The organism is Halorubrum saccharovorum DSM 1137, assembly GCF_000337915.1.
In the GTDB taxonomy this organism is placed as follows: domain Archaea; phylum Halobacteriota; class Halobacteria; order Halobacteriales; family Haloferacaceae; genus Halorubrum; species Halorubrum saccharovorum.
In genome coordinates this window covers 1-87,572 of the sequence record NZ_AOJE01000066.1, presented here as the reverse complement: position 1 = coordinate 87,572, position 87,572 = coordinate 1, and the positions used below count along the sequence as shown (strand labels likewise).

Annotated in this window: 75 protein-coding genes, 1 tRNA gene, 1 other RNA gene and 1 pseudogene; 32 read left to right on the top strand and 46 right to left on the bottom strand. The window is 62.8% G+C overall.

Translation table 11 applies throughout. The features are described 5' to 3' along the window. Nucleotides 1-353 (top strand): annotated as a pseudogene (locus tag C471_RS13700) (ATP-binding cassette domain-containing protein); the annotation flags it as partial. A 49-nt stretch (nt 354-402) separates the two neighbouring features. Here the strand turns inward: C471_RS13700 and ffs are convergent. Next, nucleotides 403-714: signal recognition particle sRNA (gene ffs / locus C471_RS16650), an RNA gene on the bottom strand. 74 nt (nt 715-788) lie between these two features. Then, nucleotides 789-1,202: a DUF7548 family protein gene (locus C471_RS13695; RefSeq protein ID WP_004050024.1), complete on the bottom strand. Its 414-nt coding sequence runs from the start codon at nt 1,200-1,202 to the stop codon at nt 789-791. A gap of 92 nt (nt 1,203-1,294) precedes the next feature. Here C471_RS13695 and C471_RS13690 point away from each other — a divergent pair, with 92 nt between their 5' ends. Then, nucleotides 1,295-1,753 carry a hypothetical protein gene (locus tag C471_RS13690; protein WP_004050021.1) on the top strand — a complete coding sequence of 153 codons (459 nt, stop codon included), beginning with the start codon at nt 1,295-1,297 and terminating at the stop codon, nt 1,751-1,753. 24 nt (nt 1,754-1,777) lie between these two features. Here C471_RS13690 and C471_RS13685 read toward each other — a convergent pair whose 3' ends face one another. Further along, the gene (locus C471_RS13685; protein WP_004050019.1) at nt 1,778-2,803 is read right to left on the bottom strand and encodes an aldo/keto reductase; all 1,026 of its coding nucleotides are present in this window, start codon (nt 2,801-2,803) and stop codon (nt 1,778-1,780) included. Between the two features lie 105 nt (nt 2,804-2,908). Between C471_RS13685 and C471_RS13680 the strand changes: the two genes are divergently transcribed. From C471_RS13680 to C471_RS17500, 4 genes are all read left to right on the top strand, one after another. After that, nucleotides 2,909-3,376, top strand: a complete 468-nt coding sequence (locus tag C471_RS13680) for a pyridoxamine 5'-phosphate oxidase family protein (RefSeq protein WP_004050018.1) — start codon at nt 2,909-2,911, stop codon at nt 3,374-3,376. 79 nt (nt 3,377-3,455) lie between these two features. Further along, nucleotides 3,456-6,608 (top strand): isoleucine--tRNA ligase, encoded by a 3,153-nt coding sequence (ileS, locus tag C471_RS13675; protein WP_004050017.1) that lies wholly within the window; start codon nt 3,456-3,458, stop codon nt 6,606-6,608. Between the two features lie 170 nt (nt 6,609-6,778). Further along, complete coding sequence (locus C471_RS13670) at nt 6,779-7,315, top strand: GNAT family N-acetyltransferase (protein WP_004050016.1); 537 nt, start codon at nt 6,779-6,781, stop codon at nt 7,313-7,315. A 60-nt stretch (nt 7,316-7,375) separates the two neighbouring features. Beyond that, a complete protein-coding gene (locus C471_RS17500) occupies nt 7,376-7,870 on the top strand; it encodes a hypothetical protein (RefSeq protein ID WP_004050015.1) in 495 nt (164 codons plus the stop codon). A gap of 7 nt (nt 7,871-7,877) precedes the next feature. Here the strand turns inward: C471_RS17500 and lrpA1 are convergent, their stop codons facing one another. The 3 genes from lrpA1 to C471_RS13650 all read right to left on the bottom strand — a co-directional run bounded on the left by lrpA1 (nt 7,878) and on the right by C471_RS13650 (nt 11,270). Beyond that, nucleotides 7,878-8,306, bottom strand: a complete 429-nt coding sequence (lrpA1, locus tag C471_RS13660) for an HTH-type transcriptional regulator LrpA1 (RefSeq protein ID WP_004050014.1) — start codon at nt 8,304-8,306, stop codon at nt 7,878-7,880. Nucleotides 8,307-8,433: 127 nt separating this feature from the next. Continuing rightward, entirely contained in the window at nt 8,434-9,372 is a 939-nt protein-coding gene (locus tag C471_RS13655) for a thiamine pyrophosphate-dependent enzyme (protein WP_004050012.1), read from the bottom strand. Between the two features lie 2 nt (nt 9,373-9,374). Continuing rightward, nucleotides 9,375-11,270 carry a 2-oxoacid:acceptor oxidoreductase subunit alpha gene (locus C471_RS13650; RefSeq protein WP_004050010.1) on the bottom strand — a complete coding sequence of 632 codons (1,896 nt, stop codon included), beginning with the start codon at nt 11,268-11,270 and terminating at the stop codon, nt 9,375-9,377. A gap of 197 nt (nt 11,271-11,467) precedes the next feature. Between C471_RS13650 and dph5 the strand changes: the two genes are divergently transcribed. From dph5 to C471_RS13635, 3 genes are all read left to right on the top strand, one after another. After that, nucleotides 11,468-12,265, top strand: a complete 798-nt coding sequence (dph5, locus tag C471_RS13645) for a diphthine synthase (protein WP_004050007.1) — start codon at nt 11,468-11,470, stop codon at nt 12,263-12,265. Between the two features lie 78 nt (nt 12,266-12,343). After that, nucleotides 12,344-12,730 (top strand): CBS domain-containing protein, encoded by a 387-nt coding sequence (locus tag C471_RS13640; protein ID WP_004050006.1) that lies wholly within the window; start codon nt 12,344-12,346, stop codon nt 12,728-12,730. A gap of 83 nt (nt 12,731-12,813) precedes the next feature. Continuing rightward, on the top strand, nt 12,814-13,188 hold the full coding sequence (locus C471_RS13635; protein ID WP_004050004.1) for a CBS domain-containing protein: 375 nt from the start codon (nt 12,814-12,816) through the stop codon (nt 13,186-13,188). A 24-nt stretch (nt 13,189-13,212) separates the two neighbouring features. On the opposite strand, the gene C471_RS13630 is transcribed toward C471_RS13635, so the two are convergent. The 9 genes from C471_RS13630 to C471_RS13590 form a co-directional block, all read right to left on the bottom strand. Continuing rightward, complete coding sequence (locus tag C471_RS13630) at nt 13,213-14,460, bottom strand: MgtC/SapB family protein (protein ID WP_004050003.1); 1,248 nt, start codon at nt 14,458-14,460, stop codon at nt 13,213-13,215. Nucleotides 14,461-14,642: 182 nt separating this feature from the next. After that, on the bottom strand, nt 14,643-15,605 hold the full coding sequence (gene artA, locus C471_RS13625; RefSeq protein WP_004050002.1) for an archaeosortase A: 963 nt from the start codon (nt 15,603-15,605) through the stop codon (nt 14,643-14,645). A 124-nt stretch (nt 15,606-15,729) separates the two neighbouring features. Then, entirely contained in the window at nt 15,730-16,182 is a 453-nt protein-coding gene (locus tag C471_RS13620; protein WP_004050001.1) for a transcription elongation factor Spt5, read from the bottom strand. Continuing rightward, complete coding sequence (locus tag C471_RS13615; RefSeq protein WP_004050000.1) at nt 16,182-16,358, bottom strand: protein translocase SEC61 complex subunit gamma; 177 nt, start codon at nt 16,356-16,358, stop codon at nt 16,182-16,184. The genes C471_RS13620 and C471_RS13615 overlap by 1 nt, the downstream gene beginning before the upstream one ends. A gap of 127 nt (nt 16,359-16,485) precedes the next feature. After that, complete coding sequence (gene ftsZ, locus C471_RS13610) at nt 16,486-17,643, bottom strand: cell division protein FtsZ (RefSeq protein WP_004049999.1); 1,158 nt, start codon at nt 17,641-17,643, stop codon at nt 16,486-16,488. Between the two features lie 209 nt (nt 17,644-17,852). Continuing rightward, on the bottom strand, nt 17,853-19,274 hold the full coding sequence (locus C471_RS13605) for a D-aminoacyl-tRNA deacylase (protein ID WP_004049998.1): 1,422 nt from the start codon (nt 19,272-19,274) through the stop codon (nt 17,853-17,855). 135 nt (nt 19,275-19,409) lie between these two features. Continuing rightward, entirely contained in the window at nt 19,410-20,360 is a 951-nt protein-coding gene (locus C471_RS13600) for a calcium/sodium antiporter (RefSeq protein WP_004049997.1), read from the bottom strand. Between the two features lie 85 nt (nt 20,361-20,445). Further along, entirely contained in the window at nt 20,446-20,640 is a 195-nt protein-coding gene (locus C471_RS13595) for a DUF7333 family protein (RefSeq protein WP_004049995.1), read from the bottom strand. A 93-nt stretch (nt 20,641-20,733) separates the two neighbouring features. Continuing rightward, nucleotides 20,734-21,708 (bottom strand): PhzF family phenazine biosynthesis protein, encoded by a 975-nt coding sequence (locus tag C471_RS13590; protein ID WP_004049993.1) that lies wholly within the window; start codon nt 21,706-21,708, stop codon nt 20,734-20,736. A gap of 120 nt (nt 21,709-21,828) precedes the next feature. On the opposite strand from C471_RS13590, the gene C471_RS13585 reads away from it, so the two are divergent. Together C471_RS13585 and C471_RS13580 are read left to right on the top strand one after the other, a co-directional pair. Then, the gene (locus tag C471_RS13585; protein WP_004049991.1) at nt 21,829-23,175 is read left to right on the top strand and encodes an alkaline phosphatase family protein; all 1,347 of its coding nucleotides are present in this window, start codon (nt 21,829-21,831) and stop codon (nt 23,173-23,175) included. 12 nt (nt 23,176-23,187) lie between these two features. Further along, nucleotides 23,188-23,736, top strand: a complete 549-nt coding sequence (locus tag C471_RS13580) for a DUF7097 family protein (RefSeq protein WP_004049989.1) — start codon at nt 23,188-23,190, stop codon at nt 23,734-23,736. 42 nt (nt 23,737-23,778) lie between these two features. Here the strand turns inward: C471_RS13580 and C471_RS13575 are convergent, their stop codons facing one another. Then, entirely contained in the window at nt 23,779-24,519 is a 741-nt protein-coding gene (locus C471_RS13575) for a hypothetical protein (protein WP_004049987.1), read from the bottom strand. A 222-nt stretch (nt 24,520-24,741) separates the two neighbouring features. Here C471_RS13575 and C471_RS13570 point away from each other — a divergent pair, with 222 nt between their 5' ends. The 7 genes from C471_RS13570 to C471_RS13545 all read left to right on the top strand — a co-directional run bounded on the left by C471_RS13570 (nt 24,742) and on the right by C471_RS13545 (nt 37,218). Continuing rightward, nucleotides 24,742-25,416, top strand: a complete 675-nt coding sequence (locus tag C471_RS13570) for a DUF6517 family protein (protein WP_004049985.1) — start codon at nt 24,742-24,744, stop codon at nt 25,414-25,416. Between the two features lie 267 nt (nt 25,417-25,683). Continuing rightward, complete coding sequence (locus tag C471_RS18130) at nt 25,684-28,830, top strand: hypothetical protein (RefSeq protein ID WP_239638664.1); 3,147 nt, start codon at nt 25,684-25,686, stop codon at nt 28,828-28,830. 70 nt (nt 28,831-28,900) lie between these two features. Next, nucleotides 28,901-29,068, top strand: a complete 168-nt coding sequence (locus C471_RS17760) for an HEWD family protein (RefSeq protein WP_004049981.1) — start codon at nt 28,901-28,903, stop codon at nt 29,066-29,068. A gap of 339 nt (nt 29,069-29,407) precedes the next feature. Then, nucleotides 29,408-34,105 (top strand): glutamate synthase large subunit, encoded by a 4,698-nt coding sequence (gltB, locus tag C471_RS13560; protein WP_004049979.1) that lies wholly within the window; start codon nt 29,408-29,410, stop codon nt 34,103-34,105. A 95-nt stretch (nt 34,106-34,200) separates the two neighbouring features. Next, nucleotides 34,201-34,782 carry an SRPBCC family protein gene (locus C471_RS13555; protein WP_004049978.1) on the top strand — a complete coding sequence of 194 codons (582 nt, stop codon included), beginning with the start codon at nt 34,201-34,203 and terminating at the stop codon, nt 34,780-34,782. An 82-nt stretch (nt 34,783-34,864) separates the two neighbouring features. Further along, nucleotides 34,865-34,936 (top strand) — tRNA-Ala (locus tag C471_RS13550). 665 nt (nt 34,937-35,601) lie between these two features. After that, the gene (locus C471_RS13545) at nt 35,602-37,218 is read left to right on the top strand and encodes a DUF7845 domain-containing protein (protein WP_004049976.1); all 1,617 of its coding nucleotides are present in this window, start codon (nt 35,602-35,604) and stop codon (nt 37,216-37,218) included. A gap of 291 nt (nt 37,219-37,509) precedes the next feature. Here C471_RS13545 and C471_RS17225 read toward each other — a convergent pair whose 3' ends face one another. Further along, on the bottom strand, nt 37,510-38,490 hold the full coding sequence (locus tag C471_RS17225; RefSeq protein ID WP_152421913.1) for a hypothetical protein: 981 nt from the start codon (nt 38,488-38,490) through the stop codon (nt 37,510-37,512). Between the two features lie 324 nt (nt 38,491-38,814). Between C471_RS17225 and C471_RS17495 the strand changes: the two genes are divergently transcribed. Then, entirely contained in the window at nt 38,815-39,123 is a 309-nt protein-coding gene (locus C471_RS17495) for a DDE-type integrase/transposase/recombinase (protein WP_004049973.1), read from the top strand. A gap of 123 nt (nt 39,124-39,246) precedes the next feature. On the opposite strand, the gene C471_RS13530 is transcribed toward C471_RS17495, so the two are convergent. The 9 genes from C471_RS13530 to C471_RS13490 all read right to left on the bottom strand — a co-directional run bounded on the left by C471_RS13530 (nt 39,247) and on the right by C471_RS13490 (nt 53,622). Beyond that, nucleotides 39,247-40,473 (bottom strand): DNA cytosine methyltransferase, encoded by a 1,227-nt coding sequence (locus C471_RS13530; RefSeq protein ID WP_004049971.1) that lies wholly within the window; start codon nt 40,471-40,473, stop codon nt 39,247-39,249. Nucleotides 40,474-40,860: 387 nt separating this feature from the next. After that, on the bottom strand, nt 40,861-41,871 hold the full coding sequence (locus C471_RS13525) for a phospholipase D family protein (RefSeq protein ID WP_004049969.1): 1,011 nt from the start codon (nt 41,869-41,871) through the stop codon (nt 40,861-40,863). Between the two features lie 35 nt (nt 41,872-41,906). Continuing rightward, the gene (locus C471_RS17880) at nt 41,907-43,115 is read right to left on the bottom strand and encodes a DUF1998 domain-containing protein (RefSeq protein ID WP_193366128.1); all 1,209 of its coding nucleotides are present in this window, start codon (nt 43,113-43,115) and stop codon (nt 41,907-41,909) included. 834 nt (nt 43,116-43,949) lie between these two features. Beyond that, nucleotides 43,950-47,777 (bottom strand): helicase-related protein, encoded by a 3,828-nt coding sequence (locus C471_RS13515; RefSeq protein WP_004049964.1) that lies wholly within the window; start codon nt 47,775-47,777, stop codon nt 43,950-43,952. A 62-nt stretch (nt 47,778-47,839) separates the two neighbouring features. Further along, nucleotides 47,840-50,035, bottom strand: a complete 2,196-nt coding sequence (locus tag C471_RS16640; protein ID WP_239638663.1) for a DrmE family protein — start codon at nt 50,033-50,035, stop codon at nt 47,840-47,842. 450 nt (nt 50,036-50,485) lie between these two features. Then, nucleotides 50,486-50,851, bottom strand: a complete 366-nt coding sequence (locus C471_RS17490) for a hypothetical protein (protein WP_004049960.1) — start codon at nt 50,849-50,851, stop codon at nt 50,486-50,488. A 942-nt stretch (nt 50,852-51,793) separates the two neighbouring features. Then, entirely contained in the window at nt 51,794-52,282 is a 489-nt protein-coding gene (locus C471_RS13500; RefSeq protein WP_004049958.1) for a hypothetical protein, read from the bottom strand. Further along, a complete protein-coding gene (locus C471_RS13495) occupies nt 52,275-52,862 on the bottom strand; it encodes a nucleotidyltransferase domain-containing protein (protein WP_004049956.1) in 588 nt (195 codons plus the stop codon). Before C471_RS13495 ends, C471_RS13500 begins: the two co-directional genes overlap by 8 nt. 166 nt (nt 52,863-53,028) lie before the next feature. Beyond that, complete coding sequence (locus C471_RS13490) at nt 53,029-53,622, bottom strand: site-specific integrase (RefSeq protein WP_004049954.1); 594 nt, start codon at nt 53,620-53,622, stop codon at nt 53,029-53,031. A 462-nt stretch (nt 53,623-54,084) separates the two neighbouring features. On the opposite strand from C471_RS13490, the gene C471_RS17220 reads away from it, so the two are divergent. After that, nucleotides 54,085-54,615, top strand: coding sequence for a hypothetical protein (locus C471_RS17220; RefSeq protein WP_152421912.1), 531 nt, complete (start codon nt 54,085-54,087; stop codon nt 54,613-54,615). Nucleotides 54,616-54,625: 10 nt separating this feature from the next. On the opposite strand, the gene C471_RS17215 is transcribed toward C471_RS17220, so the two are convergent. Then, nucleotides 54,626-55,285: a hypothetical protein gene (locus tag C471_RS17215; protein ID WP_152421911.1), complete on the bottom strand. Its 660-nt coding sequence runs from the start codon at nt 55,283-55,285 to the stop codon at nt 54,626-54,628. Nucleotides 55,286-55,531: 246 nt separating this feature from the next. Here C471_RS17215 and C471_RS16630 point away from each other — a divergent pair, with 246 nt between their 5' ends. Next, on the top strand, nt 55,532-56,305 hold the full coding sequence (locus C471_RS16630; RefSeq protein ID WP_080505604.1) for an ArsR/SmtB family transcription factor: 774 nt from the start codon (nt 55,532-55,534) through the stop codon (nt 56,303-56,305). After that, nucleotides 56,305-56,661 (top strand): hypothetical protein, encoded by a 357-nt coding sequence (locus C471_RS17210; RefSeq protein ID WP_152421910.1) that lies wholly within the window; start codon nt 56,305-56,307, stop codon nt 56,659-56,661. The genes C471_RS16630 and C471_RS17210 overlap by 1 nt, the downstream gene beginning before the upstream one ends. Before the next feature lie 190 nt (nt 56,662-56,851). Here the strand turns inward: C471_RS17210 and C471_RS17205 are convergent, their stop codons facing one another. After that, nucleotides 56,852-57,991: a hypothetical protein gene (locus C471_RS17205; protein WP_152421909.1), complete on the bottom strand. Its 1,140-nt coding sequence runs from the start codon at nt 57,989-57,991 to the stop codon at nt 56,852-56,854. A gap of 451 nt (nt 57,992-58,442) precedes the next feature. On the opposite strand from C471_RS17205, the gene C471_RS13480 reads away from it, so the two are divergent. The 4 genes from C471_RS13480 (at nt 58,443) to C471_RS13465 (ending at nt 63,831) form a co-directional block, all read left to right on the top strand. Continuing rightward, nucleotides 58,443-58,817 (top strand): hypothetical protein, encoded by a 375-nt coding sequence (locus tag C471_RS13480; RefSeq protein WP_004049942.1) that lies wholly within the window; start codon nt 58,443-58,445, stop codon nt 58,815-58,817. 58 nt (nt 58,818-58,875) lie between these two features. After that, the gene (locus C471_RS13475; RefSeq protein ID WP_004049940.1) at nt 58,876-59,883 is read left to right on the top strand and encodes a tyrosine-type recombinase/integrase; all 1,008 of its coding nucleotides are present in this window, start codon (nt 58,876-58,878) and stop codon (nt 59,881-59,883) included. 660 nt (nt 59,884-60,543) lie between these two features. Then, on the top strand, nt 60,544-62,490 hold the full coding sequence (locus tag C471_RS13470) for a hypothetical protein (protein ID WP_004049938.1): 1,947 nt from the start codon (nt 60,544-60,546) through the stop codon (nt 62,488-62,490). Between the two features lie 12 nt (nt 62,491-62,502). Continuing rightward, on the top strand, nt 62,503-63,831 hold the full coding sequence (locus C471_RS13465) for a DUF7405 family protein (protein WP_004049930.1): 1,329 nt from the start codon (nt 62,503-62,505) through the stop codon (nt 63,829-63,831). A 103-nt stretch (nt 63,832-63,934) separates the two neighbouring features. Here C471_RS13465 and C471_RS13460 read toward each other — a convergent pair whose 3' ends face one another. From C471_RS13460 to purB, 5 genes are all read right to left on the bottom strand, one after another. Beyond that, nucleotides 63,935-64,609 (bottom strand): metal-dependent hydrolase, encoded by a 675-nt coding sequence (locus tag C471_RS13460; protein ID WP_004049929.1) that lies wholly within the window; start codon nt 64,607-64,609, stop codon nt 63,935-63,937. Further along, complete coding sequence (locus C471_RS13455; RefSeq protein ID WP_004049927.1) at nt 64,609-65,265, bottom strand: hypothetical protein; 657 nt, start codon at nt 65,263-65,265, stop codon at nt 64,609-64,611. Before C471_RS13455 ends, C471_RS13460 begins: the two co-directional genes overlap by 1 nt. Nucleotides 65,266-65,331: 66 nt before the next feature. Then, nucleotides 65,332-66,216 (bottom strand): sensor domain-containing protein, encoded by an 885-nt coding sequence (locus tag C471_RS13450; RefSeq protein WP_004049926.1) that lies wholly within the window; start codon nt 66,214-66,216, stop codon nt 65,332-65,334. Between the two features lie 100 nt (nt 66,217-66,316). Beyond that, nucleotides 66,317-66,670 carry a zinc ribbon domain-containing protein gene (locus tag C471_RS13445; RefSeq protein WP_049909410.1) on the bottom strand — a complete coding sequence of 118 codons (354 nt, stop codon included), beginning with the start codon at nt 66,668-66,670 and terminating at the stop codon, nt 66,317-66,319. Nucleotides 66,671-66,711: 41 nt separating this feature from the next. Then, a complete protein-coding gene (gene purB, locus C471_RS13440) occupies nt 66,712-68,193 on the bottom strand; it encodes an adenylosuccinate lyase (RefSeq protein ID WP_004049922.1) in 1,482 nt (493 codons plus the stop codon). Between the two features lie 168 nt (nt 68,194-68,361). Here purB and purN point away from each other — a divergent pair, with 168 nt between their 5' ends. Further along, entirely contained in the window at nt 68,362-69,966 is a 1,605-nt protein-coding gene (gene purN / locus C471_RS13435; RefSeq protein WP_004049919.1) for a phosphoribosylglycinamide formyltransferase, read from the top strand. A 30-nt stretch (nt 69,967-69,996) separates the two neighbouring features. Here the strand turns inward: purN and C471_RS13430 are convergent, their stop codons facing one another. The 5 genes from C471_RS13430 to C471_RS13410 all read right to left on the bottom strand — a co-directional run bounded on the left by C471_RS13430 (nt 69,997) and on the right by C471_RS13410 (nt 76,580). After that, the gene (locus C471_RS13430; protein ID WP_004049917.1) at nt 69,997-71,139 is read right to left on the bottom strand and encodes a GAF domain-containing sensor histidine kinase; all 1,143 of its coding nucleotides are present in this window, start codon (nt 71,137-71,139) and stop codon (nt 69,997-69,999) included. A 109-nt stretch (nt 71,140-71,248) separates the two neighbouring features. Beyond that, the gene (locus tag C471_RS13425) at nt 71,249-72,448 is read right to left on the bottom strand and encodes an acyl-CoA dehydrogenase family protein (protein ID WP_004049915.1); all 1,200 of its coding nucleotides are present in this window, start codon (nt 72,446-72,448) and stop codon (nt 71,249-71,251) included. A gap of 80 nt (nt 72,449-72,528) precedes the next feature. After that, nucleotides 72,529-73,761: a digeranylgeranylglycerophospholipid reductase gene (locus tag C471_RS13420; protein WP_004049913.1), complete on the bottom strand. Its 1,233-nt coding sequence runs from the start codon at nt 73,759-73,761 to the stop codon at nt 72,529-72,531. 194 nt (nt 73,762-73,955) lie between these two features. Further along, a complete protein-coding gene (locus C471_RS13415; RefSeq protein WP_004049911.1) occupies nt 73,956-74,819 on the bottom strand; it encodes a 2-oxoacid:ferredoxin oxidoreductase subunit beta in 864 nt (287 codons plus the stop codon). Nucleotides 74,820-74,822: 3 nt separating this feature from the next. Further along, nucleotides 74,823-76,580, bottom strand: coding sequence for a 2-oxoacid:acceptor oxidoreductase subunit alpha (locus tag C471_RS13410; RefSeq protein WP_004049908.1), 1,758 nt, complete (start codon nt 76,578-76,580; stop codon nt 74,823-74,825). Nucleotides 76,581-76,984: 404 nt separating this feature from the next. Between C471_RS13410 and C471_RS13405 the strand changes: the two genes are divergently transcribed. Beyond that, on the top strand, nt 76,985-77,629 hold the full coding sequence (locus C471_RS13405; RefSeq protein WP_004049906.1) for an FAD-dependent oxidoreductase: 645 nt from the start codon (nt 76,985-76,987) through the stop codon (nt 77,627-77,629). Nucleotides 77,630-77,692: 63 nt separating this feature from the next. On the opposite strand, the gene C471_RS13400 is transcribed toward C471_RS13405, so the two are convergent. Beyond that, nucleotides 77,693-78,796, bottom strand: coding sequence for a pyridoxal phosphate-dependent aminotransferase (locus C471_RS13400; RefSeq protein ID WP_004049904.1), 1,104 nt, complete (start codon nt 78,794-78,796; stop codon nt 77,693-77,695). A 162-nt stretch (nt 78,797-78,958) separates the two neighbouring features. On the opposite strand from C471_RS13400, the gene C471_RS13395 reads away from it, so the two are divergent. Next, a complete protein-coding gene (locus C471_RS13395) occupies nt 78,959-79,462 on the top strand; it encodes a metal-dependent hydrolase (protein ID WP_004049902.1) in 504 nt (167 codons plus the stop codon). 43 nt (nt 79,463-79,505) lie between these two features. Here the strand turns inward: C471_RS13395 and C471_RS13390 are convergent, their stop codons facing one another. Continuing rightward, nucleotides 79,506-80,324 (bottom strand): PHP domain-containing protein, encoded by an 819-nt coding sequence (locus C471_RS13390; RefSeq protein WP_004049900.1) that lies wholly within the window; start codon nt 80,322-80,324, stop codon nt 79,506-79,508. A gap of 120 nt (nt 80,325-80,444) precedes the next feature. Between C471_RS13390 and C471_RS13385 the strand changes: the two genes are divergently transcribed. Continuing rightward, nucleotides 80,445-80,741: a DUF7565 family protein gene (locus C471_RS13385; RefSeq protein ID WP_004049897.1), complete on the top strand. Its 297-nt coding sequence runs from the start codon at nt 80,445-80,447 to the stop codon at nt 80,739-80,741. A 34-nt stretch (nt 80,742-80,775) separates the two neighbouring features. On the opposite strand, the gene rocF is transcribed toward C471_RS13385, so the two are convergent. Beyond that, nucleotides 80,776-81,681, bottom strand: a complete 906-nt coding sequence (rocF, locus tag C471_RS13380) for an arginase (RefSeq protein WP_004049895.1) — start codon at nt 81,679-81,681, stop codon at nt 80,776-80,778. 98 nt (nt 81,682-81,779) lie between these two features. Between rocF and C471_RS13375 the strand changes: the two genes are divergently transcribed. Both C471_RS13375 and C471_RS13370 read left to right on the top strand, forming a co-directional pair. Beyond that, the gene (locus tag C471_RS13375) at nt 81,780-81,995 is read left to right on the top strand and encodes a hypothetical protein (protein ID WP_004049893.1); all 216 of its coding nucleotides are present in this window, start codon (nt 81,780-81,782) and stop codon (nt 81,993-81,995) included. Nucleotides 81,996-82,062: 67 nt separating this feature from the next. Continuing rightward, entirely contained in the window at nt 82,063-82,596 is a 534-nt protein-coding gene (locus C471_RS13370) for an Rrf2 family transcriptional regulator (protein WP_004049891.1), read from the top strand. A 269-nt stretch (nt 82,597-82,865) separates the two neighbouring features. On the opposite strand, the gene C471_RS13365 is transcribed toward C471_RS13370, so the two are convergent. The 5 genes from C471_RS13365 to C471_RS13345 form a co-directional block, all read right to left on the bottom strand. After that, on the bottom strand, nt 82,866-84,047 hold the full coding sequence (locus tag C471_RS13365) for an NAD(P)/FAD-dependent oxidoreductase (RefSeq protein WP_004049889.1): 1,182 nt from the start codon (nt 84,045-84,047) through the stop codon (nt 82,866-82,868). A gap of 100 nt (nt 84,048-84,147) precedes the next feature. After that, nucleotides 84,148-84,975, bottom strand: coding sequence for a nucleoside phosphorylase (locus C471_RS13360; RefSeq protein ID WP_004049886.1), 828 nt, complete (start codon nt 84,973-84,975; stop codon nt 84,148-84,150). A gap of 75 nt (nt 84,976-85,050) precedes the next feature. After that, a complete protein-coding gene (gene cdd, locus C471_RS13355) occupies nt 85,051-85,452 on the bottom strand; it encodes a cytidine deaminase (protein WP_004049884.1) in 402 nt (133 codons plus the stop codon). A 76-nt stretch (nt 85,453-85,528) separates the two neighbouring features. Continuing rightward, nucleotides 85,529-86,116: a GNAT family N-acetyltransferase gene (locus C471_RS13350; RefSeq protein ID WP_004049883.1), complete on the bottom strand. Its 588-nt coding sequence runs from the start codon at nt 86,114-86,116 to the stop codon at nt 85,529-85,531. A gap of 75 nt (nt 86,117-86,191) precedes the next feature. Further along, entirely contained in the window at nt 86,192-87,418 is a 1,227-nt protein-coding gene (locus C471_RS13345) for a pyridoxal-phosphate dependent enzyme (RefSeq protein WP_049909416.1), read from the bottom strand. Nucleotides 87,419-87,572: the final 154 nt, after the last annotated feature.

Here is an 87,572-nt window from a genome sequence, read left to right as displayed (position 1 = left end):
TGGGCCACGCCGTCTCCGTCGGCGTCGTCCCCGAGGGCGACACGGCCGCGGGCGTCGCCGCCGACGCGGACGCGCGGGCCGTGACCGCGCCCCCGTTCGCGGCGGTCCCGGCCGAGCGGCGGGCCGAGGCCGTCTCCCTCGCGCGGAAGGCCGACGTGACGGTCGTGGTCGGAGAGGCGGGAACGGCCGTGGAAGCGGACGCAGAGCCGGGCGACGGTACCGAAGCGAACGCGGCGATCCTGGCGGCCAGCGATCGGGTCGCGTACGTCGGAGACGACGGCGAGGGCGGCAACCAGTTCGGCGACGACGAGCTGCTCGACGCGGTACGCGGGAACGACGCATCGGACGAGTGACGCCCTCCAGAACGAGACCCGTCGCTAACGGCTGTGAAAACGGTATGAATGACGGACAGGCGGGGTAGCCCGGCGTTCCGGCGCGGGGTATCCCGGTTGCCTTCTCCACCCCGCGACCCGACGAGCGACGGGCGTCCGGCAGTGGGCTGCTCGCTTCCGCGCCTGACCCGGTGCCGCCGACCAACCGCGACGGACCGCTCCTGCGAGCGGGCGTCGCGGACCGCTGTCCCCGGCGGACGAGGCTTCCACGTTGGCTCTCGGGGCCCGCGCCGGTCTGACCGGACGCGCCCGCTGTTCGGTCCCCGCTAAAGACTACCTCACGGGTGACGAGCGGGGCCTAACCGCCCGACCTAGTCCACTTCGAGGTAGACGACAGCACCTTAAGGGCCTTTCGTTCGGCGGAGAGCGGTCCGGTTCGCGACGCCGCGCGGGACGCTACGCCAGTAGCTCGCGGGCGTACGCGGCGGCGGCCACCGGTATCGGGACGGAGAGCGCGACGACGGCGCGCGCGTGCCACACCAGCCAGAGGTTGTCGCGGAACATCGGGCTCGGCTCGATCGCCAGCGCCCACGTCGCCGCACTCAGGGTCGTCGCGACGCCCAGCACGACCGCGGCGCCGGCGAGCGTTCCGGGGTCGAGGTTCCCCTGTTCGACCGACGCGACCACGACCACGCTGAGCAGCGCGAACAGCGCGATCCCGGCGGCGCCGACGACGCCCGACGCGTAGTAGTCGGCGAGCTGCGACGCGTACGTCCCCCCCGACAGGACCGCGTACGGCGCGCCGAGCGCGAGCACCGTGACGACGCCGGCGGCGATCCCCACCCGACGCGAGATGTCGCGGATCTCCATGCCCGGGGCTCGGTGGGGGACGGCGGTAAAAGGACCGGATCGGGGCGGCGCGCTCCCGTAGCGTTTTGGGTCGCCGGCGTCGAGGGGGACACATGACCCTCGACGTCGACCCGCCGGAGCCGCCCGAACTCGCCGCCGTGGACCCCAACGAGTACGAGGACGCGGAGGTCGCCGGCGGCGAGTACCGCCGCGACGAGCTGGAGGCGTTCCTGCGCGAGGGCGCGTGGGAAGAGGCGTTCGAGGAGTGGGCCGCCGGCAGCGACATGGACGAGGCGGACTGGCGGATCGCGCTCGACCTCGAGTTGGTCTCCCGGTTCGACTTCTTCTGGGACGACTTCGCCGACCGGGTGGGCTACCACGCGCCGGGCCTCCCCGAGGACTGGAAGGAGCGCGACCTCCACCCGGACCTAGAGTCGTGGGGCACCGTCTCCGCGATCAACGCGGGGCTCACGGAGCTCGGACAGATCGTCTGCGAGACGCTGAAGGAGGAGTACATCGACTGGGAGGCGGAGTTCGAGGCGCCGGACGACCTCCCCGATTTCGAGTCGTAGCGCGGCGTTTCCGGTTTCGTCCGCTCAGTGGCCCCAGAGGTTCCCGTCCGGGTCGTACCGCGCGTCCATGATCCGGTCCCACTGCGCGTCGGAGAGTTCGAGGTCGGTCGCCGCGACGTTCTCGGCCAGCTGGTCGGTCGTGCGCGCGCCGACGATGGGGACGCAGGTGAACTCGTCCCACTCCGTGAGCCACGCGAGCGCGGTCTGCGCGGGCGTCGCGTCGAGCTCGTCGGCGACCTCGCGGACCGCGTCGAGCACCTCCCAGCCGCGCTCGGAGAGGTAGAACCGCTCGAACCGGTCGTCGAAGCTCGCCCGCGAGCCGTCCGGCGCGATCACCCGCTCGGGGTCGTCGGGGTCGGCGCGCTCGTACTTCCCGGTGAGGAACCCGCCCGCGAGCGGGGAGTACGGACAGACGGCCAAGTCCTGATCGGCGCACACGTCGAGGTACTCGCTCACGTCCTCGTAGTAGCCGGCGTGGTGAAGCGGCTGGACCACGTCGAAGCCGGCGTAGTCGTTGGCGTCGGCGGTCCACAGCGCCTTCGTCAGCTGCCACGCCGCCATCGTCGACGCGCCGAGGTAGTGCACCTTCCCCTCCGAGACCAGCTCGTCGAGGACGCGCATCGTCTCCTCGATGGGCGTCTCCTCGTCCCAGCGGTGGATGTAGTACACGTCGAGGTAGTCGGTGTCGAGCCGGTCGAGCGTCCCCTCGACCTGTGCGCGAATGTGCTTGCGCCCCAGTCCCGAGTCGTTGGGGCCCGGCTCGCCGCGCCCGTCGAACGGGAAGTACACCTTCGAGGCGATCACGTAGTCCTCGCGGTCGCGCTCCGCGAGCCACTCGCCGATGTACTCCTCGCTTTTCCCGTTCGGCGTCCCGTACACGTCGGCGGTGTCGATGAAGTTTATCCCGTGGTCAGCCGCGGCGTCGAGGAGCTCGTGCGCCTCCTCGCGGCCCGTCTCGACGACGCCGTTCGTCTCCCGCCCGAAGCGCCACGTCCCGAAGCAGAGCTCGGAGACGCTGAGTCCCGTGTTGCCGAGCCGTCGGTAGTCCATACTCGGCCCACCCGTTCTGCGAGAATAAAACACCGTGACTTTGTTTCGGCCGATCGGGCACACACCGCACCCGGTATTTAACCCGGTGTCGAAAGAATCGGTATCATGGAACAGATCGAGTACGCGTACACTCGCGGGATGGACGACGCCGAGACGGCTGAGCGGTTACGCACGGCTGCGTCCGGCGTCCTCTCGCTCGCCCGGGGGAACGACGCGTACGCGCTACCGCTGGCTCACTACTACGACGGCGAGAAGCTCTACTTCCGTCTCGGACTGAGAGACGGGAGTACGAAGCGGGATTTCTGGGACGCGACCGAAACGGCTTGCTACGTCGTCCACGCCACGGATCCGACCGACGAGCCGCAGGAGATTGACTCGTGGAGCGTCGTCGTTACCGGACGGCTCACCGAGCTGTCCGAGGCTGAACGCGAGCGTTTCGACACCGCCGAGATCAACCGCCAGTTCACCCCGATCCGGGTGTTCGACGAGGCCATCGAAGACATCAACGTCGTCGTCGCGGGGTTCGAAATCGACGCGGTGACGGGGCGAACGACGCCGGCTGCGGACCGCTAACGCCGGTCCTGTGACGCCGATGTCGCCGGACTGACGCCGAGTCCGCCGTATTCAAATACGCGCGCGAAGACCAACGGATATGGACGAGATCGACGACCAGTATACGCCCTCGGACGTCGAGTCCGGGGTCGACGAATACTGGGACGACACCGACGCCTACGAGGCGGCGAAGGAGGCGCACGCCGACGACCCGCCCTTCTTCTTCGTGGACGGGCCGCCGTACACCTCCGGCCAGATGCACCTCGGCACGGCGTGGAACAAGACGCTGAAGGACGCGATCATCCGCCACAAGCGGATGACCGGTCACCGCGTCACCGACCGCCCCGGCTACGACATGCACGGGCTCCCGATCGAGGTGAAAGTCGAGGAGGAGCTCGGCTTCGAGAACAAACGGGACATCGAGGAGTACGGGATGGAGTCGTTCATCGAGAAGTGCAAGGAGTTCGCGGTCACCAACCGCGCGGCGATGGACGAGGACTTCAAGTCGATCGGCGTGTGGATGGACTGGGACGACCCCTACGAGACGATCGACCCCGAGTACATGGAGGCCGCCTGGTGGGCGTTCTCCAACGTCGCCGACAACGGGCTCGTCGAGCAGGGGAAACGCTCCATCTCGCAGTGCCCGCGCTGTGAAACCGGGCTCGCCAACAACGAGGTCGAGTACGAGGACGTGGAGGACCCCTCCATCTACGTGAAGTTCCCCCTGTCCGACCGCGAGGGGAGCCTCGTCATCTGGACGACGACGCCGTGGACGATCCCCGCGAACACCTTCGTCGCCGTCGACGAGGAGCTCACCTACAACGCCGTCCGCGCCGAGCGGGACGGCGAGGAGGAGGTGCTCTACGTCGCCGCGGAGTGCGTCGAGGACGTGCTCGGAGAGGGCCGCTACGAGGAGTACGAGGTCGAGGCGGAGCTCACCGGCGACGAACTGGTCGGCTGGGCGTACGACCACCCGCTCGCCGACCGCGTCGCCGAGTACCCCGACTTCGAGGGGGCCGGTCAGGTGTACGCCGCCGACTACGTGGAGGCCGACCGCACCGGGCTCGTCCACTCCGCGCCCGGCCACGGGGAGGAGGACTTCCACCGCGGCAGCGATCTCGGGCTCGACATTTACTGTCCGGTCGGCCCCAACGGCGAGTTCACCGAGGCCGCGGGCGAGTACGCCGGGCAGTTCGTCCGCGACGCCAACGACGACATCGTCGACGACCTCGTCGCCGACGGCCACATGCTCGCGCACGGCACCGTCGAGCACAGCTACGGCCACTGCTGGCGGTGTGACACCGGGATCATCCAGCTGGTCACCGACCAGTGGTTCATCTCGATCACGGACGTGAAGGAGGACCTCCTCGACAACATGGAGGAGTCCGAGTGGCACCCGCAGTGGGCCCGCGACAACCGGTTCCGCGACTTCATCGAGGACGCGCCCGACTGGAACGTCTCCAGACAGCGCTACTGGGGCGTCCCGATCCCGATCTGGGTACCGGAAGACGCAGAGGCGGGGAACCTCGACGAGGACATGATCGTGATCGGCACCCGCGAGGAGCTCGCCGAGCGCGTCGAGGAGGAGGTCGACCCCGAGACGATCGACCTCCACCGGCCCGCCGTCGACGGCCTGACCATCGTCGAGGACGGGACCACCTACCGCCGCGTCGAGGACGTGTTCGACGTGTGGCTCGACTCCTCGGTCGCCTCGTGGGGCACGCTCGGCTACCCGAGCGACGAGACCGCCCACGACGAGCTGTGGCCCGCCGACCTCATCGTCGAGGCGCACGACCAGACCCGCGGCTGGTTCTGGTCGCAGCTCGGGATGGGCACCGCCTCCGTCGGCGAGATTCCCTACGAGGAGGTCCTCATGCACGGGTTCGCCAACGACGAGGACGGCCGCAAGATGTCCAAGTCCGTCGGCAACATCGTCACGCCCGAGGAGGCGATCGAGCGCGCCGGCCGCGACCCGCTGCGCACCTACCTCCTCTCGCACGACCAGCAGGGCGTCGACCTCGCGTTCGAGTGGGACGGGCTCGGCGAGATCCAGGGCAAGCTCAACATCCTCTGGAACGTGTTCCGGTTCCCGCTGGAGTACATGGACCTCGACGGCTACGACCCCGCCGCCGCCGACCTAGACGACGGCGAGCTCGAGCTCGCCGACGAGTGGGTGCTCTCCCGGCTCCAGTCCGTCGAGACGGAGGTCGAGGAGGCGTGGGCCGACTACCGCGTCAGCGACGCCGTCAACGCGGTGATCGAGTTCGTCACGCAGGACGTGTCGCGGTTCTACGTGAAGGCGGTCCGCGACCGCATGTGGGAGGAGTCCGACTCCGCCTCGAAGCGGGGCGCCTACGCGACGCTCGCGACCGTCCTCGACGAGACGACCCGGATGCTCGCGCCGATCGCGCCGTACATGACCGAGCGCATGTACCAGACGCTCGACGGCGAGGCCACGACCGTTCACCAGCTCGACTACCCCGCGCCCGACGGCGACCTTCGGAACCCCGAGCTCGAGCGCGACGTGGCCGTCCTCCGCGACGTGGAGGAGGCCGCCGCGAACGCGCGCCAGCAGGCCGGGCGTAAGCTCCGCTGGCCCGTGCCGCGCGTGGTCGTCGAGAGCGACGACGAGACGGTGACCGCCGCGGTCGAGCGCCTCTCGGAGCTGATCGCCGAGCGCGTCAACGCCCGCGAGGTGACCGTCACCGACGCCTTCGACGAGTTGGTCGAGACCGCCGAGCCGCAGATGGCCGCGATCGGTCCCGCATTCGGCGCCGACGCCCAAAAGGTGATGGAGGCGGTACAGGGCGCGACCCGCGCCGCGGTCGAGGGCGGCGAGGTGACCGTCGACGGCGAGCCCGTCGACCTCGACGACGAGATGGTCGAGTACGTCGCGGAGCCGCCGGAGCACGTCTCCGGCGCCGACTTCGACGGCGGCGCCGTCTACGTCGATACCTCCCTGACGCCCGATATCGAGTCCGAGGGATACGCTCGCGACGTGATCCGCCGGATACAGGAGATGCGCAAGGAGCTCGATCTGGACGTGGAGGCTCGGATCCGCGTCGGCGTCGCGGTCGACGACGACCGGGTGGCCGGCTTCGTCGACGAGCACGCCGACCTGATCGCCGGCGAGGTGCGCGCCGACGCGTGGCTCGACGACCCGAGCGACGCCGCGGACGCGACGGGCGGCCTCGTGGAGGAGTGGGAGGTCGAAGGCGTCGACATCACGATCGGGATCGAACCGGTCGCGTGACGATCGGATCGGTATCTCCGCCGGAGAACGCGTTCCGATCCGTGTGATGGCGGAGATGTCAGACACCGAACCGACCCATAACTGATCGTTTTTACTACTTCAGTTCTCAGTACCCCGTGAAACGTTGTCGTCCCGAAACCTATAGGTGACTTCTTCACCCACGGTCATACATGCATGTCCGGGCGGCGCGACCCGACGATGCGGAGGCGCTACGAACGGCCGTCTCGCGGGCCCGCGAGGCGACCGTCTTCGACGACATCGGAGCCCCTCTTCTCGACGTGTCCGCTGCCGGCGTCCGCGAGGCCGCCGCGGAGGCCGAGTGGTCGTTCCTCATGGAGGACGAGGAGGGGCCGGTGGGCGTCGCCATCGCCCATCCCGACGGGGAGGAGTCGACCGCCGAATCGACGAACGCGGAGAAATCGACCGACGAACACGGTGACGCGAGCGAGGGCGACCGCGAGGCGGAACTCCTCGCGCTGTGGGTCCATCCGAACCACGCCGGCGAGGGCGTCGCGAGCGAACTGCTCTCGCGCGTCGCGTCATCGGTGATCGACCGCGGCGTCGGCACGCTCCGGGCAAGCGTCCCCACCGACAGCCCCGGCGCCACGGAGTTCTTCAGCGCACACGGGTTCGTTCACCGCGGCACCCGTCGCGGCCCGGCCGGCGACGAGTCGATCGTCGTGGCCGACGTGGACGCGCTTCGGTGACCATCGAGCGCGCGACCCGCACGCGTCCGGAACGATGTGATTGACAGACGGATCGCCTCTATGACCCGCGTCGACATCGGAGCCGCCCTCCTCGTCGCGCTGGGCGGCGCGCTGCTTCTCATCGCCATCGCGAGCCTCCCGACCGGCAGCCGCCTCCGGCGCCTCTACGGAGTGGACGATCGAGACGACGCCGGCGCCCGCTCGAACGCCGTCGTGCTCGGCGGGACCGGCGCCTTCCTGCTCGCCGTCGCCGCCGCTATCGCGTTCGAGGTTCCGGACCGGACCATCGCCGTCGCCGTGCTCGGTGCGACCGCCGCGGGAGCCGTCGCCCTCGGGGGACTCGTCCGGTACCGCGACCGCCGCGAGATCCTGACGACGCCGAACGCGGACAGGGAGCGAGCGAGGCGGCTCGGCGGCGCGGTCATGTGGGTCGGTGCGCTGCTTTCGGTCCCGCTCGCCGCGGTCCTGCTGGAGGCGGGCGAACTCGCGATCGCCGCGGCGGCGCTGTCCGTCGCCGCGGTCTCGACGGTGCTCGTCGCGGCCGCCTACCGGTGAGCCGCCGTCACTTCAGGCGTTCCTGGAGGAACGAGGGGTGCGCCGCGGTGACGCCGTCCACGCCGAGGAGCTTCTCGGAGATGACGTCGCCGAGCTCGTCGCCGTCGCCGGCGCGGACCTCGGCCATGAGCATGTGGTCGCCGGAAGAGGTGTACAGCGCCTGTACTTCGTCGAGCTCCTTCAGCTTCCGGGTCGCGCCCACGTACTTCCCCGAGTCGACGTCCATCCCGACCATCGCGATCGATTGCGAGGAGAGCTTCTTCGGGTCGATCTCCGCGGAGTAGCCGACGATCACGCCCTTCTCTTCGAGGCGGTCGATGTACTTCCGCACCGTCGGCTTCGACACGTCGGCCCGGTCGGCGATCTCCGCGCAGGAGGCCTGCGCGTCCTCCTCTAACACCGACAGGATCCGTTCCTCCGTCGATACCGTACTCATGACTATCGCTTTGTCACCACAGAAAAAATACCTTGCGAAACGAAAAACGAGACGAACGGACGACGAACCGCGGCGGGACCGGCGGGCGGTCTGGCCTATGGCCGCGACAGGCGTGCCTGTCGATGCGTCAGGCGTGCTTGTCGAGGAACATGTCGTGGGAGCGCTCCCACTCGTAGTCGTCGTCCCAGTAGCGCTCGGCCAGCGGCTCCTCGGGCATCTCGCCGATCGCCTGCTTCTCGGCGCCGTACGAGGGACGGTCCTCGTCGACGTAGAAGCGGCCGGTGAGGACCTCGCCCTCGTAGAGCGACTCCTCGGTCTCGCGCATCATCTCCGCGGCCTCGACGCGGTCAGTCTTGTCGAAGTCGTAGTCGTCGGACTCGTTGACGTCGATGTACGGGACGTACTGGCGCGCGTCCTTGTTCCAGGTCGGACACTGGGTGAGGAAGTCGACGTGCGCGAAGCCGTCGTGTTCGATCGCCTCGATCAGGATCTCCTTGGCCTGGTTCGGGTTGACCGCGGCGGTCCGGGCGACGTAGGAGGCGCCGGCGTTCAGCGACATCGAGAGCGGCTTGATCGGCTCCTTGGCGCTGCCGGACGGCTGCGTCTTCGACTTGTGGCCCTTCGGGCTGGTCGGGGAGGTCTGCCCCTTCGTGAGCCCGAAGATCTCGTTGTTGAAGACGATGTACGTCATGTCGTGGTTCTCCCGGGCCGTGTGGATGAAGTGGTTCCCGCCGATCCCGTAGCCGTCGCCGTCGCCGCCGGCGGCGATCACTTCGAGGTCGGGGTTCGCGAGCTTCGCGGCGCGGGCCACGGGCAGCGAGCGCCCGTGAATCGTGTGGAACCCGTACGTGTCCAGGTAGCTGTTCAGCTTGCCGGAACAGCCGATCCCGGTACACAGCAGCGTCTCCTCGGGCGAGCGGCCGACCTCGGGGAGCGCCTGCTTGAGCGCCTTCAGGACGCTGAAGTCACCGCAGCCGGGACACCAGGTCGGCTGGGGCTCGACGCCGGGCGTGTACTCGTCGCGGTCGATCTCTCGTTCCTCTCCGATTGCTGAAAACGTGCTCATTGTTAGTCACCTGCGGCTGGGACGAAGGTGGTCTGATGGCCGGACGCGTCGCCGTCGCCCTCGATGATCGCGGCCTCGAACCCGTCGACGATCTCCGCCGGCTCGAACGGGTTCCCGTTGTACTTCAGCAGACTCGACAGCCTCTCGCCGTAGCGGCCGAGGTTCTTCTGAACGAGCCCGCGGAACTGTCCGGACGCCGTCATCTCGACGACGAGAACTTCGTCGACGCTCTCGACGAACGCCTCGACCTGCTCCGTCGGGAACGGGAGCATGTCGGAGACGCCGTACGACTTCACCGAGACGCCGGCGTCGTTGAGCCGACCGACCGCCTCCTCGACGGTGCCCTGCTGGCTCCCGAACGTGAGGATGCCGTACTGGGCGTCGTCGGGGCCGGCGTACGAGCCGGTGTCGACGGTGTCGAGGTCGGCGCGGATCGCCTCCAGCTTCTGGGTCCGCCGGTCGATCTGCGCGACGCGGTTGTCGGGCGACTCGGCGATGTGGCCGGTCGGGTCGTGCTCGTTGCCGGTCGCGAGGAAGCGACCGCCCTTCTGGCCGGGGATCGACCGCGGGGAGACGCCGTCCTCGACGTCGTGCTGGAACCGGTGGAACTTCCCGTCGGCCGAGTGCGGCTCGTCGGCGAGCGCGTCCTCAGAGAGCGTCTTCCCGAGCGTCGGGTTCGGCTCGCGGTCGAAGTGGCTCTTCGGGACGTTCGTCATCTCGCCGCCGAGCTTCTGATCGTACAGGAGGATCGACGGGATCTGGTACTCGTAGGCCAGTCGGAAGGCGATCCGCGACTGCTCGTACGCCTCCTCGACGGTCCCCGGAGCCAGAACGACGCGCTGGGAGTCGCCCTGCGAGGTGTACAGGACGTGTTCGAGGTCGGACTGCTCCGGCTTCGTCGGCATCCCGGTCGACGGACCGGCGCGCATGGCCTCGACGAGGACGACGGGCGTCTCCGTCATCTCGGCGAGCCCGAGCGGCTCCGACATCAGCGCGAAGCCGCCGCCGGAGGAGCCGGACATGGCCTTCACGCCGGCGTGTGAGGCCCCGACCGCGAGCGCGGCCGCGGCGATCTCGTCTTCGACCTGCTCGGAGATCCCGCCGAGCTTCGGCAGGTTCTTCGTCATGATGGTGAACACCTCGGTCCACGGCGTCATCGGGTAGCCGGCGATGAACCGGCAGCCCTCGTCGATGGCGCCGTAGGAGATGGCGTCCGAGCCGGACATGAGCAGCTGCGTCTCGTCGTGCTCGCCGGTCGGCACCGACACGTCCGGGGCGTCCACGTCGTGCTCCTCGCGCACCTGATCGTACGCGATCTGGAGGATCTCGAGGTTCGGTTCGAGGATCTTCTCCGGCATCGCGTCGCGCATCAGGTCCTGAACGTGGTCGAGGTCCATCCCGGTCAGCGCGCAGGTCGCGCCGACGCCGGCGGTGTTGCGCATGACCTCTCGGCCCTGGTCGCGGGCGAGCCCGCGGAGGTCGAGGGGGTATACGTGCCAGTCGTTCTCCTCGGCGCGCTCCTCGAAGTCCGGTATCTCGGAGGCGTCTAAGAGTCCCTCGTCGTACACGATGACCCCGCCCTCTCGGAGCTCGTCCAAGTTCTCCGAGAGCGGCTTGATCTCCTCGTTCCCGTAGACGGCCTCCTCCTGCGGGTTGCGGGCGAACGAGTCGCCGAGCGCGAGCAGGAAGTTGTACCCGTCTCCTCGGGAGTTCACCGGGTCCGAGGACGCGCGGACCTCGGTGTAGGTGTGACCCCCGCGGATCCGAGACGGGTAGTGGCGATGCGTGAAGACGTTGAGCCCCGATCGCATCAAGGCTTTCGCGAAGTTCTGGCTGGTCGAAGCGATCCCGTCACCGGATCCCCCCGATATCCGCCAGATGAGTTCGTCGTCAGTCATAGTGGTATGTGAGCCCGTGAGGGCCTCGTGCCCTGTGGTTATGTTGGTTACCTCTTAGGGCTTGCTATGGAATCACAAGAGACGATCATGTAGGACCTTTAGGATCGGTCACCCCCGACCGTTGGGATCGGCCACTCTTCGTCGCCGCCGCGGCGCCCTTCCGCACCCTTTTACTCGCCGCCAGCCCGACGAGACGTATGATCACGTTCATCGGTCTCGGCCTCTACGACGAGCGGTCGATCACCGTCGAGGGGCGCGAGGCGCTCCGGTCCGCCGACCGAGTCTTCGCGGAGTTCTACACCAGCAAGCTGGTCGGGGCCGACGTCGAGGACCTTGAGTCGTACCACGACGCCGAGATAGAGGTCCGGTCGCGCGAGGGCGTCGAGCGGGACCCGGAGGCCATTCTCGCGGCGGCGGAAGAGGGCCACGCCGCGTTCCTCACCGCCGGCGACACGATGATCTCGACGACCCACACCGACCTCCGGCTGCGCGCGGAGGAGCGTGGGATCGACACCCGCGTGGTCCACGGCGTGACCGCCCAGTCGGCCGCGTCGAGTCTCACCGGGCTCCAGAACTACCGGTTCGGCAAGGCGACGACGCTCCCCTTCCCGTACGCTCACGGCGGCGACGACGTACCGGGAAGCGTGATCGACACCATCGAGGCGAACCGCGAGCGCGGGCTCCACACCGTCGTCTACCTCGACATCAAGGTCGGCACCGGCCCGACCGGTCCCGACCCGGACCACGAGGAGTACATGACCGCCGACGTCGCCGCCGGCCTGCTCGCCGACGAGTGGGAAGACGCGCTCGCGGTCGTCGTCGCCCGCGCCGGCGCGCCGGACTCGGTCGTCGCCGCCGATCGGCTGAGCGCGCTCGCAGATCGGGAGTTCGGCGCTCCGCTCCACCTCCTCGTGATCCCCGGCGACCTCCACCACGTCGAGGCCGAGGCGCTCGCGGGGCTGGCGGGCGCGCCGGCGGACCTCGTCGAGGAGTGATACGCTCCGGGGGAGCCACCGCCGCGGTCGACCGTCCGACCCTACGTTTGATGACCCCCGCCCGCGTTATCACGCCACATGGCTGACCTCGCCGTCGAGCGGCTCATGTCGACCGATCTGCTCACCATCGAGTCGGGCGCCTCGGCCGCAACGGCCGCCCGACACATGCTCGAAACCGGGAAGAACTCGATTCTCGTCGTCGACGGGGATCACCGACTGAAGGGGTTGATCACCGCGACCGACTTCGTCTCGCTCGTCCGCGAGAACGACCCCGAAGACGAGACGCCGGTCGAGGCGTTCATGACGACCGACGTGGTGACGGTCGGCCCCGACGACACGGTCGAGGAGCTCGCCGAGCCGACCGCACACGGGTACACCCACCTTCCCGTCGTCGACAGGGACGGGGCGCTGATCGGGATGGTGTCGACGACGGACCTCACGGCGTACCTCTCTGGGAGGCGGTAGCCGACGCGCCCGGAGCGGTGACGGCGCCGTCGCCGCCTTGCGCCAGCCGGAAGAGTAATCTGGTGTGGTAACACACGACAGGTATGGATCTGAACGACCGGACCCGCGTCAGCGAGGTCATGTCGACGCCGCTGGAGACGATCGGGGCCGACGAGCCGCTCCGAGAGGCGGCGCGCCGGATGAGCGACGACGACATCAGCGCGCTCGTCGTGACGACCGGCGGCGGTTGTATCGTCACCCAGAGCGACATCGTCGGGGCCGTCGCGGCGGGCCGCGACCTCGACGAGGCGGTCGTCCGAGACGTGATGACCGAGAACGTCGAGACCGTGACACCGGACCTCCTGATGGAGGAGGTGGCGGCGATGATGACGATGTACGGCGTGAAACACCTCCCCGTCGTCGACGACGACTACGTGGGAATGGTGTCGTCGACCGACGTGGCCGAACACCTGTCGTAAGCGGGTCGACGGCTCTCGCGGCGGTTACAGGAGGAGCAACGGCGCACCGACCGCGATCCCCGCCGCGATCAACACGAGGTTCCAGAACAGCACCGGCCGGACCAAGTCCCGCGTGATGCTCGCGGCGAAGACCGTCTTGACGAGGACGCTCGCGGCCGTCCCCGCGACGACCCCCGCGACCGCGGTGTCGACCGTGATCTGTTCGGTCCCCAGAAGCGAGACCGCCGTGGCCGTCGCCGTCCCCGAGGAGACGAGTCCAGCGAGGAACGACGTGGCGACGAACCCGCCCGCCCCGAACGTCCGCTCGGCGCCCGCCGAGACGAGGAGCACGAGGACGAACAGCGCTCCGAAGCTCAGGGCGTTCCGGAGGCTGAACGGCGAGGTGAGCTCCGCCTCCATCGCGGTTCGCCAGTCGCTGCGCCACATCGCGACGAGAACGCCGGCGACCGTGATCGCGCCGAGCGGCGCGCCGACGGTGAGAGCGGCCTCGGGGACGAAGGCGGCGACGACCGCAGCGTTCCGGAGGGCCATCGCGGCGTTCGCCAGCAGGATCGAACCGACGGCGATGTTGCGCAGCTCCGCCCGTCCCTTGGCGCGCTTGGCCATCTCCGCGACGACCGCGGTGGAGTTCACGAGCCCGCCGAAGAAGCCGGTGACCGCGTAGCCGCGTCCCTGGTACCGCTTCACGAGCACGTAGTTGGCGAAGCCGATCGCGCTGACCGCGACGACCAGCGACCAGATGAGACGCGGCTGGACCGCGCCCCACGGGTCGATCGTCTCCGCCGGGAGCAGCGGGAAGACGACGAACGCGAGGATCGTGAACTCCACCGCGCTGCGGACCTCCTCCCGCGAGAGTCCCCACGCGAACTGGTGAAGCTCCCGCTTCAACACGAGCAGGAGCGAGGAGAGCACGGCCACCGTCACCGCCTCGATGAAGAAGTCCTCGGCGACGAGCGCGCCGACCCCGTACGTGACGAGCATCGACACCGACGTGGTCAGCGAGAGCCCGTCGACCGCCTCCTCGACGAAGCTCCGGACGGCGAGCAGCACCGCGATGGCGACGATCAACACGCCGCCGACGATCAAGAGCCCGTCGTTGTCGAGCAGCGAGAAGACGGCCGCCGCGAGACCGATCAGCGCGAACGTCCGGATCCCCGCGGACTTCTGGGACCACTCCCGCTCCAGTCCGAGAAACATCCCCAGCGCGGTCGCCAAGACCAGCTTCGAGACGTTCGTCTGGAGGTAGACGAGCGGGTCGACGGCGCTCAACACGGGGCGTCACCCCGGCGTCGCCTCCGCTCTCGCCGTCGAGTCCGCGGTCGCCGCGCCCACCGGTCTCGGGACTGCTCCTCCGACCGAGCCGTCGCGTCCATACGCCGACGCAGTCGGCAGCGACGCCTATAGCTTACTATATACCGGTATCTAGCCGTCGGCGCCTCGGCGCCGGGGCCGCGTCAGCGATTGGTCGGCTCCCGCGGGAGGTCGAGCGCCTCCGTCAGGTCGTGCTCGTCGCCGGTGAGCAGGTAGAGCACGTCTTCGAGGATGACCGCGAGCTCCGGCAGCTCCCGCACCACGAGGAAGGTGATCCCGATCAGCGCCACGACCGCGAGCAGTTGGCTCATGATCCGATCGGAGATCAGGAACGATACCCGATAGGGGTCGCTCGCGCCGAACATCGCCAACACGAGGTCCGGGTACCACTGCATGTACTGGTTGCCCGCGACGACCGAGATGAACGTCGTCCGGAGGATGTTGAGGACGTAGATGAGCGAGACCGACACCGCGAGCCCGCGGATCTTCCGCCGCAGGGGCGCCTCGACCGCGGCGACGAGTCCGCCGAAGATCGCCATGCTCCCGAGCCCCGTGCAGGCGAGCACGATGTCGATCCGGTAGGTGTGGCCGTCGTCGAGCGTCCACAGGTAGGCCGCGTTGTACCCCTCGCTGCTCGCCACCCGCTCGGGCGCGTAGCCGAGCAGGTCGATGAGCATCCCGGTCTGGGTCGCGACGATCTCGATGAGAATCCGGCGGGGCTCGGGGAAGGCGACACCGCCCAAGGTGAACGCCGGGATCGTCTCGAACGGGAGGTAGATGAACAGCATGATGGCGATCGCACGCGTGAGCGTGAACAGCGACGCCCGCCCGTTGTACAGGAGGTAGCCGGCGTACATGCAGGCCGGCACCCCGACCAAGGCGAGGATCGACTCGACGTAGCTCTGGTGTTCGAACGCGAAGTACGGCACCGTCGACAGCCAGAAGAGTCCGAACAGCGCCCACGTCCCGGCCGCGAGCGATCGGCCCGCCGCCAGCCCGCGGCTGTCGAGCAGCCACGCGACCGCGAAGAGGATCGCGACGAGCCAGGCGAACGTGAACGTGTCCGGCAGCAGACTCAGAACCGCCGGCACGCCGGAACCGAACATGTCCGAACGGTCGGTGGTCGTCGGATAAAGCCCTTGTCGTTGCCGACGACTCGTCGAGTAACCGGGCGCGAAAACGGAGACAGAGACGGAGACGGGGAGGGGGACGGAGAGGGGCTCGGACCGCTCAGCGCTCGTCCGAGTCGAGCACGCGGATCTGGTCGCCGCGGACCGTCACCGGGATCGGAACGGTCGCCTCGTACAGCTCGACGGTCACCTGGTCTTTCCCCTCGTCGATGCGCTGGACGCGAGCCTTCTCGCCCTTGAACGGCCCGGCGATCAGCTCGACGATGTCGCCCTCGGCGATCCCCTCCACGTCGGGGGTCGGCGAGAGGAAGTGCTCGACCTCGGAGAAGGGGCTTCTCGCCGGCCCTTCCGAGCCCTGTATCACGCCGCGGGCGTGGGGGATCTCGTCGAGGATCCGGGCGAACACGCTCCCGTCGGTGGCCTCGACCATCACGTAGCTCGTCAGCTGGTCGGGGGCGATGACGGCCTGGATCTCCGGCATCTCCTTCTCCGCGAGCATGTCGGCGACCGTCCGCTCCTGGCTCGCGGTGGTCTTGACCGAGAAGATCGGCATTACGCGCCGACCCCCGGCAGGAGGCTCATGACCGCGAACATCAGGAAGCCGATGAAGCCGATGAGTAAGATTCCGGCCCCGGCGATCTTCGACACCTGGAGGAACTCGTCGGTGCTCGGCGTGCTCGCCAGTTTCAGCACCCGAATGTAGCTGTTGAGGTCGTACGGAACGTCCATGTTACGAGAGAGTTCGGGTCGATCCGGTTTTTACCTTTTGATGCGAGACGGGCGGACCGGATCGGGTCGATCCGAACGAGAACGGCGAGAAACAGTCTGAGACGACCGATCACCGCCGACAGCGGCGTTACTCCACGTAGTCGATGTCTTCCATCTCGGGCGAGGCCTCTCCCTCGGACGCCTCGCCGTTGCGGCCGTAGATCTGCGGCGACTCGACGCCGGTCACCACGATCATGGTCCGCATCTCGCCCTCCAGCTCCTCGTCGACGGAGGTCCCCCAGATGATCCGGGCGTCGGGGTCGATCCGGTCGTATATCTCCTCGACGACGCCCTCGGCCTCCTCGATGGACATGTCGGTGCCGCCGGTGACGTTCACCAGCGCGGAGTTCGCGCCGGAGATGTCCACGTCGAGGAGCGGCGACCGGAGCGCGGACTTCACCGAGTCCTGCGCCTTCGAGTCGGAGTCGGACTCGCCGAGCCCGATCATCGCGACGCCGCCCTTCTCCATGACGGTGCGAACGTCGGCGAAGTCGAGGTTGACGAGCCCCGGCATCGTGATGAGCTCCGTGATCCCCTTCACCGAGCGCATCAGGACCTCGTCGGACACCTTGAACGCCTGCCGGACGGGGAGCTTTCCGACCGCGTCGAGCAGGCGGTCGTTGGGAACGACGATCACGGTGTCGCTCACGTCGCGGAGCCGCTCCAAGCCGGCCTCGGCGTTCGTTCGTCGGACCTCGCCCTCGGCCGTGAACGGGGTCGTGACGATGGCGATGGTGAGCGCGCCCGACTCCCGGGCGGCCTTCGCGACGACCGGCGCCGACCCGGTCCCCGTGCCGCCGCCGAGCCCGGCGGTGACGAACACCATGTCGGAGCCGTCGATGGCGTCCTGTATCTCCTCTTGGGACTCGATGGCGGCCTCCTCGCCGACCTGCGGGAGGGAGCCGGCGCCGCGGCCCTGCGTCTTCTGCTGGCCCATGAGGATCTTCGTGTCGGCCTCGATGTTGACGAGGTGCTGAACGTCGGTGTTGGCGGCGACGAGCTTCGCGCCGTGGATCCCCTCCTGGGTCATCCGGTTGACCGTGTTGCCGCCGGCGCCCCCGCAGCCGACGACGGTGATGTTCGTCTGGAGGTCCTGGAGGACGTCCTGCAGTTCATCGTCAGTCATCGTTCCGGTCTGTGGCGTGGCGCCGGCGGTTGCGTCGTTCCCGCCGGTGCCGCCCTCCCCGGCGTCGTCCGCCGGGGATTCCTCTGCTTCGTCGATGGCGTCCTCTACAATAGAGTCCATTATATGGTGTGGTTGCGACCCGGACGTATTTATTTTTGCCCGATCGTCTGACGCGAGTCAGACGGCCGAAGACGCTCTCCAGAGCCGGCGAACTCCGCGTATCATCGATCAAAAACGACAGGTCGCGCCCCGTCGGCGGTCGCCCCGCCGGCGACGGTCGCCCCGCCGGCGCGTAACCGTCGCACCGCCGGTGCGCCACCGCCGGAACGTCACTCGATCGGGAACCGCTCCGTCCGCGCCCGCGACACGTCTTCGGGCGCGACCGTCTCGCCGTCGACGTCGACCGACTCCCCGTCGGCGAGCCGCCCGAACGCCGGCCCCTCCGGGACCCCCCGCTCGGCGGCCAGCGCCGGATCGAACGCGGTCTCGCGAGCGATCACGGCGTCGTCGTCGACTTCGACCGCGTCGTACCCGCGCTCCAACACGGCCGCCAGATCCGCGACGAGGTCGCCGTATCCGGGCGCTCCCTCGTCAGCGGCGAAGGCGGCCCGTCCCGCCGCTCGCGTCCCGGCCTGCTCGGTGTCGAACGCGACCGCGTTCGCCTCGACCGCCGCGCGGGCCGCGTCCGCGTCCACGCCTTGCGCCCGCGAGAGCAGGCCTTCCGGGAGCGCCCGGACGCGTGTCTCGTCGCGTGACTCGGGGACGACCTCGCCGAACCGGAGCCCCTCCTCGACCGTCGCGACCTCGGACTCCAGTCGCTCGATGAGCGGCAGTGGTCGATCGCCGACCTCGCGCACCCACGTCTCGCTCACGACGCGGTAGCCGAGGTCCTCGACGGTCGCCGTCAGATCGGGCTTGTCGCCCTCGATCACGGCCAACTCCGCGCGGCTCCGCGCGAACGCCTGCTCGATCACGTCCCGGTTCGCGTCGGGCGCGCCCATGTCTCCGAGCGACCAGTCGGAGCCGACGTGCCCCACCGCCCACTCGGTCTCGCGGACGATCCGGGTGAACCGCGGGGCGTAGTGGCCGCCGCCGAAGCCGACGACGTGGCGGGGCCGGGGACCCGCGTCTCCCCCGTCGGTCGCCCCGCCTGCACCGCCGAGCAGATCCGCGCCGGTCCCCCGCAGGTCGAGCACCGCCCGCGCGACCGCTCGGGCCGCCTCCGAGTCGGTCCACTGCGGCTCGTCGGAGCCGAGTTCGATGAACAGCGACGGGACCGAGGTGGCGGTCGGGCCGTGGTGGGTGCACTCGATCCCCACGTCGTACCCCTCGGGAGCGTGTTCCGCCAGCGCCTCGACGACGCGCTTCTCGGCGCCCGGCGCGGCCCGCGCCAGCGTCCCAGGCTCGCCCCCGTACGGCGCGGGGCCGAAGTTCCCGGTGACGTGGGCGGTCAGTAGTTCCCCCGTCTCGCCGGAGTGCCGGGAGACGAACGCGAGGAACTCGGGGGATTCGTCGCCGTCTCCGTCCGCCGCGTGGTCTCCGCCGCCGAACGCGGCCGCGGGGTCCTCCAGGTCGATGTGGAGGTCGTCGAACTCCCGCAGTTCGAACCCGTCGGTCCGGTAGTACGTCCCGCCGCCGGCGGCGTCGGGGCGGCTCGGGTCGTCGCGGCGCTCCCAGTCGCCGAGGTCGAGCAGGTGCTCGCCGATGCGTTCCGAGACGCTGTCGGCCCGGCTGACGACGATCGCTATCACGGATGCCGGTGGGGGTCGGGCGACCGAATAGCCGTCGATACGATGTCGATAGCGCGGTGACGAGTTCGTCTGGCTGCCCCGTCGATCGCGTATGACTGAGCGACGGGAATTCGGTTGAAACCACCACCCCCTTGTTCACGGCAGCAGGAGGTAGATGAACACGAGGTAGCCGACGACGAGGACGCCGCCGTCGATCCGCGAGATACGGTCACCGTGGTACATCAGCCCGATCAGCAGGGCGGTGAACGCGAGCAGCGCGGGGAACTCGAAGCCGCGCACGCCGGGGCTCACGCTGATCGGCGTGATGACCGCGACGATGCCGATGACCGCGAGGATGTTGTAGATGTTCGATCCGACCACGTTGCCCACGCTGAACTCGGCCTCGCCGCGGATCGCTGCGACGACGCTGGCGGCGAGCTCCGGCAGCGAGGTCCCCAGCGCCAACACCGTGAGCCCGATGAAGATGTCGGAGAAGCCGGCCGCCGAGAGCAGCGACTGCCCGCCCTCGACCAGCCAGCGGGAGCCGAGTATGAGCGCGACGATACCCCCGACAACGGAGGCAACATCGCGGAGCCGGGCATCCGGCATCTCCGCGCGCTCGGCGGCCGAGATCCCGGACTGAGTCTGCTGGACCCGCCGCATGACGACGACGGTGAACGCGATGAGTACGGCGAGCAGGAGGACGCCGTCGACGGCGCCGATCCGTCCGTCCCACCCGAGGCCGACGAGCAGCAGCGCGGCGACCACCATGAACGGGACGTGGCGCTCGAAGACGGTCCGGGAGGTGTCGAGCGGGCGGATCAGCGCGGAGACGCCGAGCACGAGCCCGATGTTGGCGATGTTCGAACCGACGATCGCGCCCAGCCCGGTGTCGGTCGACACCGTGATCGCGCCGAGGAGGGAGACGAACAGTTCGGGGGCCGTGGTCGCGAACGCGACGACCGTGACCCCGACCGTCGACGCCTTCAGGCCGACCGCGAGCGCGAGGTCGCTGGCGCCCTTGACGAGCAGTTCGGCGCCGGCGTACAGGAGGGCGGCGCCGCCGGCGAGCAGCAGGAGTTCCGTGAGCGGCGACCCGAGTAGCACGGCTCCGGGTTGTCGTCGATATTTAAAAAGCGTCGTGATTCGGGACCGTTGCAGGTACGCGCGGCGTCGCAGTTGGAGGAGCGTCTCAGGCGCGCGTCGCTCGGAACTCGCCGTGTTTCATCCCGAGGACGAACGCGATGGCGCCGAAAACGGCCATCGAGGGGAGCACCATCATCAGCGTCGTCCGGAGCGCCATCGGCGTCCCGAAAGCGACCCCGACGGTCCCGAGGACGACGATGAGCGCGACGATGCCGGCCGCACGCGGGAGGTCGAACTCCATGCCCGTGATACGGCTCGCGGGCCCCTAAGGGTTCGGCCCGCGGAAGCGCCGTCTCCGGGAGGTGAGCCGCGTCGGCCCCGTCCCGCCGAGGCGCTACGCCTCGATGATCTCGTCGTCGTCCTCCGCCGGCGCACGCAGCTCGCCCTCCATCGAGACGACCGCCCGCCCGCCGACGCGCACCGCATCGCCGTCGACGCGGACCCGAACGCGCCCGGGCCGGTCGAGGAAGTGCCCCTGCTCGAAGCGCAGTTCGTCGGGGAAGTCGCCGTCGAACGCGCCGACCTCGCGGAGGTAGGCCCCGACCGCGCCGCTCGCCATCCCGGTGACGGGGTCCTCGGGCACGCCGATCGCGGGCGCGAACGCTCTGCCGTGAAGCGTCGAGTCGGCGTCGATCGCGTCGAACGTGAACGCGTACACGCCGGCGGCGTCGTGCGCCTCCGAGAGGGCCTCGATCGCCGCCATGTCGGGCTCGGCCTCGCCGAGTCGTTCGAGAAAGTTCACCGGGACGACGAGCCACGGGAGCCCCGTGGAGGCGACCGCGACCGGGAGGTCGGCGCCCACGTCGCGCAGGGCGGCCGGGTCGATCCCGAGCGCGTCGCCGAGGCGGTCGGCGTCGAGGTCGGACCCCTCGCTGTCGGGGTCAATCACGTCGACGGTAGGCGGGTTCTGCCGCATCCAGACGGTCCCGTCGTCGTCGACCGCGATCTCGAGGTCGCCGACGTTCGTCCGGAGCGTCCGGTCGCCGGCGTCGATCGCCCCCTCGGCGAACAGGGCGCCGTAGGTCGCGATCGTGGCGTGGCCGCACAGGTCGACCTCGGTCGAGGGAGTGAAGTACCGGAGCCGTTCGTCGGCGCCGCCATCGGGGGCGTTCGCGCCGTTCCCGTCGTCCGGGCCGTCGCCCTCGCCGGGGCCGAACAGGAACGCGGTCTCGGAGGCGCCGATCTCCGCGGCGATCCGTCCCATCTGGTCGTCGCTCAGCCCCGCGGCGTCCGGCACGACGCCGGCGACGTTCCCGGCCAGCGGCTCGTCCGCGAACGCGTCGACGAGAAGCGTGCGTCGCGTCTCCATGCGCCACCGTGACGGCCAGCCCTCAAAAGGCTCCCGAGAGCGCCGAGCAGTCGACGGCCGGAGGGGAAACGACCGGGAAGCGATGTGAACCCTTTTGCCCTCCACGGCGGATGTACCCCTATGGGCCTCTTCGACCGGCTGCGAGGGAACGACACGCCCCGCGTGGCGTTCATCGGGATCGACGGGCTCCCTCACCGCCTCGTCGCCGACAACCCGGATACGTTTCCGACGCTGTCGGCGATCGCCGACGAGGGCGACGGGGGACCGATCGACAGCGCCGTGCCGCCGGAATCGAGCGCGTGCTGGCCGGTGCTCACGAGCGGCGTGAACCCCGGAGAGACCGGAGTGTACGGCTTCCAAGACCGCGAGGTCGGATCGTACGACACCTACGTCCCGATGGGGCGCGACGTGCAGGCGACGCGGGTGTGGGACCGGGCGACCGACGCCGGTCTCGACGCGACCGTGATGAACGTTCCCGTCACGTTCCCGCCCCAACGGACGGTCCAGCGCATGGTCTCCGGCTATCTCTCGCCCGACGTCGACAAGGCGTCGCACCCGGACGAGCTCCGGGAGTACCTCACCGAGAGCGACTACAGGCTGTCTGTCAACGCGAAGCTCGGTCACCGAGAGGACAAGACGGCGTTCATCGAACAGGCCCGCGAGACGCTCGACGCTCGCGCGGAGGCGTTCACCCGCTACGTCGAGATGGACGACTGGGACCTGTTCGTCGGGGTGTTCTCCACCCCGGACCGTATCAACCACTTCCTGTGGGGCGACTACGAGAACGGCGGCCCGTACCGCGAGGACGTACTGGAGTTCTACGCGGCGCTCGACGACCACATCGGGGCAATCCGGACGGCGCTTCCGAACGACGTGCGGCTCGTCGTCGGCTCCACACACGGGTTCACCCGGCTCCGGTACGACGTGTACTGCAACGAGTGGCTCGAGCGCGAGGGATGGCTCTCGTACGACCGCGACGACCACGGCTCACTGTCCGATATCGCCGGCGACGCCCGCGCGTACTCGCTGGTTCCCGGTCGCTTCTACCTCAACGTCGAGGGCCGCGAGCCCGACGGGGCCGTCCCCGAGTCGGAGTACGAGGCGGCCCGCGAGGAGCTCCGAGCCGAGCTCGAAGCGTGGGAGGGACCGAACGGGAACCCGGTCGCGAAGCGGGTCGTCGAGCGCGAGACGGTGTTCCGCGGCGATCACGACGCCATCGCTCCCGACCTCGTGGTGATCCCCCACGAGGGGTTCGACCTCAAGTCCGGGTTCCGGTCCCACGACGCGGTGTTCGACCCGGACGGCCCTCGGACCGGGATGCACACCTTCGAGGACGCCGCCCTGTTCGTCGATCACCCGGACGCGAAGGTCGAGGACGCGGACCTACTCGACGTCGCCCCGACCCTCTTGCGCCTGCTCGACGTCGACCACGGCCGCACCGACCTCGACGGCGCGAGCCTCATCTGAGGTGGCGTCGACGTGGAACGCACGCCGGACGGGACCCCGGTCGGCGTCGACGACCCGTACGCGGTCGCCGGCGTCTGCGACCACCTCACCGACGACGGTCGGTGCCGGTTCGCGCTGACGCGGGCGAGCGACGACTCCGCGTTCGCCGCCGAGCGACGCCGGGACGGGTACGCCTGTCACGTCGGCGCAGACGACGCGTGGCGCGCCTGTCCGCACTACCGGTCGACGACGGACGGGAGGGAGTGCCGTCGGTGCGGGCTCGCGGAGGTTCGTCTGGCCCACGACGACTCCCGACCGCTGGTGGAGAAACACCACCTGTCGTACGGGGAGGCCGCTTCTTCCGCATCCGATTCCCCCGGTTCCGACGATGCCGGCCCCCACGAGATCACCGTCGCGCTGTGTCGGTGGTGTCACACGAAGGTCCACAAGTCGTTCGCCCGGATCGACGACGACGCCAGCCCCGATCCCGAGGCGATCGCGGCGCGGGAGAGTCGACGCAGCAAGGAGCGGTCGGAATCCGCGTTCGAGACCGCGAGCGAGCGGTTCGACCGGGAGGAGTAGCAGACCGGACGCGGGCAGGGAAACGCCAGTCGGCGCCTCGACTCAGTTGTCCGGCTTCGGCCGGATCAGGTTCGCCAGCGCGACGAGCAGCCCGAGGAACCAGCCGAGGGGGACGGAGATACCGACCCACATCAGCACGTATCCGAGGCCGGTGACGCCCCACTGTTGGCCGAACGTCTCCAGATCGAAGGCCCCACGGAGCATCTCGTTGATCCCGCCGACAGCGAGGAACGTGTCGAGGATCCACCGCGCGAGCTCGTAGCTCGGGTCGAGGACCACGCTCGAGATCGAAGGGGTGAGCAGCGCGGCGACGACCGGCGGCAGGAAGATCGCCGTCATCGCGAACGGGTACGCGAGGGCGACGCTGACGAACCGGCCGCCGACCTTCGAGAACCCGGCCGCGAGTCCGGCTGCGACGACGGCGACGACGCTTGCGCCGCCGATACCGAGCATTACCTCGGTCGGTAGCTGGAAGTGTGCGAGGAGGGTCAACGAGCCCCAGACGACCGTGGCGACGATCACCGCGCCGAGAACGCCGAATCGCGTAACCGCGGAGTCGAGCTTCGCCGCGTAATACCGGGTGGCGAATCCGACCAGCAGGAGGGGGTACGCCACTGCAACGAGCGGTGCTCCGAGAATCGCCCAGAGGTAGTACCCGACCGTCTGAACGGTGGTCTCCGGTTGCCACTTGCCCAGCACCGCGCTCGGATCGAGCTGTCTGGGGAAGACGACCTCCATCCACGTCTCGTGGAGGCGGACGACGTCAAGGAGGAGCGCTTCCACCAGTCCGGTTTGTCCTCGGCGTTCCATTTGGCTCACCTCGCGCGCGACACACCGTGAACTTTGTGCCTTCGACTCCGCCGGGACCACCCCGCCGACGCCCTCGCGATCGAGCGGGTTCCAGAACCGCTTCAGACCGGGAGAACGACTCCGAAGGCGCGAAATTATCAGAGCGATCTATCCGCGGCGATACGCTTAACCGTCACAGCGGGCGTACTGCCCAGTATGCACAGACGCGGACTGCTTGCGGCGATTGCCGCATCGTCATCCGTCGCGATCGCCGGGTGTACCGGCGCCGGCGGAGAGAACGGCAGCTACGAATTCGACGCGGAACCGGCCAGCGTCCCGTCCTCGGCCGCGTCAGAAGCGGGCTACGAGGGCGAGGAGCCGGAGTCGTTCGTCCTCAAGCAGAAGTTCGACGTGGCCGGCGTGAACGCGCAGGTGTCCGCGACGACGTGGGCCACCGGGTACGAGAACCCCGACAACAGATCGGCGCTGTTCGTGGCGAGCACGCCGAACGCGTCGGTGGGCGGACAGTCGGTCAATCCCCTTGTCCGTGCGAACGACGCGGAGTTGATCCAACGGCTGCTAGAGCAGGTCGATCAGCGCGGTATCGGCGGCGACGGAACCAGCATCGAGACGAGCGACATCGAGGAGCGAGGAACGGAGACTCGTACCATCCTCGGCAAAGAGGTGGAGATTTCGAAGCTCGAAACGACTGTCGACGCGGAGGTCAGCGCTGGCAACGGACAGAGCGGACAAGTCGAAGAAGTTCCGGTGTTCCTGTACGTCGGGACGGTGCAACACGAAGAGGACGTGATCGCGCTCGTCGGCGTCCATCCCACCGCCGTCGACGCCTCCGACTCGCTGCTCTCCCTGATGGAGCAGGTCGAACACTAGCCTCCCGTTCGCGCCCAGTTTCGAACCAAGTTGTTGCCACGAGCAGTCCGTGCTCCAGCCTGAGAGCGCCGATCGAAATCCCGTGACTGCGCCGCCTTCGACGGGGACGTTTCCGCGGACAGAAGCTTTGCACTCCGTAATTCATTTATAAGTGATCGAACCGAATGCGATCACCTCGCGTTGCGAGACCGCGGTGTGGGCTCGTGCCGTTGCGATCTGCAGTCTCAGAGCCCGATAGCCGCTGCTCTAGCAGGCGGGAACACAACAATGGCCCGGAGAATAACGATTCAGTGTGCGGTGATCTGTGCCCTTGCTCTCTCGTTCGGTGTTTTCTCCGTTGTTGGAGTTGGAGTTGGTGTTGCAGAATCAAATACAAACGAAACAGAAATTCCAACAATAACCACATCGGGAGAAGGAGAGGACATATTTTCTAATAAAAATAAAACAACATTAAAGAATGTTTCAATCAAGCATCCAAAGAAGTACAATAATAGATCAAATATAAATGTATTTATTAGTATGAGTGAATTAGAAGAAGAAAATATAAAAACAAACTCTAGCAAGATTGGTATTCATAATATCTCTGGTGCCAGTGTGTCGAATATAGGTAAGCTAAATCACCAAGGCCATACTATATTCAAAGTGCAAGTTAAATTGAATAATAAGACAGAATATGTACATCTTAATGAGATCGATTTTACAGGTATAGGTACATCTGATATCAGTTCAACAACTAATGTGCAATATAAATTGGGAGCCTCTGTCAATAAATCTGGGAGAGATTATCCAGATCTGAAGAAAGATGATCAAATAAAAAAGTCTGAGCCATTTAATATTGTGACTAATTCAGTTAGAGCGCCAGACCAAGCTACTATTTCAAGCAAGATATTAGATGATTCGCCAACATCAGCCGGAATTACTATAAGAAACTTTGTCTCAGATGTTGACTCTGCCATCCTCATCACTCAAGGGTACAATGGGACTAGACTTGCTGGGTTCGGGACGCAATCGGCTACATCTGTATATGGTAGACAAAATATATCTGTTAGACTAGACCTGATCGGTGGAAAAAAGAGAATCCACGTCATACCTAAAAGCGATATAAACATATCTGAGTACAAATCTGGAGATTATATTTCAGAATCAACACTTGAGTCTGCAATTGCAACAGATAGGGTACACATATACTCAGGTATTATTGAATTCTCCGATCAGAAATATAATAATTCAGTAGAATCAAATTTAACTATTAAGAAGTCAGAATTACTGGATTTGAATGGAGATAATACACCGTATCTCGTGTCAATACACCCTATGACTTCTGATGGACGTATTGTTTCTAATTCTACATATGGACATTCTGAGAAATTAACAGGGACGAATGAGAATATAAGTATAGATCTTAGAAGCCCAAATAGTACGAATACTGGATTATTCACTAGTAATCAGCTAGCAGCAACCCTACAAATATACGAGCGTTATACCGCAGAAAGTGCGAATGGTTCAGATTCGACATATATTCTTCCAAATTCAGACGTAAATGACCAGTTTGTGAATGGTGGGATCTCAGATACAGCTCGGATCAAAATTGAAGTTGATGCAAAAAGCAGAGATGAGATAGTTCATGTTGATCACCAATATATTCGTAACAATACTTCGGCCAATATCTATTCAGGTCATACGATAATTGTCAATAATACATTATTAGAAAATAATAGTAAAAAGTTGTTTCGTATCGACGGGAACCAGAATATCATATCTGCAGTTGGTGATTCAATAACAAACACTAGCTATACAGAATTTAGCACAAGAGGACTACAGACTGGGTGGTATACATTTAACCGAAGTGGGTCTGTATCTGAGGACTCTTTTAGAATAATTGGTAGCAAAGATCAGTATACAAACATCCACAATATAAGCGAACAACTAACAAATATTGGAATTATACCGCTCAATATACAGCATAATTCGCCAAAAACAAAGATAGTAATTACAAGAAAAGATACAAACACCACAGCCGCAACTATCAGGCTCGCAACGCCGGAGAAAGGTCAGACGACGGTCGAGCTCAACACGTACGCGGCGGCGAATGGGTCCCTGAACGAGAGTGTCACTGTCGCGGGGCCAGGATCGTCGATCGAGTCAGTCACTACGCCGGGAGGGACCGGAACGCTCTCACCGGGCGCCTACGAGATCGCGGTCCGTTCGGAACAGGGTATCGCCACGACGAGCGACAACGCGACGATGACGCTCACGCGACGCTCGACGAACGAGCTCACTACCTACGCGGGAACGGAGACGAAACGGTCCGATCTCGGGAGTGCCGCGGCGGTGCGGGACACCATCGAGAGCGGGACGCTCTCGCGGTCGGACGGAGTCGACGGGAACGACACGGTGGTCTACGCGGTGAACGCGTCCGGGTTGACCGGGCTACCAGCAGCGCGGAACGCTACGCCCGAGACGGGTGACGGCCTCGATAGCTTCGACGGGCTCGAATTCGGCGTCCGATCGACCGGGGGCGAGGACGGACTGACAGGGGACGATGCGCTCGGCGAGACGCCGCGCGACTCGACCGTCCACGTCGACGGAACCGGACTCTACGTGGTCGCCGACGGGGCCGACGCGTTCCCGATCGACGGAGAGCCGGAGCCCGGCGAGGAGTTCACGGCCGAGTTCCGCGTCACCGACGACCGCCTCCGCGAGGTCGCGTCGGACCCGCCGGACGGCCACCGCGTTACCTCGACGGTGACGTTCGCCGGCGCAGATCGAGACGGGTCGACGGAAGACGCCCGGGAGCGGAGCGCCTCCGGAGGTCCCGTTGCCGGGAGCGGGGGCGGGACCGAAAACGACGGCGGCGTCAGCGGTGGCGGCAGCGGTGGCGGCGGCGGCGGCGGCGGAGCGGACGGCACCACTCCGGGCGATCCCAGCGGCGGCGATCGCCCGGAGGAGACGAACGGGGGGAGCGCGCCGGGAGGCGGCGGGAACGGTGATCGGATCGGCCCCGCCCGCGGGGCCGGGTTCGGGACTCCCCCGAACGCCGAGCGGCGGACTCCGCATTTGAACAGGCCGATCGCCGTGTCGGTTCCGGCAGCGGTCGGAGGGATCGAGCCGTCTGAATCCTCCGAAACGCCCGGGGGCGGCACCGGGTCGGACGACAGTGGGGAGGTCGACACCGGGACGGCTGACACCGGGACGGCTGACACCGAGAACAGCGGGGGCGGTCCGGAGGGGGCGAGCGGCGAGACCGGCAGCTCCGAACTTGGCGCCGCGGGCTCGGAGCGGGCGACGCCGACCTACGAGAACGCGCCAATCCGGACGACCGCCGAAGATATCCCCGGATTCGGGCCGCTGCAGTCGCTAGCGGCGCTCACGGTGACGCTTCTGGCCGCGACCCGGGGGCGCTGGGTCCGCTGAGCTGCGTTCGATCGCGGGATCGCGACACTACGGCGGTATCCTTTTGCTGGACCGCGCCTTTCGTGAGCGTATGAGTGTCACCATCACCCCGCCACGGGAGCGCGAGTGCGAGCTGTGCGGCCGCGAGGAGCGGTGGGACGACGACGCCGACGGGTGGCAGATCGACGGAGAGCCCGGCGACGTCTACTGTATCCACGAGTGGGACATCAACGGGACGTTCACCCCGCTGAGTAAGTGACAGCGGCTTCGATGAGCGGGAGCGCGCTCTGCTATCCTCGCCTATCGCTCCCGCCGCTTCGGAAACTCCTCTTACCCACGGGTGACCCCACCTCGCATGCTCCTAAACACCCGATTTGACGTTCGCTAAGTAACGTGCTGTATTGATCAACTTACGTCTCGAATATCTTCTCTAGAAATCTATTTATTTACTCACTTCCGTATACTTTTGATCGAACAATGATATCGGTGTTGGTACACCCCCCTGATGAATAATTACCTTATATTCCCTAATGTGTGTACTATGGATCCTACTCCTATCAGGGTCATACCTTTAAGTGATGGATCTAGAGTGTGTGCCATGACCGAGCCACGTAGTAACACCCGGGGGGTATCGGAGCGGGATCTCTCGGGCCACAGTGGGGGGCTTGCAACGGTAACGGACGAGCGTTCGAACTGCGGGATCGGCGGGATCGTCGACCTCGACGGCGATCCGGCCCACGAGACGGTCACCGACGCCATCGAACTGCTCGAAAACCTCGAACACCGCGGGACGACGGGCGCTGAGGAGGACACCGGCGACGGCGCCGGCATCATGGTCGCGCGCCCCGACGAGTTCTTCCGCGAGGTCGTCGACGCCGACCTGCCCGAGGAGTACGCGGTCGGCTCCGTGTTCATGCCGACCGAACCGAGCGTGCAGGCCGAAATCCACGACGTCATCGCGGAGGTGTTCTCCGTGTACGGACTGGAGGTCCTGGAGTGGCGCTCGGTTCCGACGGACAACGCGGACCTCGGGGAGACCGCGCTCGACTCGGAGCCGGAGGTGGCTCAGCTGTTCGCCGCGCCGGTCGAGGGCGCCGGCCTCGCCGAGCGGTTCACCAGCGAAGAGACGGACCCCGACGACGCCGACCCGGAGGTCCTCGGCTTCGACCGCGCGCTGTACGCCGCGCGGCGCGAGATCGAGAACGCGGTGTCGGAGGTCGACGGCGCCGGCCGGTTCTACGTCTGCTCGCTCGACCGCCAGCGCGTCGTGTACAAGGGCCTGCTGAAGGGGTCGCAGCTCGCCGGCTACTACTCGGACCTGACCGACGACCGCTTCGCGAGCCACGTCGCCTTAGTTCACGCGCGGTTCTCGACGAACACGCTGGGCGCGTGGCATCTCGCGCACCCCTACCGCAACATCGTCCACAACGGGGAGTTCAACACGATCCGCGGGAACGTCAACTGGATGCGCGCCCGCGAGAACGACCTGGACCACCCGGCGTTCGGCGCGGAGCTCGACACGATCAAGCCGGTGATCGACGACCCGAACCAGTCGGACACCGCGAGCGTCGACAACGCGGTCGAGCTCCTCTTACAGGCCGGTCGCGACCTCCCGCACACCCTCCGGATGCTGATCCCGGAAGCGTTCCGCGACGACGAGCTGATGGATCAGGCCCGGGCGGACTTCTACGACTACCACGCCTCGCTCGTCGAGCCGTGGGACGGCCCCGCCCTCGTCATCGGCTTCGACGGCGACCGCGTCGCGGGCGTCCTCGACCGTAACGGGCTCCGGCCCTGCCGGTACGAGGTGACCGACGACAACCGACTGGTCGTCGGTAGCGAGGTCGGCGCGCTCCCGACCGAGCCGGAAGAGGTGACCCGTCGCGGCCGACTCCAACCCGGGGAGATCTTCGTCGCCGACCCCGAGCAGGGCCGGATCGTCCCCGACGACGAGGTGTTCGAGGACCTCACCGACGAGAAGTACGGCGAGTGGGTGTCCGAGCGACAGGTCGACCTCGACGAGATCGTGGGGGAGGAGGGGGTCGCCGCTGGAATCGGTTCGGGCGACGACGCCGACGCGGCCTCGGGTGACGGCGACACGGAGCCGACCGTGCGCGCCCACCAGGCCGCGTTCGGCTACACGACCGACTCGCTGAACCACCTCGTCGAGCCGATGGCGAAAGACGGGAAGGACCCGGTCGGTTCGATGGGAGACGACACCCCTCTCTCGGTGCTCGCGGACGTCGACCGGCCGCTGTTCACCTACTTCAAGCAGCTGTTCGCGCAGGTGTCGAACCCGCCGATCGACTACATCCGCGAGGAGCTCGTCACCTCGCTGGAGACCCGGATCGGGAACCAGCGGAACCTGCTTGACGAGACGCCCGACCACGCCGAGCAGATCGTCTCCGACGCCCCGATCCTCACCGACGCGGAGACGGCCGCGCTGCGCGACCTCCCCGGGCCGGGCGAACGCACGCCGGACGCCGGGGACGACGAGCCTGGCACGCCGCCGTTCACCTCCGTGACCGTCGACGTGACGTACGACCGCGACGGGTCGCTGGTCGACGCCGTGAACCGGATCCGCGAGGACGCCGCGACCGCCATCCGGGACGGCGCCGACGCCGTGGTCCTCTCCGACCGGGCGGTCGGCCCGGACCGGCTCGCGGTGCCGAGTCTGCTCGCGACCGGCGCGGTCCACCACCACCTCGTCCGCAACGGGCTGCGCAACCGCGCGGGGCTCGTCGTCGAGTCCGGCGAGCCGCACGAGGTCCACCACGTCGCGACGCTCGTCGGGTACGGCGCCGACGCGATCGACCCGTACCTCGCGTACGCCTCCATCGCCGACGTGGTCGCCGGCCCCGACGGCGCCGACGAGGAGGAGGCGCTGGCCGCCTACCGGCACGCGCTGGAGGACGGCCTCCTCAAGACGATGGCGAAGATGGGCATCTCGACGATGGAGTCATACCAGGGCGCGCAGATCTTCGAGGCCGTCGGGCTCGACTCCGACTTCGTCGCCGAGTACTTCGAGGGCACCGAGATCCGCACCGAGGGGATCGGTATCGCGGAGATCGAAGACGACCTCCGGACCCGCCACGCGGTGGCGTTCGGCGCGGACCCCGAACTGGAGACGATCGGCGAGTACGAACACCGGTCGTCGGGCGTGAAGCACGGCTGGAACCCCCAGACGGTCGGCACGCTCCAGCAGGCGGTCCGCGGCGGCGACTACGAGCAGTATCAGGAGTTCGCGGAGCTCGTCAACGACCAGTCCGAGGAGCTTCAGACGCTCCGGGGGCTCCTCTCGTTCGAGTCCGACCGCGACCCGGTTCCGATCGATGAGGTCGAACCGGTCGAGTCGATCGTCGAGCGCTTCTCGACCGCCGCCATGAGCCTCGGGAGCATCTCGCCGGAGGCCCACGAGAACAACGCGATCGCGATGAACCGGCTCGGCGCGAAGTCGAACACGGGCGAGGGCGGCGAGCCCCCGGAGCGGTTCGGCACCGAGAAGGAGTGTTCGGTTAAGCAGGTCGCCTCCGGGCGGTTCGGCGTCACCTCCGAGTACCTCGCGAGCGCCGACGAGCTGCAGATCAAGATGGCGCAGGGGTCGAAGCCCGGCGAGGGCGGCCACCTCCCCGGCAAGAAGGTCAACGAGATGATCGCGCACGTCCGGTGTTCGACTCCGGGCGTCGGGCTCATCTCGCCGCCGCCGCAACACGATATCTACTCGATCGAGGACCTCAAGCAGCTGATCTTCGACCTGAAGGCCGCCAGTCCGGACGCCGACGTCAACGTGAAGCTGGTGTCCGAGGCCGGCATCGGCACCATCGCGGCCGGCGTCGCGAAGGCGAACGCCGACGTGGTCCACGTCTCCGGCCACGACGGCGGGACCGGCGCGTCGCCGAAGACGTCGATCAAGAACGCGGGGCTCCCGTGGGAGCTCGGGCTCGCCGAGGCGAACCAGATGCTCCGCGCGACCGGCCTGCGGGACCGCATCCGCGTGACGGCCGACGGGGGGATGAAGACCGGCCGCGACGTGGCCGTCGCCGCCGCGCTCGGCGCCGAGGAGTACGTGTTCGGTACCGCCTCGCTCGTCACCGCCGGCTGCGTGATGGCCCGGCAGTGCCACGAGAACACCTGTCCGGTCGGCGTCGCCACCCAGCGCGAGGACCTCCGCCAGCGCTTCCCCGGCCAGCCGGACCACGTCATCAACTACATGACGTTCATCGCGCAGGAGCTCCGCGAGATCATGGCCGAGCTCGGCTACACCGAGGTCGAGGAGTTCATCGGCCGTCCCGATCTCCTCTCCCAGCGCGAGACTGACCACGAGAAGGCGCAACACCTCGACCTGTCGGCGGTCATCGCCGAGCCCGCGGGCGAGGCCCGGACGAAGACCCGCGAGCAAGAACACTCCGGCATCGACGAGCTCCTCGACTGGGACCTCATCGAGGAGGCGAGCCCGGCCATCGAGGACGGCGCGCCCGTCGCGCTCACCCGCGACGTGGAGAACGTCGACCGCGCGGTCGGCGCGACCCTCTCGAACCGCGTCGTCTCCGAGCACGGCGGCGAGGGGCTCCCGGACGACACCGTCACCTGCCGGTTCGACGGCTACGCGGGCCAGAGCTTCGGCGCGTTCCTCGCGTCCGGGATCACCATGGAGCTGTCCGGCGCCGCCAACGACTACGTCGGCAAGGGGCTCTCCGGCGGTCGGATCGTGATCAACACGCCCGAAGAGGCCGGCTACGATCCCGCCGAGAACGTCGTCGCCGGCAACGTCGGGCTGTACGGCGCGACGTCGGGCGAGGTCTACGTCAACGGCGTCGCCGGCGAGCGGTTCGGCGTCCGCAACTCCGGCGTGAAGGCGGTCGTCGAGGGCGTCGGCGACCACGGCTGCGAGTACATGACCGGCGGCGTCGTCGCCGTGCTCGGCGACACCGGCCGGAACTTCGCGGCCGGGATGTCCGGCGGTGTCGCCTACGTGTACGACCCGGACGACCGGCTCGACGACCGCGTGAACCGCGGGATGGTGTCGGTCTCGGAGACCCTCGAAGAGTCCGACGAGCGCATGCTCCGCCGGCTCGTCGAGAACCACCACGCCTACACCGACAGCGACCGCGCGGCCGAGCTGCTCGACGACTGGACGACCGCGCTCGACGACTTCGTACGGGTCTTCCCCGACGCCTACGCGGAGGTCATCGCCGAGGGGAAGGGGGCCGACGTGCGCGAGGAGCCGCCGGAGCCCGCCGCTGCCGCTCCCGGATCCGCGTCCGACGCGACAGAGCAGGCGTCGAGCGACGACTGAAGCGCTCGGTCGCTGTCGGCTCGCTGATCGCCTCGGTCCGCCGACGATGGTCTGTCCGCCGGACCGTTTAATAAGCGTCGCCCGAACCTCCCTGCGTGGACGAACTCGTCGTGAGCACGGAGGTGTACGCCGACCCCGAGGACGTGTACGCGTTCCTGCTCGACTTCCCGCGGTACGCCGACTACTCGGAGTACCTCCGAGAGGTGCGGACGCTGGAGGGCGAGGGGGGGCCGGGCACCCGCTACGCGCTGACGTTCGCGTGGTGGAAGATCACCTACACGGCCCACTCGCGCGTGACGGGCGTCGATCCGCCCGGGCGGATCGACTGGGAGGTCACGAAGGATATCGACGCCAGCGGGTGTTGGCGGGTGACGCCGGCGACGGCGGGTGATTCCGACTCGACTGCCGACGACAGCGACGACGGCACGGACGCCGCCGACCCGACCGACGACCCGAACCCGTGCGAGGTCGCGCTCGAAGTCGAGTTCGACCCGGGATCGGCCAGCTCGGACGCGCTCGATCTCCCGACGCTCGTCTCGTTCGACTGGGTGTTGAAGAAGGCGATCCCCCTGATCAGAGGCGAGGCCGAGCGCGTCGTCGAGCGCGCCGTGCGCGACTTAGAGGACTCGACGCGCGACGTGGACCTCGACGTGTACGTCGATTCCGCCCGGATCTGAGCGCGTGTGGGAGTCGGTGTCGCCGGTGTCGGCGAGTCGAAGGCCTTAATATATCCAGCGGGGAACGAATGGATGCGTACGAGGGCTCGTAGATCAGTGGTAGATCATCCCCCTGGCACGGGGAAGGCCCGGGGTTCAAATCCCCGCGAGTCCACTACCGTTTTCTCGCCGTAACCAGTGTTCTTCACCGCAAGGTAGGACGCTTCTAGCGGCCGGATTCGCACTTTCTGGGCTGACAACCACTCCCTGCAAAAAGGGAGTTCATAAGAATCGCTTAGGCGGGTCGCCGCCTGCTAGCGATTTATACAATGAGCGGAGGTGGTCATTATGACGCGTCATATCGACCCGACAGAGGGCCCCCTGCTCATCTGTGAGTTCTGCGGCTGTGAGATCGAACATCCGAGACAGCGCTGCGCAGCGCTCGAGGATGGGAGGTGTCAGCCGTGACCAGAAACCNGACCCGACAGAGGGCCCCCTGCTCATCTGTGAGTTCTGCGGCTGTGAGATCGAACATCCGAGACAGCGCTGCGCAGCGCTCGAGGATGGGAGGTGTCAGCCGTGACCAGAAACCACCCTGCGCGGGCCACAAACTGTTCCAAGGCAGTTACCCGCGCCGGTGGGAGTACGTGTTCAGACGTACCGATTGAACGCCGACCAGCTCCGGTAAAGGAGGTGGTCAGGCGTGTGTAACCTCTCCTTGGGGTGTGTTGAACGTTACGGCGCGAGAGATCGCGCCGGACGGGCTCACACAGGGGTGTACACGTGCGGTCCAGATTCGACATGTGACGACTGGGTTGGCACCCACCTCGGAGGGGACGCGTGACGCACGTCGAGACGGCCCCGCACGAGTGCGAGGGCAATCTCATCTTCACCGAGCACGGACTGAGTCCGTACTGGATCATCGGGAAGGTTCTCACCGCCGGGTTCGACGGCTACTCCGGCGACATCGAAACGGAAATCGATGGCGAGACGTGGACCGTCTCACTCACGTACCAACAGAGCGGTATCGCCCCGCGCCCGGAGGACGACGTCGGTGGTGACCGGCTCTACGAGTTCCGTCTCGGTGCGTATGGAAACGGCGAACGCAAGGCAAACTTCCTGATTCAGCCGCGTTTCGTCGACATGCGACACTACGAGACGGACGACGAGATTTCGACACCGTTCGACCACATCAACGAAGACGAAGGAGTCAACGTTCGGTTCTCGAGCTCAAACCTCGAACCGGACGAACTCCGACGGCTGCTATCACTACTCGTCCAGGACGTTGCTCAGGAGGCGGACGTTCACGTCAACCCCGAGTATTTCGGTGGCTCCGTCAACGAGATGAGCAACATCACGACCTACGAGCGGTACGTTCGGGTCAATCGAAACTGGAGCCAGAAGATCGTGGGTCGCGCTGGTGTCATGCAGCGGCTAATGCACCTCTGTGCGACCGAGAAGGGAAGTAAGTTCGAGTATCGTGTCGACAACGAGGATATCGTCGGCTACAATCACCGCGTTATTCTCCCCAAGCGGGACGCGCAGCGACTAATTTCCGGACACCGGTTCGGGAAGCAGATCAAACACTACCACCCGAAGCACGTCCGTAACAACGACGAGGGGGACCCGCTGTACCACCCGAAGGTCGGAGTGCTTCTCAAGAAGTCTCTCACCGGCCACTCGTTCAACTGGTCCGAGCGAGACGAACTCAAGCGGGAGATCGATGAGACGCTCATCAACGTCCTCGATTGGAGCGAGGTCCCAGTCAGGCCGGATCAGACGACGTTCGTTCCGGATAAGCACTTCAGTGTCAACGAGGCGGAGAAGAGCATCCAGCGTCAGTCCGACCCGACGCCCGAAATGGAGACCAATCAGGAGGCACTCCTCGTCACTGTCCTCCGTGACCTCTGTGACAGCGACGTCGAGATGCTCGAGTCGCTCGTTTCCGATGGCGGGGAACGACATCCACAGGCCTTGGCGGATCAGACGGGACGAGGAATCAGTACCGTCTATCGAGCGCTAGAGCGCCTCCAAGGGATCGTTCGCAACGATGGGGCATCGGTGTCGTTCGCCAGCAAGAAGCTTGAGCAGGAGATTTCGGGCATCGTTGAGAGCACTGAGCATCAGATCGAGAACGCCGCTGACCGGGCAGCGAAGATTCTCAACCTAGAAACGCGACAAGCCGCATCAAGCGCTTGGCAAAAGTGGTGTGAGAAGTACGCTGCGCGCATCAGCGAGACGGGCGACGACGGACATCCAACCGTTCGAATCGATACGGTCCTTTCGGAGCTGAAGAGTTCATCGCTGCCGTGTGTCGACGAGGTCCTCCAGGAAGCGCTCAACGCGTGGCGGAGTGAAGGGCGTGACCCGTTAGACCTCCTTGAGGCACGAGTCAAGTGGCGGACCAGTCCGGAATCTTGGCAGGTGGGGAAGGTGAGCGTAAACACCCGCCGCTAGCGCGGGACTCGTGAGTGGCAACACTATCCAATACACCTAGAATCGGCTCTTTTTGCGGGTAATTCCGGGCGGTTTGGGTTGACTGAGCGTTTTGTTCTCTCAGCAGGTCGTCTCTTTGCTCGTCAATATCGCGCTCGTTTCCCAGTCGGTGGGACGCCCCCCTTAGGGAGTGTGCCTAAGGGCACTGGCGAGAAAAAGTACCTCCCATCCCCGCAGAGTTCCACATGATCCACATGAAACAGGGATTGACATCTGACAGGACGAACTTATAGAACGAATAGTCTTCCGGAGCTACTCGGTTTCGTCAAAAAGAGGATCAATATCTGCGACGGTGTAATGGCGAATAAGCTCACGGAGCGTGCGGTGCTCCCGTGTTATTTCCTTCTGGTCGCACAGTTCCAAGAATCTCTCTCCGAAATATGGGATGTCCTTGTTACTAACCGTCGGATCATCTACGTCCCCGTCGTAATTTGGATGATCTTTTCGCCAATCAGCAGGATTCAGCGAATGGTTGTAGATATCCCAATATGTGTTTGGTGTGTTGTAGTTTTCCTCCAGTGTTCCAAGTGGGTCGAGGTTATTGATCTCGTACGTCTCAAATATTTCTCGAACGCGATCTTCAAGACCCGAACCGGAATCAACCCGTTTTCCCCGGCCTTGGAGGTGTTGTATATCAAAATCACCCTTGAACAAGCGAAGTTGATCGGGAGAGCGAGAATTAACGAATTCACAGAACTGTTCGAGCAGTTCTCGCTCGTCATCAACGCCAGTACCTTCTCTGAACAGAACTTGAGAACGGCCCGGCGAACCTGCCTGCGGTGTGAACCCGACCCCAATACACAGTAACTCGATATGGTCTGAGTTATCTAGATCGAGCTGATGCTCTGGAACTGTTGAGACGGTCTCGATATCTACAGCCAGCACACCCCCCTCAACCAGCGGAGGTGAATGATTATCTTCTGGTACTTTGACGAACTCCGGTGGTTCCTCAAGGAGCGTAACGCCCATTTCCCCTCTATTTGAGCTCAATTTACGATCGCCTTTGTATTCGTCACCCTCTGCCCTCTCTAGCAAATACCAGTGACCAGCCTCAATATCGTAGTTATCGGATTCACTCGCCCAAATTTTCAGCTCGATTTCGTTTTGCTCTGGATCGAGCATCCGATATTTTTGATCACCATTATCGAACGATTTTCCCTGAATCACTTTTCCAACAATGTCAATTGCTTCGCGGTCTTCGATATCTGGCTTCGTAGTGCGAGGGAGTTCCATCAGGCGATTTTCTATCACCGTCATATATAAAATCATCATATAGTACGCGCTACCAAACACAAAATTAGATAGTAGAATAGCTTAAGAACGGGGGGATGTCAACCTTAGCGTGAAGAGTGCAGCCGAGCAAGGGCGAGTTGGTGACTCGAAATTGCTCGACCGCGCGTTGCGAAAGCACGCGATCAAGAGGTATTTTCGCGTGAAGATACGCCGACGGAACACCGCGTCGAAACAGTATTTTTGTATCACGCCGGTCTCTCGTATCGGCGCGATGAGCGAGCAGTCGGGCGCTCATACGAGGCCGTACGTCAGTGGTATCACCGCTTGGCGCACCTATTCGACCCAGTTCACGACTACCATTCGACTGTCGCTATCGATGAGACCAAGCTGAAAGTCGAAGAGACTGAGGTCTACGTCTGGGCGGCAGTCGATGTGGGTGACTTCGAACGTCTCCACATCGAGGTCTCTCCCGGCCGATCTGACCTCGATGCCTTGCTGTTCGTCAAACAAGTCCTCGAGCGGTGTCGCGGTGAACCAGTTGTTCTCGTGGATCGCGGACCGTGGTGCAACTGGGCGCTTGATGATCTCAATCTCTGTGATTCACGCCGTGAAACGTGGGGGAACGGTCTTTGATCGAAGCCAGGTTCGGCCTTCCCAAGTACCGAACCAGGCTCTTCTATAGCCGGTTCTCCCACTATAGCTCCTGGAAATCAGTAGATCGCTGGGTCAAAGCCTCTGCAGCTCTCCACAATGCCATCATCTAATCTTAACACCCTCTGTTCCATTAATTGTCCTTTTTACTAGAGTTGGGGGAACTGCATTCCCAACGACCCGTTCAGCATCTTGGTTTGTACTCGGTAGCTCATACCAAATCGGGAAATCCATCAGTAGCGCTGCCTCCCGAAAGGTGATACCACGATCTTCTGACGGGTGAGTAAATCGCCCCGAACTTACATTAGTGCAACGAGTGGTCATAGTTGGGGCCGGCTCGTCCCAGTTCATGATACCGTAAGCGGAAGACGCACCTGAATTTAGGTTTTGATGACACTCTTTGATAAGATTCTCGTCCTCAGTCCCTCGGAGATCTCTCCAACTCCCGCCATGACGGCGGATTGCTCTGATCATTTTAACGGTACTATCTTGGTGTCGGTGAGCACGATGCGCCGGATCATCCGGATAACCATCGATACCAACTTGTTTTTGACCAAGGTCAAGATCTTCCTTTAGATCATCCCGTCGAATTGTGTCCCGAACTGTCGTCCATTTTCTGAGATCTTCGTCGTCTCCCGGACTTTCTGCGTGTGTTGGTTCTGGAAGTTCGATGTCAGAATCTTCGGCACCATAGACGAACATTCCAATTGTTCGGTTCCGCTTTTGTGGGACGCCGTAATTAGCAGCGTTAACAACATCTAATTCGTACCCGTAACCGCCATTGTCTAGTGTATCCTCACTTCGAGTCATGGTAGCCATCCGCCGTACTAGCCAATCGATGTAATCGGTTGGAACCTCCTCACCAGCGTTCATAATATTACTAACATTTTCGAAGAAGACGACATCGGGAATCTCTTCTTCAATAAATTCGACGTAGGCACGCAGAAGGTTATCCTTAGGCTTTCCGCTGGGCCAAGGGTCTGTATCTCGGAGGCCACTAAAATTTTGGCAAGGAGGACATCCACAGATCACGTCTATATCTCCCTTCTCAAGGTCGAACTCCTCCCGAATATCCTCAAAGGTGACCGTTGGAAGTTCATTATCGACATCGTTATCTTCGTATCCACGGCTCAGGTCCGCCTGAAGCGGTGCATCGAAAGAAACACTGCCAGAGTATTCGTCGAGTGATCGTTGACAGAGGTTCTTCTGATAGGTGTTCAGCGCTCGTTCGTACGCATCAACCGCACCTACTACCTCATATCCTGCCTGAACGAACCCAAGCGATGCTCCGCCAGCACCGCAGAACAGGTCAACAACCTTCCCCTTACTCATCGTCTAATATTGTCTATCCCCGACGTCTATATTTATCGGTTGAACGGTGTCTATCTATATTCCGCACATTCGCTCGGATGAGTTTAGTAGGTGTCAAATTATTTTACAGGTACTGTTTCAAATTTATATTTAATATTTCTTTCAAAATATTAATCTCTGCTGTCTAAACGCTACCGCGTGAATCCGTGTAATTCCCGATGGGCTGCTAAGACTGAATCCGGTGGTTTTGCTGAACTGTCCTTTGGAAATGTGATATATTGGCGTCATCTATTTGACTGTGTTACTTGTTTGTTTCCCAGTATACTAACAAAGAACAAGTATCTCTGAAATCCCCCTCTGTAACCGTGTTCCCACAGACTCGTGTTACGACTTGAGAATCATCTCTGATTAGAACCGTATCGGCGTAGCGTAATCGAACATTGCATCAAATATATCGATCACTTCCTGGACGACTTCTCCTCGGAGGAGAACGCCCAATTCAAAATTACCAGACAAAGAAAGACGTGTTAGATTAGCACTCCCCAAATACGCAACTGTATCGTCAATAACTATGGCCTTTGCGTGAGTTGCACCTGTCTGCCGATTCCAGCGGTTTGTCTCGTAGAAATCACGGATTGATAGATTCTCACTTGCGCCTTTTGAGTCCGATAATTGCGAAATAATCTTCTCTAGAGCGTCTAGCGTAGACTGATTTGGCTCATCGGCTTCAGCCTCGCGGGTGATAAGTCGTAACTGGACGCCACGACGGGGAATAGCCGCTAAATCATCTATTACATGGTCTGTAGTATCAAAATAGGGATTTGCAATTCGGACAATTTCAGACGCATTCGCGAGCTGCTTACGAATGGATATGCGAATTGGGCTGAATTTTCCCTGTTTAGAGGCGATGACTTCTTTCGGAAGAGTTGAAACAATTTCTACGGAAGAATTCTCCTTGTTTGAGGAACCAGTAGAATTACTCACTTGACTATATGTTGCGATTATGATTTGGTCAAGAATCCGGAGAGCACTGAGTGGGTCAGTGACTTCTATTCGGTAGTCTGCGTATCCCCGACTTGTTGTCTTTTCTATTGCTACACCGTTGTTGCAGAGCGTTGTCGCCAGGGCATTGAATTCTCTCGAAGTGATTTGTTCATCGAACGCAGCAAGAACCTTGTTTAGGTGATCCTGTTTAAATGCGTATGTCCGGCATCGGATCGGAAATGGTAGTCCATCGAAATAACGAATGTCTACATTACCAGTATTAGTGGTCGATTGCGTACCGATGGGAGTAGTACTTCCCAATAAAGCAAGTGCAAGACGTATCGATTCGATTCGCTTTGGATCTGGAATCACATCCACAATAGAGAAATCACTACAGATTGGAGATCCGTCCAGTAACCGGGCTTGTCGATTCATATGATGATCTTGATTATCGTATGTTTTCCAGTGACCTACTCAGTTTCTTCGTCGATTGAATTCATGTCGCTAGTTCTTTCGGAGCTATTCTGAATTGCTGGTTCCCAAAATCCTGTAATCTTATCTTTTCCTTCGAGCAATCTACGGTCTAATGAATGATTGAAAAATTCACAAGAAGTCTCTGAGATATGAATACAGGCATCGCAAGCGGCACCCTCTGTATCTTCCGAACATGCCGGGTCTAAGAGGCAATCTTCTGCGAGGTCTCGTGCCTGAGATAGCCACGGGTGAAGACGAGTTTTGAATAACGTCGACATACTGCCGATCGAGAATGATTCCGTGGTTGATGCATAGATCACAATCGCAGGAATATTACTGAACACGCGCTCTCCAAGTGTATCCGTAGCGAGTCCACACTGCTCGCCAGCTCGTGCAAGTAGACAGTGGCTCATCGAATGTAACAGTGTATACACCGCCTCGGTGATCTCATCTTCAATGTCTGCAAACGGATTCTCCAGTTCTGTTGTCGCAATATTGGTCAAAAACCATTCTTTTAGCGCCCGTTCATCGGATGTGTCCGGAACAGAGTATCTGCTGTCTTCTGGAGCAGACTCATCAAGGAGGTCGTTGGCAACCAGCCAGTTAATGATCGCAGCTCGATCGATCTCGAGGACGATCGCCTCAGATGGTGCTCGGTCTGCAAAAACAGGGACAGTATTTTTTCCACGAGGATGCGTGAATCGTTTTAGATCCGTGTTTCTTGGTTCCGGATCGCCGCGACTGTACCCGTAGAGCACGTTGAGCAAGGGAAATTGGTCCACGACCCACGCTTGACTGATGTTCGTCTTGTTTAATTGGTCCCTGTACCTACTGCTCTGAGGGTGGTCAGATCGGAACTCGGGATCTGAGGTGTAAATCTCGAGATCAGTCGGATTCGGATAATCCAATTGCTTGATTTTCTCTGGGTCGCCGTCATACCCATCTGTGGTTCTCATGAACGTGAATAGTGCATGAGACGTGTTCGACCACGCAAGTTTGCGGTCTGCTTCCTCAGAGTGGAATTCTTTTTGTGCGTCGAAGGGGACAATATGTTCTGTATCCTCCAGTGCAAGCCCACGTCCTTCGAGAGGAATTCCCATCCCTTCCAAAATCCGTTTTACTGTCTCAGGATCTTCCCCATCCTCAACCATCTCCTCAAATTGACTTGATTTTCCTTCCTCAGTTGCTAATTCTTCGATGGTCATATCGTCCGGATCTTGATAACCGAGATATACCGCAGCCAAGACTCTAGCCCACTGCTGATACGTGGGCATTTCTTCTGGTTCAATGTCAACAAGAGGGATGTTTGCCCTCACGAATCGTTGTGAATAGTATATTCTTGAGGATGCTGTGGGTAAGGGACCATCCATCTCGTTGCACACTCCACATGATTTGGACATTCCTCCCATCGAATTTCCGCATTTATTACACCTGAACCGCCATGAAGCAGGACCACTCGAAGTCTTTTGTATCCGATAATCCTCGAATGCGTGATTTGAGCACGGCTTTGGGGGGCTTGGATCCTCAAGTCGTCCACATCTACAAACGTTGACGAAAGACAACTGAGTTAGCTTTCCGTCACAGACCTCGCATTTACCATCGCTTGGAAGCTGTTGTGGATACTCACGAGCCGTACTATGTATCTTCTTACAATCTTCACAGTAGAAAATTGTCGGAAACAACCGTGTTTCGATCGATCGATAGACTTGATATATATCTATGTCACTTGATGTAAGATCATCCCAAGTATCACCAGTCGTTCGGTTCTGATGCCTCTCTGCCCGATTGTTTATTTCAGCGACTATTCGTTCCTTGTCGATGTCGTCTATTTCATAAGAGTTCCGCCATGGTCGAACCTCAGCAGTTACTCCTAGGTCACCCATGTCGACGACGTTCGCTTCGCCGAATGAGTGCATTGCCTGTGCGCGACCACGCTCCATCTCCAAATCGTTATCTGTCATTGTCCGTAGTTTTAGGGGATTGCACTGCTGTTCTTCTGTTAGAACAACTCGCCAAGCTAGTGTGTGAGTTTACAAGATTCATCCACGATACCCATTAATTATACTGGACGTGTCATTGTCCAAGGCGATTGTAAGCTGTTCGTCGATGTCGCGCAGGTTCAGCATTGGAGCTCGTTGGTCTCCTCGTTCAAGGACAGCACTAAGGAAGTTGGATTCATCAGAATTCGGGTTATTTGCTCGCTGACGCTCGATGAGGTTCTGTGGGTCGATTAATGCATCCCAAATATCGTCAAAACGAGCCTCGATCTGACGTCGATAGAGCTCTACACCCGTATTTGAGCTCCTGTTGACGAGTTCGTGATCGAGCCCATACGCATTCCGAACCATCGCCAGCACTTCGTTATAACCCAGATAGCCATTTGTGACTGCTTGTTGAACTCCTTCACCATCGTAGAGGCGTTGACTGGTTTTGCCCGCTAGTTTCTCATCGAAGTACTGGAGCAGAAGCGCACAAACTACACCAGGCATTGTGCATTTGATGCCATATTCTGCCCATCGTTCCAGTGGTGTAGCTTCTACGAGGAGGTCCTGGTACTCCTGGTGGTACTGGAAGTGCTTGTAGTGTGACCGATCTCTGGTTCGCATCGGATCAAACAATAAGAACACAGATCCAGGCCATTTGCGTCCCACACGAGAGTATGACTGAATATACTCAGCCGTGTTTCGTGGTAATCCGAAGAAGCCGATGAATCCCAGTGCGTCGACGTCAACCCCGTGGCTGATCATAGACGTGGCGATTAACATATGCACGGCCTCAGCCGGGTCGTCCAGTTTGTCCAAATTCTCGAGTACATCAAGAACAGAACTCACGTCTTCAAGAGCTGTTTGCCCAGTCATCAACTGACCATTTAGTGGATAATATGGATCTCCATCGTCAGAGAGGTGGACATTTATCATCGTCCGTAGAACCCTTTTTATTAGATCTGTATTGTCACGAGAATAATGGTAGGAAACCTGAGTCTCGTAATCGTTTAATATCTTATTCAGTTCTGGTCCGTACTTATCAACATCCGTAGGGAGGTTGGCTTGATCAACAGAGTAGGTATCTGCCACATCTGCCATTTCGTCACGGAGATCTGCAGGTTCTGCACGGTACTCTTGGATCGCGCGAGCGTATTCCTCGTGAACTTTCTCAATTGCGTACGTTCGGGATAGTGAGCGCGGAAGCGCCCCGATCATTCGTCTCTGGATTCGCGTGGGATGAGCGTATGCGTAAAAAGACTGCTTGAGCCGAGGGCTCTGTGATGGGAAAATATTTGTTTCTTTCATATATAGTGCTTCAACCTGCTGTTCAGCCCCTTTAATCGTCGCCGTTGCAGCGACTACTTTTGTATTCCAATTCCCATCTGTGAAGACAGCATTAAGCTGCTGGATCAGAGTCTCATAGTGAGAGTCAAACGAGCCGAATTCTTCACGAAGTAAGTGTAGCTCGTCTTGGATTAACAGACTAGGTGGATCCACCGGATCGATTTCTACCCAGTCATCGGGACCACATTCCCCGCCCTCATTCAGTATCCGCGTATTAGCAATGCAACGGTCCTCTCCAGAGAATCCGTGTTTATCACACCGAAGAAGAGTCCGCCCAAAGAGAGCAGTACGCATCCGTCGCTGCATTCCAATAATTGAGATTTTATCGATTGTAGCAACTACGAAAGTCGGCGTATATCGATAAATCTCTTGGTCTGTAACGTAGACTGGGAGTGGCGCGGGATCGCCACCATTCCTCTGTACTTCATCACACTCCGGATTCTCGCACTTGTGTAGAATTCGACCTTGCTCGAGATCGCCATCGATGATAACACTATCCTCACCACAGAATGGACAATTGTTAACATACTTTACTGAGCTTTTGAACTCCTCATCGTTCTGGGCGTCCCGGATGTAATTTGTATATTTACCACTAGAGAGTTTGTTCGGCGTGTTATCGGATCCAACGAGGTATCCGACCGAGAAAGATTCCCCGCCGATGTCATCTCTACGCCTAATCTCTTCGGCCATTGCAAGGACATTCGCAATTCTTTGGAGTTGCTGCAGACTCAAGAACCGAAGCGGAAATTTTGCGAAGGCAGTCATTCCGTGCGTTTTCCCTCTAAACCGATCGTGGAATGCTGTGAACGTTACTAACCCCAAATAGGCCTCAGTTTTCCCACCTCCTGTCGGGAAATAGATGACATCAGCGACATCTAATTGCTCTGTGAACTGATCTTCCTCCCAATCGATCTCTATATCATCTCCAACCTGATCTGCCTGCTTCAGCATATCCGGGATCGTCATCAGGATGAATACGATCTGGAAGGTTCGCCACTTATCGAATCCCATCTTGACGAATGATTCGTTCATTCGCTTAAACGATTCAAGTGCTCGAGAATCTTGCCGGAGGCATTCTATTCCAGTAACCATCCGATCCCGGTGTGATTGGAAACTCTCGACCGAGGAATCGAAATCATTCTCTGCTTCCCGTGATTTATTATGGGTCATCTCCGACTTGATTTCTCGATAGTCGGAGACAGCAGCCTCCATTCCGTCAGCCAGGTCTTCCAAGCAATTGAACAGTGCTGCATCCCCATTCATTCCTGCGAGGGTATCCATTGGAGCTGCAATATCATCCGGATTCCGGGACAGGTATCGTGACTGCTCGTATGTCGGGACCAATTCCGTTCGGACACCAACTGGGTCATCCAGTGTTGGATTCTCAGAATATTGTGACCGATCAGGTATGCCCGAAGAATCGAGGTGTACGGGATGTACAGGCTCTGTTGCCGTGTTCTCTCCCACAGCGAAGATACGACCGTCGTATTGATATTTATCCTCAATCTCGTTGGAATCGAATGTTTTCAGAGGTTCGCCCTCAATAGTGACTGCGACTTCGACATCAAAGAACGTTGATCGCCAGTCCTCATATCCTGGATCGTTTCTCTCTTGATATTCCTCATCTTCAGATTGGTAGTCTGACCCATGGGTGTTGATTAGACGGGCAGTAACTAACAGGTAGTCACCGTCTTCGTCCGCTTTCACATCGAACTCAAGATGTGCATCCCACAGAGGCGGGATTTCGTCTCTGGCATATGAGTCCGCGAGATGATTTTCGAACGCCTGCTTGGAAGCAAGCGTTTCCTGGTCAAGCAGTGACGCTTCGTTTTCATCAACTCCTTCAGTTCTTTTCCGAAATCGTCTATCTACATCGTACGCTTCCTTGTAGAGTTTGGACAGATCAAGTTCGAATACTCTTGAATCACTATCCTCTATAAGTGACTTTACTTCGCTCCCACTTACCGTAACGGCACTCCAATCTGGGTCTAATCTTTCGTAGGTACGGAGTAGATCTGTGACCTCATCTGTGTCCATGACGCTAGAGTCACTATCGCTATCTTCGGCATCGGTAGGAGATGTCTCTCGGTCTTGGTCTAGAACCGATGCCGTTTCGTTGTCGTTGGATTCCCGCATCTGTTCGTCATATGTCGGGAATCGGCGCTGGAAGGCAGATGCTCGAGGGAAAATCGAAATCTCTGCATCATCAGAAATTGTGCGCGGGAGGCGGAAGGTAACTCCAATTTTGAATGGTGCAACCTTTTTAGCTACATTTTCAAAAGACTCCTCGTTCGCCTTGGCCTCGCGATACTCATACTGAGAGGGTAAGGCAGCCGCAAAAAACTGGTTCTGGGGACGGCTGCCATACAGGGATTCGTATTGGCTCCCACGTCCAGTGATTCGCTCTGATAGATCGTTCGTCAGAACGTTGTTGATTAATTGTCGTCGAATATATTCGACATTACTATCTTCCTCATACGCTTCTGATGGCGGGCGTGTGTATCGTGGCGCATTCGACGGAGGAGCGTCCCGTGACATAATATGACAATTCCAATAGTTCGACGGTTGATAAAACTATGTTCAAGAATTTTTTTATGAAACTACGTCGAACGCCATCTACCAAGGTAGCTGTACGAACGAGTAACGTCATACTCAATTGAGGTTACCTTATGAGCCAGGACGAGTGGTTCATTATCTTCGTCGAACTTCTCAAAGTCAGATACCCGGATGTCTAGGCCCTGATCGTTTCTAAGTAGGTCCTCTACTTCCATATCTTCAGAGAGGAGTTCTTCCTGAGCCTCGTCGAGCCACTTATCAATCAATTCGCTTTTGACGCGTCGTATTGTCCTATTCGCATTCCAGCATTCATCGAGTTGGTTCTTAATTTCATCTAGGTCGTATGCATCTGCGATATAATATAAGGAATCCTTTGATTTCGGCATAGTCACCTCACCATGATACCAGTCTCTGTAGGTAGATTTGTTTTTAGGGGTAATCTCTGTGCTATTCATTTGTTCTACAAAATCCTCGAAGCTGTGGTCTCGTAGGTCGATCTCCCGTTGTAGCAGATCCTTCCACTTGTTGGCTTTGACCACGATACTCGCTTCTCCCATATCATAGAGCTGTCGTTCAACGTGCGTTCGGATTTCCATCCGATCTCGAACACTGACGACGTATTCCCCGACGTTTACTTCTCGAAGTGACTTAGACGTACGTACTTTCGCGTCCATTCTAACAACCTCAACGGATGTATCTGGTTTATCAGCCATTCGGTAACCATCTCCAGCAACAAGTTCGATACAACCATCAATATCACGCCGACTCCAAGTGGACTGTTTTGAATTATCGGACCCAGAGTGGGTTGGCTGATATTGCCCATTAGACGAGTTAGAGACGTTATTCTTCTGTTCGATCAGTTCTCTCAACCTTTCACGCTTGTTCGGGTCCTTGGTCTCGTGATTCTTAAACGTCGAAGAACCAGATGATGTCTCATCTTCATCTGGAATATTGATCCTGATTCCATCAATGCCAGGAGAGGCGATTGTCGGCGAAGAATTGCCCTCACTTGGCGGGAGTTCTGCGCTCGGCAGTTCTTCTTCTAACTCTTTTAAGATACTCCCTTCTTGCGGGTTCAAAATATCGTCTTTGTGTGGGGTAGCCTCATTCATTGTAGAGTTGAGATTGGAAGCCTGTGAAAATAGTAGACCCAACTCATGAGGATATGTGAGAATAGTAACTTCGCCTCCATGTGGCGAACGCAAGAGCCATCGATCGGAGTATTTTGGCGGTCCATACAGCATAAGACGGTCTGCAGAGTATGATCGGGTTAATTCAGAGGGGGTCTGAATAGTTACAGACTCTTGAGCTTCAAGCCAAAATTCTTTCCTATTAATATACATATCTGCACGCAAAGCTTCTGCTTCTGGGTCATCCGGCGCAACAATAATTAGAGATTCATTATTGTCTGTCGCGTTGAGCATCTCCGAGAGTACTCTACCCCGTTTCCAAGACAAATTCTCATCATTATCTAGCATCTCACAGAGATCCTCAAGATCGTAGATCGCATTCTGAAGGCCAGTCCCTCCTGCCTGTGAATCACCAGACAGGTTTGATTTCATTTGACGAAGAGCTCCTACTCGTCCAGAAAGAGTAGTTGCCATAGCGTGTTGTGCTCGGTAGATATTGCTCTGAGAAAGGTTCGATAGGTTCCTTGAAAAGGCAGAAATTGTATCTTTAAGATAATATCTGGCGAATTTTAGCTGTTTGGTTCCAACTTCGTTGACAGTGGAATCGAATTCTTGATAAGCTTCCCACAGCCTGGAAAATTGGTCTGTGACGGTCCCTGGTGGACAGATTCGTGCTTCATACGATTGTCCATCTACCTTCCGTTGGAGATGGTCTCGCTCTCTTTTTGTACAGCTCGGCACAACTTCTTTATTCTCGTTAGACGCATCGGTTCTCCCATTCTGTTCTGCCGAAATTACCATATTCAATGAAGGAAGACTCCATGCCCATGTCGTATCCACCTCTCCCGAAATACGGTTGTATGTCTGTCCGAGAGGATCGCGAATATAGTAGACTACTGTAGGAATCTCTGCGTTATCACGCCACTCTTGGAACTCATCGAACCGCTCTTCGTCAAATCCTACTCCTTCATCGTAAAGTACAGCCTGAATCTCATCAGCATGTTCTGAATTAGGGAGTCGCGTAGCCCATTTCGCATATATGACTGCCGGTGGGGCGTCTTCAGTTACATAATGATGTGTGCGATGGGCTAGAGATCCGTCGGACTTCACTGATGCAAGTGGCCATCGACCAGTGGAATATTCGAACGCACCTTTCATGCGCTCATATCGGTCTCGAATATCACTATTTCGAGACATAATCATCACTGCACGCCGGTTCATTCCCATCATCTCAAACAAGCCAGCCAGCGTGTGCCGGTCAAGGTATTCTTGCCTCAGTGTTGGTGATATGATACAGAGATCTCGCTCTTGCCGAATTGCACTTCTAACCAACTGAATATGCGTCTCTTCGGTAGGTGGTAGCTGATATTCGTCGCTGCCAAGAGAAACTAACCTAATCTTCCCCATTTTAGTCGTTCTACTATCATGAATGAGGGCGGGCTTATATATCCTAGTTGTATGTCTGAATAGAATACTCCCCATTGCAGGAGTGACGCAAACGATTTCTTAAAATCACCAACACATATGCCGACACCAACTTGAGGCCATCATGTACCATGGTTAGCTTAGGATTCGCTCATAGGTCATCAACAATGCCGAGACGATCAACCTGACTACTCTCGCCGTCGAGGACACGATCGGCGTCGTCGACCGACGGGACCGATACGTCATTCCCCTGGAGGAGACCCTTACTCTCCTGACCCACTCCGGGGCCCGCCGGACGATAGGCCTGACCTTCTCGACAAGTCCATTCAGGACCGCGTTGACTCCGGAGAGATCCTCCTCGCAGTCATCCGGGCCTTCGAACGCGCTGACGTGGCCACGGAGACGGTAGAGGACGTACGTTGGATTGTTGTAGACATGGAAGACTCCGATGATGTCCCGATCACCGAAGAGGTCCGGTCTGCCCTTCAGCTCCTCGCCCACCCCACTGTGGGGGTCGTCGAACAGGACGAGGAGGGGATCAGACCACCACCGACTACGAGATGGAGTGCAGTTGGTCCGGTCGCTTGGGGAGGTCGTACAACCATCAAGGGAGAAAGAATAGATTGAGGCTTCCGGCCCGTTCTGTTTGTACCAGTCTGTTACGTCGATATCTCGGGCGCACCGGTTGCTGATGACTTCCAACCGATCCCCCGAACATATGGCCGACCCGAGACCTTGGGATACATTTATCGAACCGAATTCGGATGTTTTAGCCGGCGAAAAAGCCGTTTATCCGACAAAACCTGGTATCACGAGTCGTGTTCAACTGATATCCAACTACCCCGACCAACTGCAAGCGGTATTGGAGGTGTCCCCGACCAACCGCACTCGGCTTAATAGATGACGAGCCCGGCTCCTGTATAATCCAGATACGGTCGTTTCGCCCGGCGAAGATAGCGGTTTAGCCGATAGAATGATCCACAACGTTTGAAACCGAAGGCGATCTTCGTCGTCACCAGGGAGTCCCCGGCGATTACCGGGGTCGAGGGGTCGGTCTTCAACCATTTCCCCCCCGGTCGATAGGGAATAGTCCCTACCCTCGCGAAAACGAATACAGCTATTTCGCCCGGCGAGAAAGGCGATTCTCACGACGGAACGGAGTTATTCGCCGACCCGTTCATGTGTTGCTCACTGAAGCCTGCCAGCGTTCGGCCATTACCCGACTGATTTATTCTGATGAGCCGGGGAGCCCCCTCCCAAGTCCCCCAACGGTTGTACCCGTATCTCTAATCCGAATTTCGACGTTCCGGCCGAGCGAGATTCCGGTTCTACGGATAGATCGGATTTACCTCCACCGGGAATCTTCCTCACTGTCGATCTCCTGTTTCTCTCCCGGCCCATCCCGGTCCTCAGTGGCGGCCCTATCCACTTGTGGAGTATCCATCACCCCCGACAGAGACACTCGTGTGACACCCGAGTCATATCGACGAGGTGCCGGTGGATGTCGTCGGCGAGTCGGTACATTGCCTCGGCCTGCTCCCTCGTCGCGATGCCAAGCCTGTAGTAGGTCTTCGTTCGGTTCCGGTTCCACAGCTCGGCAAGGTCCTCCCCAAACGCGTCGTCGTAGAGGCCAATCTCGGCACCACGTTGGTAGAGTCGTCGGTGGCTGCTGATGACCTCCGCTGCGGACATTGCCCCGTCGTGGATCAACCGGAACTGGATAGTGCGCTCGATGGCAACGAACGCCGACTCGATTACGACCGTGTAGTACCCTTGGTTGAGGAGGTTCGAACCGACCTCCAACAGCCGGCAGGCACGGCGAAGTTGGACTAACTCTGCGTCGTCGACATCCAATCCCTCCTCAATCGTTCCAGGGCTGCCCTCGAAGGTTCGCTCGGCCTCCGTCAATTGGTCTCGGATATCGTCATTCATCGGCGTACACCTCGGTCCGGAGCTCGGAGAGTTGATCAGAGCCGACCAGCGTAATCCCGTCGTCGAACTGGGGACGAAGCTGGTCACCAATTCTTTGGACGCTGTTCGTCGATTCGACGAGCGGCTGGTACGTGTACCGGTTCCCCTCGAACCGTTGGTCTTCGAAATCACTAACGACCGACTGAACAGTCCGGCGAGCTGCGGTTCTATCCTCGTCGACAATCACCAAGAGGTCGATGTCGCTGGTCCTGTCTGCCTCTCCCCGTGCGACGCTTCCGAACAGGACGACCCCGACTAACTCGTCCAACTCATCTTGGAGTTGTTGCAGAAATGCCCGGACTGGTTGGTGAAACTCGTCCTGTGGGATCGAGAGAATCGGGTCCGATTTCGTGAGCCGGTCACGATTGATCCGGACTTGCTGGGTTCGTCCGTCCTGTGCTGTTTCAATGACATCGAGCTCGGAAAGCAGCCTGACCGCCTTTGAGATCGTCCCTTGATTTGCCCCTGTGAGATTCGCAAGCTCGCTCATCGAGTACGTCGCATACGGTTGATCGATGAGAACGTCAAGAACGTCCTGCATAGCTTGGTATCGGAATACTCGATCCTCCGGAAACGGGTATTGCAACGCGATCGAGATAGATTCTTTCCCATTAGGCATATGATTCCTATTAGGAAAGAGTCTGAAAGCTCTGGCGGTGAACTGATCCAACGACGGAATGCTGGATTCGGCTTTCTTGGTTCGGCCCCTATGTCCGCATCGCCTCTCCGATACGCGCCTCGGTCGGCTCTGCAAGGTAGGGCTCGATAGCAGAATAGTCAGACCATCCACCGACGCTCATCATAGTCCGGACATCGACCTGTCGCTCGACGAGGTGATACGTCGCCCAAGACCGACGGAGATCATGCGACGAGACTGACTGCCAGCGTGGGTCGTCAGTTTTCTCTGAAACGGCGTGAGCCGCTTCCTTAACCCATCGACGAATAGAGGGGGTACTGGCGTCGACCCACGAGTCGGATAGGCTGAGGTCACGTTCACGGCTGTATTTGTGGATATCCTCGGCAACGTCGTCGGGCATCCATGCGTCACGTGTCGTCTTTGACCCGCCTTTTGTATTCTTCCCCTGGATCTCGAAGAGCCAGATGTCGCCATCGTCGGAGTATCGGAGGTTGCTATCGTTCGGATAACTCACTTCTGACGCCCTGAGCCCGCATCGTCCCATCAGCTGGACCGCCACCTCACGCTCCCAGCCGTTCTCCCCAGCTGTTCGTTCCAGCCGATTCAGTTCGTCAGGGGAGAGCCAGCACTTCGTCACGTCATCGCTGTCGTCGATGCGGACCATAATCGGATATCATAGTAAACCCGGTTATAGGTTTCTTCTCATGAGACCAACTTCACCGGCTAATGCCGTTCAATGGCTAGTTCGTAATCGGGTTATAGAATAACTCGATTACACGTACTACCATCGATCCTTGTTTGCTGCTACTGGCTCTGTTGAAATTCAATTATTCAGAGATATATCACATAGAAACCACCTTTACTGAATTCTGCATACAGGACACTGTGATTTTTTAGTTCAACGTGATGTTTGGACACGCATGAGAAATAGAGCGCATGTGGGGTAGAGTATCCCATCACTGCCAACTACGAACTGTGGTTGACCACTTAATTAAGTATGTTTCTGCCATCATTCGGTTGTGTTGGCTTCACCAAGTTTGTAGCCGCCGTTACCTTATCACTACGACAAAAGTATTTGATGGCCAAAGTGATATAGTTATTAACAGGTGCGAAATTAAAAACAGATATGCTGATACCGGAACAGGTCACAGTCAATTTATTTGATATATTTTCGACTCAGAAGTACGGATTAATAATTGGTATAGCTCTAGGAATGATTATTAAATTTGTATTTAAGATAGTTAGAAATATATTGGAGAAAGTTATCACGACGATAGCTGAGGAGACTATTCTCAACCGGTTTAGAATCAAGCGAAGACGCAACAATTGGCTGCAATCTATTCAAGACGACGCTGAGAGTGCCCTCACTGAACTTGAGCGGGACGCAAATAACGGAATTCCCGAGTCGGCAGATAACCAAATTACGAATCTTATCGGAAAAACGCCACCATCGGATGTAGATAGAGATGAAGTGGGCGATGTCGTCAACCGATTAAAGCTTCTTCAACAGTGCTATATCATGGTTCAAGAAGAGATCCCGACAGTTGACAGAAAAGAGGCTTTAAGAAAACATCTGCATAAATTACAATTGGAGTCTAAGGAAAGTCGGAAATCTGGAATTCTCTCCAGATTTAGCCGGGTGAACGGCATCATTTGACTAGGCAATATTATTTCCAATAGTCTCCGGGCTTATCTTCGATACCAGTACTACTCCCGAGGTTGTTTTCCACATTCCGGATCTTTTCGCTAGCAAGGCCGGCAATCTCTGTAGCATCCTTGGAGTTCGGTTGATCTGTTCCCCAGGTTCCAGGTAGATGTTCCGCACTCAGTTCAAGCCGGTCATTGGCGTGACCCTCACTAGTGGGGTCCTGTGAAGATCCTTTCTCCGGATTTAAGAGAACAATCTGAACGCGTTCGTGGACCTCTATTGGAACCGAATCGGTTGAAAAATCCCGGAGGATATCTTTGACATGGTCGCTGGGCTCAGACGATCGCATCTCTTCGGTACAAATAATAACAGTAAGCATCGAATTTCGCGCGACATGTCGAATTCCACGCCTCCGTGAGAGTTTTATTTTCTTAATAAACGAATTGAGGTCATCTTGTGTAAATGCATTCAAAGAGCGATATCGTGAATTGTCTGATCGTAGTTCTGAGCGCGTCTGTTCACAAGTAGAATAGGCATCATCAGATTCATTAGATACATCTGCCCAGGACAGAACAAACACGAGTCTTTTGAATCCAGATACTGGAGAGAGAGACTCTGATTTTCCAGTTATATGTGTGAGTGCAACAACGAGATTTCCATAGTCTGAAGTCTTGGACATTTTGATCTCGTCTGTGTCGTACCCACATTATGCGAGACGGGTAGTAATAATTTACTCACATGTGGAATTCGATTTCAAAAGTCTCTTAATCCGCTTTTAGACCTTGAATCGCCCTGTTATAGGTACTACAACGGATTTCGCATATTCGACTTTAATAGTTATCGAATTCGAAGTTTTAATATCCCACTCTATTCTATACGAAACACGAAAGGAGATGACGGATGCTGTCCCTCCTTGCACCCAATCATGACCTCAGAAGAGACAGATGGCTTTTACGCAGTCGAGAGTATTGCTGGGGAAGATGCACCCTGTCTCGAGCACTACTCTGAGCTTTTCGAGGAATTCAGTTCAGCTCATCGGGTTCGGATTCTCGTATATCTCGAAGAGACCGAGATTGAGAGTGCCAGCGAGATCGCCGATACAATTGGACTGTCAGAGTCTAATTTATCATATCACATCGGTCGACTTGTCGACGAGGGACTAGTCGAAAATGAATCTCGATCCAGCCATGATGAGGCGGGGAACTACTCATACTACCGCCTGACCTCGCGGGGCGAGCGACAGTTAGATAACCTTGTTGAGTTCATTGTTCGCGACCAAGTAGATGAAGCCGAGTTGGAACTCGATGCTGACGAGGACGATCTGACACTAGAAGAGGCTGCAAAAGGATTTGGCACGGGCAGACAAGAAGAGAGTCCCTCAGCGGAAAAATTGAAAGGGGCTTTAACGACTGTGCAAGAAAATGCTTTGACCGCTCGTGAGCGCATAGCGGCAGTCTCTTCAAAAATCCCTCAAAAGCGAATCGCACAAAAATTCCATCGATTTGGCTCAGACGACGCCCCAAGAGAATCTCATCTTGAATCAGGTAGTGCCAAAGTGGTTCATACCAAGTTTGATGAGAACCGTGAAAAAGTGGCCCGTGCTGCCGTTGAGGACGAGATGAATAATGTCTTCCAATCGACAGAAAATGGGACCGTTGTGGACGAAAAGCAGCCTACTCAGTCCGTTGAAAAAAGGTAATGACCTCCGATCGAAACCTTCAGCGTACTCCCCTTGAAGGGGACGAACAACCTGCTGTCATCGCTAATTTCGTCACAGTAGATGGCGAGATCATTGCTCGCCGTTCTGCTAGTAATCTCCCAGTACCTGAAATTGGTAGTCGTGTCTCTTTCGGGAGCCTTTCCGCACCGACGCCTGAACAAGTCGGAACAGAAAATGCTGAGTTCGAGATGGGTGATATTACGTTCCTTGTTCTGGATGTTGAATACACATATTCCGAAATAACGTACGAAAAGAACTCCGAAGAATATGAGAAGACACATCCCAATGAATTCGTTCTCGTAACGGTATTCATCGAACACTTGGACGAGCGATAAAACGAGATATCGACCGACTGCTGTTCTAAGCCTCGTCAAGTGTGTCTCCTAGAACAACATGTTATCTAGACGACACACTGTATCCTGCACGGCGTTTTTGATGGATACCGATTAACTCAAAGGATTGATCGGTACATGAGACTCCGATATGGCCCAGTTAGACGTAGAGATGATTCTACTGGGAACTTCATCAAGCCCACCTCCAGATCTCTAGGCGACTCTGCTGGGTATCCAATACAGATTGCGGCTTCAATTCGGAGATCTCTGAGAGTGCATTGCGTGCAATATCGGGGTTACATCCGAACGCTGCTGCCACGTCTTCAGTACTAACAAGCTGCTCTCGAACGTCTTTGAGAAGTTCGATGACGTTCTCGGGCGTCACATCTTGTCCCTGTATTGACTCGTTCTCGATAACGGTATAGATCGACCGAGGAGTGCTATCAGATTCTTCGAATATTGGGTCGATAGCCGCTTCGGTTATCGAGGTGGTGTCTTCCGATTTGTCTTTTCTTCCATGTCGAATTCGCCGTTCCATTTCCTCCTGCTTGATCTCCTCTATAGTTTCCTCAGACGGAGAATAGTCTAGATCCGGTTTATTCTTTATTTCGAGAGGATCGTCGGATGAAACATCAGAGTCTATGACCGCATCCTCTTTCTCCACACCGAGTTCGCTGGGATCGATCCGTGCTTGGGCGTCAACAATATCAATATCACTGCCCAAATACTCTGAAAAAAGGGTGTCTAGGACAGCTTTCTCTCCGTCAGGATATCCCGATTTGAACCAGACACGAAGCGTACTCAAATCGTCAATATCGATCGGGACACCTTTCGATAGTTGAAGTAAATCGTAAAGTCGATTTGCCGGAACTGGACCTCCCGATTCGATCTGGGCGAGGAGTGTATCAATATCGTGTGAACGGATGATATCAACGTCGAAGCTCACGGATATCTCAACAGTTTCACCGAAATACTTCCGAGCGAAATCCTTCTCAGCCTCTTCGATGGCCCGTACTAGCAGTCCTTCAAAGTCGTATCGTTGCTCTTTGAGGCCCAGATATGTCCAATAGAGCATCGATTGAATACTCTCCTGAAACTGTACCCCCTCGACACCGGCTTCCTCAGCTGGACTCTGAAAGATCCGTTTTCGGTCTCGATCCCGAAGTGAGTACTGGAGAAGAGAAAAGTCAAGGAGAGCGTTCGCCGTTCGTTCTCGGATGTCCTGTCGACGATTCGAGTATTGTTGTTTATGATCGTACTCCTTGAGTCCGATCAAGAATTCTCTATCTGCCGGTGTGAGAAACCCTCGAGGCCGATCTGTTGCAGACGACATAGTAAAGTCATTTCCTCATTACTACTCAGTGGAAATATATTTACCGGGGTGTACCATGTCTATCAATGCTGCCGCAAAGGCGGCGAAGCACGACCCAGCAATGACGACCGATACCAGAATTCCCGTCTCACACGCCACGCGTGATCTAGTCAAAGCCCAGAAACGCGGTGGAGAAACATACGACGATCTCCTCCGGAATATGGTCACGCAATACGATCCAGACGAGGCGAAGAACTAACTGGGGTGCCTGAGTCGTGACTCGCTAAGAAGAATCGAATGACGCGAGGGGAAGGCCCTAAACCAATCCCCAACGCGTCAAACCGACCAATCAGGAGCGAACCGGGGAACGGCGCTCCGTATGCCTGCCTTCGCAGGCGTACGGTAAATGCGTTTTCCTCACTCGCGTTCGCTCCGGGTTCGCCGGACCCAAAATCGGCGACACACCGAACGAATGCAAATCGACACCAACGTTCACCGCGAACGCATCGACTACGACTACCCGTACGCCGATACCCTCACCGAGGGTGAGGAAGAGCTCTACTGGTCCGCAACGAAGGACGCAGAAGACGCGCTTGCGCGAATCGCAAACGTCCAAGAGCGTCGGAAGGGTGAGAACGGAGAAATTCGATCCGTTCTCCTCTCTGATGAATTTCGAGAACTCGACGACGCGATCAAACAACTCGATGAGGCCACAACACTTCTACACCTCATCGAAAGGGCTGCAGAGTGGACGGAAAAACGGGAGGGAACCCGCTCCAAGTCGCTAAACGAGATTTTCCACGAGCCGGAGATTCCGTCGAACCACGCTGAGGTGCAGGATGAGTGAAGCTGACGGACGCCGAAGTACCTTTGAGGGTTCCGAGGTTCAGGACAGAAGAGGTCCTATGAGCGAGAACCTCGAACCCACGACGCCTGCCGAGGCCGTGGAGTGGTACCTCGCTGAACGAGAGTCGGACCTCTCTGAGAAGTCACATCAGAACCAGGGTTATCGGCTGGAACGGTTCCTTGAGTTCTGTACCGAATACGAAATCGAGGAGATGAACGCCTTGACTGGCAGAGATCTCCATCGCTACCGCACCTGGAGAAGTAAAGACATCCAGCCAGTTACTCTCCAAGGTGAGCTTCAAACGTTCCGGGTCTTCCTCGAATTCTGTGCGTCTATCGAGGCTGTCGAGCCCGGGCTGAGAGAGCGCGTCAAACTTCCCGATATCGATTCGGGCGAAGAAGCCCGTGACGTGTTTCTGAAGGCCAACCGAGCCGAAGAGATCCTGGATCATCTTGAGCGGTTCTCGTACGCCAGCCGAGACCATGTCATCATGGCTCTTCTCTGGCACACTGGGATCCGACTCGGGAGCCTGCGAACGTTCGACGTCGAGAATTTCGATCCGGAGCAGCAGTGTCTCGACTTACGGCATCAGCCGGAATCGGATACTCCGTTGAAAAACAAACAGGCTGCGGAGCGTTCGATCGCGGTGGGCCCACATTACTGTGACGTGATTCAGGACTACATCGACCACAATCGTCAAGAATCAACTGACGATCACGGTCGACGTCCTCTCATCACTAGCCAGTACGGACGTCTCAGCGATCCGTCGATCCGGGAAACGATCTACCGTCTCACTCAGCCGTGCGAAATCGGTGAATGTCCTCACGACAGGGAGCCAGAGACGTGTAAATGGAGACAGCACAGTCAGCGGGCTGGTTGTCCCTCGTCTCACTCTCCACACGACATCCGTCGTGGATCGATCACGCAGCACCTGCGAACTGGGACGCCCCAAGAGGTCGTTACTGACCGATCGAACGTGTCGAAGGAGATCCTCGATCAGCACTACGACGAGCGTACTGAGCGCGAAAAAATGCAGATTCGCCGTGACTTCATAGAGGGGATGTAGTCGGATGATACACTCCACTCCACGCGGAAACGGTGCGTCTTCTACCATAGCCTCGGCAGGCACCCGTATTGAGCAAGCCCCCGCGAGTCCACTCCGATTCCTCCGTTATACCGGTTGTTCTTAAACTCGGAGTAGAAACACTCTACTGCGCGTTAACGTCAAAATACCGATCCGGACCCCTCCCCTCGAAGAAACGATTAGTTGCGGGGTCCGAAGGCGGGTCGCCGCAGTCGTGCGGTTCTCTAAGGGGTGAGAACCGATGACCGCGTCCGAGGAAACGGCCCTCGACCCGGTCTGCTGTGAGTTCTGTGGACTTCCGATCGATGAGAGTGAACGCGAGCAGCGTCCGGCTCTCGACAAGAGAGAGTGCCAACCGTGATCCGGCTGGACCTCACGAATGACGGCGAGGCACCGCCTGCGCCGCGACCGTCGCGGTACCGAACGCTTCCGTGCCGTCGACCTACTAGTCGACCGAGGTTGACCGCATCTCGGAACGACATCCAGAACTACCCGTAGAAAAGACAAATACACTAATATTCTACATATATACCGTATTCTGTGTACTAATATACAAAAATCTACTACAGATGATGCCATATATGTCTTTAAATTATTCATAAGCCAAACCTTATGTAACCTCCTATTAGTCTCTGCATTGCCATGTCCGACGAAGACATACCACGACGCGACTACCTGAAGTTGGCCGCCTTCAGCGGCGGCATCGCCGGGCTCGCCGGCTGTGGGAGCTTGGAACAGGAGGCGAGCGAAGCGACCGATGGGGAAACGGCCACCGCGACGGCCACGGAGACGAGCGACCCGTCGCCGGCCCAGATACCGGAGGTCAGGATGGAGACCGCGGACTACGTCGGCGCCCGCCAGTTCGACAACGCAAACTACGAGCGGATACACGCACACCGAAAGCAGCGCGCCATCGAGACGCTACTGTCCGACCCGGATGTCAACGAGATCGTCAGCGACTGGATCGGCGGCTTCGAGGTGTACGAGGTGCTGTCGAACCACTTGGAGACGGTTAGCCTCCAGGGCCCCACGAATCTGAGCATCGAGGAGAGCGGCTTCCCGGACGGCGAGGAAGCGGAGTTCGAGATCACGGCGGAGAATCGACAGACCGTGTACGGGCTGATCGACCGTCACCGCGACGAGATCGTCGCGCTAGAGATCACCGATCCGGAGGACGTCAGTTGGACGAAGACGCAGAGTCCCGACGAAATTGAGATCGGACAGATGATCCACGAGACCGACGCCGTGCAGGACGCGTTCGGCGACGTGACGGAGATGAGCTGGTATCCGTCGTGGAAGAGCGCGGGCGGCGGGTTCACCGGTCTCGGTCAGGCCGACCTGCAGCACGGCAACGGCGCGACGGCCGTGATGTACGTACAGGACGGCGACGAACTGCGGATCATCAGCGCGTTCATCGACGGGTCCGGGGACGAACCCGAGATCGTCAACGTCGTCGTCCTCGACGACGCCGTCGAGTACCCGCTGCACGAGATAGCGGCGGCGATCGAACCCGCCGAGGCGTCGGTTCTGGACGCCGTTCCGAACGTCCCGATGGCACAGCGGCCCTACTACACCGCCAACGGGGGGTACCACCGGATCGAACCCCCCGAGGAGTCGTTCGAGCAGGACAGCTGGTCCATCGAGTGGACGCCCGCCGAGTATCAGGGGGCGACTATCTCGGGGTCGTACGAGGACAGCCCCGTCTTCGAGGCGATGAACACGCCGATCACCATCACGGGCTACTACCTACCTCCGCGCGAGGGACGGAACACCCGCGAGTGGTACTTCCCGGACGACGAACCCGTGTTCAACGGCGACCTCATGTTCTGGGACGTCCACGGTACTGATTTCGGCGGTCCGGGACTGATCGGCAAACTCGACTTCCCGGCGACCGGCGACACCCCGAGCGGGTTCCAGCTCAAGAGCCACTACCACACCGGCGCGGTCGGCCTGGAGAGCGTCGACTTCCACTCGGGAGTTCGGTTCGGGCCGTACAACTACGACATCGCCTACGAGTTCTACGACGACGGCGTGTTCTCTCCGGTGTTCCGTCGGACCGGTCCGGGGTTCGTCAACCAGTTCGTTAACAAGGTGCAGGCGAACGACGACACGTACGGGGAGGACGGAAACTACGAGGAACCGGTGGTTCAACATTACACCTCGACGCAGGCGATCGATATCACGCCCGGCACGGAGGACGGCGTCGAAGTCGAACTGTTCGACGGCGACGAGTGGACGACGCCCGAAGAGGAGTTCTACGTCGAGGGCGAACGAGGGATGATCGCCCGGTTCGGCAACCCGGACGGCTCGGAGACGGTCGACGTTCCCCTCGACGGCGACATGGAACTCGTCGTGGTTCAGCGCGACGAGAGCGAGATCGGTCCCGGCGACGCCACCGCACAGCGGCTCGAAGACGAGGAGACGCCGTCGGAGCTCTACCACCCGGCGCAGTACGTCGACGGCGACTCCATCCAAGGCGAGCGCGTCATCGTCTGGCTGCTGATGATCGGCGCCACCAATCAGATGCCTCACCCCGCGGGGACGACGAACTTCACCACGACCGCACAGCTGTCGCTGTCGGGGTACTGAGACCGAATCCAGATGTGTCCACCGAACGGCCGTGCGACTCGCGACGACTGGGAGACGCCGCTCTCGCGGCGGGCATTCGTCCGCGCAGCGGTGGCGACCGGTGGGAGCGCCGCGCTGTCGGCCTGTCTCGGCGAGGAGTCGTCGCTGGACGCTCCCGAGGGAGCGACGAATCCCGCGTCGCTTCCCGACCGACAGCACGCGTGGAACGGGTCGTTGCCGACCGATGACGACGGTAACGTCCGGCCGCCCGAACACCACGTCTTCCTCGGGCTGGCGCTGTCGAGCGACCCGGACGACGCGGCGCGCGAGACGGTGGCCGCGGCGCTCGCCGACGTCGAACGGGCGGTCGAGCGCAGCGCCGACGGGGTCCTGTTCACGCTGGGCTACACGCCGGCGTACTTCGACAGGTTCGAGCCGTCCCTCGCCGACGCGGTCGATCTGCCGGCTCCCGATCCGATCGTCGCCCTCACCGTCGAGAGCCAGGTGACGGTCGACACGGACGACGCGCTGCTTCATCTCGCGAGCGACGACGGTGCCGCGATACTCGCTGTCGAAGAGGCGCTGTTCGGTGAGCGTGACCGGCTCAACGGACGGTCGCTGTCGGCGACGCTCGACTCGGTGTTCGATCGATCGACCCGCCGGACGGGGTTCGTCGGCCCCGGGATGCCCGCCGACCGGCAGGAGGGCCTCGACGGCATCCCCGACGGGGAGCCCGTCCCCGAGGAGGCACCATTCTTCATGGGCTTTCGCTCGGGGTTTCGTGAGAATCAGGCGACCGAGGACCGGGTGACGATTCGGGAGGGCCCGTTCGCCGGCGGGGCGACCCAGCACTTCGAGACCATCGCACTCGACCTTGAGGTCTGGTTCGAGGACAACGACCACTCCCACCGCGTCGCACGGATGTTCAGCCCCGCGCACGCCGAACGCGAGGCGGTCGGCGAGTACGGCGAGAAACTCGGCACCGCGACCGGCGTCGCGGGGGTCGTAGACGAAATCCATGATCACGCTCGCGAGTACGGTGCCGTGGGGCACGCTCAGAAAGTGGCCCGGGCGCGCGAGGACGGCGAACCGCTGCTGCTTCGGCGAGACGTCAACACGACCGACGGCGACATCGCCGGCGTCCACTTCGTCTCGCTGCAGCGCGGCATCGGCGAGTTCAGGCGCGCACGCGAGGCGATGCTCGGCGAGGAGTTCGGCCAGTACGGACTCGGTCCGCGGCAGAGCAACGGTATTCTCCAGTACCTCCGCGTCCGTCGGTGGGGGAGTTACCTCGTCCCGCCGCGGACGCACCGGGCGCTCCCGACGCCGGTCCCCGACGGGAACGCGGAGCCGAGTCGCTGAGAGCGCTTCGCGCTCGCCGCGCTCCGGGGACCGACGGTCCCCCGCCGTGTTCGCGTAAACGCCAGCCGCGGTTCTCGTCGCTCAACGCTCGCGTTCGAAGAGGTCACTCCGACCCCGGCCCCGACTCCTGCACCCGCCTCGCGACGACCGCGAAGAGCCCTAGCCCGATCAGGTAGAGGCGCCAGCCGCCGTTCGCGACCGGGAACCGTCGATCCACCGGCTCCTCGGTGACGACGTCCGGGTCCCGCGGCTCGACCGGGTTGTTGACGTGGACAGTCTCGGTCGACCCCGTCGCTCCGGCGTCGACGCTCCGCGCGCCCGTCTCCGGGTCGATCCGCACGTCGACGAAGGTCTGCACGAAGCCGTCGGCGGTCGAGAGCAGGATCTCGCCGTCGAGCGCGAGGAACTGGTCCCGAAGCGGCCAGAAGAGGTTCACCCCGTCGAGGTGGGTCCAGTCGAGTGCGACGTGCGCGGAGACGTGGACGAAGATCGCCACCCACGCGACCGCGACCCATCGGTCGGAGAGCCGGTCGCGGACCAGCGATCGGTTCCGAACGCGGGTGTCGTAGTACAGACAGAGCGCGCCGATCGCGGGAACGACGAGGTTGTGTCCGACCGTCCGGTGAGCGCCGGGCATGACCGGCCCGAGGAAGCTGTCGACCTCGGGGAGAACCAGCACGACGAGGAGGGCCGCGAGCGCCCGTCGGTCGTAGTAGTCTCCGAGCAACGCCGCAGCGAGCAACAGCGCGAACCCGGCGTGAACGACCGTCGAGGGCACTACTCGGTCACCTCCCGTCGTCCGAACCGGACCGCGAGTGTCGCCGCCGCGGCCGCGACGACGACCAGCTGCCACCCGCTCCGGACGAGCGACAGCTCGCGGTCGGCGTCGAGCGAGAGCCCCGGTCGCCCGTCGGGGTTCACGAAGGTCGGAATCGCGTGCGAGTCGGTCGTTCCCGGACTCGCGAGCGGGAGGATTTTTCGGCCGTCAGCGCCGAGCGCGACGAACGTCTGGACGATCCCCTCCTGCGTCGAGAACACGAGTCGCCCGTCGATCCGGTAGTAGGCGTCGTGGACGGGGTACAGCAGGTTCGCCCCCGCCGACCCGAACAGGTCAGAACCGATTCCGGCGACGAGGAACGCCGCGAGCGCCACCCACGCGACCCGCGCCCCGCGCCACCCGAACCGGGCGCGGAGCCGGGACTCCCCGCGCACGGCGGTGTCCCAGTGGAGCGCCGCCGCCGCGAACAGGGGGAGCCAGAGGGCGTGGAGAAGCGCGTTCGTCGCCCCCGGAACGACGAGGCTCGCGACCGCGTCGAGGTCGGGGGCGATCGCGGCCGCGACGACGACCGCGACCGCCCGCCGGTCGAACGCGGCGCCGAGCAGGGCGGCCGCCAGCAGCGCGCCGACGGCGGCGGCGACGAGCGTCGGAGCCATACCACTCCTGACGGTCGCACGAGAATAAGCGCTCCGGGGGTCGAGCGCACCGCGATCGCGGACGGGTCAGGAGCCGTCTCTATCCCGAGTCGGCGCGTCGTCTCCGGCCGTGTCGTTGTCCGATTTCGGCTCGACGGCGTCCGCCGGGACGAACTCATCAGGTTCGGGTGGTGTAGGTTCGGAAGGTGTAGGTTCGGCGGACCCCTCGTGTGCCGGTTCACCATCTCCCGGCACGCCGTCAGTCGCCGTCGACTCGTCGGTCGTCGTCGAGCCGTCGACCGTCACCGAATCGTCAACTGCCGTCCCTTCGTCCCCCCTCGGTTTCCCGAGCAGCGCGGTCGCCATCTGTCGGCAGACGTACGCGACGATGTTCGTGACGTGCAGCGCCACGAGCACCGCGACGACTCCGACCGGAACCGCCAGCAGCGCCTCGGGGAGCGTGTCGATCGCCCACGTCACCGGCTCCCCGTTGGACTCGCCGAAGTTCGCCACGTAGGGGTACCGCAGCGGGGCGAGAACCAGCGGGATACCGTTCGCGAGCGCGAACAGCGGGACGAACGCGAGGGCGGTGACGAAGAACTTCAGCGAGAGGAAGCCGACGCCCCGCCACGTCGACGCCGCGTCGACGTACTTCCGGACCCCCGCGATCGCGCCGTCCGCGTCGTCGGGCACGTCGTCGTATCGGTCGAGGTCCGTGCCCAACAGCCGGTTGGCGAGCCAGCGCTCGAAGCCGGCGGCGATGCGGGCGCCGAGGAGGGTCGCGACGAGGATGACGAGCCCGACGAGCACCACCGAGAGCAGGAGTCCGAACGCGAACCCGAACGAGAACAGCATCGAGTAGACGAACCCGAGCGGGATCGCGAGCAGGAGGTACAACAGGTGTCTGTACGTTCGGCCGTCGACGAGGACGCCGACGACCGGGAGGGTCGAGAGCGAGCGGAGGGAGACCATGCGCGACCGTAACGTTTCTCCCCGCCGACATAAATCGGTCGCAATCGACGGGGCGGGAGGTGGAGAAACGGGTCACCCCGACGCGCCGCGCCGCGATCGCCTACCCGATGAAGAAGTCGATCGCGTCGCTGGTCGAGCGCCCCTTGTACAGCTCCGAGTAGCCGCAGTCAGCGCACGAGACCACCGTGAATCGGCGGTTCTGTACGTCGAACATCTTGGTGAGGCCGGTGCCGCTCGTGGCAATCTCGTCCGTCTCGGTCTCCTCGCCGCCGCATTTCGGACAGCCGTGGCCGTCGCCGGCGGCGATCGAGTCGGGACGGTCGTCAGTCGCGCGGTCGCGCGTGTCAGCCGAGCGACCCCGATCGTCGGTCGCGCGGTCGCGGTCGTCGGTCCGTTCGTCGGTCCGGTCGTCGTCGAAGACGGAGTACTCCGTCTCGCTGTCGTCGGAGGGCATCGTCGTCACCTGCTCCCGCGACGACTAAACCTCTTGTGGCGCTACTCGTCGATCTCGTCGACCAGGTCGTCGGCGACGCCGACGTAGCTCGCCGGAGTCAGCGCCTTCAGCTCCTCGCGGACGCCCTCGTCGACGTCGAGGTCGTCGAAGAGGTCGCGGAAGTCGTCGAGGGTGACGCGCTTCCCGCGGGTGAGCTCCTTCACGCGCTCGTAGGCGCCCGTGTCCCCCTCGCGCCGGAGGATCGTCTGGACGGCCTCGCCGATCACCTCGGGGGTCCCCTCTAGCTCCTCGCGCATGACGGTCTCGTTCGGGACCACCGTTTCGAGCCCGTCGCCGGCCTTCGAGTAGCCGATCAGGCAGTGGGCCAAGGCGGCGCCCACGTTGCGCTTGACGGTCGAATCGGAGAGGTCGCGCTGGAGCCGCGAGGTCGTCACGTAGTCGGCGAGGAAGGTGAGGTCCGAGTTCGCCTTCGAGAGGTTCCCCTCGCTGTTCTCGAAGTCGATCGGGTTCACCTTGTGCGGCATCGTCGATGAGCCGGTCTCGCCCTCGACGGTCCGCTGGCCGAGGTAGCGGTCGGAGACGTACAGCCACGCGTCCAGGTCCAGATCGAGGAGGACGTTGTTGACCCCGCGCAGCGCGTCGAACAGCGCCGCGAGATCGTCGCAGGGGTTCACCTGCGTCGCGAGCGGCGTGTGTTCCAGATCGAGCCCGCGCACGAACGACTCGGCGAACGCCCGCCAGTCGACCTCGGGGTAGGCCGCGTCGTGGGCGGCGTAGGTGCCCGAGGCGCCGGCGAGCTTCCCGGAGAGGTCGCCGTTCGCGACGACGACCCGACCGAGCGCGCGGCCGAGCCGCGAGGCGTACACGGCCATCTCCTTGCCGAACGTCGTCGGCGTCGCCGGCTGGCCGTGGGTGCGGGCCAGCATGGGGGTGTCCCGGTGCTCTCGCGCGAGGTCGGCGAGCGCGTCCCGGACCTCGCGGATCGCGGGCACGACCGCCTCGCTCACCGCCCGCTTCACCAGGAGGCGGTGCGCGAGGTTGTTCACGTCCTCGCTCGTGAGCCCGAAGTGGATCCACGGGTACAGCGCCTCGCTGTCGGCGATAGCGCCGGACTCCTCGAACTCGTCGAGCCGGACCCGCAGGAAGTACTCGACCGCCTTCACGTCGTGGTTGGTCGCGTCGTACCCCTCGGCGCCCTCGACCTCCAGCGCCTTGATCAGGCGAGCGTCCTCGACGGAAAAGTCGTCGTAGACCGCTCTGAGGGCCTCTTCGGCCGCCTCGTCGATCGCGATCGGAGTCGCGTCGAGCGCGGCGAGTTCGATCAGGTACTCGACCTCGACGCGGGCCCGGGAGCGCATGAGCGCGGCCTCGCTCGCGTACGGCGACAGCGGCGCGGTCCGGGAGGCGTACCGCCCGTCGAGCGGGGACACCGCCGCGAGCGGGTCCGAGCGCGACAGCCCGGGGATCGGTTCGTCGGCCGTCGGCGTGGAGTCGTCGGCCGTCGGCGTGGAGTCGTCGGTCATGTCCGCGACTGCCGCCGGAGCCAGCAAAAGCGTGTCGATGGGGAATCGCACGGACGTGGATCCGTTTTCGATCTCTGCCGGGAACACAGCCGAGAGATATCCGCAAACGTGGATACACCACCGGTCCGGACCGCAATCGATATACGCGATCGGTCGGACCACTCGCGTATGAAGATCGCCGGACTCGCGAGCAACCGGGGGCGGAACCTCAGACACATCGCCGACGCCGCGCCGGGGGGCGCGGAGTTGTCGGTCGTCCTGACCAACCGCGAACAGGCGCCCGTGCTGGAGGCCGCCACGGAGCGGCGGATCCCCACCGAGGTCGTCGAGCGCGAGGCGGACGAGTCGCGAGAGTCGCACGAGCGACGGATCTTGGACCGACTGGCGGGGTACGACTTCGATCTGGTCTGTCTGGACGGCTACATGCGCGTGCTCACCGACGAGTTCCTCGACGCGACCCCCACGACGCTGAACGTCCACCCCTCGCTGTTACCCGCGTTCCCCGGCGCGGACGCCCACGAGCAGGTGATCGACGCCGGCGTCCGCACGACCGGCTGTACCGTCCACGTCGCCACCGAGGAGGTCGACGCCGGCCCGATCGTCACGCAGGAGCCGGTGCCCGTCTACGAGGGCGACGACGCCGACGCGCTGAAGGACCGTGTGCTTCACGACGCCGAGTTCACCGCGTACCCGCGGGCGGTGCGGTGGTTCGCGGAAGGTCGGGTGACGGTCGAGCGCGACGACGACGACGCGCCCGTGAGCGTGACCGTCGACGGCGACGCCGGCGGCGACTTCCCCGAGCGCCGGTTCGTCTCCGAGGAGCGCGCCGACACGCTGCGGTACGGGGAGAACCCCCATCAGGACGCCGCGCTCTACGTCGACGACGGCTGCGAGGAGGCGAGCGTCGTCGACGCGCCACAGCTGAACCCCGGCGCGAAGGGGATGGGGTACAACAACTACAACGACGCCGACGCCGCGTTGAACCTCGTCAAGGAGTTCGACGATCCCGCCGCCGCCGTGATCAAGCACACGAACCCGGCCGGCTGCGCGACCAGCGACGCGCTCGCGGACGCGTACGACCGCGCGCTCCGCACCGACGCGAAGTCCGCGTTCGGCGGCATCGTCGCGCTGAACCGCGAGTGCGACGCCGACACCGCCGACGCCGTCGTCGACTCCTTCAAGGAGGTCGTCGTCGCGCCCGGCTACACCGACAGCGCGCTCGACGTGCTCCGAGAGAAGAAGAACCTCCGCGTGCTCGACGTGGGGCCCCTCGGCGAGGGCGACGACCGCTTCTCCGAGCGGTTCACCGAGAAGCCGGTCGTCGGCGGGCGACTCGTGCAGGAGCGGGACCGCCAGTCGCCGACCGCCGCCGACCTCGACGTGGTCACCGAGCGCGAACCCACCGACGAGCAGCTGGAGACGATGCTGTTCGCGTGGAAGACGCTCAAACACGTGAAATCGAACGGCATCCTGTTCGCGACCGGGACGGAGACGGTCGGCGTCGGGATGGGACAGGTGTCCCGCGTCGACGCCGTCACGCTCGCGGCGATGAAGGCGGAGAAGGACGCCGACGGGAAGTCCGCCGAGGGCGCGGTGATGGCCTCGGACGCCTTCTTCCCCTTCCCGGACGCGATCGAGGAGGCGGCCGAGGCCGGCATCGAGGCCGTTATCCAGCCCGGCGGCTCCGTCAACGACGAGGACGTGATCGCCGCGGCCGACGAACACGACATGGCGATGGCCTTTACGGGCTCGCGCTGCTTCCGCCACGACTGAGGCGATCGGCACCGGTGTGCCCGCGGTCGATCACTCCTCGACCGGCTCCATCCCGCGGATCTCGAAGCGGGCACCGCCCGCGTCGCTCTCAGTCACGGACACCTCCCAACCGTGCGCCGAGACCACCTGTTGGATGATCGTCAGTCCGAGTCCGGTCCCGGACTCGCCGGTGGTGAACCCGTCGACAAACACCTGGTCGCGCTCGTCTTCGGGGATCCCCGCGCCGTCGTCCTCGACGTAGACGCCGTCGCCGTCGTCCAGATCGCCGACGCGGATCGTCACTTCCTCGCCCCCGTGTTCGAGCGCGTTCCGGAACAGGTTCTCGAACACCTGCTGGAGGCGGCTCCAGTCGCCGAGGACGACGCGGTCGGTGTCGACCTCCAGCGTCGCGTCGGCCGCGTTCACGAATGACCAGCACTCCCGAGCGAGCTCGTCGATCCGGATCTCCTCGCGGCCGCCGATCGTCTGTCCCTCGCGGGTGAGGAACAGCAGGTCGTCGATCAGCGACTCCATCCGATCTATCGCGTCGCGGCACCGCTGGAAGTGCTCGGGGTCGCCGGTCCGTTCGGCCATGTCGAGGTAGCCGTCGACGATCCCGAGCGGGTTCCGGATGTCGTGGGAGACGACGCGGGTGAACTCCTCTAACTGGTCGCGCTGTTGCTGTATCCGCTCGGTGGCCTGCTTCTGAAATATCTCGTAGCTCACCCACTGAGCCATCAGCTCCACGAACGTCTCCTCATCCTCGGAGAAGGGACGGTCGCGCGCCTCCGCGTCCGCGAAACAGAAGGTACCGTACACCTCGCGGTTGACGACGACCTTGGCGCCGATGTACGTCTCCAGCCCGAACTCCTCGTAGGCGGCGTCGTCTTCCCACCCCTCGACGCGCGCGTGCTGGACCGTCAACGCGCCGTCGACGTCGACCGTCTTCCTGCAGTACGCCTTCGACAGCGGGCAGCTCCGCCCCGGTTGGAGCAGTTCGTGGTCGCCGCTCGCCGCCACGATGTGCTGGGTATCGTCGTCGATCTCGGTCAGAAAGCCGGTCTCGACGCCGAGATACACGCAGCCCAGGTCGAGGAGGTCCGGGAGCTTGCTCTCGAACGACCGCTCCTGCTCCGCGGTGATCCGGTACATCCGGCGCAGGGCGTCGCCCTCGGACAGTTCCACGTCATCCATCGTCCATCACGGCTCTTGGTTTCAAAACACTGGCTACGTCGCATTAAACCGGCGGGTTTCGTCGATATCCGGCCGGCGACGGCCCGCAGATCGCGCCCCTCGATCCCCGCTACTCGTACGCCGCGATACCGGTCAGGTCCTCGCCGAGCACGAGCGTGTGGATGTCGTGGGTGCCCTCGTAGGTGTACACCGTCTCCATGTTCGCCATGTGGCGCATCGGCGAGTAGTCGGTCGTGATCCCGTTGCCGCCGAGCATCTCCCGGGCGACCCGCGACTGGTCGCGCGCCGTGCGGACGTTGTTCCGCTTCGCCATCGAGACGTGCTGGGGGGTGAGGTCGCCGCGCTCCTTCAGCTCCGCGAGCCGGTACGCGAGCAGCTGGGCGGTGGTGATCTGGGTGGCCATCTCCGCGAGCTTCTCCTGTTGGAGCTGGAACCGGGCGATCGGCCCGCCGAACTGGTCGCGGTCGAGCGCGTATTCGCGCGCCTGTTCGAAGCAGTCCCGCGCCGCCCCCACCGCGCCCCACGCGATCCCGTAGCGGGCCTGCGTGAGACACGAGAGCGGCCCCTTCATCCCGGAGACGCCGGGCAGGACGTTCTCCTCGGGGACGCGGGCGCCCTGTAAACTGATCTCGCCGGTGATCGAGGCGCGCAGCGAGAGCTTGTCGCCGATCTCGTTCGTGGTCACGCCGTCGCGGTCCGTCTCGACGAGGAAGCCGCGGACGGGGGCCTCGTCGGCCCCCGCGCCGTCCTCCCCGTCGACCGATCCGGCTCCCGACTCGTCGCGCGCCCAGACCACCGCTACGTCGGCGATCGGTGCGTTCGTGATCCACGTCTTCGAACCGTCGAGGACGTAGGCGTCGCCCTCCTTCCGCGCCGTCGTCTCCATCCCCGCGGGGTCCGAGCCGTGGTCCGGCTCCGTCAGGCCGAAACAGCCGACCGCCTCGCCCTGGCCGAGCGCCGGCAGCCACCGCTCCTTCTGTTCGTCGCTGCCGTAGGCGTGAATCGGGTACATCACTAAGGCGCCCTGCACGCTCGCCATCGACCGGAGCCCCGAGTCGCACGCCTCCAGCTCCTGCATCAGGATTCCGTAGGCCGTCTCGGAGACGTTCGGCAGCCCGTATCCGTCGAGGTTCGGCGCGTAAAACCCCATCTCGCCCATCTCCTCGATCAGGTCCGTCGGGAACGTCCCCGCCTGGAAGTGGTCGCCGATGTCGGGTCGCACCCGCTCGTCGACGAACTCCCGGGCCGCGTCGCGGATCAGCCGCTCCTCTTCGCCGAGGTCGGCCTCTAGTCCCACGTAATCGAGCATGATCGGTAGTGCGCAACCGCCGGACAAAACGGTTCTGGAGGGCGAGAATCGAAGTGGTCGTCGCTGCGACGCGGTCGCCGCTACGACAGCTGCTCGCGCGCGAACTTCGCCAAGAGCGGGACGTCGTCGAGGTGGAGCAGCTTCGCCATCGACGCCTTCTCCCCGCGGTTCGCCTTCTCGAGCGTGTTCTCGTCCGCCCGTCGGAGGTCGCGCATGAACCGGTCGTAGCGCTCGTTGGGGGCGAGGTACAGCAGCCGCGTGAGCATCAGCCGCGACTTCATCCGCGGGGCCACGTCGCGGTGCCAGAGCCGCTCGTAGACGGCCAGGCTCTCGGCGTCGAGGCGGCGCTCCGAGTCGGTGAGACACCGGTCCACGGTGGCCGCGGCGGCGCGAGCCGACTTCATCCCCTTGTGGATCCCCTCGCCCCACAGCGGGTCGATAGAGGGGACCGTGTCGCCGATCGCGAGGAAGCGGTCGGTGTGCATCTCGTCGGGCATCTGGATGTGCGCCGAGCCGCGGTGGATCTTCCCGTCGATCTTCTCGGCGTCGGCGAAACGCGGGTCGCGGTCGACCCACGCGTCGAGGTAGCCGTCGACGGTCTGGCTCTCCTGTGCGAACTCGCGGTGGCGGTCGTTCTGGATGTAACAGAGCCCGACCTTCGCGGTGTCCTCGCCGGTGGCGAAGATCCACGAGTAGCCGCCGGGCGCGATGTCGTGGTCGAGTCGGAGCATCATCGCCCGCCGGAGGTCGGCGTACTCCGGGTGGTTCATCTCGACGCCCTCCATCTCGTACTCGATGCCGATCGCCTGGTTCTCGCGTTCGAGGTCGACCACGTCGAGCGCGCTCGCGATCGGCGCCGCGGGACCCGTGGCGTCGACGACCACCTCGGCGTACACCTCCTCGTCGCCGTTGTACCGCACCCCCTCGATGACGCCGTCGTCGTCGAGGATCGGCCGCGAGACCCGCGAGTCGAAGCGGTACTCGGCGCCGTTCTCACGGCCGTCCGCGACGAGGAACCGCTTGAACTCGGCGAACTCCAGCACCGCGCCGGGCTGGTAGCTCTTGTAGTGGCTGTTGGGCGACTCCAACACCACGTCGTCGGTGTACGACATCACCACGTCGTCGGGGACCCCGAAGGAGGACATCATCGACGGGAACGTCCCGGCGGTCGATTTGTTGCTCTGGCGGGGGAACTCGTCTTCCGACTCCGTTTCGAGAACGACGACGTCGTAGCCTCGCGTCGCCAGGTCGCGAGCGCACTGGGCGCCCGCCGGTCCGGCACCCGCGATCACGACGTCGTAGCGATCAACCATATACCCGTGAATACGGACCCACGTAATTAGGCTTGCTGAAACCGGTCGCAAACAGGTCGTAACCCGGCTCGGTCGGCAGATTTTGGCGGTTCGATGAGGTCGGAATTCTGACGGGGATCGCGGTCCCGATCAGAAACGGTGTCGGCCGAAAACGGGGATACCGCGAAGGGATTTCCCGCGTGCTCGCCGGCGGTTCAGTAGAACTCTCGGACGAGGTCCGTCGCGCCCTCGGGCGCGCCGTCCGGGATGACGGACATGTCCTCGTCGACGCCGTGACGCTCGTGGTACGGCACCGACTCCTCGTCCTGGTAGATGATCCCCTGGTGCTCCGTGTCGTCGTCGAAGATGACCTCTTTGGCGGCCTGCTTGTCGCTGGGGTCGTGGTCCGTTTCCTTCAGGTCGACCAGCGAGTCGCGGAAGTAGTCGTAGGTGTCAACGTCGTTGAACGTGACGCACGGCGAGTAGACGTTCACGAAGCCGAACCCGTCGTGTTCGACCGCCTTCTGGATGATCTCTTGGTGGCGGAGCGCGTCCGAGGAGAACGACTGCGCGATGAACGTCGCGCCCGACGCCAGCGCCAGCGCGTGCGGGTTCACCGGGGGCTGTTTGGGGCCCTCGGGGCTCGTCGAGGTCTCGAAGTCCTCGCGCGAGGTGGGCGAGGCCTGCCCCTTCGTCAGCCCGTAGATGCGGTTGTCCATCACGACGTACGTCATGTCGACGTTCCGCCGGACGGCGTGGACGAAGTGGCCCGCGCCGATGGAGTAGCCGTCGCCGTCGCCGCCGGCGACCATCACTTCGATGTCGGGACGGGCCATCTTGACGCCGGTCCCGACCGGGAGCGCGCGTCCGTGAACGCCGTGGAGCGCGTAGCTGTGCATGTACGTGCCGATCTTGCCGGAACAGCCGATCCCGGCGACGACGAAGGTGTTGTCGGGGTCGTTGCCCGTCTCCGCCAGCGCCTTCATCATCCCGTTCATGGTGCCGAAGTCGCCGCATCCCGGACACCACGTCGGCTGCTTGTCGGACTTGAAGTCGGTGAATCGAATGTCTGAGCTCATTGGTTACGCCTCCACCCCCTCCGCGAGGGTCGCCTTGATGTCGTCTGCGAGTTCGTCCGCCTTGAATCGCACGCCGTTGTACTTGTTCACCCGATCGACGCGCTCTAACACGTCGTGTTCGACCAGGTCCGCGAACTGCCCCTGCTCGTTACACTCCACGACGACGACGTTCTCCGCCGCCTCGACGTCTTCGGTCAGATCCGGCCGCGGGAAGATGTACGGGACCGAGAGCACCCGCACGTCGAGGCCGTCGTCCGCGAGGAACTCGACCGCCTCGGCGAGCGCGCCCTCGTTCGACCCCCACGAGATCACGAGCGTGTCGGCGTCCGCGTCGCCGAACTCCCGCGGGCTCCAGTCCTCTCGGTCGCGGGCCGTCTCGACCTTCCGGTTGCGCTTGTCGACCTGATCGACGCGCATCTCCGTGTCCTCGGTCCGGCGCCCCTGCTCGTCGTGTTCGAGCCCGGTGGACATGTGCGCGCCGTCGGCGGTGCCGGGGAACGCCCGCGGCGAGATCCCGTCGTCGGTGATCTCGTGGGGCTGGAAGCCGCCCGACTCGCTCATGTGATCGTCGATCGTCGTCTCGTCGACGACGTTGCCGCGGTCGACCTCCACCTCGTCCATGTCGAAGGTGTCCGGCGTGAACGTCTGCTCGGTGACCGCCATCGAGAGGTCGGCGGTGAGGTAGACCGGAAGCTGGTACTTCTCGGCGAGGTTGAACGCCTCGACCGTCTTCCAGAAGCACTCCGCGATCGTCGTCGGCGCGAGCACGAACCGGGGGACCTCGCCGTGGCCGCCGTACAGCATCTGATTTAAGTCGCCCTGCTCCTGTTTCGTCGGCATCCCGGTCGACGGCCCGGAGCGCATCACGTTACAGATGACGAGCGGCGTCTCCGAGGTCGCGATGAGCCCGAACGTCTCCGTCATCAGGTCGATCCCGGGACCGGACGTGGCGGTCATCGACCGCGCGCCCCCGCGGGCGGCGCCGAGCGCCATGTTGATCGCGGACAGCTCGTCTTCCGCCTGCACGACGTGGCCGCCGTACCGCTCGATACGACCGGTGAGGTACGTCATCACGTCGGTCGCGGGCGTGATCGGGTAGCCGGCGTAGAAGCGGCAGCCGGCCGCGATGGCGCCCATGCCGATGGCCTCGTCGCCGTTGAGGAGGACGTAGTCCTCGTCGGTGGTCTCCAAGTCGTAGTCGAACTCGTGGTCGTACTCGTCGGCGACGTACGACCGCCCGGCGCGGGCGGCCTCCTTGTTGTTGTCGACGAGCTTCTGGCCCTTGTCCGAGAAGCGCTTCTCCAGCGCGGAGTCGAGGTTCTCGATGGGGAACTCGGCGACCTCGCAGGCCGCGCCGAGCGCGACGACGTTCCGCATGATCGCCCCGCCGGCCTCCTCTGCGAGCCGCTTGAGCGGGACGTCGATCCCGATCATCCCCTCCGGGATCTCGACGTCCTGCATCGTGGTCCGCTCGCCGTCGTAGATGATCACCGACCCCTCGTGGAGCTCCTCGAGGTTCTCCTCGATGGTCCGGGGCGTCAGCGCGATGAGGACGTCCAGGCGATCCACGACGCTCTGTACCTTGTCGACGGAGGTTCGCACCTTGTAGGCGGTGTAACCGCCTCGGATCCGTGAGGCGAAGTCCTTCGACGTGAACACGTGTCGACCCGCCCGAGAGAGCGCTTGCGCGAAGATCTTCCCGGTCGAGTCGATGCCGTCGCCGGCCTCACCGCCGACGGCCCAGTTGAAGTCCGCAGGCATGCTATACGGGGGATTTCGCCGGACTCATCAAAAGACTTCTGGAAGGAGCTATCCACCCATTTCTGAACGTTCGTTTATTATCTCGCGAATATTGACGGTTGTGAGGGGCACTACATCCCGATATGTGGATCGTTATTGGACGATCGTTTTCCATATTCCTAACGATCGACCCTCGTGTTTTTGAGGGAGTTCGACGGTCGTCGAGGGGGAGCGGACGGGTTGGTGTCCGGTGAAGCCCCCGACGGTCGCGGCGGCTCCCGATCACGTCCGCGGCGGCTCCCGATCACGTCCGCGGTGGCCCCCGGTGACATCCGCGACGGCGGCGCTTTTCACCGTCGGCTTGCGGTGCGGGCAGCACCGACGGCGACGGGAACACGTTTCTGTCTCCCGACCGGACCGGAGGCATGGACACGACAGCGACGGTCAGATCGGTCGAGACGGTCGGCCGCGACACGTACGCCCTCCGGTTCGACGCGCCAGACGGGTTCGCCGCCGAGCCCGGACAGTTCGTCAAGCTCGGCACCGAGATCGACGGCGAGTCGGTCGCTCGGTTCTACACCCTCTCGTCGCCGACGGTCGGCGACACCTTCGAGGTCACGGTCGGGATCGATCCCGAGGAGGGCGGCGACTTCTCCGCGTTCCTCGCCGACGCCGAGGCCGGTACGGAGATGACGCTCTCCGGCCCGTTCGGCGACCAGCACTACGACGGCGAGCCGCGTGCGGTGGTCATCGCGGGCGGTCCCGGCGTCGGTCCGGCGGTCGCCATCGCCGAGCGCGCGCTCGACGAGGGCGCCGAGGCCGCGGTCGTCTACCGCGACGACGACGTGTCGCATTCGGACCGGCTGGACGCGCTGGAGGAGCGCGGCGCCGCGGTCGCCCTCCTCGACGCTGACGAGGACCTCGACAGCGCGGTCGCAGAGGCGCTGACGGGCGACAAAGGCGAGACCGTCTTCGTGTACGGCTTCGCCGACCTCGTCGCCGACGCCGAGGCCGCCGTCCAGGCCGCCGGCGGCGACGCCGACGCCGCGAAGGTCGAGAACTTCGGGTAGACGACGTATACGGCGGTCCGGCCGATCGGCTATCGAGAGTCGTCGCTCATCGCGAGCCGGGGTTCAGTCCCCGAAGTAGTCGGCGAGGCGCTCGGCGGCCTCGGCGGTCCGAGGCGTTACCAGGGCGAACCGGATCCACTCGTCGCGGGCGGTGCCGAACGCGTCGCCCGGCATCCCGGCGACGCCCGCCTCGTCGACGAGACGCTTGACGTTCGCCATCGTGCCGGGGAAGTCGTCGAAGCGGGCGAGCACGTAGAACGCCCCCTCCGGGCGGGTGTACTCCGCGCCGGCGGCGTCGAGGGCGTCGGTGAAGGCGTCGACGCGGTCGGCGAGCAGGTCGCGGGCCTCCGCGTAGTAGTCGGAGGGCGTCTCCGCGAGCGCGTGGTGGACCGCGTACTGCGAGGGGCGTGCCCCGGTGACGTTCACGAGCATGTGTCGGGTCTTGGCGTCCCCGACGTGTTCCTCTGGGAAGACGCCGTACCCGACCCGGAGTCCGGTGATCGCCATCGACTTCGAGAACCCGCTGGTGGCGATCAGCCGGTCCGACTCCAGCGTCAGCGCCGACTCGAACCCGCCGGTCAGGTCGAAGTGGTCGTACACCTCGTCGACCATCACGAGGGCGTCGACCGACTCCGCGACCGCGACGGCCTCGCGGAGCGCGTCGAGGTCGTAGACGGCGCCGGTCGGGTTGTTCGGCGTGTTCAAGACGACGAGCGCGGTGTCCTCGCTCGCGGCCTCCCGGATCGCGTCGACGTCGAGGCCCCCGTCGCGCGCGGTCGGGACGAGCGTCGACTCCCCGCCGAGCATGTCCACCTTGCCGGGGTAGTACGGGTACACCGGATCCATCAGCAGCGCCTCGTCGCCCGCGTCGCGCTCGAACGCGCGGGCCATCGCGAGGTAGTTCGCCTCACCGGTCCCGTTCGTGACCACCACGCGGTCGGGGTCGACGTTCCGGCGCTCGGCGATCGCCTCGCGGAGCTCCAGCAGCCCCTCGCTCGGCGGGTACTGGAAGGCGTCCGGCGGGAGGTCTGCGTACTCGCGGAGCGCCTCCCGCAGCGCGGCCGGCGGCTCCCAGTCGGGGTTGCCGCTCACCATGTCGATGACGTCTCCTTCGGCCCCGGCCGCGTACTGCATCACGTGGAAGAACTTCGGCTCCTCGTACTCCATGCCGGTCGCTCGGCGGCGGGCGCCGTGGCTCTTTCGGCTGGCCGCCTGCGCGCGTTACGCCGATCGCGCCCGCCGTCCTCATTCGCCGATCGCGCCCGCCGATCCCGTTCGTCGATCGACCCGAGTCGGTGGTTTCACTTACGGTCCCGGCCACCCCGAGGTATGAACAAACGGGGTCACGTTCTCAACGGCCTACTGCTCGCGCTCGGGCTCGGCTTCGTCATCGAGCCCAGCCTCAGCGCGGCCACCGTGCGGACGATCGCCGAGATCACCGTCCCGATCGTGTTGGGGGCGCTGTTCCCCGACGTCGACACCGCCTTCGGCCGCCACCGGAAGACGCTCCACAGCCTCCCGGTGCTCGGGGTCTTCCTCGCGTACCCGATCGTGTTCGGCAACCTCCAGTACGTCTGGATCGGCGTGTTGACCCACTACGTCCTCGACGTGGTCGGGAGCCGCCGCGGCATCGCGCTGTTCCACCCGCTGTCCGACCGCGAGTACGGGATGCCGACCGGCGTGACGACGAGCAGCAAGTACGCGGATCTCGTCACCGTGATCGTCACCGCGGTGGAACTGGCGGTCTTCTGGGCGATCCACACCTACGTCGTGACCCTCGATCTGGACGTCTCCGCGCTCGCCTCGGAGGCGGCCGCGGGGATCGGTATCTGAGGGGACGGAGGGCGCGAGCACTCGCCGAGACTGCGACCGTGGCCTAGTTCGGTCGGTAGTCCGAAAGCGTCCCGGAGTAGACGCTCACGTCGTTGAACCGCCCCTCGTAGGCGACGTTGCTCGGGAGGGTCGGCTCGTCGCCCGAGAGGAACTGCCGGTCGAGCTTCTCCCACGTGTTCTCGTACGCGAGGTGCGCGAACTCCACGAGCCCGCGGAGCTGGTGGCCGGCCCCGCCACGGTGGATCACGGTTCGGGGCCGCGCCTCGCGGAAGGCGTCGACGACCGCGTCGACGCCGTCGAGGGCGCCGTCGAACTCGGTCCACGCCTCGCCGACGGTGCCGGGGAGGTGGGCGTACGACGAGCCGAACCCCGGCTGGTCGGTGGCCTCGGCGATCCGGCGCGTCCGGGCGTTCTGGTGCGGAAGGAGCTTCGTGTTGTACGTCTCGACCGCGTCGATCCGAGCGCCGTGAGCCGCGATCTCCGGTCGAGTGAGCGAGATGGTCGCGAAGCTCGGGTGGGGTGCGAGCACGGCCGCGTCTTGACGGTCGGCCTCGGCCATCGCCGCCTCGAAGGTGATGTAGTCGGGGACGGGCTCGTCTAAGCCGAGAACGAGGATGTGCCGGCGGTTCCCCCAGTCGCCGGTGAACACCTCGCGGGCGGGGATCACTGTCAAGTCGTCGTCGGAGAACCGAGCCGCGCGTTTCCGGATCGTCGGCAGGCGGGTGAAGTGCGGGGCGTACACGAGTGCGTCGATCCCCCGTTCCTTCGCGAGGGCCACGACGTCGTCGTCGAGCACCTTCACGTGGGCGTCGACGCGCGTTCTCGATCGAGTCACGGGCGGACGTTCTTCGTGGCCGAGCAAAGGCGTATCGTTCGACGGCGAGTCCGCTCCCACCCCTGCCGGTCACGGGAGGTCGCGGGGAGATCCGAGCGGCGGCCGGCGGGGGAAACCGTTAATCCCTCGGGGCGGAGAGAGGGTGACATGCCCCGCTGGACGTGCGGAATCGACGGCTGCGACGCCGGCTTCGACGACGTGGAGTCGGCCATCGTCCACCAGACGAACGGCCACCAGCGCCACGAGTGTAAGGTGTGCGGCACGATCGTCCCGGACGGGTACTTCGCGATCCGGCACGCGTTCGACGAGCACACACGCGCCGAGTTCGTGCGCGCGTACGACGCCGACTCCGCGGCGGTCCGCCGCCGCGAGGAGATCAAGCGCGAGATCGAGCGCGAGGCGAACCTCCAGCGAGTCGTCGACCAGTTGGACCGAAGCCCCTGACGGACCCGTCTCGCCCGACCGCGTCGCCCCGGCCTCAAAGCACCCGCTTTCCGAACGCGCTCGCGGCCAGCTCCGTCGCGAGCTCCGCGGTCTCGTTGTGCTGGTCCAGCGTCGGGTTCACCTCGACGAGCTCCATCGACCGGACGGCGTCGCTCTCGGCGACGACCTCCATCGCGCTGTGCGCCTCCCGATAGGTGACCCCCCCGCGGACCGGGGTGCCGACGCCGGGCGCCTCCTTGGGGTCGAGCCAGTCGAGGTCGAGGCTGACGTGAACGCCGTCGACGCCGGCGGACGCCTCGGCCATCGCCTCCTCGGTCACGTCCGTGATCCCGCGCTCGTCGATGTCGGACATCGTGTACGCCGCGAAGCCGTGGTCGCGGATCACCTCGACCTCCGCGTCGTCGACGGAGCGGAGCCCGACCAGCGCGACGTTCTCCGGGTCGAGTCCGGGCGCGTTCGCCCAGTCGGACCCCGCGAACTCGCCGAGCCCGAGCGCGGCCGCGAGCGGCATCCCGTGGACGTTCCCGGAGGGCGTCGTCGCGGGGGTGTTGAGGTCGGCGTGGGCGTCGAACCACACCGCGCCGATGTCCGCGTCGCGCGCGGACCCGGAGAGCGAGCCGATGGCGATCGAGTGGTCCCCGCCGAGCGCGAGGGGCACGTCCCCCGCCGCGAGCGTCTCGCCGACCTCGTCCGCGAGCCGGCGACAGACGTCGGCCGTCTCGCGGAGGAACTTCGCGTCCCCGTCGCGCGGGGGCTCCGCGTCCGGGTCGCGCTCCTCTGCGCGGGGGACCGCGAGGTCGCCCGCGTCGACGGCCTCGACGCCCGCGCCCGAGAGCTGGTCGGCCAGCCCGGCGTAGCGGATTGCTGAGGGTCCCATGTCCACGCCGCGTCGGTTCGCCCCGTAGTCGGTCGGCGCGCCGATGATCCTGACTGTGGTCATGTCCGAGAGAGCGCCCCGGCGACGCTTGAATGATCGGGGTCCCGTCGCGCTCGCGGAGGATCGCGTGAGGTTTTCACGGTCGGACGCCAACGACTGGTATGAGCGGCTCCGAAGGCGACTTCGATCCGGCCGACCTCGAACCGATCGGTGCCATGATAGCCGTCGCGTTCACCGGCGCCGTGATCGGGCTCGTCGGTGCCGGACTCGCCTTTTTCGTCGGTGACCTCGGTCTCGCGCTGATCGGGGTCGGCGCCGTGGTCGCGCTCTCCAGCCCGGTCGCGTACGTTCGACTCCGTCGCCTCAGCGGATCCTGAGAAACCGCACGATCATTTATAAGAAGCTTCCATCGCATTTAAGCGGGGTCGCCATCTATTCGCGACCATGTCATCGATCGAGCTCACATCGAGTCAGAAAAGCATCCTCTCGGCCCTCATCAACCTGTACGGGGAACAGGAGGACGCCGTCAAAGGCGAGGCGATCGCCGAGGAGGTCGACCGCAATCCAGGGACGATCCGCAACCAGATGCAGAGTCTGAAGGCCCTCCAGTTGGTCGAGGGCGTACCGGGGCCGAAAGGGGGGTACAAGCCCACCTCGAACGCGTACGAGGCGCTCGACATCCAGCGCATGGACGAGCCCGCGGACGTCCCCATCTACCACGGGGGCGAGGAAGTGACCGGGGTCAACGTCGACGGGATCGACCTCTCCAGCGTCCACCACCCCGAACTCTGCCGCGCCGAGATCCACGTGCAGGGGTCCGTCCGCGACTTTCACGAGGGCGACTCCGTCACCGTCGGTCCGACGCCCCTTTCGAAGCTCGTCATCGACGGGACCGTCGACGGGAAAGACGACACCGCCAACGTCCTTATTCTCCGGATCGACGACATGCGCGCGCCCGACGAGCCGGCCGAGCACTGAGCGGCCGCACGCCGTTCCACCACGCGCCGTTCCACCACGCGCCGTTCCACCACGCGCCGTTCCACCACGCGCCGTTCCACCACGCGCCGTTCCGCCAGTACGGCGACAGATTCCCGCCGACGGAACTCACGCCGCGTCGCACAGGTTACCACCGTGTTCCGATCGACGAGCGGCCGCGCCGCCGCTCGCGGCGGACGGCGTCACGAGGAAGACGTAGCAGTTAGCGTCGAGAACGCGCTGGCGCTGACAGCCGACAGCGACCGCCTGTCCTACATGTCGCCGAACGCGCCCGCGGCGCGCCCGGCCGAGGAGACCTTCGCGATCCACCGCACCGCGATGGACTTCTTCAGCAGCTTCGCGGGGGTACCGCCGAACGTCTTGATCGGCATCCCCATCACGTCGTGGGCGACCGCGTCCTCGCCGACCGAGATGACGGTCCCCTTGTCCTTGTGCTCCCACGACTGGAGCGGCGCGCCGCGGGCGGCTCGCGCGAGGTTCTCGCCGGCGACCTCGGCGGCCTGCCAGGCGGCCTGCGCGGTCGGCGGCGCCACGTCGTCGTCGCCCTGCTCGACGAGGGCGGTGTCGCCGATGGCGAAGACGCGGTCGTCGCTGGTGGTGAAGTCGGAGGCGGCGTGGACGCGGTTCGAGCGGTCGTCCTTCTCGACCTCGACGTTCTCTAGTTCCGGCTGGCCGGTGATGCCGCCGGTCCAGATCAGCACGTCGTACCCGAGCTCCTCGGGCTCCTCGCCTTCGCCGCCGCCGAGGTAGACCGCGTCCTCGTCGGCCTTCGAGATGAAGTCGCCGGTGAGGATCTCGACGTCGGCGTCTTCGAGCCGCTGGCGGAGCGCGCCCTGGAGCTGGGGATCGTTGCCGGGGAACACCTCGTCGAGCCCCTCGACGAGTTTGATCTCGATGGGTGCGCGGTGTTTGTCGCGGTACTCCGCGATCTCGCCCGCGGTCTGGATGCCGGAGAGGCCGGCGCCGCCGACGATGACCTCGACGGGGTCGGAGCGGGTCGCCTCGGCGGCGGCCGACCGGACCTCCTCGTGGATCGCCTTCGCGTCGTCGAGGCCCTTGAGCTGGTGGGCGTGCTCTTTCAGTCCGTCGATGCCGAAGAAGGCGGTCGTGGAGCCGACCGCCAAGAGGAGGTAGTCGTAGTCGACGGTCGTCCCGTCGTCGGTCTCGACGACGCGCTCGTCGGTGTCGACGTCGACGACCCGGCCCTGTACGAAGTCGGACTCGGGCGATTTGATCTCGTCGACCGGGATGGTGATCTTCTCGGAGACCGCGGGGTTGCGGATCGCGCGGTGAACCTCGTGGAGAACGAGGTGATAATCGTGTTCCGAGATCCAGGTGAGCTCGGCCTCGCCCTCGCCGACCTCGTCTTCGAACGCCTTCACCGCCCCTGCGCCGGCGTACCCGGAGCCGACGACGACGACCTGTGTACTCATGCGTGTCGCTCCGCGGTCCGCGGGTAAAGTCGCTTTGGAACGCCGCTGACGCCGGCGTCGGTTGGCCAACGCGCGGCGATTCGACGAGCGGCGATTCGCCCTACAGCGAGAGACCGGCGTGCCAGCGGTCGGCGCCCGCCTCGCGTTTGACCTCGTCCATCCGCGCGAGGAGCTTCACGGCGAGGCTCGCGGTCTCGGCCGCTCGCGACTCGCCCTCGGTCCGGAACTCGCCGGTGACTCGGTTCGCGTAGACGGAACAGACCGCGCCCGCGCGGAGCCCGTACACGTTCGCGATCGTGAGGATCGCCGACGCCTCCATCTCGATGTTCTTCACGTTCGCGTCCCGCAGCTCCGCGACCAGCTCGTCTGACCCGGCCGCCTCGAACCCCTCGAATCCGGGACGGCCCTGTCCGGCGTAGAATGAGTCGGCGCTCATCGTCACGCCGGTGTGGTAGTCGTATCCGAGCCGCTCGGCGGCCGCGATCAGCGCCGAGACGGCCTCGCCGTCGGCGGCCGCCGGGTAGTCCTCGCGGACGTACTCGTCGCTGGTCCCCTCCTGCCTGACCGCGCCGGTGGTGATCACCAGGTCGCCCACGTCCATCCCCGGCTGGATCGCGCCGCAGGAGCCGACCCGGATGAACGTGTCGACGCCGACCCTGGCGAGTTCCTCGACGGCGATGGCAGCCGACGGCGAGCCGATCCCGGTGGAGGTCACGGAGATCGGGGCGTCGTCGTAGGTCCCGGTCGCGGTGCGGTACTCGCGGTGGTGCGCGACCTCCTCGTGGCCGTCCCACAGCGCCGTGATCTTGTCCACGCGCTCGGGGTTTCCGGGGAGGAGCACGGCGTCTGCGACGTCGTCGGGGCCGACCTCGACGTGGTAGCCGACCTCGTCGTTGGGGTCCTCGCTCTTGTCGCTCGTGTCGGTCATGTCCTCGCCCTTCGGCGAGGCGTTTCAAAGCAGTTCCGTCTCGCGATCCGTCGCTCGGCGGGGATCGGTCCCCGCTCAGATCTGCCGCGCGTCGTCCAGCGTCCCCTCCGAGATGGTGTTCGGGAGGAGTTCGCCGAGCGTGTACTCGGTCGTCTCTCCGTCGCCCTCGTCGCAGACGACGACGAGGTCGTCGGCCGCGAACTCCGCGAGCGACTGCCGGCACATCCCGCAGGGGGTGACGCCGTCGCGGACGCCCGAGGCGACGGCGATCCGATCGAACTCGCGGTGGCCGTTCTTCACCGCCTCCGCGAGCGCGACCTCCTCGGCGTGGAGGCTGTTGGAGTAGTTGGCGTTCTCGATGTTACAGCCGGTGTAGACGGTGCCGTCGGCGGTCCGGAGCGCGGCGCCGACGCGGTACTCGGAGTACGGGACGTGCGCGTCGGAGAGCGCGTCGCGCGCGGCCTCGATCAGGTCCATACGCTGGCGTCGGCCGGCGCGCCGATAAGCGGTCGGATCGCGGTCGAAAACGAGCCGACGGCAAGCCGAAAGCGATCTATCGGCCGGTGTCGTACTTGTACGTGGCCGAGTCGGGGTCGATCCCGAAGTCCTCGGGCGATTCGGTCGTCTCGTCGGCGGCGTCGGCCGGCTCGGCGGCCTTGAACGCCTCGCGGAACCGGTCGGGCATCTCGAAGTCGTCGACGGCCAACTGCAGGCCGACCACGTCGCCGTCCAGGAACTCGCGCTTCTCCGTGAGCCGGTCCGAGAGCGCCTCCGGGAGGTCGTCGGTGTCGATCCGCTCGAAGCCGAACTGGGTCAGGTACTCGGGCTGGTCGGTGAGCACGTACACCGTCTCGAACCGGTCCGTGGCCGCGGTGTCGACGAGCCGCTCGACGACGTGCGCCCCGACGCCTCGACCGCGCCACTCGGGGAGCACGCCGATCCCGGTGAGTTCGATCCGGTTGTCCGCCCCCTCGTCGCCGCGGTGGAGGCGAAGCCGACCGAACCCGGCCCGGTCGCCCGACTCCTCGTCGACCGCGATCACGTAGTCCCGTGACCGGAAGGCGACGTCGTCGAGCCCCAACTGCTCGATCGCGTCCAGTAACCACGCCTCGTCACGGTTCTTGGCGTCGCGGACGTACATGGATCCACGTACGCCGGGCGACGTAAAAACGGTTCCCCGTGGGGGTCGGCGTCGCCGCGGGGCGTCGGCCGCTTTTTAAATCCCTTGGCCCATCAGGTGGCTACGCAGCACGTCCGGCGTCTTGAGCCCGGCGTCGCTGTTGATCAGGACCACCGTCTCGTCGCCGTCGAAGAAGCCCTCCTCCGTGAGCGCCCAGGCGCCGGCGGGCGCGGCGCCGCCGGTGGCGCCCATCTCCATCACCTCGTTCTGGGCGACCGCGACCGCGCTCGCGAGGATGTCCTCGTCCTCGACGCCCACCGCCGTGCCGCCGCTCTCGCGGACCGCCTCGACCGCCGCCGCGCCGCCCGCGGGGTCGGCGATCTCCAGCTCGCCGCAGATCGTGTCGGGGGTCTCCCACGGCTCCGGCTCGTCGAGGTCGCGCTCGATCGCCGCCGCGATCGGCGCACAGCCCGCGGCCTGCGCCGCGACGATCTTCGGGACCGCGTCGATCGCGCCGACGCGCTCCAGCTCCGCGAACCCCTTGTAAACGCCGGCGACGATCTCGCCGGATCCGGTCGGGACGACGACGGCGTCGGGCGCCGCGCCGAGGTCGGCGACCAGCTCGAACGCGAGCGTCTTCACACCGTCGTGGCGGTACGGCGTCGCGAACTCGCCGAGGTCGGTGTACTCCGTCTCCAGCTGCTCGTCGACCGCGTCGGCCGCGTCGGGAAAGCGCCCGCCGACCACGCGCATGTCGCCGCCGTGGACGTTCGTCATGGCCTTGTTCGAGAACGCACAGCGGGAGGGGACGAACGCGTACGAGCGCAGGTCGGCCCGGCCCGCGTACGCCGCCATCGACTGCCCGGCGTTACCCGGGCTCGCGCACGCGAGCGGCTCCACGTCCCGTCCCTCGGCGGCCCGCGCCGCGACCGCGGTGAGCGCGACCGAGAGCCCGCGGTCGAGCACGGTCCCCGTCGGGTTCCGCCCCTCGTCTTTGACGTACACCGCGTCGACGTCGAGCTCGTCGGCGAGCCGCTCTGTCGGGACCAGCGGCGTGGCGCCCTCGCCCGCCGAGACCGCCGCCTCGGCCGGGAACGGGAGCAGCGCGTCGAAGCGCCAGTGCCCGCGGCCCGTCCCGGCGGGCCCGTCCTGCGGCCCCGCCAGCAGCGCCTCGGGATCGACCGCGTCGTAGTCGTAGGCGGGGTCGAGCCCCCGCGACTGTTCCTCCGCCGACACCGCCGTCGGGTCGGCCGTCTCGTGGACGCGACCCGACGCGCGGCTCTCCAGCCCGCGGAACGCCGTCGTCGTCTCCGTCGACTCCATACCGGCCCTTGCGGCGGCGGCGACTAATCGCTTCCCTCTCGGAGCCGGGCGGGGATCGAGACGGAGGTCGATCTGGTCGATCTGGTCGATCTGGTCGATCTGGTCGATCTGGTCGATCTGGTCGATCTGGTCGATCTGGTCGATCTGGTCGATC

Coding starts and splice junctions, on each gene's coding strand:
- C471_RS13695 (WP_004050024.1), bottom strand. CDS start 1,202: ATGGAGATCCGCGACATCTCGCGTCGGGTGGGGATCGCCGCCGGCGTC.
- C471_RS13690 (WP_004050021.1), top strand. CDS start 1,295: ATGACCCTCGACGTCGACCCGCCGGAGCCGCCCGAACTCGCCGCCGTG.
- C471_RS13685 (WP_004050019.1), bottom strand. CDS start 2,803: ATGGACTACCGACGGCTCGGCAACACGGGACTCAGCGTCTCCGAGCTC.
- C471_RS13680 (WP_004050018.1), top strand. CDS start 2,909: ATGGAACAGATCGAGTACGCGTACACTCGCGGGATGGACGACGCCGAG.
- ileS (WP_004050017.1), top strand. CDS start 3,456: ATGGACGAGATCGACGACCAGTATACGCCCTCGGACGTCGAGTCCGGG.
- C471_RS13670 (WP_004050016.1), top strand. CDS start 6,779: ATGCATGTCCGGGCGGCGCGACCCGACGATGCGGAGGCGCTACGAACG.
- C471_RS17500 (WP_004050015.1), top strand. CDS start 7,376: ATGACCCGCGTCGACATCGGAGCCGCCCTCCTCGTCGCGCTGGGCGGC.
- lrpA1 (WP_004050014.1), bottom strand. CDS start 8,306: ATGAGTACGGTATCGACGGAGGAACGGATCCTGTCGGTGTTAGAGGAG.
- C471_RS13655 (WP_004050012.1), bottom strand. CDS start 9,372: ATGAGCACGTTTTCAGCAATCGGAGAGGAACGAGAGATCGACCGCGAC.
- C471_RS13650 (WP_004050010.1), bottom strand. CDS start 11,270: ATGACTGACGACGAACTCATCTGGCGGATATCGGGGGGATCCGGTGAC.
- dph5 (WP_004050007.1), top strand. CDS start 11,468: ATGATCACGTTCATCGGTCTCGGCCTCTACGACGAGCGGTCGATCACC.
- C471_RS13640 (WP_004050006.1), top strand. CDS start 12,344: ATGGCTGACCTCGCCGTCGAGCGGCTCATGTCGACCGATCTGCTCACC.
- C471_RS13635 (WP_004050004.1), top strand. CDS start 12,814: ATGGATCTGAACGACCGGACCCGCGTCAGCGAGGTCATGTCGACGCCG.
- artA (WP_004050002.1), bottom strand. CDS start 15,605: ATGTTCGGTTCCGGCGTGCCGGCGGTTCTGAGTCTGCTGCCGGACACG.
- C471_RS13620 (WP_004050001.1), bottom strand. CDS start 16,182: ATGCCGATCTTCTCGGTCAAGACCACCGCGAGCCAGGAGCGGACGGTC.
- C471_RS13615 (WP_004050000.1), bottom strand. CDS start 16,358: ATGGACGTTCCGTACGACCTCAACAGCTACATTCGGGTGCTGAAACTG.
- ftsZ (WP_004049999.1), bottom strand. CDS start 17,643: ATGGACTCTATTGTAGAGGACGCCATCGACGAAGCAGAGGAATCCCCG.
- C471_RS13595 (WP_004049995.1), bottom strand. CDS start 20,640: ATGGAGTTCGACCTCCCGCGTGCGGCCGGCATCGTCGCGCTCATCGTC.
- C471_RS13590 (WP_004049993.1), bottom strand. CDS start 21,708: ATGGAGACGCGACGCACGCTTCTCGTCGACGCGTTCGCGGACGAGCCG.
- C471_RS13585 (WP_004049991.1), top strand. CDS start 21,829: ATGGGCCTCTTCGACCGGCTGCGAGGGAACGACACGCCCCGCGTGGCG.
- C471_RS13570 (WP_004049985.1), top strand. CDS start 24,742: ATGCACAGACGCGGACTGCTTGCGGCGATTGCCGCATCGTCATCCGTC.
- C471_RS18130 (WP_239638664.1), top strand. CDS start 25,684: ATGGCCCGGAGAATAACGATTCAGTGTGCGGTGATCTGTGCCCTTGCT.
- C471_RS17760 (WP_004049981.1), top strand. CDS start 28,901: ATGAGTGTCACCATCACCCCGCCACGGGAGCGCGAGTGCGAGCTGTGC.
- gltB (WP_004049979.1), top strand. CDS start 29,408: ATGACCGAGCCACGTAGTAACACCCGGGGGGTATCGGAGCGGGATCTC.
- C471_RS17225 (WP_152421913.1), bottom strand. CDS start 38,490: ATGGAACTCCCTCGCACTACGAAGCCAGATATCGAAGACCGCGAAGCA.
- C471_RS13530 (WP_004049971.1), bottom strand. CDS start 40,473: ATGAGTAAGGGGAAGGTTGTTGACCTGTTCTGCGGTGCTGGCGGAGCA.
- C471_RS13525 (WP_004049969.1), bottom strand. CDS start 41,871: ATGAATCGACAAGCCCGGTTACTGGACGGATCTCCAATCTGTAGTGAT.
- C471_RS17880 (WP_193366128.1), bottom strand. CDS start 43,115: ATGACCATCGAAGAATTAGCAACTGAGGAAGGAAAATCAAGTCAATTT.
- C471_RS13515 (WP_004049964.1), bottom strand. CDS start 47,777: ATGTCACGGGACGCTCCTCCGTCGAATGCGCCACGATACACACGCCCG.
- C471_RS13500 (WP_004049958.1), bottom strand. CDS start 52,282: ATGAATGACGATATCCGAGACCAATTGACGGAGGCCGAGCGAACCTTC.
- C471_RS13495 (WP_004049956.1), bottom strand. CDS start 52,862: ATGCAGGACGTTCTTGACGTTCTCATCGATCAACCGTATGCGACGTAC.
- C471_RS13490 (WP_004049954.1), bottom strand. CDS start 53,622: ATGGTCCGCATCGACGACAGCGATGACGTGACGAAGTGCTGGCTCTCC.
- C471_RS17220 (WP_152421912.1), top strand. CDS start 54,085: ATGCTGATACCGGAACAGGTCACAGTCAATTTATTTGATATATTTTCG.
- C471_RS17215 (WP_152421911.1), bottom strand. CDS start 55,285: ATGTCCAAGACTTCAGACTATGGAAATCTCGTTGTTGCACTCACACAT.
- C471_RS16630 (WP_080505604.1), top strand. CDS start 55,532: ATGACCTCAGAAGAGACAGATGGCTTTTACGCAGTCGAGAGTATTGCT.
- C471_RS17210 (WP_152421910.1), top strand. CDS start 56,305: ATGACCTCCGATCGAAACCTTCAGCGTACTCCCCTTGAAGGGGACGAA.
- C471_RS17205 (WP_152421909.1), bottom strand. CDS start 57,991: ATGTCGTCTGCAACAGATCGGCCTCGAGGGTTTCTCACACCGGCAGAT.
- C471_RS13480 (WP_004049942.1), top strand. CDS start 58,443: ATGCAAATCGACACCAACGTTCACCGCGAACGCATCGACTACGACTAC.
- C471_RS13475 (WP_004049940.1), top strand. CDS start 58,876: ATGAGCGAGAACCTCGAACCCACGACGCCTGCCGAGGCCGTGGAGTGG.
- C471_RS13470 (WP_004049938.1), top strand. CDS start 60,544: ATGTCCGACGAAGACATACCACGACGCGACTACCTGAAGTTGGCCGCC.
- C471_RS13465 (WP_004049930.1), top strand. CDS start 62,503: ATGTGTCCACCGAACGGCCGTGCGACTCGCGACGACTGGGAGACGCCG.
- C471_RS13455 (WP_004049927.1), bottom strand. CDS start 65,265: ATGGCTCCGACGCTCGTCGCCGCCGCCGTCGGCGCGCTGCTGGCGGCC.
- C471_RS13450 (WP_004049926.1), bottom strand. CDS start 66,216: ATGGTCTCCCTCCGCTCGCTCTCGACCCTCCCGGTCGTCGGCGTCCTC.
- C471_RS13445 (WP_049909410.1), bottom strand. CDS start 66,670: ATGCCCTCCGACGACAGCGAGACGGAGTACTCCGTCTTCGACGACGAC.
- purB (WP_004049922.1), bottom strand. CDS start 68,193: ATGACCGACGACTCCACGCCGACGGCCGACGACTCCACGCCGACGGCC.
- purN (WP_004049919.1), top strand. CDS start 68,362: ATGAAGATCGCCGGACTCGCGAGCAACCGGGGGCGGAACCTCAGACAC.
- C471_RS13430 (WP_004049917.1), bottom strand. CDS start 71,139: ATGGATGACGTGGAACTGTCCGAGGGCGACGCCCTGCGCCGGATGTAC.
- C471_RS13425 (WP_004049915.1), bottom strand. CDS start 72,448: ATGCTCGATTACGTGGGACTAGAGGCCGACCTCGGCGAAGAGGAGCGG.
- C471_RS13420 (WP_004049913.1), bottom strand. CDS start 73,761: ATGGTTGATCGCTACGACGTCGTGATCGCGGGTGCCGGACCGGCGGGC.
- C471_RS13415 (WP_004049911.1), bottom strand. CDS start 74,819: ATGAGCTCAGACATTCGATTCACCGACTTCAAGTCCGACAAGCAGCCG.
- C471_RS13410 (WP_004049908.1), bottom strand. CDS start 76,580: ATGCCTGCGGACTTCAACTGGGCCGTCGGCGGTGAGGCCGGCGACGGC.
- C471_RS13405 (WP_004049906.1), top strand. CDS start 76,985: ATGGACACGACAGCGACGGTCAGATCGGTCGAGACGGTCGGCCGCGAC.
- C471_RS13400 (WP_004049904.1), bottom strand. CDS start 78,796: ATGGAGTACGAGGAGCCGAAGTTCTTCCACGTGATGCAGTACGCGGCC.
- C471_RS13395 (WP_004049902.1), top strand. CDS start 78,959: ATGAACAAACGGGGTCACGTTCTCAACGGCCTACTGCTCGCGCTCGGG.
- C471_RS13385 (WP_004049897.1), top strand. CDS start 80,445: ATGCCCCGCTGGACGTGCGGAATCGACGGCTGCGACGCCGGCTTCGAC.
- rocF (WP_004049895.1), bottom strand. CDS start 81,681: ATGACCACAGTCAGGATCATCGGCGCGCCGACCGACTACGGGGCGAAC.
- C471_RS13375 (WP_004049893.1), top strand. CDS start 81,780: ATGAGCGGCTCCGAAGGCGACTTCGATCCGGCCGACCTCGAACCGATC.
- C471_RS13370 (WP_004049891.1), top strand. CDS start 82,063: ATGTCATCGATCGAGCTCACATCGAGTCAGAAAAGCATCCTCTCGGCC.
- C471_RS13365 (WP_004049889.1), bottom strand. CDS start 84,047: ATGAGTACACAGGTCGTCGTCGTCGGCTCCGGGTACGCCGGCGCAGGG.
- C471_RS13360 (WP_004049886.1), bottom strand. CDS start 84,975: ATGACCGACACGAGCGACAAGAGCGAGGACCCCAACGACGAGGTCGGC.
- cdd (WP_004049884.1), bottom strand. CDS start 85,452: ATGGACCTGATCGAGGCCGCGCGCGACGCGCTCTCCGACGCGCACGTC.
- C471_RS13350 (WP_004049883.1), bottom strand. CDS start 86,116: ATGTACGTCCGCGACGCCAAGAACCGTGACGAGGCGTGGTTACTGGAC.
- C471_RS13345 (WP_049909416.1), bottom strand. CDS start 87,418: ATGGAGTCGACGGAGACGACGACGGCGTTCCGCGGGCTGGAGAGCCGC.